This window comes from Pseudoalteromonas sp. SR45-1, assembly GCF_014163655.1.
In the GTDB taxonomy this organism is placed as follows: domain Bacteria; phylum Pseudomonadota; class Gammaproteobacteria; order Enterobacterales; family Alteromonadaceae; genus Pseudoalteromonas; species Pseudoalteromonas distincta.
In genome coordinates this window covers 1-115343 of record NZ_JACJDR010000006.1, presented here as the reverse complement: position 1 = coordinate 115343, position 115343 = coordinate 1, and the positions used below count along the sequence as shown (strand labels likewise).

The following is a 115343-nucleotide window of genomic DNA, read 5'->3' as shown; positions in this document are numbered from 1 at the left end:
ATTAAAACAAAAGCCGTTGCAATAATAGCTAATACTGCTAAACCACTTATTACCATCATTACTTTAAGTGCTTCTCCTACGCCTGCTAAATGAATTCCCACAAATAGTAAGTAAAATAATGCATATACCCATGGTCCATTAAATCCGGTAAGGGCTTCAACTGCAGAGCCTATAAAAATAACAATAGCAGCGGGTGCTAAGGCGTATTCAATTAATACCGCAAGCCCGGTTAAATAGCCTCCCGCAGGCCCCATAGCTTGGCGCGCAAAACTATAACCACCGCCTGCTGCAGGTATTGCAGCTGACATTTCAGCAAGCGACAATACCAGCGCTAAATACATAACTGCCATTAACACTGCAGCAATGGCAAAGCCACCCCAACCCGCTTCGGCAATACCAAAGTTCCAACCTGCAAAGTCACCCGATATTACATACGACACACCCAAACCTGCGAGTAATAACCACCCCGCAGTACCTCGTTTTAACTGTCTTTTAGCAAGGTACTCTGTATTATTAGTAGACATAACCCTTCTCCGTTGATGTTTAGTTTTTATTGTTTTATTTCATGTGTTTTTAATTAAAATTACTCAGCAATTAAAAAGTTAGTGGTTGAAACCTGATGCTCAATTACATCGTCTTGTGTACGGTCTTTTAAATTAACCCCAGTTAGTTTTAGTTTTTTAGCTTCACGTAATAAGTACAGCGCACGCCTAGCCGCTTCTGTATAAGGTAGGCCTGCTGGGCGAATATTCGATATGCAATTACGACATGCATCGTTAAGTCCTGTTTTAGGCTCCCATGTTAAATACAAGCCAAGGCTATCTGGCGAACTAAGTCCTGGGCGCTCTCCTATTAACACCATAACCACCTGCGCATTTAGCAACTCACCTATATCGTCGCCAATTGCTACTCGACCTTGTTCAACCAAAGTAATGGGGGCAATTTTAAATTGCTTGTCTGTTGTAAGGTGCGCTAATAGCTCTGTTATAAATGGGCATGCATTTTTTTGTACCGCTAACGAGGAGAGTCCATCAACCACTACAATCGCTAAATCGTATTTAGCCTGTGTAGTGTGCTTTAGTTTATTCATATAGCTGAGAAGTATTTGCCTACCATTTTCATCAAGCTTGCGGCCTAAATCAGGTCGCTGAAGGTAAGTAACCCTGTCAACAGCTTGGCTGTGTAAATGCAGGGGAGGGGCAACATCTTTTAATACGCTAATACTGCCTAGTTGCTCAGTCATTTCGTTAATATCAAGCGGAAAACTCACTGCATCGCGCGCTTGTGCATGAGATAGCTGAAAAGCCAGCATTTCTGAGGTTGGCAAACTTATACCGGCGCGGCCAAGACCAATACGCGCATCGGTAAAGCGGCGTAAATCACTCCAAGGGTTGTGCACTACATTACCGTTATTTTTATGCTCGTTTACTGAGTTATCTAAAGGAGTGCTCTGTTTTGAACTTGATTTCATGAGCCACCTCCAGTAATTGCACCCAGAGGTTTGGCAAAAGCGGGAGGCAAAGTATCTGAAAGTGTAATATCGGAAGTGCTTTGCATAATTTTCATTTTGCTCAGCCATGCCTCAAACTCAGGGGCGGGTCTAGAGCCAAGAACACGACGAACATATAATGCATCATGAAACGACGTAGTTTGGTAATTAAGCATAATGTCGTCAGAGCCAGGTATTCCCATTACAAACGAGCAACCTGCAACGCCTAATAGCGTTAGCAAGTTATCCATATCGTTTTGATCGGCCTCTGCATGATTGGTGTAACACACGTCGCACCCCATCGGTATACCTAGTAACTTAGCGCAAAAATGATCCTCAAGTCCTGCTCGAGTAATTTCCTTACCATCAAACAAATATTCAGGGCCAATAAACCCCACCACGGTATTAACCAGTAACGGGTTAAACTTACGAGCAACGGCATAAGCGCGAGCTTCACACGTTTGCTGATCAAGCTCATGATGCGCATTTGCTGAAAGCGAACTGCCTTGCCCAGTTTCAAAATACATTACATTATTGCCAACAGTGCCGCGCTTTAAACTCAAAGCCGCATCTTGCGCTTCAGCTAAGGTATTTAAATTAAAACCAAAACTTGAATTAGTAGCCTCTGTGCCACCAATCGACTGAAATACTAAATCAACCGGTGCGCCAGCTTCTATACATTCAATGGTGTTAGTAACATGGGTGAGCACGCAGCTTTGGGTTGGTATGGCGTACTTTTGAATAACATCATCCATTAACGTCATTAATTTAATGGCTTGGGCAACGTTATCGGTTGCAGGGTTTATACCTATTACTGCATCGCCATTACCGTATAGCAAACCATCAAGCATGCATGCAGCAATACCATTAATATCGTCAGTTGGGTGATTTGGTTGTAAACGTGTAGATAAACGCCCGGGGAGGCCAATAGTATTTCTAAAAGCACTCGTAACATGGCACTTTTTAGCAATTAATATGAGATCTTGATTGCGCATTATTTTGCTAACAGCAGCAGCCATTTCCGGCGTAATACCTTGCCTTATACTTGCAAGTACAGCAGGTGTTGCAAAGTCACTTAAAAGCCAATTACGAAAATCGCCTACGGTTAAATGTGCAATAGCCATAAAGGCATTTGCATCGTGATCGTCAATAATTAAGCGTGTAATTTCGTCATCTTCGTAGGGAATAAGTACCTCATTTAAAAATGTTTTAAGAGGTATATCCGCCAATGTCATTTGTGCCACAGCACGTTCTTGTGCTGATTGTGCAATTACGCCCGCTAAGCGATCACCCGAACGCTGCGGTGTAGCTTTAGCCATTAACTGGGCTAAGTTCTTGAATTTATAAGTATGTGTACCTAAAGTGTAACTGTACGCTTGCCCCATGATTTACTCCACATAACTAATATGATCAACCTTGGTATAGGTTTTGCTGCATCTTTAGCTATAAATCAATATTGAATAGTTACAAGACAGCTTATTTTGTACCAAGTAACTATCGAATTTTGGCAAAAGATTATTTATTAAACCAATTCAATTGGTTACACACGCAAAGCGGTGTTAACTTAAGCATAATGAAAGTGTAACGAAAAAGAGCATCCCCGATATGGCGCAGCAAAGTAGCTTCAGCGCACCACTAAAGAGCAAGGTGCAAACACACGATATAGACGTGCAAGCGCATAGCCTTACTCAATGGCAGCAAAAATACGATCAAATGAGCGACGGCAGCTTTTATGGTTGTATTGAAGAAACGGATTACGCCAATATTCATGTGTTTAAAGAATACACTGAGCGAGCGCTTCGTCAGCAATGTAACATAGCCCCTAATTCGGTTTGGCTCGGCATTCCTTGTCAGTCACAGCAAAGTAAAATTAATGGTTTAAGTGTGGCAAGTAATCAATTTATGTGCCGTACCAGTGATAACGACTTTGAGTTGATAACCCCTGAGCAATTTAATATTTATGGTTTGGTAATCGATTGGAACTCAATTGAATATATGGCGCAGCTTCAAGGCGTAACATTGAAAAACTTGGCATCTGCACAATCAGCTCGTTTATCGGTGAGCAACTCATCTTTGCAAACGGCAAGACAAATAATTAATAGCATGGTTGTAGGCAAGGGCTTTGGACTTAGAACCGAATCACAACAAGATATGCTAAACATGTTGGCACTGCACTTATTACAAGCAGACAATACGCAGCAAAATATTGCGCCAAGTTATAAACACCGCAAAGCCGTAGTAGATAAAGTAAAAGATTACGTGGCCACAAATCCACAAAACCCAATAACCATAACCGAGCTGTGCGAGCTTTCCTTTGTAAGTAGGCGCACACTTCAGTATAGCTTTGAGAGTATTTTAGGAATTAACCCTTTGCGGTTTTTACGTTTAACACGCTTAAATAATGTAAGGCGGGAACTAAAAAAACCAAACCAAGATAAGCCAATTTCAGTAATAGCAGCCAATTGGGGATTTTGGCATGCGGGACAATTTGCTAAAGATTACACGCAACTATTTGGTGAAAACCCATCACAAACAGTTAAAAATAATAGTTTTAAAGGTTAAAAACTACACTTCTAACTTGAGTATAAACACCTGTAGACGCGCAGCTTGCTGGCGTTTAAAAGCACCGCTTTTGCATTTAGTCGGATGCATTAGTAACAAGTAGCTTAATCACCACCGAGAAGTGAAGGAGAAAACAAAGAGCAGTGACTAACCATTACTCGTGTTTTCTTTGTGTAGCGCACAGCGCCTCGGTGAGCTCGGTGGTGAAATATCATATAACTTAAACAAATGGACTTTGTCTGCTCATTTGCTCCTCTTTTTCTTCTCTTTGTGCATTCATATTTTAAGGGCTGTTATTCACAAAGAGGTTTAGAGGCGCTGCGCTTTTAGAGGACAGCTTGGAAGTTAAAATAATAAAGAACTAAAAGTAAAAGCGAGGTATAAAACCTCGCTTACTATATTCAAAAGCCCTATTTGATCGGTGCTATTTAAGCCGCGATTAAATAGGACTCTTGTCCTGAATGCTTGTTGTTGCGTTTAAACGAGCCTTTGCCTTTTTTAGCTTTAACTACTTGTGGTTTAAATAATTTAGAGGTGACCATTGCCGCTAGTGCATTGTGGTTTATAACGCCTCGGCCGGTGTCTACCGCGCTGTTGCTTGCGGTTTTTGCTTTAGATTTTTTAGTCATATATTTCCTATCAACTAATGGTTATTTTAAGTTAAATAATAAAGAGGCTTTTATATTAGCCTATTTAAGAGATGGCGATTGTAGGCTTAATTTTCAACCGCGCAAGTATTTTTAATGCCCAACAGATGCTTTTTTATAATAAAAAAGCATAAAAAAGCGCAGTTAATAACTGCGCTTAATATTACTTAGTTTGCTTTACTTTTTTATAAGATAATTAAAAACTAAAGCTTACTTTTGCGTAGTACGTTCTGCCGTCAAAGCCGTATGGCAATGCGCGTACTGGGTATTTAAATGCGCCGTTGGTGATAAAATTAAGTACTTCGTCATCACCTAATTCATCTGGTGTTTCGTCAAATACGTTATCGGCACCTACCGAAAGCGCAAACATGTCATTAATTTGGTAACTAACATTTAAATCAACTAACACAGCAGACTCAACCGTACTTGTTGGTTTAAATGACCCCGTAGGCGAAAGCTCACCAGGTAATGAAATATGGTCGTTACCAAAGTATTTTACGTCTGTTTCGCCAAAGTAGTTAAAGCGAATGGTTGATGTGTAGGCATCGCGTTCGTAGTCAAACGTAAGCGTTGCACGCTCGCTCGGTTGTCCGTCGGTAAAAAAGCTACGTTGTAAATCGTCAAAAGCAACCGCTTCAGGAATACCGTCTTCTGCGTTTACGCTGTCAATTTTAGTATCGTTTAGGTTACCTGCAAAGGTTACTCCTAAATTACCGCCTTCAACTTCAGTGCGGTACGATGCAATAATATCAACACCTTGCGTAGTAGAATCAACCGAGTTTGAGAAGTAGTTAGCTTGCACTGCACCAGTTGCTTGTAGCGCTGCAACCGCTTCTGAGCTAAACGATACATCGTCAACCGAAAGTAAGCTGCCAAGTGTAATACGGTCTTCAATTTCTACACGGTAAAAATCAACCGTTAACGAAAGCTCGCTTGTTACATCGTAAACAAAACCTGCGCTGTAGTTTGTTGATGTTTCAAGCTCTAAGCTATCTACGCCTAGCGCACTTGGGAAAGCGGTCCCTGTGTTTGCCGTGAACGACTGCGTTAATGTGCCGTCTGAGCCTAAGTTAGTTGTAAAAGCTGTATAACCACTTTGTTGAAGTGATGGCGCTCTAAAACCAGTAGATAGTGCACCACGTACTGCAAAGTCATCTGAAAATTCATAGCGTGTTGCTAATTTACCAATTAAATCATCCCCAGCATCTGAGAAATCTTCATAGCGTAGCGCACCACTCACGTTCCATGCGTCGGTGATCATAGTTTCTACGTCTACATAAACTGCGTAGCTGTTACGGTCGCTGTCGTTAGCCGCTTCAGGGCGAAGGCCGTTATAAGCTTGAAAACCACACTGTGCAAATTGATCCGGATCGTTTACTGATGGGTACGAAGTATCCATATTTGCTAACCCACACGCGTATGATGCTTCATCGCCAGGCACTATTTCGTAGTTTTCTTTACGGTATTCGGCGCCTACTGTTACATATAAAGGCTCACTACGGCCAGTATCTACAATACCGTTTACATCAAGGTTCACCGTTGTTTGATCGAATCTAAAACCACCTGAGTAACCGCCAGTAGGCCCTGAGTTTGCTGCAATGTCGGCATCGCTTGCATCTGGGTTATTAAATAAATACTCAGCCGCGTAAGAAGCATTTAATGTATTGCGTGATGTAAAATCGTATTGGTTTTCACCATAAACAGCCGATACATCGTAAGTCCAATCTGTGTTTATATCGCCTTTAAAACCAAGCGCTACTGAAATATCTTGTGCTTCGTTATATATGCGCGGTAAAAAACCATCACTATATACTTGGGTTACGTTTTTAGAGGCTTCGTTAAAATTACGGTAAAAACCATTACCCAGCGCCGTGCGCTCAGAGTAGCCACCAAACGAGTAAAGCTCGCCGTCGCCCATTGGTAATGCCATGTTGTAAAATAACGACGTAAATTCACTTTCTGAGTTACCTTGGCCCCAGCGTACATCTTCACTTAGCGTACCTGGTTCAACATTAAGCGAACCACCCGTATCGCGCTCTGCACGGTTAGTGCCGTCGGCATCACGGTACTCAAGCGATAGGTTAATGAAGCCGCCTTCGTTACCTAATTCAAAACCACGGTTTAAACCTGCTGAAATAGTGTCGCCGTCACCTTCACTTGTGCCGCCGTATTGTACAAAACCCGTTGTAATACCGGTTGAGTTATTAAGAGATAAGTTAATAACACCTGCAATAGCATCAGAGCCATACTGCGCTGCAGCGCCATCGCGTAACACTTCAACACCTTTAAGCGCCGTTAGCGGAATGGCATTCATATCAGTACCCGCAGCGCCTGCGCCTACTGTACCGTTAAGGCCAAAAATTGATTGGTTATGACGACGTTTACCATTTACTAATACAAGGGTTTGATCTGGTTGTAAGCCACGAAGTGTTGCAGGTCTAAATAAATCAGAACCGTCTGAAACTTGTGTACGCGAAAAGTTAAATGAAGGCGCTGTCGCTTGAAGGCTTTGGCCTAATTCGGTAAAACCACCTTTAGTTAAATCATCCGCGTCAATTAAATCAATAGGAGAAGAAGACTCTGTAGAGGTACGGTTAGATACACGCGATCCTAATACAGATATTTGCTCTATGTTTTTAGCAGCTTGCACTGGTGCTTCTTCAGCGTTAACAATGCTTGGTGCGCTAAACGCGAAAGCAACGGCTACAGCAAGTGTGTTTAAACGGTATGTTGACATAGTGACGACCCTGTTTTTTTGTATTCTTAATAATATGTGTGTGGTTATGATGCTCATAACCTGTTGCAAACATCCTAGCAACATATGCAAACAAAAAGAAATGAAAAAAACTAAATATTTGGTCTAAGTATGCAAATAAACTTCAAGATAAGAAAAAACCACATCAAATCGGTTAAAATACGTGCTAAGAAGGGATTGAACATCAAAAAACAGAGTGTTTAACACTTTATTTACAATATGGTTTTGTTCGTTATTTTACACTTTTAAAGGTAATAGGCAGCGAATGGTCGTACCTGTGCCTAATATACTGTTAACTTCTATTTTTCCACCGTGATCGCTCACCATAGCGTATACAAGTGTCATACCCATACCGGTGCCTTTTCCGACTTCTTTTGTTGTGTAAAAAGGGTCAAACATATGCGCTATTGTGTCTTCATTCATGCCACAACCGTTATCTTTTATTTCAATACAAATATTTGTGTTGAGTTCAAAAATATTGACTTCAATAATGCAGCCTTTTTCTAAATCTAACTCGCAAGCTTGCCAAGCATTCATTAAAAGATTTACAAAAATCTGATTAATTGACGATAAATTGCACCAAATGAGTGGTAGGGGTTCAAACCGCGTTTTTATTTCGCATAATTTAAGTTTGCTACTCAATAACCTTAAAGCATTATTAGCACCCGTTGTTACATCGGCTAATTGTTTATCTTGAGAAGAGGTGGGGTGGGCAAAGTTTAATAAGTCATGCACTATTTGTTTTATACGTTTAAGTCCTTCAACGCTGTCGTTAATTTGTCCCTGCAAATTGTTATAAATCCACGCGTACGGATACTGTAAATTGAGTATGTCGATTTCGTGTTTAAAACGGCTCTCTTTAATTTCGTTATTTAAATATTGTTCGTTAAGTTTTAGCAGCGCTACAAGTAAAGGGCTTGCGTTTTGTAGGCTCTCTACGTTACTCATTGCATAGGCAAGTGGAGTATTTATTTCGTGGGCAACGCCTGCGCTCAGTGTACCTAAGGTTGCCATTTTTTCTGTTTGCACAAACAGCATTTGTTGGTGTTCTAAGTCGGCTACTTTTTTTTGTAGTTCATTATTTATGGCAACTAAAACGCTACTTTTATCTTTGAGTAATTGCTCTGCAGCTAAGCGCAGCTTTTGTTCGTTTAAAAAAGCACGTTCAAAATTACCATCTGATCCATCCATTCCCTTCATCCATATAGATAACTTTATACATAACGTTTAGTCGTCTGTATGCAAATTTGCAACTTTAGTGCAGCCAAGGCCTAATATTATGCATAAGTAATTATCCACTTATTGCTAATAACTCCATTATGTAAATACCATTTAATATAAAAGGTAGGCACAAACACACCATAGAGTATTTTTTTAAGCTATTATTTAACCAGAAGTAATTTAAAGGCGACTCAATGACTCAAGTAACACCAAGCACACCAATAAATCAGGTTGATGTACTTTGCATTGATGATGATGAAATAGTACTACGCACGTTAACACGGCTACTTGAAGTAAATGGCCTGTCGGTTATTGTTTGCGATAACCCGCAAAGTGCACTAACGCTTTTTAAAAATCATGAGTTTGGTTTAATTATTAGCGATATGCGTATGCCGGTAATGAACGGTGCCGAGTTTTTAGAAAAAGCGCGTGCGCTGGCACCCGACACCCAACGCATTTTATTAACCGGCTACGCCGACATACAAACCACCTTAGCGGCTGTTAATCAGGGCCAAATAAATGGTTATATTCAAAAGCCTTGGCAAAACGATTTATTACTTCGTAGCATTAGAGATAGCCTAGAAAAATTTGCACTAAAAAAACAAAATCAAAAATTAGAGGCACAAGTTAAAGCGCAAAACCAAGAGTTGCTAGAGCTTAATAATTCGCTTGAACAACGAGTAGAAAAACGCACCTTACAAATCAAACAGGTTTTAAAAAAGCTTGAAGACGCCAACGAGCGCGAAAAACAAGAGCATAAATCGACCGTAGAGCTGCTATATAATTTTGTTAACGCAAACCCTTACCTAGATGGTAACAAAGCACAAAATATTGCTAATACCTGTACACAAATAGCACTTTATTTAAACTTGTCGCAAAAAAGCATTGATCTTGCCCCTATGGCTGGTTACTTGGCGCAAATAGGCTTGCTTGCTATGGATCCTGATCTTTATAAAAAACCAATTAACCGCTTAAACGAGCAACAACGCAAAACCTTTTATACTCACCCAAGTACTGCACAATTAATGTTAATGCCAGCAATACATTTACATGACTTGTCGGATGCTATTTATTATCAGTTTGAGCGCTTTAACGGAAACGGAATGCCCAAAGGCCTTGCCGGAAACGACATACCAATAGGCGCTATGGTGCTAGGTTTAGCGCGCGACTATTGGGACGCGTTTGAGCAAAGCAATGCAAGTGATGAAAAGCAGCGCCACGATGACGCACTCGAAAGTGTAAAACTTTATAGTGGATCGTTTTATCATCCTAAAATTGTACGTGCACTTGAAGCAAGCCATGCAAAACTACATGAACAAAAAAGTTCAGCAGGATCAGTGCTAATTTGTAACGCCCATGAACTCAAAGAGCAAATGGTACTGGGCCATGCTCTACACAGCCATACGGGCATAATGTTGCTGCCCAAAGGTCATGTATTTGGCAGTAAATCGATAGAAAAACTCCAACAGCTAGAATCGAAAAAACCAACTCCGTTCAGAATAATGGTGAAAACTGCTAAATGATTGATCTAAACCGCAGTTTTTTTCGTTACAATGTGCATAAAATAGATTATTGAATTTGCTTGAAGGAGCACTCTGTGTCGCGATTTTCTGCGGTTACTGACAACCCCCATGATGGGCGTTTTAACCAAAAAACGGGAATACTGCTAACTAACCTAGGCAGCCCTGATGCACCAACAGCGGCTGCGCTTCGTACATATTTACGCGAATTTTTATCAGATCCACGCATTGTAGAAATACCACGCTTAGTATGGATGATAATTTTACATGGCATTATTTTACGCGTACGCCCAAAACGTTCGGCTAAATTATACGAGAGTATATGGACCGAAAACGGCTCACCGCTTACTCACATCACTCGCCAGCAAAGTGTAAAGTTAAATACCTTATTAAAAGAGCAAGGTTATACCAATACAGAAGTAGTAATGGCAATGCGTTATGGCAACCCTTCAATAGAGGCAGGCCTTGAAGAGCTTCGTGATAAAGGCTTAACGCGTATAATTATTTTACCAATGTACCCGCAATATTCTAGCCCAACTACGGGTTCTACGTTTGATGCTGTATCGAGCGTACTGCGTAAATGGCGCTGGGTGCCAGAGCTTCATTTTATAAATGGCTATCATAAAAACACCCGTTACATTGAGTCGCTTGCTAATAGTATTAGTGAGGATTTAGAAGCGAATGGTATGCCACAAAAAATTGTTTTTTCGTATCACGGTATGCCTAAATTGTTTTTAGATCGCGGCGATCCGTACCATTGCCTATGTTTACAAACCACGCGTTTAGTTGTCGAAAAACTAGGCCTTGATAAAGACAAAGTAATTAGTACTTTTCAAAGTCGATTTGGTAAAGCAGAGTGGTTAAAGCCTTATACCGACGCAACCCTTGCAGCCTTACCTGATGAAGGTATTACCGATGTAGCTATTATAAGTCCTGCTTTTAGCGCCGACTGCCTAGAAACACTTGAAGAGCTAGAAGGTGAAAACCGTGAAATATTCGAAAACGCAGGCGGCGAAAAATACCGTTACATAGCGGCACTAAACGACAGAGACGACCATATAGAAGCTGTGTTTGATGTTATAAAACCTATGTTGTAACCCAAGCTTACTAAAGCTAAATATATTACGCATTAAGCGGTGTTAAAATTAACACCGCTTTTTTGTTTTTAATGCTTTTAAAATATTTAGTTAATTAATTCACAAAGAGGTTAAGAGGCGCTGCGCTTTTAGAGTAGTGATAAAACATAAAAATACTGGTTTTTGTTTTTGACTATCTCATTTACTCCCCTTTTACTTCTCATTGTGCAAATAAAGGCTTTTAAAGAGCTAATTATTCACAAAGAGGTTAAGAGGCGCTACACTTTTAGAGTAGTTATAAAACATAAAAATACTGGTTTTGGCTTTTCTCATTTACTCCTCTTTTACTTCTCATTGTGCAAATAAAAGCTTTTAAAGAGCTAATTATTCACAAAGAGGTTAAGAGGCACTGCGCTTTTAGAGTAGTGATACATATTGGCTGATCTGGTTTTTCTCAGTTATTACTGATTACCTTATCTTTGTGAAAGAAATTACTTATATTTTTAATAATAATTAAAATAAATAAAAATGTACGTTTGAGGGGAGGCAATACCTAAGCAACAGCAATTAAACGCTATCGCTTAAAGTATAAATCAATCGCTTTTGTGAGGAGCTCGTCGAGTTGTTCTTCAAATTCTTCAATATTAATATCAAAGTGCTTTAAGTAAGCCCGAGCCTGAGCAAGTGATAAATTACGGCTGTTAACGCTGTATTGTCGCTCGTCTATGGTTTTATCGTAACGTGGTAAAAATACAAATTGGCCATAAAAGGGGGATTTAATATGCTTGTTTGCAAAACGACAAAAATCTTCAACATGCTCAGCCCCTTTAGGTCCAAGGCAACCTGGCTCAATGCGATACATTAAGCGAATTTTTTTGTCGTCATTTATTTGCATTTAAAGCCTTTATCTAAAAAATAGTACGCGTACTATTTTCCCATCTTTAATTTGATAACTCGAAATAAGTTCTGAGCGTTTATCAACTACGTTTTCGTCAGTTGAACAAGTTTCTGAAAGTTCGTGATCAATCACTATATCACCGTGCACTATGCGCTTAATTGGTGATGAGTGAATACACTTTAACTTTTTAAACATTAGCCCGTAACGTTCTATTAGTTTTTCTTTACCTTTAAATAATAGCTCATTAGGGAAAATATAAAACTCAACATCTTCGGCATATACACGAAGAAACTCTTCAATGTTACGTGCGTTATATGCTTTAACTAGCTGCTCTACCACAGCAAGTGATTCGCGCGATTGTTTAGCTTTAGTTTGCTGCTTAACTGTAAGTGCTTCTTTTGCTTGCGTTACTGCTTTTTCAGCTTCGGCTACAGCCACTGCTTTTTCTATTTTATTTTTAGGCTTTTCAGCAGGTTTAATTTGCTCGTTACCTAATACTTTTGAATCGTCTGGTTTAGTCGCATCAATTGTTGGCTTTTTAAGCTCTGGCGCTTTGTATTCAAGCGTATTTACTTTGTCGTCAGTGTTGGTTTGAGTTACTGATTGCTCAATTTCAACTTTTGGCTTTTCAACGCTTGTTTGAGCTTCAACTTGCGGCTCTTTTTGCTCAGGCTCGCTTTGCTCTGCGGCATAAGTAATTAGCGCAACGGTAGTGACTAATGAGGCTAAAATAATAGATAACGGTTTCATAACTTTCCTAAAATGAACACTAAATACGTGTAATACCAATTACATTAAATAGGCGATCTATTATAGCGTTAAAAAATAGCGCAATAACAACGCGAAAATTGTGACATATAGTTGTTCTATATGAATAACCTTTAACGCAGTTAGTGAGTTATTTAATGCAATAGAATGATCATATTTTTGATAAAATTAGTATAAGGGTGCAACATAGCAAATTTTAACGTTATCGGGTAGTTAATACCACTACTGAAGCCTACCAGTACTGCTCTACCGTGATATTGCCGGGGTTTTTACGGCGGTTACGCGTAAAGTTTTTATCGAGAAGTAGCGCGGTTGTGTCTTTTACCATTTGTGGATTTCCGCAAATCATAAATTGTGCGTTACTGGGCTTTGGGTCTAACTTTACATATTCAAACAAGCGGTTGCTCTCAATTGCGTTAGTAATTCGCCCACTTAAGCCTTGTAATGGCTCCTCTCTACTTACAACCGGAATATAGTTAAGTTGTGCTGGGGACACTCTTAATAGCTCGTTAATAAGTGCCTGATAGCTTAAGTCGTTATTAAAACGTACGCCATGCACTAAATTTAAAGTTTTGTATTTTTTCCATACATCGGGCTGTTGTAATATCGATAAAAAAGGCCCTATGGCAGTGCCAGTCCCCAACATCCAAAGCTGATCACTTTGTGGTATTTCATCAAGGGTAAAAAAGCCGGTTGCGTGTTGTTCTATTAACACGGTGTCGCCAGGTTGTAAGGTAGCTAAACGAGGAGAGAGCAAACCGTCAATTACGTTAATAAGATAAAACTCGAGATCGGGGTTTTCAGGGGCATTCACATATGAATAAGCCCGAGCAATACGTTTGTCGCCATCCATTATTGAAAGCTTTGTAAATTGCCCAGCTTTAAACGGCTCTACGTTTGCATTAACGGTTAAGCTAAAGAGTGTTTCGCTCCACCACGTGACATTTTTTACTGTTGCTTCAACCCAATTAGACATAGTTACCTCTTGGTTTAGCTATTAAAGTTTTAAATAATTCACTCCATCAACATTAGCATTAAGTGACAAAGACTTACAGGAGAATATGACTAGATTTAAAGCAGTGAGGTATGCAGAATTTACCAATAAAATAATGTGAATAATCAGCTCTGCGATAAGAGTCATTAATTGCATAAGAGAAAGCGATGCTGCAGTAACTAAGAAGAATTAAGTCAAAAAACAGTGTTTTTTTATTTTATCACTTACTTTAAAAGCGCTGCGTCTTATATCACCATTAGTGAACTATTTACTTGAAAAACTATTGCACTAGAAGAAGCCAAAGAGGAGTCAATGAGAAGAGCTAAGCCAGAAAACGAGTATTTTATCTGCCTCTATTAAAAGTTAGAGGCGACAACTATCCTGACACAGGGGGAAAGCGTAGCGCCTCTTAACCTCTTAGTGAATTATTTAAGCCTTTATTAATTAATTTTATAGTTAAACTCAAATTCCACACATAAAAAAACGGCGCTAAATTTAGCACCGTTTTTATAAGTAATAAGAAAAAGTTTACGCTTTTTTCTCTTCACAACTTGCTAGGTATTCGTCAAACGTACCTTGGAAGTCGATTACTTTTTTATCTTTAATATCAATGATACGTGTAGCTAATGACGAAACAAACTCACGGTCATGGCTTACAAAAATAAGCGTACCTTGGAAATCTTTTAACGCATTATTAAGCGCTTCAATGGCTTCCATATCCATGTGGTTAGTTGGTTCGTCCATAACAAGCACGTTAACGTCTTGCATCATTAACTTACCAAATAACAGGCGGTTTTTTTCACCACCAGAACAGTTACGCGCTTTTTTGTTTGAATCGTCTGCTGTAAACAACAAGCGGCCTAACATGCCACGAACCATTAAATCGTTGTGCTTAGCTGTACGCCATTGCGACATCCAATCAAACAACGTTAAATCGTTATCAAAATCTTTAGTGCTGTCTTGCGGGCAATAACCAAAGCTCGCATTTTCAGACCATTTAATTTCGCCTTCGTTACTTTTAAGCTCGTCTACTAAACAGCGTAAAAATGTAGTTTTACCCACACCATTTTCGCCAATTACAGCAAGCTTAGCGCCAGCTTCAAGTAAAAAGTCGCCGCCGCTAAATAACGTTTCGCCATCAAAACCATGGCCAAGCTTATTAACTTCAAGCGCCTGACGATACATTTTTTTACCTTCGTCAAACGAAAGTGATGGGCTCATACGGCTTGAAGATTTAACTTCATCAAGCTTAATTTTATCCATTTTTTTAGCGCGCGAACTTGCTTGCTTAGCTTTTGAAGCGTTAGCACCAAAACGGTTAACAAAGTCTTGTAGCTCGTCAATTTCAGCGCTCTTTTTAGCATTTTCAGCTAAAAGTTGCTCGCGTTGTAAGCCCGCAGCTTCTAAAAATTTCTCATAGTTACCAGGGTAAATACGCAGCTCACCGTAATCAATATCGGCCATGTGTGTACATACCGAGTTTAAAAAGTGACGGTCATGCGAAATAATAATCATCGTACATTTACGTTTGTTAAGCTCGTTAGCAAGCCACGTAATTGTATGAATATCCAAGTTATTGGTAGGCTCATCAAGTAGCAAAATGTCAGGGTTTGCAAATAACGCCTGTGCTAAAAGCACACGTAGTTTCCAACCTGGGGCAACGTTTGCCATTAAACCGTAATGAAATTCTTTATCGATACCTGCTTCAAGCAAAATTTCTTCAGCGCGGCTTTCTGCCGTGTAACCGTCCATTTCAGCAAATACACTTTCAAGATCGGCAACTTTCATACCGTCTTCTTCGCTCATTTCTGGTAACGAGTAAATACGTTCGCGTTCTTGCTTTACTTTCCAAAGCTCCACGTCGCCCATAATTACCGCGTCTACAACGCTGTATTGCTCAAAAGCAAACTGGTCTTGGCTTAGGTTACCTACTTTTAACCCTGGAGTAATAGATACATTACCCGCACTTGGAACAAGCGCACCGCTTAAAATTTTCATGAAAGTCGACTTGCCGCAGCCGTTAGCGCCAATTAAACCGTAACGGTTACCGTTACCAAATTTAGCTGAAATGTTTTCAAACAACGGCTCTGCGCCAAACTGCATCGTAATATTTGCGGTGGAGATCAAAAAAGGTAATCCTAGATTAGTACTGACAGGAGTACGCTGCAGCAAAACGCCACAAACAAGAACCAGACAATAGGGTAAATTAGCTGGCGAATTATACAGATCAGCCACAACGAATGAAAGATAAAAGGCAGCTAATTTATAACCAAGTAAAAATAACGGCAATTCTCGGTTTTAGGTCACTATTTTTAACGTATGTAGTGTTGAATGTACTTACAGCCACAATGTAAATAATTACTAATGCCAAGCAATATTAAAGAGGGGGCGCCAAATAGCTAAGTTATTAGCTATGTTTTAATGCATAGGTTGGTAAATTGACTTTATAGCCGCCTCGTTTTTGGTAATTAACTGATTAACAGTCGCCACGTCATCAAGAGTTAGCGACTCCTTGCTTAGCATAAAATGCACATTGTTAACGTTAATCGGTGTAATAGTTTTTACCTGCGAAATTGAGGAGTGTTTTTTTACAAAGTACTGCGCAACCACGGAGTCTTCAATAACATAGTCGATTCGTTTTTTATCTAACATGCTAAATCGATTATTTGCTTGAGCAGTAAGCACGACCTGTTTTGAATATTTGGTTTTGAGTTGTTCAAGCTCATCACCAAAAAAGCTTCCTCGGTTAATACCTGCTGTAAAATCTTGACTAAAAAGATCAGCTAAGCTGGTTACATCAGGCGAGTCTTTATGTTTATAAAGATGCATAACTTCTTCGCGGTAAGGCAAACTAAAGTGCGCATGTTGAGCGCGTTGCTCTGTATAACTTGCCGCGTAGGTTATATCTACTCGACCATTTTTAAGCTCAGCTTGAACACGCGAAAAACTCGGAAAATAAGTCCATTTAATACAAAATTTTGAATCTTTAAAAATAGCCCTAACAGCATCCACTTCTGTGCCTAAAAATGTATCACCTTGTTTTACAAGATAAGGCGGCCAATTAGTTTCGTTAGTGCCCATTACCAATGTTTTAGTGCACGCAAGGGCGTTAAACTGAGTAAATAGCAGCGTTGTAAACGCTAAAAATAAAGTTTTCATTACGCTCCTACTATTCAAACAGCGCTTTTAGTGCTGTTTTATTTTTGTTTATATATTCATTAATTACCGCAAGCTCAGTAACCGACACCGTTTGTTTGCTAAACATTAAATAAATATCGTCTTTATTTACATGCTCAATATTGGTTACTAATTTTATATTTGAGCCTTTTTTGGCAAAATAAGCCCCCACTAACTCGTCTTCAATAGCAAAATCAATATGTTGTTTATTAAGCATTTCAAAGCGTTTACTGGTTGCACTGGTGTATTCAATCTGCTTTTTATATTTAGTTTTATATTGCTCAAACTCCTCACCGTAATAGCTTCCAAAGTTAGCGCCAACAATAAAGCCTTGTTTAAAAATGTCTTCGAGGTTTTTAACACTATGCTGATTATTTTTGTTTTCGTATAAGCGCATAACCTCAGTTCGGTAGTTATCACTAAAGTGCACATATTTAGCGCGTTCATCTGTATAACTTGCAGCCCACTCCAAATCAATACGGCCGTATTTAAGCTCAATAAAAGCCCGCTTAGAATTTGGCAGTAACTTAACTTCAAAACAAAAAGGGGAGTCAGCAAATATAATGTTAAGCGCATCAACCTCCAAGCCTTGCAGCTTACCGTTAATGCCCATTACATAAGGCGGCCAAAAAGCATCGTGCGATGCCACGCTAAAGGTTCTCTCACAAGCAAATACATTAAATGGAGCCGTAAACAGCAAACATAAAAATACGGTAATTAATTTATTCATTACGCCTCATAGTTATTATTTTGCTCATTATTACAACAGTATAAACCAGCTTTTGTATTTTAGCGGCGCGGGTTTGTTTAAATTTGTAAATATTTCGTTAAAAATTCATTTTAGGATAAAACAACCAAACTAGCGTTGTTGGTAACCTTATCTATGGGTACACTAATAATAAATTTATACATAGCAGGGCACGTTATGTCACCAGCCAAAATACGCAGTGATGTTATAAAACTCAGTGAATTAAGCACTAAAAACCAGATTATTACTTTATCCAAGGCTACTTAATGGGATTAGGTGTATTACCTCAACTACTTGTTCCCAGTGAGTGGCACCCAGATCTATTTGGAGAGTTTAATATTCAAAACGAGACTGAGCTAAAATACCTCGAAAGCTTAATGGCGCTGTATAACCAAAGCATGGATAAAGTAATTCAAAACGAATTAAAAATGCCAGCAAAATGCAGCCTATCTAAACAAGACTACCGGGATTCACTAAAGCCGAATATGCCCCTACCAAATTACTGTAAAGGGGTTTTACAGGCGCTTAAAAATATAAATAAACGCATGCTCAATACAGAGCAAAAACGTTCTATAAACAGCTTTACTACAGTGTTAAAAGCATTTACAAGCCCCAAAATCGCCGCAAAAGAGTTTGGTGAATTTGCCCAATACAACGCCCAAGAATATAAACGTAATTATGTTTATTTTATGGCCGACGCTATTTTTGAATTGCGTTTTAGTAACGAGCGAGCAGTATTTGATGAAAACGAAGCCGAATTTAACAACCACTTTTTAGACGAAGAACCAAATGAATTAGATGAGCTTGATGAATTACTTGAACTGGTACTTGCCGACACCGAGCTAAAAGCACTTGAGCCAATACAAATGTTGCTAGACATAATGGAAAGTGGGCTCATAACAAAGCAATTTATTAAAGATAACACAGGGCACTTTTGGGGCTTGCACGAAACCCGCCCTTATATGATGCTTCGCGCGCATCGAGCAAAAATACATGCGCTGCATGGTTATACCCAAAAAGCGCAGTCAGAACTCGAAGAGTTATTAACGCTAAACCCAAACGACAATCAAGCAAACCGCTTTTTATTAATGAACTGCCTAATCATTGATAAACAATGGGAAAAGTTGGATGCTCTATTGGCCGACTTTGATTTTCAAGAACTACACGCAACAGCCAGCCGCGCGCTCAGTGCTTTTGTAATGCATGGTGATTCAAAACCCGCTAACGAATACAAAAAAATGCTCCAGCAGCAAAATAAACACTTTACCAAAATTCTTACAGGCCAAGAAAAACTAAAAGAACAACAGCCGCCATATTTCAGCCCAGGCAGTAAAGAAGAGGTAGGTGTTTACCTTGATTCGTTAGGTAAACAAGCGTGGATTTCGGTTCCCGCGAGTCTTTTTTGGCTAAGAAAAAAGTAACAAAAAACGTTTAGCGTGATTTATATCGCGCTAAACATAACGCAGATTCAATTTTGAAGTGCATAACCGCTTTTTGAGTTTTTTATTCAATAGTAGAAATCACGCTTGTTAAGCGTGCAGCATCAATGTCGCTTGTGTTCGTAAAGCGCCATACTTGAAATAATAAATTTCAAGCCCGTCAATAAACACATAACATTCAGAAGTCATCGTTAATAACCTGCGCTTTATTGGTTTTACGTTGCCGTGCATTGTAGCCACCTACATCGGCGGCTAATTCATTAATTTCATCAAGGAGCGATCCTTGTAATTGCAGCACGACTAAAGCTTCAAATAAAATATCGCTTTTAACTGTCTCGCCTTGCTCAAGTTTTTGCACAGTAGAGCGCGACACACCAATCATTTTTGCAAAGTGCGGTGCTGGCGTATTAAATCCCCTAATCGCTGCGCCATTTTTAAAGCTTGTTCAGATCTCATTAATGAGTTCCTACTCGGTCATTAAGGTGTTAATGATTACTTTAGCGGTATTTGTCTTGTTTGCAAATAAAAGTGATGATTTAAAAGTTATTGGTAATTTGTTTGTTGGTGTTTTAGAACTGAGACTTTAGTGAAGGTGATTTGGTGTCTCGTTAGCTGCAAAAGGTGGCAAGCGCCTCTTGGATCTCATAGCGCATCGGAGGAGCAAGGAGAAAATAAAATTAATTACCTTTTCCTTTAAATATATAAATAACAGTGGCTTGCAATTTTTTTGAAAATTAAAGCAAAAGTTACGCAACAGTAATAGTAGATAAGTATTTAATGATAATGGCGTAGTTTTTATTGGCTATATCACTAATAAGCCTATATTTTTTAAAAGCAATCATGTAGATTGTTTCTAAATGAATACTAACTTAACGAAAGTTGGTTATAAACTGATAAACCAAGGACCGGTATTATTGAGCCGTGCCTTATGGAAATACTATTATGCGGTTGAAAGAAGCCCTTAGCGTTTTATCAAAGTCATCTCCTTATGCTGTTTCAACAGAACGCGACAGTAAAAATAAAAGTCAGCTGGATGATGTAAAAGAATATTTGTACATCAAAATGCCAATAGCGGTTGATGTAGAAAAGAAAATATCGAGCTTTTCGTCAAGCAAGCCGGAAGTATTATTTTTATGTGGTAGTAGTGGTGATGGTAAATCCGAGATACTGACCGACTGTAAAAAACGATTTAGCAATCGAGCTCACTTTCACTTAGATGCAACTCACAGCTTCGATCCTCGCGAAAATGCAATTCAAACTCTAGACAAGGTTTTTGATCAATTCGAATCTGACACGATGCCGCTTGTTGTTGGTATTAACACCGGTATGCTAGGAAATTATGCTGAAGAAGGCTCAAACGAAAAATTTAAACGTGTAATAAATAATTACCTCTCAAATAATACCTCAACTGAAGATATAACCTTTATAAACTTTGAAGATTACCCTAAATTTCTTATAGATAAAGAGGGTTATACTTCTGAATTTGCGCAGAAATTACTTCAAAAACTAACAGCAAATGATAACAATATTATTCGTCAGATTTTCGACAAAGAAAAATTAGAACAAACGAATCAAGCTAGTAAAAGGCTTCAAGCTAATTATGCACTCTTGAGCATCCCCGAAGTACAAAAGACAATAATTGAATTACTGTTTAAAGCTCGCTTAATGCGAGATCAATTCTTAACTGCTCGAGCATTACTCGATTTTATTTTCATGCTGTTAGCTGGACCTGGTTACCTTTTCGATAACCTTTTTTCAGGTGGCGATAATGAGCTGGCAAATAAAATAATTGAGTTCGACCCTGCGCATTCAAGAACAAAAAAAATAGATCGTTTTATATTAGCTAATGATCTACATCTACCAGATCAAGAGTTTACTGAATTCAAAGAGTCTTTAAAAAGCTTAGGAATAGAGATGCTAGAAAGCAGTCTTTCTTACTTGCGTTTATTTTACATTCTTAAAGGTGGTCATTTCTCTAATGATTATCATGTTAAATTCGAACAAGATTTCAATGAAGCCCTTATAGAACAATACATAAACGTGTATCAACTACACAGAGATTTTGACAATAGCCCAGAGCATAAAAAACAGATTAAAGATTTTTACAACAATACGCTTCGCACCGCTATACGAAAATACAATAACCGCAACGCGTCTAATTTAGATAAAAGTCATTATTTAATATCTGAGCTAAACGGCTTTCAACTAGTTTCAGAGCTAGAAATCAAGGCAGATTTAAAGAGTATTGCAAACTTCTTACCAAAGTCATCTGCAAGTTTTACTGCTTTTATTAAAGTGCAGGAACACTCTTTAACAATCCCAGTAAATATTAACTTATTACGGTTGATGAAAAGAATCGCCGATGGTTACCGACCTAATAAACACGATAAAAATACCGTTGTACTCTTAGATGAATTGATAGATGAAATTACACAAGTGGCAAATCAAGTTTCAACGTTGCATATAATCAAAGAAAATAAACACTTCACTATCAAAAATATTGATGATGAAGAGTTTGAAGTGAGTGGGCTATAAAATGATTAAAGAAACTTTAACACCACCAAACAACAATGCATTTAATACATTTTTACCTTTAAGAACAAAAGACAAACATTATAAGTTCTGCTGGGATACAGTGCTGGGCTATTTCGTACATATTCTATATGGGAAGTCATTAGTTAATGACGATATAGATAATTTTAAAGAGTTATGTGAAAAGCGTTTTTCAACAAAGTTAGATGAGCCAGAATTTTGGTCTGTACTTGAAAAAATGTATTTTGATAATGAGCAGCTATTCAAAATATCTCCAGAGCTGCTTATTTTTAAAGCATTAAATGGCGAGGTAGATACCAACAGTAAAAAATTAGGAGACATGTTTGTTGGCTTGTTAAATGGTTTAACACTTGATAGTTCTTCAGTTAATGATTTAAATTTTTTAGAAAAAGAAATAAAAGCTGAATTTGATAGTTTTTATGTATCAGGAAAGTCAAAAACATCGCTCAAAACAGAGTCTGCCTATTTGCCGTTTCTAAGTGAATTATTTAAAAAAGACTTAGAGTTTTTAAATAAAAGACCTCACTACTTACTCAACAATTTTAATTCGGTTATTCGGTTATATGGGTTTTTATATATCTCGCAAATGGCGCTCAATATAAAAAATTGGGCAAATGGTGCTCCATCAAGCAAGCCCTGCTTTTTTATTATTGATAACGAAAAGGCAAGCGACGAGCGTTCTCAAGTTAAAAACTTTGGCTATAGCCAGCTTCATGAATACTTAGAATATCTGTTTCCTTATTTATTTATGAATGAAGCTATACAAACCAAAGGTGAAGTTAAACCCCTTTGGCAGCTATTTGAATCTATCAACGAAAACGATGTAACTAAATTAAATCAATTTGGCCGTGATTTTGTAGACGACCGAATGCAACGCAAATGGTACAACACCGAGCAAAACTGGCTAGATTCAAGCGATAAAAAAGAAGTATTACAGCAATTACTTAGCTTTTCTCATACGCAGTTCGATAATAAAAAGGGCCGCTTAACTGAATATAACGACACTGTGGTCAAAGGCACGTTGAGTAATATTTTAGACCCATTTATTCAGCGACGAGGCCGTGCAGGTCAAGTACTTACGTTTAACCAAGATTACATAGTGCTACTAACAAACCTAGCCATTGGCGAGCGCGATAAATTACGTTTTCACGAAATTATTAAAGAATTTGAAGCAAGAGGCGTGTTTTTTGATAAACAAAGCCAGCAATCTTTAATCGATTTTTATGAGCGAATGGGTAACGTAGAAAGAATGAGTGATAGCGGAGATGCAGTATATGTTAGAAAAACAGTTTGAAGAATTTTTAGTTAGCCACTTTAATGTTTGGGCAGCTGAAGAGTTAAAAGTTGGTTTTCGTTATCAGTTCACAAGTCCTGATAGTGATAAGGGTTTTGCACTTTATCAAGCCTTTATGAAAATTGCAGACAATAGCGTAACTGTAAAAGGTATTGAGTTAAAAACGGTGCAGTACGGTGATGTCGAATTAATTCCTGTATACGAAGGTGAAAACTTTACAGAAAACTACATAGCGCATTTACGTGATGTTGTTTCAGCTATGGAAGGTGAAACAAAAGGCACAGCTTTATTAATCATCCATAACTCTATGCTAGATACGTTAAAAAATTCGACAGAAGACGTAGCGCAGCCTGGCGTTGTTTGGGACCCAAAAAACATAAAATTATTACTGCATAAAGAAATAGATCAAACTGATGAAAAAGCGAAAGTCTCTGAATGTTTACTCGACTATCACTTTGATGAAATAGTTGAAGACGAAGCCACTATGTTTGGCTTTGAAAAACTATATTACGCAATTGCAGATGGCGATTTACAGTTCCATGAGCTTGGTTTATTAAACGATGACCAACTTTCGCAAGAGGGCTGGGAAGGCGAGCAAATTAGCTTGCGCTTAAAAGAAAATAAAGAGCTAAGCGATAAACTTGACTTCATCACTCATCATTTTCCAAATGAACTGCAAGACAAATTAGCCGCTTTAGATTTTAGTGAAAAATTTATTAAAGAGCATTTTCCTGAAGGGAATGTAGAAAAGTACAAAGAAAGCCTCGACATAGGTGAATGCTTTACTGAACAGCAAAAAAACCGTACTAACCTGTTAGAGCTTGAAAGCGAAAAAGCCCCATACATTGAGCTACTTGCAAAAGCAAAGTCAGAAAAAGGGGCTGGTGTAAGAGAGCGTCACTTAATATTACTTTTAGAGCCAGAGCAACACACATTCGAATTAGAGCTTTGCTTTATCAATCAAAAGTTAAAAGATAGCTTTTGTAAAATTCAACAAAGTAAAGAGCTGCCAAATGTTGATATAACAATTAAAAACCCAGGCGGAATAAGAAGTAGGGCAGTACTTACGAGTAGTTTTGACGGACAAGCTCGCTACTTTAATTTCCGTGTTAAAACCGACAAACCAAAAGAAACACATAATTTCAAAGTTTTAGTAATTAGTAAAAACGATTTTTACATTGACGGCTTTAAGCACACTTACTTAGTTGATCCCGCAAAACAATGGTTAACGCTGCAAACTGATGAGCAATCATTACAAATAAGCGATTTAACAAATGCTAGTGTTCTGGCAGAAAACAACCAAGTATTTGATTCAATTGCTGTAGGCATTGTTGATTTTAAAAAGCTAGCAACTGAATCGGATGAAATAAACTTCACCGTACAAGGTATGATTAGCCAATTAACATTTAATGTTGAAGGGGGAGTATCAACCGATACTTTGTCGTTACCTTTATTGTTAGATCAAGGGCGTTTTAATCATTTATTTAATGATGAATACTATGGGAAAACTAAGAGGAATAGTGAAGGTAATTTACATAAGGTACTTATTGACGGAAAGGAAGTCGCACCTAAAGCTAAGCGGCTCACGTTATTACAAAACGAAGCGGAGCTACTGGATAGCTTAACCTTAGCTAAATTTGCTAATGGCAATGATATTAAACTACAAGACTTAGAAGCAAATTATGCTAATTTGTACTTTGCTTACAGTGATTTATTTGATTATTTAGCGCATACAAAGTCGTTGTTGAGCTTATCGGGCTGGGGCGAAAAACTTAGAGCGCTTGCCACTCAGGTTGTTGAAGCTTATCAGGCTGCTATTGATGAAATACCCTATCACGCACCACTTTTAGAACAGCACAAGTTAGTTGTAAATATAGGCTTTGCAGATTTTGATGAACAAACTTATATTACGCCATATCACCCACTGGTACTTGCATATAATTGCAACTTGGCAGGCGTTTTAAGTAAAGATAAAAAGGCAACAGGCAGCTTTAAAAAATTACCACCAGTTACTATTCAGCGCTTAACTGCGCAAGGGCTTTTACCTTTTGTGTACGACCCTGTGCATGACTTTTCATATAATCACGCCGAAAAAGAAAATGTATTCTGGTCCAAACTTGTTCCACAACAAGAAAGTAGCTATGACTTTGTGCGCACGCTCGTAAAAGACAAAGTAGGCAAATTCACCACGGCCTTTAAACATTTATTTGTAGCAGGTAGTAAAACAACGCTAATTATTAACTCTGTGAATAATCAACAAAATAAAGAGTTGTTTTTAGGCTTAATTGACTACATCAAACTCAAAAAAAATAAAGTTACCAATATTCATGTAAATTTATACGACGAAGCGCAGTGTTATACTTGGTTCGACAAGTTTGCTGACATGGCAAGCTATGATGACTTAAAAGAGCTCTGTGAATTAAATAAAGGCGCTGCCCGTGAGCAGGCCGATAGCATAATCGATTTATTAAGAACACGTTTAACTTACAGCAAATTTGAGCATGAAAAAGGCCAAAAAGAGCAGCACTATGCACACATGTCGTTTTTTAAAAACAACGAACGTGTGCAAGCAACTGACGTTGATTTATTAAAACAAGAAACCGGTGTTGTTTGTCATGGCCTAATGCCAGGCGAGTCGGCATCAAACAAAAATGGCAGCTATTACACATCGTTTGGCCTAAAAGGCATTGATGTTGATAGTGCACCACAATTAAAGCTAGTTGCTAAATATAGTGGATTAATAAAGCCAGCAAAGCGCCACCATGAAGAGTATAGCGAGTCTAAATCTCAAGCACTTGTAGTTACAGAAAACTTTAAAACATTGTTAGAGCGCTCTTACGAAAACTCAATTTGGACCGCAATAATCGACCCTAAAGTAACGTTAGAGTTTTTTGAAAATCAAAAAAACATGGTGCTTATTCACTATTCTGATAACTACACAAACTCAGTTAATTACGATGCAATAACGGTCACTAAACAAACCGATCTATACCATAAAGTACTCGAAAACGACGAGGGCGGTATTATCGAAGAGTTTAATGCGTTTAATGGTGAGTGGTTGTTAAACCTTGTAACCGCAAATGACAACGAGCGAAAAGAAAAGCGCGGCATTATCTGTGCCTATAAATACGTTAACTGTTTAGTCGCAGATTCAGATATTACGTGGGTGCCTCTTTCTATTGCGGAAGTGATTCGTGTGGCAGGTAACTTAGGCCTAAATATGGCTGATAGCGACTTATCGCGCCATGCACAGGGCTTTAAAAAAGGCGTTATATCAGACGATATTCTATTTGTAGGCTTTAAAGGCCAACAAATGATTTTACTGCCAGTTGAAGTTAAAACAGGTAAGCGCCAAACCCACAGCAAAGGTGTTGAGCAAGCCAAAGAGCTAAAGCAATACTTTGAAGCACTTCTGGGGCAGCAAACACTTGCAGGGCATTTATACCGAGGCTTATTTATGCGCCAAGTATTAATGCAAATTGATAAGTACAAGCTGTATAAAGTATATAAAGAGGGTTACTTCAATAGCATCGAACAACGCAGTGCGCAGTGGCTACAGGGCGATTATGAACTTGCAGAGCTTGTAGATTATCCGGCAGGCTTTTTATTTGTAAATGTGGAAGATGATAACTTTACAAAAGCATCATTTTTAAAAGTGCACAATATACTCAAAATAGAGCTACCAGCAGGTAATTTATCTCACTGGGTTAAAACACCTATGCAGAATTTATTAGCCGACTTAACCCCCGCTAAATTACACCACATTGATGCGCAATATATTTTAACTAAAAACGCAACAACGCAAAAAGTGGTACTTGAACAAAACGCCAAAGCTGATGAGCAAACTGAGCTTACAAAAACGCAAGGTACAAAAATTACCGCATTAGACGATATATCACCATCTACTAGCAATAGTAAAAGTACAGAGCAAACAAACCCTACAGAGGTTAAAGAGGCAAACACAAACAACTTAGTTGTAGCTGCACCATCGTCACGTAAAAAAATGAGTGAGGGCGATTTAAGCGCTATCTATCAGCAAATTATTGATTGTTACTACAGTCATAACATTACGTTAATCAAACCTTATAATGTTGAACCTTACATTGAAGGCCCTGCCTCTATTTTATTCAGAGTTGGCTTAAATTTAGGTGACAAGCCTGAAAGTGTATTTGCCAAGTCACAATCACTTAAGCTCGCGTTAAAACTAGAGCAAGAGCAAGATGTAGGCTTTGGGATTGATAAAGGCTGCATTACGATTGATGTGCCAAAAAGCCAAGAACAACGTTACTTTGTAGATCAAAATGACATTTGGCCGAATTGGCCACGCCCACAAAATGCGCTTGAAGTACCACTAGGTGAAGACCGTTTTGGTGAGGTGATTAAACTTAACTTTTCATCCTCAAATTGCCCGCATTTACTTATTGGGGGGACGACCGGTAGTGGTAAGTCAGAAGCGCTAAACACTATTTTGTATGGCATGGTAGAGCATTACACGCCAAGTGAATTAAAGCTGATGTTAATTGACCCTAAAGGCACCGAGCTTAACGATTTTGAGCGCTATCCGCACTTAATAGGGCGCATTGGGTTTGATGATGAAGATGCACTAGTACTGTTAACCCAGGCTGTGGCTGAAATGCAATCGCGCTATGCGCAATTTAAAGCGCAGGGTGTACGTTCACTGCCAGACTACAATGCCAAAGTAACCCCAGAAGAGCGTATACCTTGGTGGGTATTGGTGCTTGATGAATACGCCGATTTAACATCAGATAAAGACATGAAAAAGGATATTGAAGCTGAACTTAAGCGCTTAGCACAAAAAGCCCGTGCTGCCGGTATCCATTTAATTATTGCCACGCAAAAACCAAGTGGCGATGTAATCAGCACAAATTTACGCTCAAACCTACCCGCACAGCTCGCACTGCGAGTTAAAAATGGTACCGAAAGCCGTGTAATACTGGATGAGCAAGGCGCAGAAGTACTCAATGGGAAAGGGGATGCTTACCTCAAGTCAGAAGGTAAGTTGGTTAGAATACAGTGTGCAAGAGTGAGCTTTTAATATGAAAGAGCAGTTAATTAATATTTTTTTTGGTGTAATTAGTGGTATTTTCACTAGTTTTATCCTTTGGCTTTTTTTTCACCTATTCAAAACAAAATTTGAGCCATGGTTCAGGAAGCAAGTTTACACTGGACTTAAAGTTGAAGGTGACTGGTCGACAGTCATCTATGCGGATGAAAATAATGATGTTGTTGATGAACAAGATAATGCTAATTCAACTTGCACTTATATTTTGAATATAACCAAACAAGTCGCTAATAAAATAGAGGGGAACTTTTCACAAGACTTCAAGAGTGAAAATAATCACCGGCATGGGCAATATAAAGTTGAAGGTATTATCCAAGACGGAACTTTAATTATTACCTTATTACCAAACAATTCAGCAAAATCTACTTTTGGTACTCTTCTTTTAGTTGTTGAAGAAGGAGGAAATACTTTGAGAGGGGTACATACTTATAAAGTGGCTGATAACCTAGTAAACCAATGTGATATTTACCTGAAAAAGAAAAATTAATTATGACTGACACATGCATTAATATTTCTCTAATACCGAACTACTTTGCAAATAAAAAGTATTGTGATGAAGTGTTAGAAGATTTAGATAAAATTAAAGATGGATGGCTTAATATTAACAATGGTGATGAAGCTATTGAAAAAAGAGGGGTTTATTTAACTATTCTGAACTCTAATTTTAAGTTGAAAGTGGGTAAAGAAGTCATAGACTTTAGGAAAGTACTTTTTATAAATACCACTGAAGATATTAAAAAAATTAAGGAAAAGAATTCCGTCTTACCTATTCAAGATGAGAACTTGCTCAAAACTGATTTGAAAAATGTGAAAATAGAGACTTTGGAAAATCTTGAGTTATGGTTTTTACCAATTTCAGGCTCTAGCCAAATTCGCAAAACATATAAAGAAAATATGATTAAACTTTTCAACCCCCCATATAACATTGCGATGCAAAGAGTCGTTAAAGCAGCAACGCAAAAAACTAAATCAATACCAGCATTCTGAGGGAACTATGGCTAATAAAACACTAATACCAGCATTAAAAGCAAAAGTCGGTGATTGGAATTATTATATTTGTGTAATGAAATACGCGCAGGTTGCAAAAGAGTTTTCATTTGCATATGAATTAAATTCCAACCCGGATTTAGGAGATTTATTGCAGCGAGGTTTAGGTGAACGTACACAGGAGATTGTGGAGTATTTGAAAAAATCAGAGCATAGGTTTTTAGGCTCTCTAATTGTCGCGGCCTATGGTGGGGATCCGCATTATGTTCCTGTGCAAATGGATGAACATGATGAATTGGTTCGGGGATTAGATAGTGGTTTTGGAGTATTAACTTTTGATGGTTCTCAACAATATTTTGCATTGGATGGACAACATAGATTAAAAGCCATTAAAGACGCAATAAAGCAAAAACCTGAGTTGGGGAAAGATGAAATTAGTGTAATTATGGTAAGTCACTACGATACTAGCGAGGGGCAGGAGCGTACAAGAAGGTTGTTTACTAATATAAATAAAAATGCGAAATCGACTTCATCTACTGAAAACATAGCATTAGATGAAGATGATGGATTCGCCATATTGAATAGAAGATTAATAAATGAGAATTCTTTTTTTAAAATAAAAGATAGAGTTTCTATTTATAAAAAGCAAATTAGTGATGGTTCTCTTTCAATTGCGACAAGTGTTTCTGATTCAAATAAAACCGCAGTTACATCAATTAAACAATTATATGAACTTGTTAAGTTTCTAAGTTTTGATACAGCTTTAGAAAACCATAACATAAAGATACGACCATCTGATGAAGACCTAGAAAGTAGCTTCAAAATTATTAATAAACGGATCGATGAATTATTTGATGCTTGTGGTGATATCAGAACTATAGCAATGAATGGAGATTTAAGGCCATTAAGGAAAAATAAAGCAGGGGCTGAATATGAGCACCCTTTTTTAAAGGGGATCATACAAAAGACTATACCAAAAGTAATCTCAGAGCTAATTAAATGCGATTTGATAACTTGGGAATTAGCACTTGAAAGGTTAAGAAAACTACCTTGGCAGCTTGATTCTGCACCTTGGACATCAGTCGTCTTATTCACAGAAGATCGTAGAAAGATGCTGACAAATAGAGAGTATGTGGGATTATTAGAGAGCTCTCTAAAAATGCACTTAGCGCCAAAAAGTAAAAATGATATAAAGAAGACTAGAAAAGCATATTTGGATTTGAAAGGTATGCAATACCCAATTGATGAAAGGGTATTGCAAGACCGGATTATTGAAAATGGTTAAAAAAACTAATCCCACGATTTAAATGCAACTTAACAAAATCGCCAAAGTGCACACCTTCTAAGTGTGCACTTTGTTTTTGATAGGCTTCACGCAGCACTGCTAAATATACATCGGCATATTCACCTGCAAACACTTTCCAGCTCATTTCTACATTACTGTCTGAGGGGATCGCCTCAACAGGAGGTATTGAATCCTCCGCGAGTGACATGCACAGCGCCCAGCGGCACAGTACGTTCCAGTTTTCGATACCTGTTTTACTTTTTAGGCGAACAAGTTGCTGCTTTTGCTTTTCAGAGAGCTTAATAGAGTCAATAGTATGAAGTGTGGTATTCATTAAAAGTACCCCTCAGTAAAGGTTGAGGTTTGTTCTTGCTCGTTGTAACTAATGTGGTATTCACGGCAAATAGCAGGTTTTAATTGCGTGTAATATTGACCTGTAATCTCTTCATCGGTCGATAGTAAAATTACTTGGCTTGACGCTTTAGGGAAGTAGTTATTTATAAGCTTAGTACGGTGTTTACCATCTAAACGTCCAAGTGGTGTATCGATAACAGTGGGGATTTCTTTGCCTGATGCTTCAGCTAATCCCCATAAAATTGCGATGGCGAGTAACTGCCTCTCACCTGCTGATAATCGGCTTGGCGACATAGGATTTTTATTAGTATCAAGCAACGTAAGTTTGAATGAATCTGGGCAAATTTTAACGCCGGTAATTAAGTTGTTTTTACGTGAAAGATCAAAAAACTTAGCGGCAATGTGCTCTTCAAGCCCTGTTACATTTTCACGTATTAACTCATCCGCAAATGACTTCATGGTATTTTTAAGTTTGCCAATATGTTCAGCTACTTGAATTGAGCGCTTTTGCTCGAACGTATCTTTGCTTTGCTGGGTTAGCAGATTTGCGTAACGAGTGTTTAATACTTCGTCGCGAGCTTGCGCTTGCTGTAACAACTGCTGTTTTTGTTTTATTAAAACAAAATCGTTTTTAAGCTCTGCTTCAAGCCCTGCAAGTTCACTCAATAAATGTTGCACAGTTTCGTAATCTGGGATCGATTCTAACTTTTTATCAAACAATGCTTGTTGTTCTAGGAGTTCTTCGCGCGATTTTAGTAAGTTTGAACGCTCCAACTTATCTTGCGCAATTTTTTCATCGAGTCCATTAAAAATGGCCCCATTACTGCCAATGTAGCATTCTGTATTTGCGAGCTCTTCACGCTCATGAGCCAAGGTAGCCATTTTATTATTAAGCGCTTTAAGTGCGCTTTGTGGCACATTTTCGTTAATTAGCATTTGGGTAATCGTGGTTTCGTACTCAGTAATTGCACTTTGAATAACATTGGCTTGTACTGCTTGCTCTTCTTTTTTAATTTGTTCTTTTGTGCTTGCAATTAAATTAGGTATTAAACCAAGCGGACCGCACCCTGCATCCAATTTTACGCGCTCTGCTAAATTGGTTTTGAGTTTTTCTTCAATAGCGCCGAGTTCAAATTTGATAGAGTCGCGCTCTTCAATTAAGTGAGCACCTGCAGAGCGAACTTTTTGCCGTGCCTTATTAATACTTAAATTAGTATCGCTAGCGCGTTTTTCGATGCCTGCTATTTCTGTTTTAAGATTTGAAACAAGTGTTGATTGGTCGCCAATTTCAGCCTCTAGCGCTTCAACTTTTGCAATTACGCTGCTTTCTAAATTATCGCTTTTACGCTTACGCTCAACGTTATTTAAATCGATATGCAGTTGCGAAAGAAGGTCTAGCCCAAGTAAGTTTTCAATACCTGTTTTTATTAAATCGGCGCTTCTGTCTGGATGTGCTAGGTTTTCGATTTTCTCGCCATCAAAAAAGAATAAGTCAGACAGGCTAAGTGGAATAAATTCATTTACAAACTCATCCCAGTATTGGCTTAAGTGGCTGTCTTCTTCTTTATTACAGTAAACCGTTACTTTGTCTTTTACGTCTTTTGTGTTGGTTTTCCAATTACGTACAACAACAAACTCTTTGGTTGTGGTATCGGTTGTGTGCGTAAAAGTAAGTGAAATTTCAACAGTATCGTGATCGCCAACATAGCGATTCTTGGTGCTGCTTAAAAAGCTACTATAAGACTGATGCCCACGGTTAGAACACTTTGCATGTTTACCATAAAGCACGAGTTGCAATGCATCTAAAAAAGTTGTTTTACCACCGCCGTTTAAACCACCAAATAAAATAATAGGTTTATCTTTTGCTGTGGTTAAATCGACTTCGTGTCGCCCTTGATAAATACCAAAGTTCTCAAGGGTAAGTTGTTTAATTATCATCGTGTACCTCTTCAAAATCGATAAGCAGTGAGCTGTAGCCTTGTTCTTTTATCGACTTAGTTACCATGATGATTTTTTCTTGAATTGCAGCTTTATCATCTTCAGTTAAATTTGGAGAATTGTTTAGTTGTATTTGTAAGCGATGGCGCTCACGTTCTAGTGCAAATTGCTTTGCTTCAAATAAGTTATTAAATGCCCCTTTATCTAGGCTTTGTGCAAGTTCGTCAGAGAGTTTGGCTCTGCGCAATTGGTTTTTATGCTTATTAGCAATACTCATTACTGAGCGCATTTGTTGGTATAGCAAACCGTCTTCGTCGCCTTGCTCTTGGCAATGTGCTTTTAATTTACTAAGTACGTCTAAATTAAGAATAGGATGGTGTGCGCGTTGCTTGCCAGGGTAAGGCTTTTTGAATACATTTTGGTAGATTTTAGGCACGCTATCTTCAGCTTCGTGCTTTTCTTCAAGCCAAATTCGGCGTATTTCTTCAAGATCTTCTAATGGTAAAAGCTCCAAGTTTTTTACTTCATCAGGCCCAAGTTGTTGCACTGCTAGCTGTGCTTCTAAAACTTTGCCAAGTAAGTGTTCTCTAAATTTTTGTATGTAAGGACCTGGTACTAAATCGGCGCCATGTTTAGATATATGCACAGTTAAATTGCCATTCATACGTCTGAAATCGCGATTAGCTTTATCTCGGGTTAGTTTTTCAATTTTTTTAGCACGGTTAGAGTCGTTAACTTCAATTTCGTTACGAAGCGCTACAAGTGGATACATCCACTCTTTTTCATCGTCGTTGGCAATCATGGCATTCATTGATTTATCTTCAGATACCATTGTACAAACGTAGCAACCAAAACGGCTATCACCACAGCTTTGCGTCGATTTATCTACTACAAGTGGGCATTCACCGCCTTCAGTTGCGCCCTGATACATTCCCATTAAATCATGATTCGGGAAATTCCACGGGTTGTCTACACTATTTAAGTACACCCACACATCATCGTTACTCCAGCTAGCAATCGGTGTGTAAACCCAAACTCGCTCAAGTGAACCGTTTTCGGTCAAACCAAGCGCTTTTCGTGTATTGGTGGTCGAGCTTTCAAAGCGCTCCATACTTGCAGCACGTGCTGTACTTTCGGCTTTACGCGTACCAAGTACTAAAATGGCTTCGCCATTTTTATCAGCCATGTTTTGAATAAATGTATTTGATGGCGATATTTTTAGGCGGTCTGTACACCATCTAAATTTATAACGAGGAGCAGGGTAACCCTTACCGATTAAGTTAACCCAAAAACGGTCTTTTACTGCAGGGGTAAGGCGATGAGGCACTATAGGCAAGCCTTGTTCATCGGCTTGTTCTTTCATTCGCTCTAGCGACTTTCCTACCCACATAGCAACTATTGGATTTTCTACTAGAGTATCGGTGCTTATTACATGTACTTTTTTTTCGCATTTACCTTCTTGAGCTAGCTCTTGTAGGGCATACCAAATCAACTGCAATATAGCAGTTGAATCTTTGCCGCCACTGTAGCCAATTACCCATGGAATTGAGTCACTTTGATAAAGCATTTTTATATGTTTAATGCTTTGCTCTATAGTGTTTTTTAATCCATCTTGGTTAAATGCAGAATGAAACTGTACTACGCTATCAGTAGCCATTTCGTGCCTCTTTAAATGTTTTTTCTACCAATTGTTCTTTATCGGTAAGTGGAATGTTTAAATGCGATTTGATCTGTATACAGGTTAGCTCAGCTGCTTTTCGATTATTTGTCATGGAATTATTTATGACGCAGCGACCAGACCAATTTATGCTGTTACGGCTCCAATTTATTTTTTGGAGCCCTTTTAATTTACTTTGCCATTTTGGCTCATTGTTGAGTAGGTAAAACCCTAACAAACCCAGGGCATGAAATGTTACTGCGTGTGCGTGAATTGATTCGTCACGTAATTCACCACCAGACGCTTTATCGTCGCAAATTAATTGCCAAGCAGGCATGTTTTTTAGCACTTCGTGCCAAAACTCAAAAGCTATTGGAATTAAAGACTCATAATTGTTTTTTGTTATTGTACCTAGTAAGTACTTGCTAGCTTTGTTTACAGCGCTATGGCTTATTAATTTTCTAGAACGTGGACCTAAATTACTTTTTTCCATGTGTACAAGCTTTGTGAATTGCTCACTTCTAAATATTATAGTTTTAGAAAGAATTGCATCTGGCTTATCGTCGTAGGTAATACTCAAAGAGCTGTCAGTTTTTACTGGGTATAGATTTAGATCTTTAAAAATACGTTGCCGTTCTTCTAGTGATTTATTTGTAAAAAACACGACTGAAATAGTTTCGTCGGCAAGAGTTGGGTCTGCTTTCAAGGCTTCTAAAATTGCAGCATTACGGTGTTGACCATCGGTAATATAAATTTCGGCATCTTCATCGATAACTAAAGTACCAATTTTTTGCTCATGCTTTGATTCGCCAATACCTACAAATTCACTTAAACCGTCGATACATGCGGTAAGTGCTGAAAAAACATAATTATCTCTACTATCTAAAATATAATTTGCGATATCAGGAATGCGCTCTTCGTTTATTATTCGTTGAGCACGCTGATTTACAGGTAATTGACCTTCATCTAAAGTAAATATTTTACTAAGTCTTTTTAGTGGGCACATTACAATGTAATATTCTGTTTTTGCTTGCATTCCTTTAATAGCTGGGAATGAAGTTCCTGACACGATTTGGTTCATAGTATTTTACAAATAAGTTATAGTTAAATTTGTTCGTGAATTTATTGCTTTGTTCGTACGAACTTTAGGGCGGAGATTTTACATGAAAATGTCAGGCCTGTCTTGCTTAGTGTAAGAGTTTATTTTGAGGATATAATGACAACTTATTTAGATATGAATGCCACGGCACCGGTGCTTAATGAGGTTGCTGATTTAGTTAGAAAAATGTTTTTAGATGAATACGGAAATGCGGGTAGTCGTACTCATGAGTTTGGTGCTAATGCTAAAAAATCTGTAGAAAAAGCACGTAAACAAGTAGCTGAAGTTGTGGATGCTGATAAATCGGAAGTTATTTTTACTAGTGGCGCAACAGAGAGTAATAACATTGCGATTCTTGGGTTACGTGAATTCGGTGAGCAAGAATCTAAAAAGCATATAATTACCACTCGAATTGAACATAAAGCTGTATTGGAGCCTATTGAGTATTTAGTTAAAAATGGCTTTGAAGTTAGCTTTTTAGAAGTTGATGAGAGTGGTGTTGTTGACTCCGATAAACTCAAACAGTTATTGCGAGAAGATACGCTACTTGTTTCGATCATGCATGTGAATAACGAAACAGGCTCTATACAGCCTATTACTGATATTTGCGATGTACTTGAGTTACATTCAGCATTTTTACATATCGATGCAGCTCAAAGTTTTGGAAAGTTGAGCGACGATTTAAAAAATAAACGCATTGATTTAATTAGCGCAAGCGGACATAAAGTTTATGCCCCAAAAGGGGTTGGTGCCTTAATCATGCGAAAGCGTGGCTTTTTAAAACCGCCATTAAAACCAATCATGTTTGGCGGTGGGCAAGAAAAAGGACTACGACCAGGCACCTTAGCGGTACCACTAATTGCAGGTTTTGGTTTAGCTTGTGAAACAGCACAAAAAAATGCTTTAGCATGGCAAAAACATGCACAAAAATTAAAAGATGAATTGATCGCAGCTTTAAATACTCTTGATGCGCAATACAACGGCGAGAATACATCACCCTTTGTGCTTAACTTTTCCGTTCCAGGTATTAATTCTGAGGCGGCAATGGTTATGTTAAAAGGGATCGCAGCTGTATCTAACGGCTCTGCGTGTACATCATCAAGTTATACACCTTCACATGTTTTAACTGCAATGCAATTGGATGAAAAACGTATTTCCGGTGCAATAAGAGTTTCATGGGGTCATATGACAGAGTCATTACCTATTGCTGAAATAGTTGAAAAGTTGGAACAGTTAAAGTTGTGATGTTGATTTAGTTAATTGTTAGCACTGTAGCTAAGACAATTCTCCCCTTCAACTTCACCTGCAAACACATAATTAATGAGTAATTACCTCGCATGGATGCGAGTAAAGCGATGCTTGCACATGGATGTGCTTTCATCGCGTTTACGTTCATATTAATTATTTGTTTAAAGATAAGTGAAATTGAGGGGCGCCGAGAGATTCCAAAGAGAAGCCGGCGGCTACTTCTCTTTGGTTGCCATCGCCAACGCGATATAAGTAAATTATTTTAAAAGCTACGCTTTTCGCGCGAGCAAGCTGAGCGCAGTAGAGTTCCTAGGACATTCTAGTTACTTAAAATTAAAAACTAACACGTGATATAAAATCATAGCTACCGCAAAATAGTAAAATTTTAGAATATTATTTAAATCACTTATAAGTGATTGTGTTTCGGAAGTATATTGGCATAATTAGTGAAAATTATTTACAAGGACAGTAGATGCAATCCGCTACTACAGATAAAAAATATACTGCTAACCCTTCTTCAGCTCAAGAGCCAGCAAATAACTCTTCGTATACAGATGAAAAAAAATACCAGTTTGTTTCACTCACTAAAGATGAATCGTCATTTTTAAATAAAAAACGTAAAAGTTGGAAGCTAGCAAATCCCAGAGGTTTGTATACTTTTAGGGATCAACCAATAGGTATTTTTAGCTGCATGTTGCATATAGCTACTTTTTTAGTATGTGCATTTCTTTTCATTTTTTATCTTTACTTACCCCACGATAAAGAGCTTATTAATGGGATCGGCAGTTACAGCAATATAACTCCATTAGAACGTTTTTCGAGAGTGCTATTAATTGGCTTAATTTTATTTAATTTAAATTCTTTGAAGGTCAATATAAAGGCTTACCCTATTAAGCGCTATTGGTTTGCTATGGCATCTAATTCGCTATTTCATGCTGTTCTTTTAAATATTTATTATTTTCTTTTTTCAATACTTTGTATTGCTTTTGTTGGGGCTGCTCAAGGGATGGATTTATTTAGTGCATTCGAAATATTTGAGGAGAGTGCAAATTACGAAATATTTTTAATTATTGATACTTTTATATCTGCAGGGATCATTTGGTATGCCTTTAGATTTTGCAGAAAGGGGCTTAAGCAATGAGATTTTCTATTATTTTTACTTTCATACTACTTTTATTTTCACTGCCTAGCTTTGCTAAAAGTGAGTTACCTTATGGTTGTGACGAGTATTCAAAAGTAGAAGAAAAGAGTTTCGTATTGTTTAATAAAAAACAATTTATCGAGCTTGGGGAGTGCGCTGGTGAAGCATTAGTTAAAGCAAAAAAAGTTTATAATATTGCAGATGCATGCTCAGAAGTTGTGGAAGATAAAAATAGCTTGTTAGGTATATTTAGCTTATCAAAGCTTGAAGCAATTAAAATGGGGGTTTGCTTAGGAGCTATTAATGCAGTTTATAACCGCTACGACAGAGAGGTTGTAACTGCTACAGATAGTTACCGAAGACCTAAGCGATACTATAGTTGCAAAAAAGGTATGGAAGGGGTAAGTAAACTCATATCTAGTGCTGATGACGAATACTACGAACGCTCTGAGCTTAGAGATATTTTGTGTCGGAGAGTTTATTAAGATGATAGAGCCTGTTGATACTGAAGTTGAATCTATCACCCAAATTGCTAATTTATATATTAAGCAAAGTTACTCAGATACGTTACCAAAAGAACTACATGACGCGCTAAATAATATTTTTACAAAAGGGCATAAAAAATCTGAAGATACGCATGTTTCGAATAGCTCAACACTTGAATATCGAAAGGCTGTCATTTCAACCAAAGAGGTTCAATTTAGCAAGCGAGTGGAGCATAGAGTTATTAGAGGAAGAAGAGCTACTGTATATAACGCACTGTGCCTATATTCATTAATAGGAACAGCGGGTACAAAAAAGGTTTTTCAAGATTACTACATCGCTAAATCATTTACCGATAAACGTGAGTTTAAACTATTAGATGAGTTTGCTAAAAAAGAGCTAAGCACAGAAATGTTGTTTTTTGGTGTGTCACAATCATCTTTTGATAATATAAAAAGTAAGTTACTTGATAAGAATTTCGATCTCTTTACTAATCAGTTACCTTCGCCTTTTCAGCGTTTAAAAGCGGACGATGTAGATTTGTCTCCTTTGAGCTTACTTTATGATAGAGGTATTAATTGGCAAAGTGTTATTGAAACTTATACTAAATCGGACAAAAAATTTAAATCCAAAGAATATATTGAAGCGCAAAATATACTTCAAAAAGTTGCTGATAAACGACTACTCAAACTCCCACTGTTTAAGGAGTTAAGCGCTAATATTGACTCTCAAATAAATGAAAATAATGAAGCATGGGAGTATTTACAAAATATTTTAAATTAGATTTTGCAGTGCTCCGCACAACGTCATTATTGATCTTAGTTAACCAACTGGAGAACAATAATGGAATCAATGAACTGTTTATTTAAAACCTTCCCAAAATGCAAATCTGACCGCTATATGTCAGAAGCTAAAAAAATATATAACCATCTTTTACAAGGTCGCAACTATAGAGATATTGGCGGCCGCAAGCTCACTATCGCTCCTAACCTGATTCGTTTTAAATTAGGCAATTACCGCTTAATTTTTATATCCATAAATGGAAATTTTCACCCTAAAGCGCTTCTTGCTCGCAAAAACCTTGAATCTTATTTAAAGCGAAGGTGAATAATATTGTTCACTTAAACTTAATTAAGGCAGTAAATATGACTAAAAAAATAAGCCCAGCTAATAATCAAGCGAATCAACAAAATCCAAATAAAGGGACTGATGGCGTTAATCAGCAGTACGCTAAAGTACAAGGTAATCGCGGTAAGCAATTAAATAAAAATGAAGGAAAAAAATAATGGAACAACTAGTTGAAGTTGAGCAGTTATTTAATTTTCAGGTAAGTGACAATTTTCGCGAACAGTTAAATTCTCACGTTTCTGCATTGAATTTTGAAAAATTAAAATGGAAGTTAACGCAATCAGCTGAAGCAACATGGAGTTCAGAGCTGTGTGACTTTGCTGAACTTGAATATCGTAAGTTTTTATCACTTAAAAAGTGGTATCCAAAGCTGTCGCTCGTTCCGAGTAAGTTAGTTGATAAGTTTTGGCATGAGCATATTTTAGATACGCAAAGTTATAGTAATGATTGCGATGCTTTATTTGGGTTTTACTTGCATCATTATCCTTATTTTGGAATTTATGGAGACAAAGACCAATCTAAACTACAAAACTCATTTGATGAAACGGTAGCGGTATATGAGAAGCACTTTGGTCCATTTCCTACTGCTGAGTTGTATTCAGATGAATCAGCACAAATGGCTCGTTGTGAAGATCATGCTTGCCATGCTCCTACCTCATGGGCATGTCGTGTACCAGGAGCTTGCAAGTAATTAATAAAGAGCTGCTTGATAGCAGCTCTTTACATGTATTTAAGGGATAAAAATGAATTTAACTTTTGCAGTTTTAGTTGATGGTGAGAACGCATCTTATACTGACTACGGGTCTTTACTTGAAGAGGTTGAAAAGTATGGCACAGTGGCAATCAAATGGGTTTACGCTGATTGGACGTCTGTACGTCATTGTAACTGGCAACAAATTTTACATAAAACCGCTTCTAGTCCAAAACAGCAGTTTCAGTATGGGAAAGATTCAGCTGATCACGCACTCGTTATGGATGCTATTGAATTAATTAATAATAATCAACGGATAAATGGGGTATGTATAGTATCTAGCGATGGTGGATTTTATAGCTTAGCGCAACGTATAAGAGAAAAGGGGCTGCATGTTATGGCAGTAGGGAATGAAAATACCCCAGAGCGTTTTATTAAGGCATGCCATAACTTTGTTTTTACTAAAAACTTAACAGAACCTGCCATATCAAAGGTTTATAAAGATGTAAATTCATTGCTTGTAAATGCATACATACGCTGTGCGCAAAGTAATGAACCTGTTTACTTAGGTGATTTAGGAAGTACACTAAAAATGTTGGATTCATCTTTTGATTACAGAAATTACGGTGTAAACAGTCTAAAAGTTCTCATTAAAAATAAGTGCGGCCTGTTTGAAATAATAGAAGAAGGCCACGATCGTTGCTTCATTTCGATGATTAAACAGTCTACCCTGGATAGTACAGAGTGTATGGTTGGAGTTATTCGTAAACTAGATAAGGGTAAGAAATTTGGTTTTATAACGTCAGAACACGGTGATTTTCATTTTAGAGTTGATGAGCTATTAGGTAATATTGAAGAATACAAAGAGACAAGTAAAGTTTCTTTTTACCCAATTAAAAGCAATGGAGTAGTTTCCCAAGGGCTCAAATGCCCAAGCGTACATAAGATTGAAATATGTAATTAAAGGGATTTAAAAGGGGCTATTACTTTGAAAATTTGCTCCTTGATATTTTAGTTTTGGAAATAGTTAATGATTAAATGGATTTTAGTTTTGTTTAGTTTTATTTCAGCGTACTCATATGCTGGTGAGGCTTACACGCAAGCCCAATGCGATAGCATTAAAAAGCAGCGCGAAGCTATTCGCTCTCAATTTAGAAGTGGCTACAGTAATAAAGAAGGTGAGCGTTTAACTGCGCGCGATAAAACGCTATTTACCTTACTTGCCAATCACTGCAGTAAGCCTAAAAATAGTGGTAGTGCTTATCAGGCTACTTCTTCTACCGCAACTCGTACGCCTAATAGCAATTGGTTACTCAATCAAAAAGTGTTAAACATGTCTTTGCACAGCGATAGCTATAAAGATGCCGCTAAGCTTGATGCTTGGTCGAAGTTTTATAAGTTGCCTAAACGTTGCCGCAAAAAAGGGATGGAGTCGGCCGACTTTGTATGGTGTAGCGAGTATCGGGGTAAGCAAAAAGAGTTGTTTGAAGCACAGTGGCAAGGGCGCCAATAAAGATGTTTAAAACAAAATTGCGCGTGGTGTTTGTATTTTTTGTGCTGCTAATTGCATCGGCGCTCATTGCTAATCATTTTACTGGGCGGGTATTTAATTATCATGATCCTATAGGCGAGGTTAAACGAATTTATAATAGTTTATCGTCGCAGGTAACTACTGAACCGTTAGCAACTAAACAGCTCAAAAATGTAAGCGCGGCAACTTTACAAAATGTATCAGTATCTGCCGATAATCACTTATCGCAAGCTAACAATACTCGCTGCGTGGATGTGTCGTTGGGGAAGGTTAAATATAAACGCAATGGCGATATATTTACGTGGACAGACAGTGACGGTGTGCCGCATTTTAGTGATAAAAAACCGGATTTTGCAGTAGCAACTTACGATACAGGTTTTATTGAACCGTTAGATTACTTTGACCTCACTTTAAATACGCCTAATTTACCTTCGTCATTTAACCAAGAGTTACGCATAAAACTTAATACTGTATTTAAAGTATACGGGCAGATTATTGGCGTGCATGCACTTAAAAAGGTAAAGCTTAATTTAACGGTATTGCCTACGCGCGGTGCTTATGAGGCCGCAATTAAGCAACGCGGTGGTGACTATACAAACACTGCGGGTATGTATTTTCACGCGAGTAATTCTGCTTTTATTCATTATGATAATGCACACAGTGCAATGCGAACTGCGGTACATGAAGCAGTGCACGCCATTAATAAAGCGGTCTTAGGCTACACCCCTAGATGGTTTAATGAGGGATTTGCAGAATACTTTGAGCTTACTAAAAGTAATATGCAAACAGCTATTGTTGAGTCGAATAGTTCATGGACGAAAAATAACAATATTACTAAAAGTGTATTTTCGATTGATTCGTTAGTGGGTTTGGATGACTCATGGAAAAAAGGTGATACCAGTAAGTTGTATGCAAGCAGTTGGGCTGCAATTTACTTTTTAATGGATACGCAAGCAGGGCGATCGTTACTTAAGAATATAATGCTTGCTGAGCAAGAATCCCTCTGTAATAAGCTATCTGAAAAGCAATTAAAAACGATGATGTATAAGCAATTTCCTAATCTTAATCGTGAATATTCTCAGAGGTTAAAAAAGCCTTTAAAAGCGCATATATTTTAAATAAGGTAAAAGTTTAAAAGCTTCGCTTTTCGCGCGAGCAAGCTGGGCGCCTACAGGTGTTTGGGTGGGCTTTGTAGCGTGAGTTTGAATAATGCGACATGTACCTGTTTTTAATGTATAAAGTAAACATTGTGATTATAGGAATTCATCATGGATGATTTATTAAACCAAGGTTTAAGCCTTTTATTTGTTATTGGTAGTGTTTATTCACTATTAGGTGTTTTGTTTATCAAAATATGGCTTCATCAGAAAAATGCAAAACTACCTGTAGATCGTAAAAAGCTTAAACGTGTCGCAGCGCAGACACTTAATGAACAAGTTAATGATAAAGTTTTAGGTGTAATAGGCTTAGTCTTTTTGTCTGCTTTGATAGTCACCATGCCTTTTGCTTTGAAAGGAATTGCTGAAATGTTTGCCAGCGGCAAGCTCAATTACTTTTTAATTATCATGATCGCATTGGGACTAACGTATGTGGCACGAAAGCTTTGGGTTAAATCTAACGACTTAATAAAGCTAAAACTAGGACGTGATGCAGAATTGGCAGTTGCTTCAGAACTTATAGAATTACAGTCACACGGTTACCAGGTATTTCATGATATACAAGCAGATGGTTTTAATATTGATCATTTGGTTGTTGGGCCAAATGGGATATTTGCTATTGAAACCAAAGGCAGACATAAACGAATAAAAGACGATACAAATTACAAAGTTAAATTTGAAAATAATCATTTAGCATTTCCTTCTTGGTTTGAAAGCAAGCCATTAGAGCAAGCTCAAAATCAAGCTAATTGGGTGAATAAATGGCTTTATGAATCAACCGGTTTTAATACTCCGGTTTTACCTGTTTTATGCTTTCCTGGTTGGTTTGTGGAACTAAAGCAGAGACCAATCTTTCCAATCGTTTCTCATAAACAAATAGTTAAAACGATCCTTTCAATGCGACAAGTTAGCTTAAATCAAGAGCAGCAGCGTGCTATTTGCTATCAAGTGGTGCAGCGAGCCTTAAACGATAGTAAGGCAATTTAAAAGCTTCGCTTTTCGCGCGAGCAAGCTTCGCGCCTACAGGTGTTGAGCTTGGCTATTAAGCTCAAAATGTCATTAACTTCCCATAAGTAACTTATGTTTTACTTATGGGGTTGTGGTTTTATTTTACTCTCTATAAATAAAGTAAAGTTTACTTATAGGAGGTAAATATACGTTCAAACTTAAAAGTAAGTTATATTTGACTTTTGGGTGGGCTACCCTAAAATAAATTGTATAAGTAAACTATAGTTGACCTTTAATGAGTGAATTACCAGCAAAAAAAACACTTGGAAGAGTTGTTAAGCGCACTGAAATGCCTGATCTATCAAAGCCGTTTTCGTCGGTGCGACTCGCTAAAGCGATTACTTCAAAGCGAACAGGCATGAAGCTTACGCTGGTTGATGTATCGCAAGCACTTAATATTTCAAAGCCTACGCTGATAAAAATAGAAAAAGGTGATGTGAATGTGCAGTTTTTTAATGTACTCAAAGTGATGGAATACTTGGGGTTGTCGTTTAGCCTTGTCAGTGATGACGAGTCGCACCACAATAACAAGGATGAGGTGAGCGATGAGCAGTGGTATTAAAAAAAATAGCTTAGATGTATTTATTGGGCATACGCAGAAGATAGGTGCGATAGCCCTTGATATAGGCTCTGAAAATGAAATTGCATTTACCTATGAGCCTGAGTGGATTAATAAGGGTTTTGCTATTTCACCACACTTACCGCTCAATGGTGATTTTGACTCACGTGATGTGCGTAATTATTTACAAAACTTATTACCCGAGGGCAAAGGTCTTGATGAGATTATAAGTAGTACTACTATCTCTAAAAATAATACGTTTGGTTTGATTAAAGTAATTGGCGAGGAAACGTCAGGCGCTTTGTCGTTTAGAGCAAGTAACAGTACTTTAAAGCAAACATCTTTTCGTGAAGTAACTAGGGTCTGTTGATCTTTGCGGATTAAAATTTGTCCAAACTAGGAGCTATTTAATCGCGACGCGAGCTTTGCAACCTAGTGGGCTAAGTAAAAACCGAGCAACAAAGAGTAAATAGCTCCTAGGAAGAACCCTTTGGGCAGCGCCTGTTTGGCATTAATGCTACGTTATCGCCCATTTATGGGGAATAACCACACTGCATAGGCTCTGCCTTGCCTAAATACCAAACAGGCTGCTGCAAATTTAACCTTGAAAGAACAGCAGACCCTAGTGACGAGCTAAGCCAAAAACTTAAACGCTTTGTACAAGTTGGAGAACCAATTACTCATTGGGATGGCCGAACTCGGCTCTCTGTTGCTGGCGTTCAAGACAAACTAAACCTACTCGAAATCGATAGTAAATTAGGATTTGGTGAAGGGGAGCTATGTTCTAATAAAATTTTTAAATTTGAAACAGGTACCGCGCCTTTCATTGCAGTAAATGAACTTTTTACCATGCTTTTGGCAAAAGAGTCGGGGCTCAATGTTCCCCATGTTGAGTTGCGCACTTACGCAGATATAAGAGTATTTGTAATAGATCGCTTTGATAGGCGCGTTACACAAGATCAAAGCCGTGTATTACGTCGTCATATTATTGATGGTTGCCAAGCCACTAATTTACCTCCTTCTTATAAATATGAGCGTCAGCATGGTGATGATGGGGATGGTATTTATATTCGAGATGGCGTTTCTTTTGCAAAACTCTTTAATGTTAAAACAACGAATGTACAAGCGTATGAGGCTCAGCTTATTCGTTGGATGACATTTAATATTTTAGTACGTAATTACGATGCTCATGGCAAAAACATTAGTTTTTTTGTTGGTAAAAATGGTTTAGAGCTTACGCCGTTTTACGACTTGGTAAATATAGAGGCTATTATTGAGCAGGGAAGCATTGACCGTTATATGGGCTATCTACAGCCCAAAATATCAAGGTGTTATGCTATGTCAGTGGGTGAGCATAATTCGCAAAGTGCAGGCAATTTTACTAATGAGATTACAGCTTATATGTTAGCTGATTTTGCTGATGAATTTGCTATTTCACTACCACGGATGCAACTACTTATGAGTCAAACCGTTGACTCTGTATTAGCCGCAATTGATACTGCTAAAGTTTCTGCTGTTAAAAATAACTTGTCTACTGCTGAATTAGCACACATTGATTTGTGCATAAAAATAATTAATAAAGCTGCAAATAAGCTGAGTGAGCAAATAATACAACTACCAAATATGCATTTATTTAAATATTAGAAAATAAATACACGTATTTTGAGTGATAAATTCATATTTTGGTTGTCAGCATCAACGCGATATTTGTAAATTAAAATTAAAAGTGCGAGATAAAATCACACCTACGCTTTTGTTAAGAGTGATGTTTACATTAATGTAGGTGAGGTTTTATACCTCGCTTATAAATACATTTTTTACCACAGAAAAGTGAATTATTGTTCTATGTAGCGCTTAAAAGTAATGAGGCAATTAACTCTGCTATTCGCCTCACCATGTGAGGCGAATAGGTGTTTAGGTGAGCTTTGTAGAGTTGATTGGGGTAATGATCTAGTTACTAGAGGGCAAAGCGCGATGTAAAATCGCACCTACAATTTAAAAGCCTCGGTTTCCCCTTATTCCAACCGCGTTATTTTTACTTTTATTTTACCTGCATTAGCGCCATAAAAGCGGCTTAGGTCGTTTGCGAATGGGCAAAACTCGCCTGATTTATCCACTTTAATGTCGGCGCCGTTGGCTATTTCAAAAAGGTGGTCGTCGTTTTTATTAATAGCACCAATGAGTGAAAACCATTGTGCGCGAGGAAATCGTCTAAATGGTTCAAGCACGGCCATCGGGATTTCTTTTACGCCAAGTTGAACGTTATCGCGGTTCCAGCCTAATGGCGTGCACTTTATGCCATCGTCAAACCAATATTGATTTGGGTATGGGGTAAAGCGATACGTAGCGCCTTGCTCTAGCATGAGGCCGGTTGCGTTGTATTGCTCAGAGGCAAATACCATTACATCTTGGTTTTGGTTAATGCTCAGCACACTCATGTTTTGATTAGCCAGTTCTATATGTTGGCTTAAACCAATAAAGCTAAGTGTGGTGTTGTCGTTGTAGCTAATTTTGTAATGCAGTTTTTTAAGCGATTCTGGGCGGTAACTGGTTAGCTTATTAATACGTTCGGCTACGCTGTAGTGTACTAAGGGCTCAAGGTTGCTGGCTTCGTCATCAATTAATATATAGCACTGCCTATCTACTAATTTAAAAAACGGGTTAAACCAAAAGTAATTTTGTTGATGACTTAATGCGAGCGGATCGGGCGTTACGGTTACGTCATCTTGTGCTACTAAGTTGCTATCGGGGAGTAGGGTTTCGTAATCTATATCGTGGCTAGTGAGTAACGAAATATTAAGCGGTTGTTCTATTAACCACTCAAGTGCGTAGCGCAAGCAAATATCGGCTAGGCCATCGCGGTAGTAACCGCCGCCAATGTCTGAATGCGCTCCTGCAAACCATAGCTCGGTAATATTGCTTTGATGGTTCATGAGTGTGGGTTCAAACGCACGGCGTTTTTCATCAAGGGCTACGCAGTGCAGCGCGTGAGTAATGTTGTTGGCAATGGTGTGGTTTTCAAAAATAACGTGCTCTGCGCCGCGTGTGGCTTTACTTACTTTTGATAAGCCAATAGAGGCGACAGTATCAAACACACATACGTAAACATTATCAGCAATTAAAGGCTCTAGGATTTTAGCAAAGCGCCTAGCAAGTGCACCGCCTCGGCTAAAACCCGTTAGCAGTATGGCATCGCCTATTAGGTAGTGAGCTTTAAAGTCGCTTAATGCTTGATTTAAAATACTGGCTACGTCGTCACCACGAGGTGCAAGGGTTTGGTTTAAAATGCGTTTAAGGCGGCTGCCTTTAGTGCCAATACCTTGATAATAAAAACTGAGTTGGTTTGCAAAAGGAGTAATGGGGGAGTCTTCTAATTTACCGCCAAGCAGTAAATGCAATTTTAGAATGTTGGTAATATTAGAGTCTTCTTTAAAATGCTCTGAGCTAAATTGCTCTGCATCACGGGGCTCGTTTCCTGTGCCGTCAAAATTAAAAATTAGCGTTTTACCCGTCATAACCCAATTTCCTTAGTTGTTTTAAATACTCTACACAGACAATGTTAAATATTAAAGACAATATTTTGGTTAGTAACAAATACGCCAACTAATTTGTTGGCGTATTAAAAGTGCGGGTTATAGGCTATTAAAAGTATAGTGATTTAGCTGCGTGCCCTCTGCGGGTTTTAATGCGGGGTTTAACTTAATTAATTGCTCGTAAACCTCAGGATAAAACGTTTTTAATCGTGCTGCGCGAGAAAGGTGATTCGGTTCAATTTTTTCAACAAGCTGTAAGGCTAAAGGAATCATTGGGCTTAACTCCCCTTTGGTGTAGCTTTGTTCTAGCGCTAAGTCGAGTATATCTACGCCTAATTTTTCTGAATCAGCGGGTATTTTATTATCAATTAGAAATTGTACTACCTCGACAGAAGACGATACAGCTTGTACATAAACGTCGCGCCCATACGTATCGGTAATCGAAAAATCAAAACCAGCTTGTTTAAGCTTTTGCCATTGCTCAAGCGGAAAACGACTTAATCTTGCTAAATCACTCGGTGGCTTAGGTTCAACTCGGCTTTGCCAGATCGCTATAAAGTCATGAGGCTCTAATAGTAGGAATGAAAAAAGTGTATCGGTTTCTGTTTGAGTTAATGGTGTACTAAGGCTGTACTCATAAGCTTTTTGGTAATCTTTTTTAGACAAATATTGGCTGAACGCGCTATGACTTCTATCGTTTGAAAGCTGATTGCTTAGTATACTCCACCAGTAATTAACTAATACGGGGTCTTGTTCTTGTAAAACATACTCGAAGTTATTACCGTGCTCTTTTTTTACCTCTAGCACCGTATTATATGCTCGCATAGTAGAGTGTAATTGCTCAGTAGCGCTTAACTGCTGCTGTAATAGTTCACAGTTTTGTCTTTTATTATCTAGATCTTTCTTTTGTTGCTTCAAATCTACTAAAAAACGTGCAACATCAGAATTATCGGGCTCACTCACTTGGGGCAATGTGGCGTTGTCTATTTTACCAATAGGGCTAAAGTAAGCATATTGCTCAGGGTTTTCCTGCTCATTAATATAGGCGCCTTGCTGGTAAATAAAATCACTTACAAAAGAAACGCCTTTGCCATTTAGGTCGTCATTAGCATTGCCGCTATGAGCTTTATAGCCCTGCTCTGTAAGGTAGTTTAACATTTGAGTATGCTTTGCATCTAAAGGGGCTGGCGTTAAGTTACCACTTTTAGGCAGGCTTACTATTGCAACGTCTAAACCCGTAAATAAGCCTGGCTGATTGGTTGGTGTTACGCCTAGTTGCTGCAGTGCTTTTACAAGCGGTAAATTAAACTGGCTTACGGCAATATCAGCCATGTTATATAAAACAGAATTTTCTTCGTACAGCGGCATAGCATCCAGTGCCGGCACCTGCTTCATCAGCGCAAAAATATACTCATTAGGAATGTTGTTTTTAATCGCAGTAGCTACTTCATTTACTGTAAATTGGTTAGATGAAATTGCCTGCTCAAACTCTTTTGGCGTAAATTTATTTGCATTAAGCACAAACAATGTAGCCGGGGAAATAACCTCACTGCCTTCAAGTTTAATAAACGTTTTAGAATAAGTGGTAAATGTATCTGAGTTGTTTAATAAAGCATAAAGTGTTTCTTTTTGTACATTTTCATCAAGGGGTACACTCAGAGTAAGTCCTGGAGGGCTATGCTTATTATCTCCAAGCTGTTGAATCATTTCTTTTACTTTATCATTGGTGAAGCCTTTAATTGCCTCAATGCCTTGCCAATTAGCTAATTCGTTTAAAGAGCTAGTAATATTAAGCTGCTGTTTTTGCTCAGTAACTATGGCATCTCTTAAAAAGGCAATGTATTGACGCTTATTGATTTCTGATAGGTTTGCATACTTTAAAATCGTAGGGACCGACGTCCCTTTTTTAAGCTCACTCACAAAAAATGAAACAAGCGATTGGTTTAAATTATTTATTTTTATATGTTGTTGCTGTGATTGATCTCTGCAAAGGCGAATATCTTTTTTTAGATCTGTGACTATTCGAAGCGGGGTGCCTTCTGCAGGCTGCTTTTTATTAACTAAGTTAGGCTCAGTGGCATTTGGTGCAGCCACGTTGGGCTGCTCTACATCGGCTGTGTTAGGCTGGGTTTTAAATAGATATACTGCCAAAGCCGCTATAATTATAAGTCCGAGAAGTAGCTTTTTCATAACCGCCAATCCTTTGATGTTATTAAAATATTCTCACATCGTACTACTTTAGGTACGCAAAGTGCAAAAAAAGCTTTAAGAGATAATACTTATTAACTCTTAAAGCTTTTTTGTGGTTTTGTGAGCGTACTTAATTTATTAGTGCAACTTCATTTTAGGGCGCACTACACGCAGCACTTTTTCGCTTATCCATAATGCAAAGGTTTTTGCGCTACCGTGTATGGCGCGTTGGTGCATACGGTATAAAGATATATACATAAAGCGGGCAATTTTACCTTCAATAAAAAAGGTATTGCTGGTTAGGTTACCCATTAAGTTACCCACGGTGCTGTAACTCGATAAGTTAACCAACGAGCCATGGTCGCTGTATTTAAAGCCGCGTAGTGGTTGCTGCTTTAGCGTTGCGATGAGGTTTTTTTCGACGCATAACGCCATTTGATGCGCCGATTGTGCGCGTGGTGGTACTTGCTTGCCGTCGGCTTGGGTAAATGCGCAGCAATCGCCTAATACAAAAATGCTTTCGTCTACGGTGCTTTGTAAAAACTCGTTTACTTGAATTTGGTTGCTGCGCGTCAGCTCAAAAATACCTAAGTCTTTTATAAAATCAGGTGCTTTTACGCCTGCTGCCCACACCATAATATCGGCATCAATGTGTTCTTCATCTTTGGTGATAAAGCCTTGTGCGGTGCCTTCTTTTACTTGTGTTTGCTCGCGCACGTTTACGCCAAGTTTTAATAGCTCACGTTTTGCACTTACGGCAATACGCTCTGGTAATGCTGGTAAAATACGTGGTCCGGCCTCTATTAAATGTATATGCAAACGCTTAGACGACATATTTGTTAAGCCATAAAGCTTTAATAGTTCAGACACATGATAAAGCTCAGCTGAGAGCTCAACACCGGTAGCACCGCCGCCTACAATGGCAATATTAAGTGATTGCTGTTGGTTGTCGTCTTGGTGAAGGCGTGTAAAGCTGTCGAGTAATGAATGCTGAAAGCGCTCTGCTTGTTGGTTTGAGTCTAAAAAGTAGCAGTGATCTTTTATACCTGGGGTATTAAAGTCGTTACTTACGCTGCCAATGGCAATCACTAGGTGGTCGTAGCGCACGGTGCGCTCGGGTAAAATTGTGTGGCCTAGCTCGTCTAAAAGTGGTGCAAGGGTAACTGTTTTATTGCTTTGATCTATATTGCAAAAAGTACCAAGTTGAAAGTTATAGTGGTGTTTTGCAGCATGGGCTGAATACACAACGCCATCTAAATCGGGGTCAATAGAGCCTGTCGCTACTTCGTGCAGTAACGGCTTCCATATGTGGGTACGGTTTTTGTCTATTAGTAGAATTTCAGCTTGTTTTTTCTTTCCTAATTTATGGCCTAATTGCGTTGCGAGTTCTAATCCGCCAGCACCACCGCCAATAACGACGATTTTAGGTGTAGTAATATTCATAACGTTGCCCTTAAAAATAATATACCCAAGTGATCTGTATTTTTTATTAGTTTTTTAAGATGACTTGGGTATCAATAAATTATTTTGGCAACAAGTAGTTACTACTCATTTTATAGTGCTTTAGTTTGCGCTTAAATAAAGGTGATGTCAGCAATAAATAATGTTATTTGTTGTATACTTATACCCAAACCGTCTCAATATGCAGAATTCAGCGTTTCACAGGGGCTTAATATCAAGGCGTTACTTTGCAAGAATGGCAGCCCCCTTTTAAGAAGTAACAACGATGAGAGTAAGTGCCTGTGAAACGCCCAATGGGTTGGTTTAAAAGCGATTTATACTGCGTTATTGATTTTAACAATAGAACCACTATTATTTGCAATCAATGCCTTGCCTAAATCGCTTTTAACTCCAACTGAAACTCTCATCTTGAGATGGTTTGGGTATACATGCAAATATTTCATCTACACCGCAATTTTATAAGCATGACTATTGTTTAGCCATCAAAAGGACATTTATGACCACGCCATTAATTCAATCACTTGAGCAGCACTTTGGTTTTAGCCAATTTAGAACAGGGCAACAACAAACTATAGAGCAGCTTTTAAATGGTCAATCGTCGTTGGCTATATTTCCGACCGGTTCGGGTAAATCGTTGTGCTATCAATTAACTGCGTTGCATTTACCAAATTTAACGTTAGTTGTTTCGCCTTTACTAGCATTGATGAAAGATCAAATTAGCTTTTTAAATAGCAAAGGTATTTACGCGGCAAGCCTTGATTCGAGCCAAGATCAAATGCAAAGCAGCACCGTAATGAATGATGTGCGAAGTGGTAAAATTAAAGTACTAATGGTGTCGGTTGAGCGCTTTAAAAACGAGCGTTTTAGAGAGTTTATAAGCCAGGTGGCGCTTTCGATGTTAGTGGTAGACGAAGCGCACTGTATATCTGAATGGGGCCATAACTTTAGACCCGACTACCTTAAACTACCGCGTTACCGCGAAGAGCTTAATATTCCTTTAGTATTGCTGCTTACGGCAACGGCGACTAAAAAAGTTAAACGCGATATGGCAGAGCGATTTGCTATATCGCCTGAGTGTATTGTGCAAACGGGCTTTTATCGCGCCAATTTAGATTTAAGCGTGCTGAGCGTTAAAACCGCCGATAAAAACACCGAGCTTACCAACATTGTGCGCGCGCAAAATGGCCCTGGTATTGTGTATGTAACGCTACAGCAAAGCGCCGAGCAAGTTGCTAATGTGCTAAGTGCACAAGGTGTGCACGCGGTGGCGTATCATGCGGGGCTTGAAGATACGCTACGCTGGCAAATTCAAGATGACTTTATGGCGGGTAAAATTAACGTAGTGGTGGCAACCATAGCCTTTGGTATGGGCGTTGATAAGTCAGATATTCGTTTTGTTATACATTACGATTTACCAAAATCGATTGAAAACTACAGCCAAGAAATTGGCCGAGCAGGGCGCGATGGCAATCCATCAAACTGCTACACCCTTGCCAATTTAGATGGGCTAAATACGGTTGAAAACTTTGTATATGGCGACACCCCTGAGCTTAGCGGTATTGAATACGTAATTAACGATATTCGCCAAAGCCACCAGCAATGGGAAATGCAAGAATACAGCTTATCAAGCGAAAGTAATATTAGACAACTGGCACTTAAAACCTTACTTGTACAGCTTGAAATGCAAGGCGCTATAACGCCGCAATATGCCTACTACGCTGATTTTAAATATAAATTTTTGGTCGATAAAAACGAGCTACTAAGCCAGTTTGACGAGCAGCGACAAGCATTTTTAACACAAATATTTAGCCATACCGATTTTAAAAAAATATGGGGCACGCTAAATTTTGACTCCCTTACGCAAGCCGCGCAGGTTGATCGAAAACGTGTAGTGGCAGCCCTTGATTACCTAGCCGAAAAAAACCTAATAACGCTCGAAACCAAACGTATTACCCAAGTATACAAAGTGCATAGCGAGGTTATAAATAACCCAGAACTTGCCCAGCAACTACACGACTACTTTAGTGATAAAGAACAAGCCGAAATTAAACGTATTGCTGCACTGGTACGCTTTTTTGAGCTACAAAGTTGCTTAAGCTATAACTTAGCGCGCTATTTTGACGATCAAAATGCACCACAGCAATGTGGGCATTGTAGTGTGTGTAGAGGTCATGCGGTTAAGCTTGAATACTCTATAGAGCCTGCATATGTTGAGGAGCAACTTATTTATCAAAAGGTGGATGAGTTTTTAGCGCATATGGCAGACAAAGGTAATCATAATGTGGGTATTGAAACCCAATGCCGCTTTTTAGCTGGGATGAGTGTGCCATTATTTGCGCGTAATAAAGTGCGCCAATTGAGTGGTTTTGCACTGTGCGAGCAAATGCGTTACAGCGATATTAAAGCAAAACTACTAGCGCGTTAAATTAGTTACTGTATCCTAGTGGCTTATTCAAAAAAGTAAGCCACTATGCCTCATATTGTTATTCCTGTTGAAAATATTTCTACTACCCCAGAGCCTGTTACGTGTGCTAACTGCCAAGCCTGTTGTTGCCAATTAGAAGTGCGCATAGTAACCGACACCGGCGTGCCATTTAACTACATTGAATACGATAAATGGGGCAGCGAAGTAATGAAACGCGCTGACGACGGTTGGTGCCAAGCACTCGACCGCAATACGCTTATGTGCTCCATTTACGAAAACCGCCCATTAGTTTGCCGCGAGTTTGAAATGGCCTCAGACGAGTGCATTACCGAGCGCGATTTAGCGGGTATATAGTCCGCTATTATTAAAGTACATAAACAACAAAGGGGCTTAAAAGCCCCTTTGTTTATTGTTTACTATAAAAATTAAACTTTAAAGTAGCTAATATACTTTTTAAGCGTGTTTGAAAGGTCAGCTAATGCAACGGCTTCTTGTGCGTTACTGTTAAGAGACATGCTGGTTTCTTTGGACATACTGGCAATTTCTTCCACGCCGGTACTAATTTGCGCCACGGTGGCTACTTGGTTTGATGTTGATTCAACAATTTCAAGCACGTTACTTAATGAGTCGTTAGCTTGTTGCTGTATTTGATGCAGTAACTCGTTTGCTTCGTGGGTAAGCGTTAGGCCATTTTCTACTTGCGGTACTGTGGTTTCCATAGCTGTTACCGACGCTTGCGTGTTTTCTTGCACTTGCAAAATCATCTTTTCAATGTCGCCTGTTGCATCACCGGTACGCTGGGCAAGTTGCCTTACCTCGTCAGCTACAACAGCAAAACCTCGGCCAGTTTCGCCTGCTCTTGCAGCTTCTATTGCCGCATTTAGTGCAAGCAAGTTTGTTTGATCAGAAATGCTGCGGATCACACTTAAAATATCGCCAATGTGTTTTACATGTTCTTGCAGCACGTTTACTTGGGTAACTGTGGCTTTTACGGTTACAGAAATTTGCTCAATTTCGGCCGCTACTTTTTGCACTGCAATACTACCTTGCTGCGATAGTTGTGCAGTTACTTTTGAGTTATCTTCGGTTTGTTTAACAGAGCCTGCAACTGCATTAATACTGCGGCTCATTTCTTCTAGGCTGCTTACTGCCGAGTTTGTATAGGTTACTTGTGCGTCAGCGGCACTAAGTGCTTGCTGCGAGCCAGACGCTACGCTTGCAGAGTGCGTAGAAAGCTCTTCAGATGAGTTAATAATGCTATCTACAATGGTTTTTAATTTAGATTGCATAACCCCTACAGAAGCCATCATGCTATTTGGGCAACACGACTGTACATCACCTCTTAAGTCTCCTTGGGCAATAAGGGCAATTACTTCGGCGGCTTCTTGTGGTTCGCCACCTACTGACTTTCTGATCAGTTGGCTAATAACATACGCAACGCTTGCACCTATTAAAATTGCAAGCGCGGTGAGCGAAATCATCCAAATTTCAAATGAACTGGCAATATCGAGAGTATTAATAGTGGTGGTTTGATTTGCTTGCTCTTGCAGGTTTATAAATTGGTTTATAACACTTAGCCACTGGGTAAACGCAGGGCGCGCATCGGTTAATAAAATGCGTTCAGCTTCGTTTAGGTTTCCTGCATTTTTAGCGTTTATTACACCTTGAATAAAAGGCTGAGTACGCTGCTCTATTTGATTTATTTTATTAATTAAAGCGCGCTCTTCACTATTCATATCACCCATTAGCTTAGCCATAGCGCGGCTTGACGTTTGGTAAAATGCGTTTAGCTCTTGTATGTTATTTAACACGGTACTTAAACTGCTTTGCTCGGTAATTAGCACTACGTCGCGCACGGCTATTGCTCTGTCGTGTACGCTGCCTCTGAAGTTAATTGCGTAACGTTGCTTTACCGAATTTACGTCGGTCATGTGGGTAATGTTATTATTAATAAGGCTAACGCGCGAAATTCCAATAATGGTTAAAATAATCATCATTGATAAAATTACGCCAAAGCCGGTCGTTAAACGCATGTTTATGGTCATGGTTGATCCCAAGGGTGAGTCAATACGCGCAAGAGCAGCTTGTATTATTAGTGAAAATACTTAAACAATAGCAGCATTATGCCTTATTAATTAAAGTTTTATTAGCAATAAGGTAGATGATTGTTAATTTAGTTTACAAGCGTAACTTTGGCGGGGCATATTTTACAGGTATTAAAAAAGGGGCTAAATGCCCCTAGTGTTATATAAAATATTATATAAAGGTTTAGTCGTACTTTGCTTCTAGCTCATTAGCTGTATGAAACTTCTCATGGCTTTGTAATTGCTCGTCGTATTTAACGAGGTTTTTAAAGTGCGCTAATTGACCTGAGTTTTTAACTATTTCAACAATAAACGACATCATAAAGTCAGCGCCCGTTAGGGTATCGCCCACTAAATAACGTTTACCTTCTAGGCGGTCGTTAAAGTAGCTAATTACTTTAGCTGTTTCAGCGTCGGCATAGCCTTCTAAAAACTGTGTTTTAGCGCCGTCTTTTAGTACAAACATTTTAAGTAAAAGCGGTAAAATTGCTGAGCTTTCTGCAAAGTGCAGCCACTGTTGGTAGTCAACATATTCAGCGGTATCTACTTTTGGAGCAAATTTACCATTGCCGTATTTAGTAATAAGGTAGTCTGTAATAGCGCCTGATTCAGCAATAATTAAACCGCCGTCTTCAATTACCGGTGACTTACCAAGTTGATGAATATGCTTTAGTTCGTCAGGTGCTAGAAATGTGTCTTTATTACGCTGATAAGCCACAATTTCGTATTCAACATCTAGTTCTTCTAAAAGCCAAATTATACGTTTAGAACGGGATTTATTTAAATGGTGTAGTTTAATCATATCAGTCCTTTTTTGGCTTGTAAGGGCTTTGCCTTACAAGCCGTATAAAATTAAAGTGGGTTATTAATTTTAACCACAGTTTTACCAAAGTTTTTACCGCATATCATATCGTTGAACGCGTCTACTGTATTTTCGATGCCTTCTACCATGTGCTCACGGTATTGAATTTTTCCGTCTTGTAGCCATTTTTGCATGTCTTGTGCAAACTCGTCGTAACGGTCGCCGTAATCATCAAAAATGATAAAGCCTTGCATTTTAATACGCTTAGTAAGCAATTGACCCATTAGCATACCTAAACGGTCTGGGCCTTCTGGCAAGCTAGTTGCGTTATATTGCGATACTAAACCACACAATGGTACGCGCGCTGCGGTATTTAGTAATGGTAGTACGGCGTCGAATACTTTACCGCCCACATTTTCGTAGTAAACATCAATGCCTTTATCACAGGCTTTTTCTAACTGCTCTGCAAAGTCATCAGCTTTGTGATCAATACAGGCATCAAACCCTAGGTTTTCAACGGCGTGTGCACATTTTTCGCTACCACCAGCAACACCGACTACTTTACAGCCTTTAATTTTAGCTATTTGACCAACCGTTGCGCCTACAGGGCCTGTTGCTGCTGCAACAACTACGGTTTCGCCTTCTTTAGGCTGGCCAATATCAAGTAAACCCATGTAAGCAGTAAAGCCAGGCATACCCATAATACCTAATGCGTATGAAGGGTTTGCAGGCTCTTTACCTAACTGCATTAAGCCTTCGCCGTCGGTAATGGCGTAGTCTTGCCAACCTGTGTAGGCAAGTACCCATTCGCCTTCGTTAAACTTATCGTTTTTAGACTCTTCTACTTGGCACACTGTTGCGCCAACCATTACATCGCCAATATTAACAGGGTCAGCATACGACTTAGCATCGCTCATACGACCACGCATGTACGGGTCTAGCGATAGGTAAATAGTACGTAGTAAAACTTCGCCGTCTTTTAATGCAGGAAGCTCTACCGTTTTTAATTTAAAGTTTTCATCTTTTGGAGCGCCATTAGGGCGTGATTCAAGAGTAAGTTGGCGACTAGTCGTAGACATATAAGATCTCCTATTAATATAAATAAACTACTTACCGAATGTTTACGTTTTAAAAATCGTGTTCAGCTAAACAATAATGCGCGGCTAAGCAGTATGAATATGTACAATGCGTACCTTAATAAAGGAGTTTTGGGCGGGTGGTTGATAATTCAACCTTTGCGCAGATTTAATTAGAGTAATTAGTCTGCTTTGAGCTTACTAAATATATGATTGTTGTAAAGTACCCCGTTTTTATAAATGGCCTGTTTAAGCACAGCCTCTTGCTCAAAGCCGCTCTTAGTAAGTGCTTTCATAGAGCCGGTATTACCAGCAAACACGGCACCAAAAATTCTGTTTAAGTGTGAGCTTGCAAACGCTTCATTGCATATAAGTTCAATAGCGCGAGTAATAATACCTTGCCCCCAATAGGCTTTATTAAGCCAATAACCAATTTCGCCACTGCGTTTGTATTCAAATTCGCCGGGAGTTATACCAATACAGCCCGCAAATTGCCCATTTACAACAATGGCCTTAATAATGCCGTTTTTTGAGCCTTGGTTTATCCACCAATCAGCATCGGCTTGCGTATACGGAAACGGAATTTTTGACGATAAATAACGCGTTACCTGTTCATCATTTAAGGTGTTAATAATAAAAGGCGCGTCTTGGGCTTTAAACTCTCTGAGGGTGATCATATTTTTTCATAAATTTTTAGTATGCACACTAACTTAACAATCATTTAAGAGTTAAACAATCAGAACCTAAATTAAACGCTTTACGGCTATTACTTTGTTTTAAAGTCCTCTAATATAAGCAAAATATTACACCTATTTTAGATGCCATTATGCACCCTCACATTAAAGCGCTTTATAACAGCGCCCTAAAACCAAGCCGTTTAATTATTGGTTTAATGAGCGGCACCTCGTTGGATGGGCTTGATGTTGCACTGTGTAAAATAACGGGCGCGGGCTTAAATACTCACATTGAGGTTTTAAATTTTACCACCGTTGACTACAACGACGATTATAAAACTAAAATAAAGCAGGTATTTGCCAAAAGAGAATGCGATTTAGAACTTGTAACTTTACTGCACCCGTGGGTAGGTAAACTCCATGGCGATATGGTTAACCAGTGCTTACATACTTGGCAAATAGACCCGGCAAGTATTGATGTTATAGCCAGTCATGGGCAAACCATTTACCACTGCCCGCAGTCGCAGCATAATCACAAAAGCTTTACTAATGGCACCTTACAAATTGGCGATAGCGACCAAATAGCCGTTACTACGGGTATTACAACCATTGGTGATTTTAGGCAAAAACACATAGCCGCAGGAGGCGAGGGCGCACCACTTGCTGTGTATGGCGATTATTTGTATTTTTCGAGCGCTGTGGAGAGTCGGATTTTGCTAAATATGGGCGGCATAGCTAACTTAACGTTTTTACCCAAAAATGGTGATGCAAACCGTGTGTTTAGCTCCGACATTGGCCCCGGTAATACCATTATGGATGCCTACGTACAGCAACATTTTAAAGATATGCATTATGACGATGGCGCAAAAATAGCTAAAGCAGGCAAGGTAAATACACCATTATTAAATGCATTGTGTAATAACGCATTTTTTAAACTCCCAATGCCTAAAACCACAGGGCCTGAGGTATTTAACTTAGCGTATTTAAACACCGCACAGCAGCTTACAAATACACAGCACTTAAGCCATGAAGATGTAATGGCCACCTTAAATACCTTTACAGCAACCGCTATAGCAAATGCATTAAACGAGTGTGCAGAGCGCGCACAAAATTGTGTGGTGTATGCAAGTGGTGGGGGTATTCATAACCCATTACTAATGGCGCAACTTACAGCGCTTTGCCCACGTATTAAGGCTTTTAAAAATACCGACGATTTAGGTATAAACCCCGACGCAAAAGAGGCTGTGTTATTTGCTATTTTAGCAAACGAATGCCTAGCCGGAGAGCAGCAACACCTAAGTAACACCGCACAAGGTATTGCGGGAGTTACTATGGGTAAAGTGAGTTTTGCAGACTAGGGCGTGTTGGTCTTTGTGGATTGAAATTTGTTCAATCTAGAGGCGATTAAATCGCGGCGCGAGGTTTGTAACCTAGTGGGCTAAGTAAAAACCGAGCAAAGCTTCCGCGTCCTGCTCACGCCCCTTACCTACATCCATGTAGGCAACAAAGAGTTAATCGTCTCTAGAAAGGACCCAAAGGGCAGTGCATGTTTGGTATTTATGCTGCGTTATCGCCTATTTATGGGGAGTAACCACACTACATAGGCTCTGCCTTGCCTAAAAACCAAACATACTGCTGTAAATTCACCCACCAAAGTTCAACACGCCCTAACAACTTATAAGTAGTGTCGCGTAATTTAAGTGCAGTTTGCATTAAAACAGCGATAAAAACGTAGAGCCCATACTTGCAAAGTAGCTACGAACGCCCTGTGACTTGGTATGTTCAGTTTTTATTTGCTCAGGGATATAGCCTTGCTCAAATGCTTTAATGTACACATCGAGTTGCTGGCTTTCTTTTAAGGTCGTGTTTTTTCCGTGCAGCATCATTTGCACTACAAAACACTGGCTTTGTGTAATGTTACTTAAAGTAAGATTTACAGTACCAGATTCAAGGTCTGCATTGCTCAGCGTTTTTTCAGTAAAATACTGCGCCCCACGCGCACTGGGCTGCGTTGCACTTAGTGAAATAACATCGCTCTCATTTGCGCCATCAGGCAACACACACTGCAGCGTAATGTTATGCGCAGCATTGGCTTTTAGCGATAGCTTTTCATATTCCATAGCGTGGCTCATTGCCGCAGACATAGAATCATCAAATGATTGCAGTGCAAATGTTAGTTGCACTAAGGGTGTACTCATCTTACTTAATCTTCTTGAGTCTATTCATTTATCGGATAGAGATTATCGCTGATCAAAGTTACAGATTTATGACTAATTGCATTATTTAGTACAATTATTGAGTAGTTTGATCAAAGAGGATCTTTTTGTTCTTTCTCATCCAACTTTGGAATGTTTTATCACACATCTGGAATGAAGAGCCATATGTGGCAGTGCTTGTAGCGATGGTGCTTCCGTTCCTTATTTGGGTTCTTTTCATAGGGGACAGAATTTTGTTTTTAGGCTTAAACTAATTAAACAGAGATTCCCAACTAAAATTCTATACTTTATCTTTTTTGGTTTATTACTGTATGGATAGCGGTTTATTGTTGTACCTCATATTAATAGAGCGGTGTTAGCGGCCAAGATAAATATCGCAATGCAAATGTTCTAAGGCGGTTATGAGCGAAAACCAGTTATTGAGATTGGCTAAATATAGTAGTTAATTGATTGGTCAAACTGCTTTTTGCGCATATATTCATGAAAATGCGCGCTGCGCGCAAATTGGATTATTAACTTCACCTAAAAACTTTAGAAAACTTAGTTATAGTAATACCTTAGGTAATTTGCTAAAACTATATAAAGTAGATAGATGAGCGTTATGTCGGCAGAAATATGCTTGATGAGCGTACTATTAAATTGCTAGGTGTTCGGCAGATCTTACAGTAGGGATATAACTTGAAAATTAGACACTTAGAAGAATTTGATCATAAAGATCTTCATAATATTTATAGCTTTACGGAAGTAATGGCAAATACATCACAACTTCCTTTTTTGAGCTCTTCGCAAGTTTCAAATCTCTTTTCAGCATCAAATCAATACACGTTAGTCGCAGAAGTTGATGGTAAGGTGGTTGGACACGTGACGCTATTCCTAACGGATAAAGTTCGGGATAAGCATACTGCTTCTATTGCCATCGCTGTTCACCCTGAAAGTCACGGACAAGGTGTCGGAAAAGCCTTGATGCATGAAGCAATCAATCAAGCTGATAATTGGCTTAATTTAGTTCGTGTTGAATTAGAGGTTCATGCTGATAATCTTTCAGCCAAAGCTCTGTATGAAAAGGTAGGCTTTGAAACTGAGGGCATTAAGCGTTTGAGTACATTCAAAAGTGGACGGTATATAGATATGGTTATCATGTCCAGAATCAGCCCTGCACATGGAATGAACGCATAACAAAGCGTTTAAGGCAGATTCGCAACGCATGGCATTCTTGGTTCAAATGAGTTTTGTGTTTACGGTGTAATGGTTTAGGTTAGACGTAGGCGTCACTCACTACTTAACGCGGCGTTATGTTGTTTTGCAAGTTAGTAGGAATTTTTAAAGGGATTTGAATTGAATGAAATTTTTCAAACTTACAGTGATAATATTATTTGCTTTAATTATTGGTGCAGCACTGTCATACCAGAAAATCATCTCAGACATATTGATACCACAGTATGTTGACTGGGCTTATGAAACTGAAAGAAAAGGCTCGGAGTCAGGAATTCCGCTAAATTCACGAGAATTAGCTTTGGCAGCTGATATAGGAATTCAAAAACCAGAGAAAGTCAGGATTGTACATGTTGAAGAAGTACCCTTTCCATTCGAAAACTTCGCTCTAAAAACACTAGGTGAAGCACTAGGTTTTATTGGTGAAGGTATTACCAATAACGCTCAGGCTTTCGGGTATTCTATTTATGTTCGTAATGGATATGAGCTCAATAGGCCAAAATTGGCTCATGAATTGGTTCATGTGCTACAAATCGAAAGATCTAGTCTTGACCAAGTGATAACTCAGCACTTCTCTGACATAGCTGAATTTGGTTATGACAAAGCACCTTTAGAAGTCGAGGCTTTTAAAGCAAATAAACAGTATGCAGCTGATTGGTAATTAAACGTTGAAAAATCACATTAAGTCGGTCGCAAGCTCCCTGGGACAGTAATACGTGGACTCAGTCGCTTCGCTCCAAATTTTAGCCCACGTGTTATTGCCCCTAAGCGGGGTGTTAGTGTTCAAGGAGGTTTCAGATGAGAGTCAAGGCTAGCAAAAAGTTAAAAGCTGAAATGTTCAAAAGAGTTTTGATCGCTTTAGTACTTTTTGGAATCGGAGTTTATATTCTAGGTTCACCTGATGAAGTTTGCTTTGAGATATTATCTCGCGATCTCTGTAACTCCGAAGATAAAGCTGTAATTTTTCATTGGATACTGTTTTTTGATTCTCTTTTACTCGCATATGTTATGTTGCCCTTTTTTCACTTAGGCGCTATGAAATTCATTATTAAAGCAAAGAACACTAACAAGAAAATGAACAAGGACTAAAAACAGTGGGCTTTTGCTCCTGCGTCGCCTATTTTAGCCAACAATTTTTGGGTCAAAAGAGTCAAATTTTGACTTCATACATCAAGGTTTGCCAGTGCCTGCTGATGTCGCACTAGCGAAGTTTGCCAGAGTACGCCTATCAAATTAACTATATCCTTAAACCTTTAATGTACTTGAGTGGCTAGCAACGTACGGGTGATCCCTTCCAGCGTTAATTGAGAAATAAGCTCAATTCCAGCATTGAATGGGAAATATTCCAACTTCCTATTGGAAATTCACTTATCAAAGCCTCGCCTTATATAAAGCCCTGTTCCAAGCTTGAATGAGAAAGAACGTATAAGCAAAGCTGTTTTAGTAACTTATGGGAATAAGAAAATTGCATCCGGCGGTTTCAATAGCGATTACTTTATATATAAAACAAAGGAGCTATTGAAACAGTTAAGCAGTATTTAGCTGCTCAGAAATAATACTTAAAAGCTCTTCAGCATCACTATATTCAATTTGAACTGCTCTGCTTATATCTAGTACTAAATTGTCTACTTTGGACTCAATATTGAACAATTTTTCATTAATGAATGAAAGAACTTCTTCGTTAGCGATGCTGCAAGCATCAGTGGCTAGTTTCATTGTGCTCGCTTTATGTTCATCATAGTTTTGAGCGTCCATAAAGTCATCCTCATAAAGTGAATCTGCGATATCAGGTATTTTTGAGTAGTGCCTAGTGAGATAAAAAATATCCATTGCGTCTTTACGTCTAACGCTATGCTCCCTTTCTAGCCATGAAATTAACTTCAACAATAGCATCCCAGCAGGCGATGCAACTTTAATATTAAGATTGGGGTTATTGGCAATTTCTACGTCTAGGGCATGTTTAAATGCTTCGTTAAAGCCTGTTACTGACATTCCAATATCGTGCTGTGGCGGCCAAGTAATAGAGTTACCATCACCAGCAATATTTCCAAATGGAATAATATCAATCTCCCAGCGCTCACCGTTAGGAACGGTAGTTACTAGCTGGTGTACTTTTGTTTGATCAGGGGTAAAACCATTTTTTAGCAGATGCTCCTTTAACTGTTCAAACTGGTCCCAGTTTTGGACTTGTATACCAAAATCAATATCTCTTGTACCTCGCTCAATTGCAGCACCGTAGCCATGGTGGAGTATAATGTCTCTGGCGGTAGCACCTATGACTAGGTAAGGGATCCCTAATGCTTCAGTATGGGCGTTTATTTTTTGATAAAGGCCAACTAACCCTCGTGGTAATTTACCAACAACATTAAGCGATGTGCTTTTCATAAAACCTCGTTGCAGCATCTATGTTTCTTGTGTCTCTACTAGCTAATAAATTAGCATAAATTAAATACGGGTGTGCTAAATGAGTCTTTGACCCAACAAGTTTTTCTATAGCTAAAAATGGCTCCACTAAAACTACTTTTGTTACTGCATCGTTTATATTATCTTCTGCTTTTACTTTTCGTAATCGTGCAGTTTTTAAAATGACTTTTTTATGTTCAGGGCTTACGTAAATTAGATAATTTTTTGTATTTAAATAATCATCATATTGTTGAACAGCATATTCGCCTCCCCATATGGCATTTACATTATTTAGTTCAAGTTTTTGTAGTAGCTCCGCGTTATCAGTAGTGAAGATTTCTTGTTTTAATTTAGCTTCAACAGTTACAGGATAAGCGTTTAACCACTTCTCTAGTAAAGCTTTTGAATTGTTGATTGTTTTAGTGTGTTGGTCTTTTTGAACTATAAACTCTTGATATATTAAATCGTCAATTACTTGTTTAACCGTTCCCAGTGCAACCTCGGCCATCTTTGCAATTGTGCGCATGGGTTTATTTACCAGCTCCGGTTGCACTAAAAACATAAATACTACTTTCATACCCTTGGGTTGAAATGCCTTACCTAATTGTTTGGCTAAGGCTATTTCATTGTGGGCTTTTTCGGGCTTATTTCCCTGAATATCAATATAAATTGGGGAGCAATTAATATACGTGTTACCAACTCGGTCTATAAAGGATGTATTTTGCTCCTTTAATAGAGCTGCTTGATTAGGGTTGATGTACTCAGTAATTAATAGGGCATTGGTTATCTGATTTTTTATTTTTAATTCAGCAATATACTTTTGTAAGGTGGTTATATTTAGGTGCTTTTTGCATTTAATAATTAAATTGCTTTTAACATTAGGCAAAGCGAGTTCGCCTTCAGTACACTCTTTTTTAAAAGCTTTATACTCTGCGCCTAAACTCGTCTGCAAGTTTAATTTCTCAATAGCTGCCTGTATTATCTCGTGGCCCATCATTTGTTCACTAAATTTAACTGTTCATTGTTTATGAACATAAATATAAATTGAACGCCAGTCAAGTTTTGTTCACTAATTTAAGTTGTTCATTTTTATTGAACGGTCACCATTAATGAACGAGGGGAGTGGCAAGCTCACAAGCTTAAATTGCCTTACTGTAATTAGTGGGATAAGTACCAGCCTGATAAGTTACCTTTAGAGAGTTTATAACAGCCCTATTAAAATAGCCCTGTGTTAAACGTAACGTTTAACACAGGGGCTTTATAGTTTTAGGCTAAACGACTAAACACCAAGCGCATTAAAACGAATATTGCAGCCTTAATGAGATTGCATTGCCCGATGTGATAGTACCGCCTGCCTCAAAGTAGTCGGCTTTAATGTAGTCGGCCATAAACTTTATGTTTTTGTTTACGGTGTAGTTAACACCAAGGGAGTAGGTTTTTGCGTCTTGGTTTTCTTGCTTGAGCTTAAGTAAGCTATAGCGGCCAGTGAGCTCCCAGCCTGGCTCTGAGCTTGCGCCTAGTTTTGCGTTTTTATACTTGCGGTATCCGCCCGTTAGTTGATAACCAAATTGCAAATAGCCGCCTTCGTAATCATTGGTTGACTCTTCAATACTGGTTACTTGTGCTTGTTGCCACTCGGCCATCATGGTCAATCTGTCTTTAATCCATAACAGCTCTATACCTTGCTGCGAGAGGTTATCGGCATTAATTTTATCGCCTTCTATTAATGAGTCGGCGGTATAAACTTCAAGTGGCTCATTTACTCTAAATTCGTTACCGTCGTACTGCCTCTCACTAAATGCGACGCCTAAGTGTAATAGGTTGGTATCTTGCTGCCATGGCACCCAGGCTACCCGCCCTGTAATAGCTGATGTTGCTTCGTCTTCGTCGGGCTGATAATAACCAAGTTGCCAATTTACTGAGGCTACCTCTCCCGATAGGCTAATACCTAAACTTCGCCCTGGCGAAAACGCTTCGCTTATCATGCTGCGTTCAAGCATTAATAAATTACGAGAGCTGGTTAGTTTTTCTAGGCCAAAACCTTCTTTTTGCTGGCCTATGGTTAAATCAGCATATTTCCAGCCTGAGTATTCTAGGTAGGCGTCTTTTATTTCGGTTTCGCCATCGGCAAAGCCAAGCTGAAATTTACTTTTCCAGTCTTTGCTTATGTCTGATTTAAAACTTAGGCGAGCGCGGCGTATTTCTGAGGTACTTTCTGAGCTGCTGCTGTCGTATTGCTCCTCTAATAATGAGGTATCAAACTTGTTGTAGTCGAGCATGATATAGCCGCTTAGGTCTATATCATCGTTAATTTTGGCAAAGCTTGCGTTACTAACAAAACAACAAAGTGTTGAAAGCGCCACGGTAGAAATAGTTAGTTTAGAGGTCATGTTAGGCTACCTTTGTTTTTTTTTCGGCTAAGTAGCTCACTTTTAGTTGGGCTACATCTTTTAAAAAGTCGATGTGCTCTATGTCTACAGCAACTACGTTTAGGCCTGTTCGCAGTTTTAAATCGTTGATGAGTGTGGCTTGGTTTTGCGGGGTTATGTTTTCTATGCGCTCGTAGCAAACGCTTTGTACTTCGTAGCGTTTTACAAATATGCTTGAGTCAATTACAAAGGCAATTAAGCAAATTATGCCGTTAAGAATACTTAGCTCAATTAAGCTCATTTGCCCTACAGAGGTAAGTAAAGCAATAGCAGTAACAAGGAATAAGTAAGTCATTTCTTTAATCGAAATAGACTCAGTGCGGTACCTTAGCATGGTAAATACGGCAAATAGACCAAATGCAAATTCCATTGACATATCAACGCCATGCAGCAAAAAGGTAATAATAAAAACGCCTACGCCAAATAAAATAAACGAGCCTGCCACCACTGCATTTTTACTTATGCGAAAGTAACAGCCATAGCAAAGTACAGCCAGCGATAGGATGTTTACTAAAAAACGGGAAAGAAAAATAAGATCTAATTTTGTCATTTTAATTATTCTCTAAAGGTAAAAGCGGGTTAGTGCGGTTAAGGTGTTTTAAACGGGCTAAAACGGGTTTAAAGCGGTTTACTTTTAAGCGCTCGGGGTAGAGCAAAGCACAGCCAATGCAGTATTTACTAAACGAGGCAGGGAATATGTGGTGTTTGCTCATCAGCTTATAAAATGGCGAGTGTTTTGTTTTTTTGCGTTGCTTAAGTTCGGCAATAAAAAAGCCCGGTAGGGTTATTTTGTTATCGCCTTTTGGGGTGTTGTACCACAGGTTAAAATCAAGCGTTAAGCGTTCGGCTTTTTCTTCGTTGGCTAAGGCTATTCGGTTATAGCCGCTTTGTTGGGTTACGTTTAAATGTGCAAAGCTGTTTTTCATTTGTTCTTTCATAAACGCAGTACAATGAGCTTGCTCGTTGTTTTTTTCGAGCTTGATACGTGTTTTAACCGTACGGCTTTGATTGTTTTTTAGTTTTACTTCTAGGTATTCGGTGGCGGTATCAACGTAGCGTCTTTGGCGCACTTTGTATCGATTAAGCTTACCGTTATGGTGGGCTTTGTATAAATCAAGCTCGGGCGTATCAAAGTACTGATTATAGTAAGAAAATAAACGCTTACCTTGTATATCAAGCACACGGTATTGGCCATGTAAGTGAGTTAGTAGCTCAGGTAAAAAAGACAGTGGCAGCATAAACTTGCTGTCTACACGGTTCATTAAGTTGGCGTTATTAAGATCTTTTAATCCGTAGCCTTCAAACGGGGTGAGTAACTCGTTAATTAATGTTGATAATGAGCCATCAGCGGTTGGCTTTTCAGGTTGGGCCTGCTTATTTTTAGAGTTTATTGCAGTAATTGCTACTGGTGAGATTGAAGTATCCTTTTCAAAAAGTTCATCCTTTAAACGTGCTTGAATTGTCATAATTTTCTCAGATTATTAAATTGCAAAGTTACAGAGTGCAGTGCCAGCGTGCTGGCACTGCATGAAGGATGGGTTGTTTATCTAGAGCAAAAGCCGCTGCCGTCGCCGGCTGAGGGCAATGTGCCATCGAGCTGCGCGGCCATATTTGCTACGCGGTACTGCATAAACGACGTTAAACCGTAAAACTGCCCCGTAGTAGAGGTTAGGTTTTGCTCAAAGTAATCTGAGCCGTAAAAACTAGTGGGGTCGTTTTGTACGTGCTCACGGATTAAGTCGGCTATTTCATTTACGCGGGCACTAAATGTGTCGCTTGAAAGTGAACCATTAATAAGTTGCGTTAAGTAACTGTGGTACACATCAAGGTTGCTTTGCTCGGCAAATACATTAGCAATTAACGGGCGCTCATTTAATGCGCCGCTTACTGGCTCATCAATGTAGAGCTCTCTTACATCTACGCCATTACAATTCATGTTAAAGGTGCCAAATGACTCGTTAAAATCCCATGGCAAAATGCTAAATACGCCATCGTCATCGTAAATATAATAGTTATGAGCAAGCGTACCGTGGTAGCTATCTAAATTAGAAAGCGAAGTGCTAACCGACATATATCGTAAAAGTGTATCTACCTCTATGGCGCTGGTTTCGCCGTCATCGAGCGATTCTACAAAGTTAATAAATGCGCCGTTATCGGTGGTGTCTTCGTTGGTTTGTAAGTTTATGTCGGTGTAGCTTTGTATGTCGTCACCTAGCCATAATAAATCGCTGCCTGTGCCATCAGGCTTGTATAAATCGCCGTTACTGTTGGCAAAGTGTTTTTCTACAAATTCTCCATCTATGGCTTCTACCATTAAGTACAAACCAAATAGTTCGCCGTTTACATAAAAGTTAACGTAAGCATGCTCAGGCGTTGGTACGCCCATTTCGTCCATTAGGTCGTAGGCAATTACTTCACGCATGTACGACGGGTCGTTAAACGAGTTTTGCAGTGTGAATTTTTTTAGCCCAAAAAACTTTTGGCCCGACACGTATTCGTTAATGTCGACCTTAAAGCTGTATCGGTCACTGCTAGAGTTGGCAACACTGCTTAAGCTTGAGCCGCCTTTAGTGCGAATAGCCACGCTATCGAGTGTTACACCGTTAAAAGTAATAGCAGTTTCGTGATATTCCTCATCAAGTGGGTTATCTAGAATGTCTTGCCAGTTTTCGTCGGTAATTGTAATAGAAAGCGTATTAACAGCTGTGGGTGTAAATGCGGTTGCAACGGTATTCTCGCTACCTGGAGTAGGGGTTAAAAACGCATGAGTAAAGTCGGTGCTGTTACTTAGGCCGTAACTAAAGCCTGTGGCTACATCGCTTTCGTCCCAATCAATGTAGTCAATTACTTCATCGTTGAGTATTAAGCTTAACTCGTCTTCTTTACCTAGTTTAAACGGGACGTAGTAAGTACCTGGATCTTCATCGGTGGCATAAATAGTAATGTATTGGCCTGCGTATAAATCTATGTCGGGCAGGGTTACTGGGTCTATGTCGTCGCTTTCATCAATAACTTGGTAGTTGGCTAAGTTAATAGTATTTTCGCTGTTATTGTATAGCTCAAACCAGTCGTTGCCATCGTCTGCAGCGCTTGCCACCACTTCGTTAATAACGAGTGGTCCGTGAGTTGCTTTGCTATTTTGACTAAGCTCTGTTGGAGTTAATACCGCTGTTGCATCGCTGCCATCTGGGTAGCGGCCATAGCTGTAACCACTCAAGGCTTGGCCTTTTTTCCACGATAACTGCTCTATAATTACATTGTTACTGTAAAGGCTTACGGTATCGCTTGAGCCTAATTTAAACGCTACGCTTGGGAGGTCGCCTAAATCATCGGTGCTGGCGTAAATACGATAAAACTCACCGGGCGCTAAAGTAATATCGGGTAGGGAAAATTGCTCGTTATTGTCATCACTTAGTGTGTAGTCAGCTAAATAAACATCGCTACTGCTTGTTACATAAAGCTCTATCCAGTCCTCGGAGCCGCTGCTGTCTTTTGCTACTACTTCGTTTATACGCAGTGGGGCATCTTCAGCAATTAGAGTGGTAACAAGTGTTGAGGTGTCGGCTGTTTGGTTAGCTGCGCCCTGTGTTGGTGTTAATGTTTGCGCGGTGCCGGTGCCGTCGGTGTATAAGCCGTAGCTAAAACCTTCAGCGGCTTCGCCTTCTTCCCAATCAAGTACAGACACCGCAGTGCTATTTTCATAAAGCGTAACAGCGTCGTCGCTACCTAGTTTAAAGGTAACGTAATAACCATTATCGGGCGGTGTGTCGGTTTCATCAATGGCTTGAATAACAATAAACTCTCCTTGCGAAAGCGCTACTGCGGGTAATGCTTGAGGCTCTCTGTCGGCGTTATCATCAACAAGTGAAAATACCGACAAATCGGCTATATCTTCAGTGGCATATAGCTCAATCCAATCGTAGGAGGTATCACTTGGGCTTGCGACAATTTCATTTATAACTAAGCCAGTTGACGTGATTGTTGATGATGAATCAGTACTTTGCTCTGTGCTAGTGTCGGTAGTTTGCTCAGCACCGCCGCAGCCATATAATAATGTAGTAGAGGCAATAACTGAATAAAATATAAAAGGTTTTATATTCATGTAGGCACGCTTATTATTTTATTAAAGTGGATAAACTATAAGAATAAAAGGTGCAAACAATGTGTAAACATTCAGTAAATTACGTTTTTGTGATGGTTTTATGACAGGCTTTTAAGGACGCGTTAACTGCAAACCTAGCAATAGTAGAGTGCGTATATTTAAACGTAAAAAAGCAGATACCTAATTAGCATCTGCTTTTTAATTTTTAACGAAGAATATTTAATTAAGCTTGAGGTTTAATTAAGTACTTTTCGCCGGTGGCTTGTTTAGAATAAGCCGCGATTGACTGTAAATGTAATACCTCAGCTAATGACACTTCGTGCGTGTAGTTACTCGCAAATGTAGTGGTGATTTCATCAGCAACGCGTTTGCGCATTTTCATTACTGTATCTGTGCCTAATTTACCTAAAGCATTAAATAACAAGAACCCGTTTACAGCCCAAGCAAAGCCAAAGTTACGGTTTAATGTAATAGGGCCGCGGTCTAGTGCGCCATAAATGTACACCTGTTTAAATGTATCAGAGCCATAAATTGTGTGCTCTTTCATATCGCGCGCAGCTGCAACTTCCATACAGTTAAGAATGTCACTTGTTAGTTGGCCGCCACCAATAGGGTCAAACGCTATAGTTGCACCGGTTTCGATTATTGCAGCTGTTAGGTCAGCAAGAAAAGTGTCGCTGCTTGAGTTAACAATATATTTTGCACCCATATCGCGCAGTAATTTTTCTTGTTCTGGTTTGCGAACAATATTAATTAAATCAACGCCATCGGCAATGCAAATACGGTTTAGCATTTGGCCAAGGTTAGAGGCCGCTGCGGCGTGAATAATAGCTTTATGGCCTTCGGCGCGCATGGTTTCTACCATTGCTAGTGCGGTAAGTGGGTTAACAAAAGATGATGCACCTTCTTTAGCAGTAGTCCCTTCTTTTAGCTCTAGGCAACTTTGTACATTGGCACATATAAATTGACGATACGTACCGCCGCCAATTACTGCAACGGTTTTACCCATTAATGCTTGTGCAGCTGGTGATGACCCCGCAGCTACTACGGTGCCTGCGCCTTCATTACCTACAGGGGTTGCTTTTCCAACACGGGTTTTAAGTGATGGCATAAATTGCGCTGGAACATCGGCAGTAATTACTGGGTCTTCATCAGTACCCGATTGCTTTGCAGTAGACATATCAGCTGCGCTGAATAAAACGCCTAAGTCTGATGGATTTAATGGTGCAGCTTCAATACGAATAACTACTTCATCGGCATTTGGCTTTGGCATCTCGATGTTTTTTAAGGCAAGTGTAAGTTTATTGTCTTCGCTGATAGTTGAAGTTAGTTGGATATTTTTATCTGTCATAGGTGTCTCCTGCAAAGAATTAAATTTGTTAAGCCAATAGCATTATTGTATTGGCGATCTGTCTTAGTAATTAAAAATTAGAATAGATACTTTTGTAGCTACGCGTTATTTAGCGTTGGCTGCTTGAATTTGCGCTTTCACTTTTTGCATAAATTCAGCCATATTTGATTGCCGATCGGCCTCTATGCTTTGGGTAATGGCTAATTGGCTCATTGATTCGTTCCACTCTTTCATGCCGGGTACTTGTGCAAGTACATCCCAATCAAGCTGGCTTGAGCCAAAGGCGCTAACAATGGTGTTTACGTAATAAACGTAAATGTCTGCCATTGTAAATTGCTCGCCTGCAATCCAAGGTGAAAACTTACACACGCTACTCAAAGCGGTTACGCCACGCGTTAATACTTGGCGTACTTCGGCTTTAGTTGTGTCGGTTACTTCAGCGCCTGAAAATACATAAGGGATAAACCGTCTGCTTGGCAATTCAAAATAGAGCTCTGCCATTTTCATAATTTGACGTACAACTGCGCGCTCACCTGCATCTTTAGGATATAGCGGGGTTTGTGGGTACGACTCTTCAATAAAGTCGCAAATAACACTCGACTCAGAAATATTAAGGCCATTAGCTGTTGTGATTGCAGGCACTTTGCCTGCAGGGCTGATTGCTAGTAACTCTTCACTACCGCCGTAAACAAGGTGTTCTTTAAATGGCAGTTGTTTGTGTAAAAGTACATGTTTAACTAGGTTGTAATAGTTGCTAGCAGCAAAACCGTGCAAAGTAATCATAAGTCAGCTTTCCATCATTAACGTGAAGATACTCATTGCCAAAAAATGCAATTTAAGTCCCTGTCTTTAGGTTGAGTACATTATTACTTGTTTTAATTTGCTTATATATAGGGGAAAATGCGAATCACTTTTGTCTTTAAGACAATAAAGCATTTTATTTAATGGAGAGGCAACTTGGATCAACTAAAAGCCATACGGTATTTTATTAAGGTGGTTGAAACGGGCAGTTTTACCAAAGCCGCAAAAGCTTTTGATGTGCCGCCTTCGTCGTTGTCGCGGCGAGTTGCTGATTTAGAAAAAAGCCTGGGGGCTACGCTTTTAAAGCGTTCGACCCGCATAGTTAAATTGACCGAAGTTGGGCAAATTTACTATAACGATGTTCAGCAAATATTAAATCAGCTAGAGCAAAGCCACGAAACTGTACGCAGTTATCAAACAACACCAATGGGGCGATTATGTATAAGCTCAATGGTAAGTTTTGGTGACAAAATATTACTGCCTCTGCTTGATGAATTTAGCGCGCTATACCCCGAAATTATATTAGATGTTAGCTTAAGTGATGAGCTGTCGACACTTGGGCGTGACGATGTTGATATTGCGATTCGCGGTGGCTATGCGCCAAATGAGCGCGTGTTGGCAATAAAACTAATGGATAACGGCTTTATTCCTGTTGCGTCACCCTGCTATTTACAAAAATACGGTGTACCTACTAATGTTATGGAATTAAAGGGCCACAGTGGTCTTTATTTTAAAACGCCAGCGGGGCCAACGCCTTGGTTATGTAAAGTGGATGAGCAATGGCACGACGTTTCTGGGCCTGCGGTCGCTATTTCAAATAACGGATCGTGGCTGGCTAAAAAAGCGTGTAATGGCGAGGGCATTTTAATGTCAACTCGGTGGGCGCTCGACTCATACCTTGAGTCTGGCCAGTTGCAAGAGCTTAAGTTTGAGCATGAATTAGCGATAAGCCAAAATGCGACTATGGCGGTTTATTTGTTGTATCAAAAGCAGCGCTATTTAGTACCAAAGGTAAAAGCGGCGGTCGACTTTTTAGTACAAAGAATAAAAGAAACAAATGAAGAGTAATGAGCGAGCAGAATAGCGCTTAAGAGTTAGGCGTGTTGCAAATGAATAGAGTGGTGAATTGTCGGATGGCGCTGCGCTTATCCGACCTACGCTTATTCGATTTAGATTTATGCTTATTTAATTTATTAATGGGTTGTTTGTATAAATAGTAGGTAAAAAATACCTCCTTAAGCTAAAGCTTTTAATGCTGCGTCCGATAAATTACTTAATAGGGTTTAGCGATTAAGGATAATCATGGTCAACAGTACTCTTGGCAGCCAGGCTAATTTAAGCACTTTGCTGGCCCAATCAGTTAATAACACTAACCAAACCTCTGTGAGTCCTTCGCTACTAACCGGTAGCGACCTTCAAGCTATAAATGATTTACAAACTAACGCGCCAAAAATAACAGATGGGTTATTAAGCCAGTTAAATAATGAAACTCTTGATGAAACACTAGCCAGTAATCAAAAAGTAGAGGACGTTTTACAGCAGCAACTTACCTCGTTATTTACTATTTCAAGCACGCCGAGCACGCTTAAATATAAACTCTCCGATGAAGAACTCGCCCTGCGCACCGTAATAAGCTCTCAGCATGAGGGGTTATTAAAAAACGAAAACAGCACCCAATTAATTGAGCGATTAAATACATCAGTTAAAAATATTCAGGGTGCTTATGCTAATACCAGCGATATTTTATCGAGTTTAGGTCAGCTTGGGCATGAGCAAAAAACGTTTTTAGCCTCAAGTCAGCAACGTGTTGAGCGCTCACTTAATCCCTACATGGAAAGCCTCAATCGCGCAAAATACGAGGATGACGATAACTACCTGTTTGAGCTCTCGGTAAAAACTAAAGAAGGTGATGTTATAAACATTACCTTTAACTCATCGCAAGGGTACGATGAAAACACAGGCGAAGCCGTTGATGGCTTTAGTTTAAGTTACGAAGTAAATGGCGATTTATCTGAGGCTGAGCATAAAGCACTTACGCAGGTGCTCAGTGGTGTTGGCGAAATGGCCGATGAATTTTTTAAAGTGAGTGAAAACTCATTTAATCCTCTTATAGTGCCAAACCAAACAGACATGAGTTTAGATTTTTTAGCAGGGTTTAATAGTGAGCAGCTAATAGGCTTTGATGTGTCGTTTTCAACAACGCAAAATAAAGATCTTGATTCGAAAGAGAACACGCTTGATTTAAGTTACTCCATTGATGAAGCATCAAACCAGCAAGCACTTGTGTTTAAAGCCGCAGGTGGGCAAAACGACATTGATTTTGCACTCGATATGTCAACCATTGGCGCTAAAGACACGCAGCAAATGCAGCGGTATTTAGCGTCGCTAGATCAAAGCCTAGAAGATAGCCGAGTAAACAGTACTAAAGATGATAAAACATCTGCATTTGGTAAAAGTGGCGATGAGGCAATGCAACAAGGTTTTGCATTGTTTAAAGGCGCTTTTGCGAGTATGTCGTCGGCTGCTGAGCGTTATAGCAATTTGGAGTCACTTGCAGAACAGCAATTTAATGACGGGCGCGCTATGGTTGCCGATTTGGTTGATAACATGATTACAAACGATACCCGTTACCAAGGGCTTAGTAATAAAGCGCCAAATACATTGGGTGCGGGGATTTCTAAGCTCGCTGATTTTGATGCCACGTTTTCTTATGCGCTTGATAACGGCGACTATCAACCTAAAAGTACAATTGAGCTAAGCCAAGCGACTGAACAAAGCCAATTAGGGGAGCTTAGCGGTGTAACGCAAAGTAAAAATGTAAGTAGCCACTTTGATTATCAATACAGTCGCCCTGATTACTACAACAAAGAAGAGAGTTATAACGTAGGTACTGCGGTTAAAAATAAAGAACTTGTGGGGCTTGTTCAGTCTCACGAGGTTGATGTTGATACAAAAATGTTTGAGTTTAATCCGCAAACCAATCAATACGAGCTGCAAATGGCGATGCAAGAACAAACCATTAGCAAAAGTGACATTCGTTTAATTGACGATATTTGGCTTGAAGAAAACGAAAACAGCTACAACATGAATAAAAAAGAGCGTGTTGAGAGTGATGAAAAGCAAGACGAGTTTAAAAAAACAAGCAGCCATTCTCATAATAAACTAGTTACCCTAATTGGTGATTTAGATAAGCTAGCTGAGAATAAAAACGTAAGGCGAGAATATTTAACTAACTTATCGCAAGTTAACTTTTTTATGGATAAAAAGTAACGGTTTTGAGTTGTTCACTCCACACTCAATATTGGGTATAGTCGTTTAATACCTAAATTAATACCTAAATTAAGAGCAACCTTATGTTTAAACAATTAATTTTACTGTGCGCTTTAAGCATGCCGCTTGTAAGCTGCGCTGCTACAGCGCCATTTTCGGGCGAGATAAGTACGCAAGCACTGCTAAGCGACTACGACAAGTTTAACGAGCAATACAAGGCGTATACACCAACAGCACAAGACATTTCATTAATGCAAAAGCTAGAAGGCAAAGAGCTAATTGTATTATTTGGTACGTGGTGCCACGACAGTGAGCGCGAAGTGCCAAAACTCATTAAGTTACTTGATGCATCGAAAGTACAACTTGCAAGCATTGACTATGTGGCCGTAGGTTACAACAAGCAAGACGATGCAGGCATTGCACAGGCTCACGACTTACAATACACGCCAACGTTTATTGTTAAACAAAATGGCAAAGAGTTGGTACGCGTAATTGAAAAGCCAACGGGTACGTTAGCGCAAGACTTAACTCAGGGTTTGTAAGGTCTATTCTTATGTTATGGCAATTCAATTAAAAGGATGTATAAAGGTTGGTTTTCTGTGATTTGTTGCTAATTATAGCCTGTCATTTAACGTCAATTAGGTAAGCGTTTTGTGAGCATCAACCCGCGATTTTATTTATAATTAATATGGATATTTATGAAGTGCAAAAAGTGTAAATCAGGAATTACCTCCCCAATAATTAAAACGACAAATATTAACGGGACTCCAATCGCGTCATCATCTTGCCCAGTCTGCGGTGAAAATTTAGATGGTTCAAAAAGATATTGGGTTTTATTAATTATTTTACTTATCGGCATTGGTGTAGCATCAAGGTATTTTTCTTAACTCTAGTTATATTACCTACACATGTGAATGAGCAAGACTTTGGTTTTGATTATTAGTCTTTTATTTTATCCGACTGATTTAGTCTTTTACATAAAAGTTATGTGACTTATGAAATTAATGCGAACTGAAAAAGTTCAATTGTGGTTTATGATAAATGCCAACAAATTGTATGTAGCTGCCGCTGTTTTTGGTGCTATTTTTGTCTTGATTTGGGGGGATGCTTCTCAATGGAAATACGAGGAAGATAAAAATCACTTCAGCACCTTTTTTCATCCATTGATAGCCGAATTAGTTTTGTAAGGCATGGTTATTCAGGTACCAGTTTAAGAGTTGTTGTGAATTTTGATGCCGAAGGGCTCACTCTGGATGAAATCAAAAATATAACTCCAAAATATAAACATTTGATTCTTGAGCGCATTTGCAATGATTTAGAGAGTTTGAAAGTTTTAGAAGACGGCTACTATTTTGATGTGGATTTAAGGGATACCAGCTCTGAACACATGTTTAAAAATTATTTTAATTTAATAGTAAAGCATGAAAGGTGTATCACGTAACACAAGTGAGTTTTAACTTAGCTAATACAGCTAATAGGCATTAGAAAGACTAAAGGGCTCAAATTTTGACTTTAAAGATTAAACTTTATGTAAATTTGCTACTGGTGCCTTACTACTTATAGATTGCGAGCATTATTCACTAAACAGGCTTTTTTCGAACGCTTGCGCAGCGTGTGAAGACGGTCTGTCTTTATAATGCAGTTGATAAAGTGGCCGAGAAAGTTGCTCGTTATTTTTTTGGCTCAGGCGTGTTAATTTACCTAGCTGCACTAAATCCTCAGTAACTACATTTGGCAATAAAGCCACGCCCATTCCTTGTGCTACTGCCCTTGCTATTGCCTCGTTGCTGCCCAATTGCATACTGCGCTCTGCTATTACGCCATGCTCTGCTAATAACTTTACCGACATTTCTAAAGTACCCGAGCCCGGCTCGCGCAGTAGCCAAAATTGATTGTTTAACCATGCTTTTAAGTCTTTCGTGGGCTTAAAGTTACTCGGTATAACAACACTCATTAAATCGTTTTGCCAGTGCTTACTTATTATATGCGGCTCGGTTGGTGTGCCTTCAACCAGTGCTAAATCGATAGTGCATTCAAGTAGGGCGTGCTCAATTTGCGCTGTATTAGCCACTTGTACTTCTACCTTTATATCAGGGTACTGCGCGCAAAATTTAGCTAAGTAGGGCGGTAGCCAATAGCTGGCAATGGTTGTACTAGTGCCTATAACGAGCGTGCCACGCTTAAGCCCTGTGCGTGATTTAATATCTTCTATGGCGGCTTTTTCAATGGCAAAAATGCTACGTGCATGATCATACAAGGCTTGGCCGCCCTCGCTTAAGGTAAGTTTTTTGCCTTTAGATGCACGCTCTATAAGTTGAATATTTAATTGGTGCTCAAGCTCTTTTAGTGCTTTAGATACAGCCGGTTGGCTTATAAAAAGCGCTTCAGCTGCGCCTGAAAAACTACCAAGCTTTGCTACCGTATAAAACACCCGAAGTGCATGCAAGTTCATTGTGCCTCTCAAATTACATAACTTTAAGTTATCGAATCATGATTTTAATGTATTGGAGTTATATTTTGCGCTTTCTTAAAATGAAGTCAACAGTTTAACGTTGTTCAATTGAGGGAATATTATGCTTAGCGCTATTAAAAATGGGTTTCAGCCTTTGGGTATTAATACTAAGCAATATGGCGATACGCGCTGGTGGTTAGGTATGCTGCTGGTGGTGGTTTTGGCGGGGGCATCTGTTGCATTAAGTAAGTTACCCATAATGCAAAGTGCGCAATTTAGCTCTTTAACTATTGGTATAGTGCTTGGCATTATTGTGGGTAACAGTGTGTTTTCGCGTATTGCTACGCAAACCGATATAGGTGTTGATTACGCTAAAAGTATATTGCTTAAAGCGGGGGTTGTGTTGTTTGGGTTTAGAATTACCTTTGCGCAAGTAGCGGGCGTAGGCTGGGAAGGCTTATTAACCGATGTTGTAATGCTGTTAGGCACATTTATTTTGGCAGTGCAGCTAGGTAAGCGGGTATTTAAGCTTGATGAACAAACAACCATATTAATTGGCGCGGGTAGTTCTATTTGTGGTGCCGCTGCGGTTATGGCAACTGAGCCAGTTATAAAAGCGCAGGCGCATAAAGTATCGGTAGCGGTGGCAACGGTAGTGGTGTTTGGCACGTTAAGCATGTTCGCCTACCCAATCATGTTTGATTACATGGGATTGAGCGAGCACGCTTACGGTATTTTTGTAGGCTCAACTATTCATGAAGTAGCGCAAGTGGTTGCAGCGGGCACAGCTGTAAGCGCCAATGCTGCAGATACCGCCGTTATAGAAAAAATGCTAAGGGTGATGATGCTTGCGCCATTTTTAGTGGGCTTATCGTTTTGGCAAAGTAAAAAGCATGCTAAAACAAACAATAACGTGCATGGCGGCGAGCAAAAAGCGGGTATTACAATCCCTTGGTTTGCGGTTTTATTTATTGTGGCAAGTGGTGTACATTCGCTATCAGTTATTCCTCAAGTCGCTACAAGCGCAGTTGTTTGGTTTGATAATATATTACTCACCATTGCGATGGTGGCTTTAGGTTTACGCACACATGTTGGCGCTATTCGCCAAGCGGGTATAAAACCGCTGTTATTAGCAGGCTGTTTATTTTTGTTTTTAACCTTGGGTGGTTACGCTATTAATGTGGGTATTGCTGAGCTGTTTTAAACGTTACTTTGTAAAAGTTGATTGGCGGCTTAAATTGGCCAATCAACTTCGTTTAAGGTATCCAGCTGCGTGCTGGTATTTTCATTGCCTTGCCATTTATTAGTGTAAACAGTGTGCGGGTCAAACTGTAACGTTTGTTTTTCAATATTAAAGTGCCTACCACCACGCGGATCTACGCCTACACCTGCTATATATTGCCAATTACCCCAATTAGCGGCTACATCGTAATCAATCAATTGTTGTTCAAAATATGCTGCGCCATAGCGCCAATCAAGGCCAAGCTCGTTCACTAAGCAGCTGGCTGCAATTTGCCTTGCTCTATTTGATATATAACCCGTAGCGTTAAGCTCATTCATAATGGCATTGACTAATGGGTAGGGTGTTGAGCCATTACACCACGTAGCAAAGCGGTTTGGCATAAATGTAGTAAGGGGTTTTGTTTGCTTTTGGCCTTTAAAGCTAAACAGGCTTTTACCTGCCTTAAGTGCATGCCATTTAAAATACTCTCGCCATAGCAATTCAAATTTAATCCAGTAGGTAGACTCGTTTGTTATTTGGTTATGTTCGTACGCCTCAACTGCTTTATAAACTTGCCGCGCACTTACACAACCAAAAGCAAGCCAGGTACTAAATTTTGTGGTGTTATTAAAGCCATCAAGCTCGTTTCGAGTTATTTTATAAGTACTTGGTAGTAAACCTGAAAAGTATTGTTTTAAATGTGTTTGCGCACTTTTAAACCCGCCATGCATTACGCCATTATTTGCTATACGCTCTAAAGGTTTTTTAGCGCACAAGGTTATTGGCTGAGGGAGCAAACCGTTTGGTAATGTTGAAAGTGAAATGGGGCTAGTGGCGGCCCCTACCTTTTTACGAAACGGGGTAAAGTGTTTAGGTAATTCGTTTAAATCAAAGGGGAGGTCACTTTGCTTAAAGAGCGTGTCTTGCTGCGACCCTGTAAATTTAGTATTAGGGCAATGTGCTTTGAGTAAGTTTATTTGGCGTTGCTCGTACAGGCCAAATTGCTCGCTGTATACAACTTTATCTATATTTTGCTCATTAATACGCGCTTTCAAAAGCGATACAGGTTCGCCTTCAAGCACATGCAGGGTTTGCCCGCGCTCAATAAGTGCTTGTTGTAGTTCGTACAAGCATTGCATTAAAAACTGCTGTTTGTGCACGCCATATGGCTTTTGTTGATAGTTATTATTTTTAAACCAGTGCGGGTTTATTACAAATACAATATCAAGCGCGCATTGCTCAGTAGCAAGTTCGCTTAAAATAGGGTTGTCGTCTATTCGTAAATCGTTTTGTAGCCAATATAAAATACGTTTGCTCATAGGTTTGCTCAGGTTTTTAAACTCTAGAGCTTTACGAAGCAAAAGCGGGTAGGGATTAGTTTTGAGGTGTTTAAGAGGGTTTTAAAAAGAGGCGGCAAATAATACCGCCTCCTTTAATGTTAAATAGCCGATTTTTGTTTTTCTATCCAATCGTTTATTACGTCTTCTAATACTTCCATAGGCAGCGAGCCTTGGCCGATAACGGTGTCGTGAAAGCTGCGAATATCAAACTTAGCCCCGAGTTCTTTTTCAGCTTTTGCACGCAGTTCGCGTATTTTTATTTCGCCCATTTTGTACGAAAGCGCTTGGCCTGGCCATGATATGTAACGATCTATTTGATCCTCCACCGCGCTTTGTGGCAAAGCAGTGTGATCTGCCAAGTAGTCAATAGCCTTTTGGCGGCTCCAACCAAACGCATGAATACCGGTATCAACAACAAGTCTTACTGCACGCCACATTTCGTAACCTAAACGACCAAAGTCGCTGTATGGGTTTTGATAAAAGCCGGCTTCTTTACCTAAGCGCTCTGTGTATAGTGCCCATCCTTCGCCAAATGCAGAGTGGCTAAGTGTGCGTCTAAATTCGGGTACATTTAACTCCATAGCAATAGCGTTTTGTAAATGATGCCCTGGTATTGCCTCATGTAAGCTAAGTGCTTCTAAATTATATAAAGGCTGTAGTTTAGGTGTTGAGGCTAAAAAATAAGTGCCGGGGGAACGGTTATCAGCAGGTGGCATATAAAACGCGCCGCGACTCGCTGAGCCTTTAATAGTAAAGGTATTACGCGGTAAATGATTAAAGTAGGTTGGTAACTTGCCATACATTTTTTGCGTAATAAAAGCGGTTTTTTCTAGCAGGTCTTGCGCGTCTGTTGCGTAAAATTGCTTATCGGTCGCTAAAAATTCTAAAAAATCGCTGTATGTGCCATCAAAACCTACTTCATCAATAATGTTTTGCATTTGCGTTTTTATACGCGCGACTTCTTTTAAGCCTAGTTCGTGTATTTGCTTTGGTGTGGCGTTTGTTGTGGTGTAGTAATTAACTGCATATTTGTAATACTCAAGCCCGCCTTTAACGCTTGAAATACCCGGCTGCGCTCTACAGTTAGGCATGTAATCGTTCTCAAAAAAGTCGTAAAAATGCTGATAAGCAGGTACTACTTTTGAGCTGATTAAGGCCTTAGCTTTGTTTTGGTATGTAGATTTTTGCTCTGCTGTAAACGTGTTTGGTATACGTGTAAAGGGCTCGTAAAGGGCACTGTTTTCAGGTTGCTTAACAATATGCGCGCTAATGCTTTGGCTATAATTTTCAAAGGTTTTGCAGTAATGAGTAAAGCCTGTTTTTATACCTTCTTTCATTAAATCAATATTTTGCTGATTAAATCGAGGGTAGTCGGCAAGGCTGATTAAAAATGCGTTGTAGTCATCGGGTGTTAAAAATGCCATGTTAGCGGGGGCTTCGGCAAAATAAGTATGCCAGCCACTTAAAAAATTAACCGGAAAATACTTATCTTGATAAAGGTAGCTTTGCTGCTCGGTTTCTCGCTCATATTTAAATAAGCGGTAGTTCATTAGCTGCTCGTTGTTGAGCGTTTTTGGGTCAATGCTGGCTAAGCTTTTTAGCACGCTGTTGTTATAAGCTTGGCGCTTTGCAATGGCTTGCTCGCTCCAATTTGGCAATGTACCGTTTGGCTTCCAGCCGTCTGGGTCGGTACGAAAAAATATTTTTTCAGCTTTTGCATTTTGCCAGTGGTTATCAATAATGGTTTTTAAATCAGTGTTAGTGTCGGCTAAGCTTGGTAGCGATGCAACCGCTAAGCATATAGCTAGAATACTTTTTTTAAACATAGTCATCCGTTATTGGCGAGTTAGTTATTATTTATCGCGCTTTTTATTTTAATTTGTGCTCAATATAGTACCAAGTTAACTTAATCAATGCGCTTACTTTTATAACCTGTAACTCTTGGTTTTACTTTTTGATTGAACAAATTTCACTGCGTAACTGATTGGCGTACTAGTTTATTGTTTTATCAGCGTTTAGAATGACTAAAACTTATTATAAAAAATGATCGTCATGTTTAATAAAGTAATTACCTTAATTGATGAAGCAAACGACCAAGACCCTAATACTGAGCAGCACAATGGACAAAGCTTTCCAAAAGAAAGTTTATACGCCTTGCGCATGAGCGAAATGTTAACTCGTTTTAAACCAGATGCCGATGAACTCATGCAAATTGCAGTGCGTGCACAGCATATTCAGCGTTGGAAGTCGCCACGTAGTGATTTTGAAATGAACAAACAGGGCTATCATCAGTGGCGCAGTGCACTTTATATATTTCATGCTAGCAGCGTGGTTGCGCTCATGAAGCAAGCTGGTTACGGTGAAGCTGAGCAAAACCGAGTGTACGATGCGGTCGCTAAAAAAAATATTAAACGTAACCCAGACAGCCAATTAGTAGAAGATGTAGCAAGCCTTGTATTTATTGAACATTATATGCTTGGGTTTGCCAATGCAAAACCAGATTACAATGAAGAAAAATGGATTGGTATTATTCGCCGTACATGGCAAAAAATGTCAGATGACGCGCATGAGTTTGTACTTGCAGGTAATATTACATTGCCCGGCCCGCTTGTTGGGCTTATTCATAAAGCACTTGAGTAAAAGAAAATAAATAAAAAGGAATTTTAAATGTATTGTCCTCGTAGTAATACGCCACTTGAACCTTTACTTGTTGGCGGGATTACTGTTTTTACGTCAGCGCAAGGCGGCGTATTTTTTGATAACAGCCAAATTTTTAAATTTAGCTCGCCGGAGTTAAAGCATGGTCAGGTTTTACTTAAGTATTTGAGTAATTATACCGAAGGTGAGGGCGAAGTCTCATCGCGAGTAAATTGCCCTAAATGCCCAAGTATTGTGATGATGCGCCGGTATTTTTCGCCGCTCAAAGTGGTTGAGATAGACGAATGCCCTGGTTGTGCAGGCATATGGCTTGATAGCGGCGAGCTGGCAAAAATACACGAAAACCATTTAACCCCCCGAGAGCGTAAGCTGTTAGCCCACGAAATGGCGACCAATCATGGGTTTATAACTATTAAGCCGCCAAAATCAAAGTATTACCCCAAAGCGCCTAAAAATGTTCAAGACACGACAGTTGAACGGCTGGTGCAATTAGCATTACTTAATTTTCAGTAATAAAAAACGGCGTACTAAAAAGTACGCCGTTTTTCTGTAATAGATTAACGCTTATGCAGTTTATTTATTACGGTTTTCTTTTGCAAACGCACGTATTTTACGTTTTTGCGAAAGCGTTACTTTATTAGTACGCCCTGCAAATGGGTTATCACCTTCTCTAAATTCAATTTTGATTGGGGTGCCCATAATTTTAAGTGCTTTACGGTAGTAGTTCATAAGGTAGCGTTTGTAGCTATCTGGTAAATCGTGAACTTGGTTACCATGAATTACAATACGTGGCGGGTTATAACCACCGGCATGCGCATATTTAAGCTTAACACGACGACCACGAACAAGTGGCGGCTGGTGATCGGCTTGAGCCATGTCCATAATACGGCGAAGCATTGCGGTGCTAATACGCTTAGTTGCTGACTCGTACGCTTCATCAACCGATTCAAATAAATGACCAACACCTGTACCGTGAAGTGCAGATATAAAGTGTAAGCGTGCAAAGTCAATAAAGCCTAAACGGCGATCAAGCTCTGTTTTAATACGATCTTTAACGTAGTCGTCAAGGCCATCCCATTTATTAACGGCAATAACCAGCGAACGACCTGAGTTAAGCGCAAAACCTAATAAGCTTAAGTCTTGATCAGAAATACCATCGCGCGCATCCACAACAAGTAAAACCACGTTACAATCTTCGATTGCTTGAAGTGTTTTAATTACTGAGAACTTTTCAACTACGTCACTTACTTTTTTACGCTTACGAACACCGGCTGTGTCAATTAACACATACTCTTTGTCGTTACGCGTCATTGGAATATAAATAGAATCGCGCGTTGTACCTGGCATATCATATACAATTACACGATCTTCACCCAATATACGGTTTGTAAGTGTTGACTTACCAACGTTAGGGCGACCAATAATAGCAAGCTTTACAGGTTTGTCAGCAAACGCTTGATGATCGGTATCATCACCTTCGCCTTCTTCGTAAAGGTCGATTAATTCTTCGTCATCACCTGTTACTTCTTCATCTTGAGCAGCTAGTTCAGCAATAAGCGGCTGAAGTGTTTGTTCAAGTAATAGGGTAATACCACGGCCATGTGCAGCTGCAATGTGATGTATTTCACCTAATGATAATTGGTAAAATTCAGCACAGTTTGAATCTGCATCAATGCCGTCGGTTTTATTGGCAACAACAAAGCACTTTTTCTCTTGTTTACGCAAGTGATTAGCAATGGCTTGGTCAGCTACGGTCATACCTACACGAGCATCTACTAAAAACAGAACAATGTCGGCTTCTTCAATGGCTAGCAGAGATTGATCTGCCATTTCGATTTCGATGCCTTCTTCTGAGCCATCAATACCGCCCGTGTCTACCACGATAAATTCATAGCCATCGTAACTAGCTTGGCCATATTTTCTATCTCGTGTTAAACCTGGAAAATCGGCTACGAGTGCATCACGAGTACGTGTTAAACGGTTAAATAATGTGGACTTGCCCACATTGGGTCGCCCAACTAGAGCGATCACGGGAAGCATAAACTACCTCTTTAAAAAACAACAAAAGGCTTCGCAGTGCGAAGCCTTACAAAAAACAATTAACTATTAGCAGGTTATACTAATAGCAGTCAGTTAGTTTGGTATTTTTACCATACTAACTTCACCATCACGGGTGTATAAAATTAGCTTATCGTCGGCAACAACTGGCTCAACAAAAAAGCCTGAGCTGTCAAAGTCTTCTCGAGATACTAGCTCGCCAGTTTCTTTATTTAGCCAATGTAGGTTACCTTCTTGGTCGCCTAAAGCTAAGTGGCTACCTGCAACTGCAGGGCCTGTTAGGTACCAACCACGTAGAGCGGGTTGGCTCCAACGTTCAATACCTGAATTTTTATCTAATGCGTAAATAACACCATCGCTATCTACTAAATAAATTGTTTGTGCATCCATCGCAATTTCGCGGTAGCTGCTGTACTCACGTTTCCAAACTACGTTGCCAGAGCGAATATCTACAGCAGCTAAGTTGCCGTTGTAAGCTATAGCGTAAGCGTATGGACCGCTAATAAGCGGTTGAGTGTCTACGTCAACTAGGCGTTCAAATTCTGATGCGCCTTTAGCAACCGCAATTTCTGCGCTCCATGCTGAGTAACCACTGTCTGAAATTAAAACGCTTAGCTTGCCTGTTTCAAGGCCTACTAATACACCACCATTAGCAACAGTTGGCGAGCTTTGTCCGCGTAATGTTAGTGGTGGAACTTCTTGTTCAAAACTCCAACGCTCTTCGCCCGTATCTGGGTGAAGGGCTAACAATTTACCAGAGCCTAAATTTACAAATATTAAGCCATCGCCTGCTGTCGGTTTAGACAGTGATTCGCCTGGTACATTCTTACGCCAAACTTCTTCACCGGTTTCGCGATCAAGAGCAATAATAAAGCCGTGTTCAGAACCTATATAAATTTTACCATAGGCTTGCAAAATACCACCTGATAATTTTGCATTACCGTTGTCAGCCCATGGCCAAAACGATAAATCTTGGCGTACATCGGTTTCCCACTTGGTATCGCCGTTAGTAAGCGAAAGCGCTTCTACTTGGCCTTCGCGGCTAGCAACATATACAGTATCTTTGTAAACAGCTGGTGTTAAACGAGAAAAGTAATGCTCTACGCCATCACCTACAGATTCTTGCCAAACAACGTCAGTTTCAAATTGGTTTACAATTTCAGGAAGTACTAGTTCATCTTCATCATCACTTGATGAACAACCCATCAGTGTTGCCATACATAGGGCAAGGGCTGCTGTTGTAAATTTTTTCATGCCTAAAACCTTATGCCGCTGGGCTAGTTACTGCTAGGTCATCTAACTTAATTTGTAATAGTGGGTTATTTGTTAATCCACCCGCATCTATTGCTGCTTGGTATGCAGTACGTGCTTGATCTTTGTTACCTTGCTGTGTGTAAATGTCGCCTTTAAGCTCGGCAACGTTTGCATTGAATGCTTCAGGTAATGGTGCATTTAATGTAGTTAATGCATCGTCATAGTTAGTTTGTGCAATTTGAATTCGCGCTAAACGTGTAATCGCAATTGCTTTTAATTCTGTATTTTCAGTATTAGACACTATCCAGCTTAGCTTTTCGCTTGCTACGTCTAATTTTTTTGCTTCTACAGCGTCTTTTGCAGCAACAAATGCAGCAAGTGTTGCGTAGTTTGTATCTTTATTTTCGCTAATAAACGCATCAGCTGAAGATAATACATCATCACTTTCAACAAGCGCTGTATATGAATCTGATGCTTTTTCAGCGGTAGTAATTTGGTTTTGGTTATATGCTTTCCAGCCATATAAGCCACCAAGGCCAACAAGTATGCCTAGTGCAAGTGAAATGCCGTTTTCACGGAAAAAGCGTTTAATGGCTTCTGCTTGTTGTTCTTCTGTTGAATAAATATCCATTCTTACCTCTAATGTTCGCTTAGCTGTTAATAAGCTCAGCTAATAGCGCTTTAGCTTGTTCTAATTCTAATGTGACTTGTTCTTTACGCTCGCGTAAATACTTGATGGTCACAACGCCTTTTTCTAATTCATCTTCACCAATAATCACTGCAACAAGTGCATCGCTTTTATCAGCACGTTTTAATTGTTTTTTAAAGTTGCCGCCGCCCGCATGCACCATAACGCGTAAACCTGGTACGTCTTTACGTAGTTGCGCTGCAATTGCAGGAGCTTGAATGCTTGCTTTGTCGCCCATTGCTGCTAAATATACATCAGCATTACGACGAATGTCACCTACACACTCAAGCGCTTGTAGTAATAACACTAATCGCTCTAGACCCATTGCAAAACCAACTGCTGGCGTTGCTTTGCCGCCAAGCTGTTCAACTAAGCCGTCGTAACGACCACCAGCACATACTGTGCCTTGTGCGCCTAAGCTGTCGGTTACCCATTCAAATACGGTACGGTTGTAGTAGTCTAAACCACGTACTAACTTTTCATTAACCGTATATGAGACGCCAGCAGCGTCTAAACGTTCACATAAATTTTCAAAATGTTCTTTTGATTCAGCGTCTAAGTTTTCAGACAATTTAGGCGCATCAGTTAAAATTGCTTGTACGTCTGGGTTTTTGCTATCAAGTACGCGTAATGGGTTTGAATACATACGACGTTTTGAGTCTTCATCAAGCACATCAATGTGTTGCTCAAGGTAGGCTACTAACGCATCACGGTAATCTGCACGGGCTTCGTTAGAGCCTAAAGAATTTAGCTCTAAACGAACGTGGTCAGTAATACCAAAGGCTTCCCATAGTTGCGCTGTTAATAAAATAACTTCTGCGTCTATGTCGGCTGTGGCAATACCAAATGTTTCTAAACCAAATTGGTGAAACTGACGGTAACGACCTTTTTGCGGACGTTCGTGACGAAACATTGGACCCATGTACCAAAGGCGTTGTTCTTGGTTATATAGTAAGCCATTTTGGTTGCCAGCACGTACGCATACTGCGGTGCCTTCTGGGCGAAGTGTTAATAAGTCGCCATTGCGATCGGCAAAGGTGTACATTTCTTTTTCTACTATATCGGTAACTTCACCAATAGAGCGTTTAAATAAGTCGGTTGATTCTACAATAGGAAAACGAATTTCTTGATAACCGAACGATGCTACTGTCTCGCGTAAAATGCTTTCTACTTTCTGCCAAACTTGTGTATCGCCCGGCAGACAATCGTTCATACCGCGAACTGCCTGAATTTGTTTTGCCACTGATAAATCCTAAATGCTGTTTATGTGTAATAAAAAATGCTTACACAACAAGAATGCTAAAAATTGACCCGCTATTATAGCGTTCTGGTCATAAAGGTAAACGCCAAACACCGCTGTTTGGCGCTTTATACGGTATTTATTCGACTATTTTAATATCGATAGGTGTTTGCTGCTCTTTTTGAGCAATAAAGTCGCGCACGTAGCCTTCGAGCTGGTCAACAATGTTGTTGTTGTCAATACGCGCTTTTTGGCGCTCACCATTAATGTATAAACCTGAGCGACGGTTTGCACCGGCAAGGCCAATATCACTAACAAGGGCTTCACCCGGGCCGTTTACAACACAACCAATTACCGAAACCGATACAGGCTCAATAATATCTTCAAGGCGCTCTTCTAGCTGGTTCATGGTGCTTACTACATCAAACTCTTGACGAGAACAGCTTGGGCAGGCAATAAAGTTAATACCGCGCGAACGTATGCGCAGCGATTTTAAAATATCAAAACCTACTTTAATTTCTTGAACAGGGTCAGCTGCAAGCGACACTCGCAGTGTATCGCCAATACCTTCGGCAAGTAGCATACCTAAACCTACGGCTGATTTAACCGAGCCAGATCGCATGCCGCCCGCTTCGGTAATACCTAAATGCAGTGGTTGGTCTATTTCTTTAGCGAGTAAGCGATAGGCGCCTACCGCTAAAAATACGTCTGATGCTTTTACCGATATTTTAAATTGGTCAAAATCAAGGCGGCGTAATATATCTACATGGCGCATTGCTGATTCTAATAAGGCTTCAGGTGTAGGCTCGCCATATTTTTCTTGTAAGTCGCGCTCAAGTGAGCCGCCATTTACACCAATACGAATAGGAATGTTATACTCGCGAGCAGAATCGACCACAGCTCTTATACGCTCTTCGCTACCTATATTACCTGGGTTTATGCGCAGACAATCTACGCCGTACTTTGCCACTTTTAAGGCTATACGGTAATCAAAGTGAATATCGGCTACTAGCGGAATAGTCACTTGTTCTTTAATACTTTTAAACGCTTCAGCTGCGTCCATAGTCGGTACTGATACACGCACTATGTCGGCACCTGCATCTTGTATTGCCTGAATTTGTGCAACGGTTGCATCAACATCCATGGTGTCGGTATTGGTCATTGATTGCACAGCAATAGGGGCGCCGTCACCAATAGGGACGTTACCTACATTGATACGGGTGGATTTTCTGCGTTTAATTGGGGATTCTGAAAACATAGCGACTACTCTGCTAGTGGTAATGTAAATTTGGCTAAACGGTTTTTAGGAAATGCAGAAACATCTACAGGTTCGCCGTTTAAAGTAATGTCTACAGCGTCATGCTTACCAAGCACAACTGAAAAAGGAGGCGTTCCGCTTACGGTCATAATGTAGCCTGCTTTTTTAACGCCGAATGCTATTTTTTCGCCTTCGCCATCGTAAATTTCAACCCAACTTTCGCCGTTAAAGTTCATAACAATTGTACTGCTAGCATCTTCTTGGCTTTCGTTGTTAGATGTAATAGGAGCCGTTTCTGTAACGGCTTCTGAGCTTGTTGATGTTTCAAGCGTATCTTTTGATTCTAATAGTGATTCGTCGTTAATTTCGGCTTGTTGCTGTTGCTGTAAAATACTGGGTTGAGCTGCTTGTCGTTCACTCATTATTGAGTTGGCAACGTTTATTTTACTGGTTTGCTCTTCAATGGGGGTGGCGTTTTGCCAAAACCATAAAGCAGATGAGCCAATAACAATCGCTAAAATTAAATAACTAAAAAACATTAAACGGCTGTCGCTTGCTTCTTTTTCTGTTCGGCGCGAAAAGCTTTGCATATTAGCGGGCTTGGTCGGCTCTGGTGGGGCCGGCATCATTGCTAATATAGGTGCGCTATCGACTTTTAATTCACGGCAATAATTTTTTATATAGCCTTTAACAAAAGTGATAGGGCCTAGTAACGCAAATTCATCATTTTCAAGGCGTTTAATTTGAAGTTCAGACAGCTTTAACGGTGCAGCAATAGTTGCGATGCTAACGTTTGCTTGCTCTCTATGATTTTTTAGTATTTGGCCTACAGTTGGCTGTTCGCTCTGTGTTTGCGTATTTTCTTCATTCATAATGTGTATGAGTCTGGATCCACTAGTAAAAGTCTATGCCCTGGTTTTAATGCTATATCAGGACTTAATTTATTCCATCGCATTAATTCATCAATTAATACATGCCGCTGGGTAGCTATATCGTAAAGGGAATCACCAGCTTTAATTTCGTAATAAATATTAGGATCGTTTAGGTATATTTTACTTCCATTCATTACCCGATCCGACTCTTTTAAACCATTCCATTGCAGAAGTTTTTGTAGTTTAACATTGTATCGCACCGAAATGCTAAATAGGTTTTCGCCAACAGCAATTACATGAAATGGCACGCGTAAAGGCGATACTTTTGGATTAAGCATTGGAAGCTCAGTTTTTTGCACTGCTTCGTAGCTTTTAAATTCAATATCAGCATTATTTTGATAGTTGCTGTTTTCAAAAACGGTTGTATTTTTAGTCGCTTCGTAGAATACCACGTCACTACTGTTTTTTTGATTCGTAACTGCAGGTGCAGAATTACTGTAGTTACTAGTTTGCTGCGAATTAAACTGGCCTGTTTTAGGTGCGCCAAACGAGATTATTGTTACCTCGTCATCGGCTTTAGCCGGTTGTTTTGTTGCTATAACTTCTTTTTGAGGTTCTAAAACAGGTTGCGCTTTTTCAGGCGCTGCTACTATAGAATCTGCAGAGTCGTGCTCAGTAGTAAGTGCAAGCATAACAGCCGATGTATCGGTAGGATTGCTTGGCGCGACGACTTTAGGAGCCTCTTCTTTTTGCGTCGTTACTTGTTTTGCTATTACGGTTGCTTCGTCGGCTTGCGTACTGAGCGTATTTGGCAATGCTTGAGCTTGCTCTTCTCTTGCTATAACTGGATTTACATCTTGGTTATTTGCTGTTGCGAGCTTTTTATCTGTTTTTTGCTCGTTGTTTGTTACCAAGCTTGTTGAACCGTCCTCTGGCGAACGTTTCTTTCTAATAACTTTTATTTTTGGTTTTGAACTAACGTGCGCGCCGCTTGCGTCATTTTTTAGTTCTTTTAACTGCGCTTTACGGTATTTTTCTCGCAGTATTTCAAACTCATTAAAACGTGTTCTTTTCTCTTTTAACGCATAGGCTTCGTTGCTGGTAGAGTAAGTTTGCAAAATAGTGTTGGAAATTTTTTCAGCTTCTTCAATTCTGCCCATTCGGTTTTTTACAAGATAGCTAAGCATTAATGCGCGAGAAGATACTCGACCCGTACTTTCATAGCGTTTTAAAAGTTCACTGGCTTTGTACAAGTCACTTTTAGCGTAATACAGTGCGGCTAAGCTAATTAATGTAGATGTACGCTGAGAGCTGTGATTAAGTGCCTGCTGAAAGTAGCTTTCTGCATTTTCAAAATCATCAAATTCAATAGCACACAGGGCTAAATTTTCGTAGCTTTCGGCAACGCGAATATAACTTGGTACTTCAATGGCTTTTAAAAATTGATCAGTTGCACGATCGTATTCATCAATACCACATAAAAACACACCGTAGTTATTGAGGGTGTTAGGATCGTCTGGCTTGATTTCAAGTGCTTTTTGGTAGGCTTTATCAGCTAGCGGGTTTTCGCCCACTTGTTGGTAGTAATAAGCAAGAGAGTAATGTACTTCAGGTAGGTCAGGAGCAAATGCTGCTGCACGTTCTAAATTGTATTTGGCTTGAGAATTATTACCCGTTTTTAAATACTGTAGGGCTAAAGCAATTCGTGTTCGTGCTGCGCCAGTATTATTAACTTTATTTTCGACGACGGGTTTATTACTGCCGTTATAACTACTTTCACTCACACAGCCACTTAGGGCAAGTGTTGATAGTGTTATAGCAAGTATAGATCGCATTACCTTATCTCTTTATTTTTAGTCCATGTCGCCTATCTTACCTAAAAGCTTTACTCTTGCATCATTTATTTAAAAATAAACAACTTAACAGCCTTATATGGTTTATTCGTATAAGGCTGTTACAGATTATGCTTGGTGGATATTAACGGCAATCGCGTTATCGTCGCGGATTTTCTTTTTAGCTAAACGTTTAGTACGGTCAACTACGTCACCGACTAACTGACCGCAAGCTGCGTCAATATCATCGCCGCGAGTACGGCGAACAATACAGGTTACACCTGCAGCTTGTAGTACTTTTGAAAAGCGGTCGATACGGCTATTACTTGAGCGTGTGTACTCGTTACCCGGGAACGGGTTAAACGGAATAAGGTTTACCTTAGACGGTGTGCCTTTTAACGTTTGTACTAATGCATGCGCTTGATCAGTGCTGTCGTTAATGCCATTAAGCATAACGTATTCAACAGTTACGTCTTTATTAGCTTTTGAACCGTCGATATAACGACGACACGCCGCTAAAAACTCTTCAATAGGGTACTTTTTATTAACAGGCACTAAAATATCACGCAGTGCGTTATCGGGTGCGTGAAGAGATATAGCCAGTGCTACGTCAATTTTTTCTTTTAGTAAATCAAGAGCAGGTACAACGCCTGAAGTACTTAATGTTACGCGGCGCTTAGATAAACCAAAGCCCCAATCGTCCATCATTAGTTCCATTGCTGGCACTACGTTTTTAAGATTAAGTAAAGGCTCGCCCATACCCATCATTACAACATTAGTCACTGGGCGCTTTTCGCTATGACCATCAAGGCCTATATCTTTAGCTACACGCCAAACTTGGCCAATAATTTCAGATACTTTTAAGTTACGGTTAAAGCCTTGTTGAGCAGTAGAACAAAAAGTACATTCAAGCGCACAACCCACTTGTGATGATACACATAACGTAGCGCGCTCTTTTTCAGGGATCCAAACGGCTTCTACTTCTTGGCCGCCTTCAAGGATAAGCGCGTACTTAATAGTACCGTCGCTTGCTTGTTGGCGAACTGTTATTTCTGGCGCTACAATTTCGCACTCAGCTTTAAGCTTTTCTTTAAGCTTTTTATTTACGTTAGTCATTTCGTCGAAGTTATCTACGCCAAAATGATAAATCCATTTCATCACCTGGTCACTACGAAACGGCTTTTCACCGAACGATGCAAATAGCTCGCGCATTGCATCTCGGTTTAAATCTAATAAGTTAATCTTTTTTTGCTCGGTCATGAAACAACCTCAATCGGTGACGGTGGAGATAAAAATTTACGAGGACGAATTGTACACAATTCACTCACTTTAATCATTAAGTAAAATATCAAAAAATGCACTTATGAATACTTTGCGTAATGACTAAAAAAGGGCCCGAAAGCCCTTTTCATTTTGTTAACGAATTCGAATTAACGAGTACGTGAACAAAGCTCTTCGTCAGCGAAGAAGTACGCGATTTCGCGAGCAGCAGATTCAACAGCATCAGAACCGTGAACAGCGTTTTCGTCGATGCTATCAGCGTAGTCTGCACGTAAAGTGCCAGCTAGTGCTTCAGCAGGGTTAGTAGCACCCATGATTTCACGGTTTTTAAGAACAGCGTTTTCGCCTTCAAGAACTGTAACCATTACTGGACCAGATGTCATGAAAGATACTAAAGCGCCAAAGAAAGGACGTTCGCTATGTTCTGCGTAGAAACCTTCAGCTTTCTCTTGTGAAAGGTGAACCATTTTAGCTGCAACGATTTTAAGGCCAGCAGTTTCGAAACGGTTGTAGATAGCGCCAATGTGGTTTTTAGCAACTGCATCAGGTTTTACGATTGAGAAAGTACGCTCTAAAGCCATCTTTATGCTCCAATAATTTTAAGTAAAAGTGTGAATATTAACGGGCGCGAATTATACGCGTTTTAAGTGAAAAATCCTAATTTTATTAAAAACCAGTTTGATTGCTGTTTTATGATCTCGATCAAATTTAAATTATTAGCCATATTTATACTGCTGCGCTTGTGTTTATGTATTTTTCAATAACACCAATTTCACTGGATTAATGCTTAATTTTTCAATCAAATTGGTAAAACTCATGCAACTGGTTTAAACCCAGTTCGATGTATGGAGCGCACATGTTACCCGTTATTTCTTCAATGCCTTTTATTCCTGAATTATTATGCCCCGCAGGCAGTTTAAAAAACATGCGCTACGCGTTTGCTTATGGCGCAGATGCGGTTTATGCGGGGCAGCCTCGTTATAGTTTGCGTGTGCGTAATAATGAGTTTGACCTAGAGACCCTGCAAATAGGCATTAGTGAGGCGCATGCGCAAAATAAAAAGTTTTATGTGGTGTCTAATATTGCGCCGCATAACGCTAAAGTTAAATCGTATTTACGTGATATAGAGCCAGTTATTGCGATGCAGCCCGATGCGCTGATTATGTCAGACCCTGGTTTAATTATGCTTGTTCGTGAAAAATGGCCTGCGATGCCCATTCACTTATCAGTACAGGCGAATGCGGTAAATTACGCGAGTGTACAATTTTGGGCAAAGCAGGGAATTGAACGCGTTATTTTATCGCGGGAGCTGTCGCTCGAAGAAATAACCGAAATACGCACACTCTGCCCAGACACCGAACTTGAAGTATTTGTACATGGCGCACTGTGTATGGCATATTCGGGGCGTTGTTTGCTCTCTGGTTACATAAATAAGCGCGATCCAAATCAAGGCACGTGTACTAATGCATGTCGCTGGGATTACGATGTAAAACCTGGTGTTGAGAACGAAACTGGCGAAATGGTACATAAAATTGACCCCAAACAGATGATTCCTACACTGGGTGAAGGCGCGCCAAGCAACGATGTATTTATTCTAGAGGAACAAGGTCGCCCTGGTGAGTATATGCCTGCGTTTGAGGATGAACACGGCACGTATATTATGAATTCCAAAGATTTACGCGCTGTGCAATACGTAGAGCAGTTAACAAAAATGGGGGTACATAGTTTAAAAATAGAAGGGCGTACTAAGTCATTTTATTATGTGGCGCGCACTGCACAAGTTTATCGTAAAGCAATAGATGATGCCGCTGTGGGTAAACCATTTGATACTAGCTTATTTAAAACATTAGAAAACTTGGCGCATCGTGGTTATACCGAAGGCTTTTTAAAACGCCATGCCCACCAAGATTATCAAAACTATGAATACGGTCACTCTGTATCAACTAAGCAGCAATTTGTGGGTGAAGTACTTGGGCGCTGCGAAAGTGGATTAGTTGAAATAGACGTTAAAAATAAATTTTGTACTGGTCACTCTTTAGAGCTTATGACACCACAAGGTAACATTACTTTTACGCTTGAATATATGGAAAACAAAAGAGGCAAAAGTATTAGCGATGCTAAAGGCTCTGGTCATATTGTAAAAATCCAGCTAGATGAGGGCATTAACTTAGATCACGCTATTTTAATGCGTAATCTAGACGCGCACCAAGATACCCGTAATCCGTTCAAAAAGGTCAGTTAGGATCCACTCTAATAACTGCTCAAAGCTATTTTATTAAATAGAGTGACGCTGAGCAGTTATATCTTCATCTGCTATTTTTTAAATACCATTTATGGAATTTATCTTATCATTAATGCTTATTTATAAAATTTTAAAAGCGAATATAATGGATATTCGTACTTAACACGTGTTGTTAAATCGCTCCTCACTGTTACCCCATTACTTTTTAAAGGAATCATTTTTGTATGTGGATAATTTTTGCATTACTCGCAACCGTTTTTTTTGGTGCCCGAGGAGTGTTGTATCAATGGACGTCGCAGAAAAAGATTAACCGTAACTTATTATTATTCGGTGTATTTTTTGTAGGATTTGTTATTAGTGCGCTAGGTACTGTGGTATTTGAACATACATGGTATGGCTGGGCAGACATTACGGTTGGGCTAGCGTTAGGTTTTGGCTCTTTTGCTGCTAATGGTTTGTTGCATAAGGGGTTTTCGGTTGGTAAAGCGTCTTTAATTAGTATTTTATCAGGATTGACGCCTTTGTTTGTCCTTTTATTTGCTTTTTTATTGTGGCAGGAGACCTTAACAACAATTCAATTAATTGGCTTTTTCATTATTTTTGGTGGCCTTTATATCATTCGTTATTCAAGCGATATTTCGTTGAACAACCTACAAGGTGCGCAATGGGGATTACTCGCTGCACTTGCCTTTGCATTTAATGATTTAATGGGTAAGCAATCAACACTTCTTGAGGCCGATACGTTTGCAACGCTAACGTCTATGTTTGGTTTTGGTAGTTTTCTTTTTGCTGTTAGTTGGTTAGTAAAGCGTAAAAAAATGCTAGCAGAGCAAGGCACTTCTCAAGGGTATTGGTCTGCGAGTAAAACATTTTCATGCGGGTTACTGATTGGATTAACAAACGTGGCAGGTATGGTGGCAATAATATCGGCTTTTGCAATTGGTAATACAGGGCTCGTTTCGGCAATTTCGGGGATGAACATTTTAATTATTTTGCTCTACTCACGCATCATTCTAAAAGAGTCTTTTACCCGCCAAGAAGTGATAGGATTAGCAACAGCATTTTTAGGTGTAATTGTACTTAGGCTTAGTTTTTAAACGTTTAAAGCTTTCCTTTTAAAAGCATACATTGCTACTTTTCGTTGAAGTGTTGCAATGTATGCTCTATTAATAGTCGTACCCGATAAGATACTTGTTTTCTGTCGCGATAAAGCATAGAAAATGGCTGCCCTTCACTTTGCCAGTCAGGAAGGATACGTTTAAGCTTTGTGGCTTCAATAAGAGGCAATGATATATAATCAGGAATGTAGCTAATGCCTACACCAGACTCAACGGCTTGTTTCATCATTTGAATTTCATCAACTTCTAACCGGACATGCGTGTTTGGATTAAAACTGTATTCTTCACTCGTTTGCTGATTTTTTAACTGCCACGGTACCAACCCAACGCACGTAACTTTTGGTTGCTCTTCTAATTGCTTAGGATGAGTGATGGATTGATAATCATGACTTAAGTGAGTACATAATATATTGTGAGTAAGCTTAAGCTCCCTAATAACCCAATTATCAATAGCAGGATTTCTTACTCTAAACGCTATATCAATCCCTTCTTTTTCAATATCAATAAGGTTATTTGAAAAGCGTAAATCTAGTTGAATATCGGGATATTGCAGTAAAAAATCACAAAAAATAGCACTTAAAAAGTGTTTACCCATGTAAATGGGTGCAGAGATCCTAATTTTCCCTTTAGGTTGCTCTTTCTCATCACAAAGTGCTTGCTCTATACACTCTACTTCATCGAACAGTTTACGATAGCGATCGTAATATAACTCGCCAGTATGCGTAAGTGTTACCCGATGAGCATCTCGATTTAGTAACGTTAATTGCAGAGCTTGCTCTAATAAACGTATTCTACGGCTCAAAGTTGATAGTGACATATCAAGGCTTATTGATGCTTTTTTAAAGCTACCTAGTTTTACTATGGTGCAAAAGTAACGTAAATCATCGAGAGAATAATTAGCTGCCATCAAAACCACTTATCATATTAAGACTTAATTATTGATTATGTTGTTTAATACTAACAGCGGCGCCTTAATATTTCATTAGAGATTAAGGGGGGAGGGAAGAACTGAAATTAGGCAACCAAATTTTATGTGATTTTAATTTAATAACTCTCAATAAGAGCACTGGTAAATAATGTAACTCAATCTGAACAGCTAAATTAATTAAAAGTAGTTTTAAATCGTTCTTGTTAGAGCCGTTGAAAGTAGATTTACAAATAATGATTTACATCGAGTGCTCTATATAAATTCGCTTAATTAAGTGATCATTTTTATAAGTCGTCTTTTTTGATGAATCCCTAAAAAATAATTAGAGGCTCTACACAAAAATAGAGCCTCATTTTTATAATTTAGAAGCGATAACTGGCACCTAAATAAACAGTACGGCCATTAACCGTCGTATTGTATAAACGATCATTGGAGTCTGAATACTGCTCTTCTCGTTCATTAGTTAAATTACTGGCTTCTATAGTGAGCTTTAGCTTTTCATTAACCTGATAAAATGCTGATGCATCTATGTATGTACTGGCATGAAAACCATTTTCGTCTTCGTCGCCGTTACCGGCTTGTACCGATGCAATATAGTCACTTCTATAAGCTGCTGCAACGCGTGCGCCCCATGAATCAGAATCGTAATATACTGTAAAGTTACCAGAGTGTTCTGACAGCCCAGGGAATGATTTATATTGATCAATACCCGAATTACCTACGTTACGGTACAGCGCTTCACCATCAGCAAATGTATAATTAGCAATAACACCTAAGTTATTAAACGGAGCTGGCAAAAAGTCGAGGTCTCGTTGAAAAGCGAGCTCCCAGCCACTAATATCACTTTCATCTAAGTTTTGTGGTTGAATAACGGTGAAAACAGTATTTGCTGTTTGCGGATTACCGTTTTCGTCTACGTCGCCTAAAAAGCTAAGAGGATATCCGGTTTGACTGTACGGGATATCATATGTTTCGGTGATAATGAAGTTATCGATAGACTTATGGAAGTAACTTACGGCCGCATACCCAATGTTTTCAAAATAGTACTCGACTGAAAAGTCGAAGTTAACAGATTCGTAAGGTTTAAGGTTTGGGTTTCCTGAACTGATACTAAGGCCATTGGTTGATGTGGCATCATTTTGTACAACGCCTGTTGGCACTAATGCACCGAGCGAAGGGCGGGTGAGATTTTCGCCATAGCTTGCACGAAGTACTAAACTGTTATTACTATCCCACACTAAATTTATAGCGGGTAGCAACCCTGAATAGGTATTTTCAACGTCAACTACTTCTCCATTTATTAACCCTATAGCATTGGTAGTAGTATCGTAATGGCGCACACCCGCATTACCCATTAAGTAACCTGAGCCTAGTTCCCATTCAGCTTCGTACTGCAAATAAGCGCCAAAGGTTTTTTCTTGTACGTTATCGGTAAAATCAGGGTTATCTAAGTTAGGGTCGATATTCATACTCGCTAGAGTGCCTAGTACATCAACACTTACCCATTGTTGTTTATTGTGTGCGGTATTGGTAAATGTAAGGCTTGAATCTACCGTGTCATCCAGTACGCCATCTTCCCAATCACTGCGATTAATATTATCAGATTTACTTTCACCGTTTTCACTTTCAAACTTTTTATTAGATACACCAAACTTTATATTTGAAGCATTGTTTAGTGTGTAATTAAAATCTAATTTCATAGAGTCGAATGTATTAGTTATTTCTTCTTCAGATATATCAATTTCGTGATAACGAAATAAACTACTGTCTGTAGGCTCAAACCCGTATGTGTTTTCACCATAATAAGCATCTTGGCGGTAATCAATTGTTTCATCGCCAAATGTTTCTAGATAAACTTTAACACTCCCTGTATTAAATTTGGTTTCTGAGCGCCCCACGAGAGCGGTCATATTTAAATCGTTTGTAATTTGCCAGTCACTTTTTAATACAAATTGACTTATTTTAGTGTCTGCATATTGGCTGCGGCTTTCTGAGTGTATTGCGGCATCTTCGTATACTGAGTAAATAGCGTCGTTATTTTCATTTATTTCAAGTGCTGTGAGCTTTGAACATACTTGCTCGTTGTTATAAGCTGGTCCAGTACAACCAATAGCTGTTGAGCTAGAACCTCTGTTTTGTAAGTGGTATTCACTGCGGTCATTATTCAGTTCACCATATAGAGCGTCAAAACCGAATTCAAGGTTATTACTCGGGCGATATTGAAGAGCAAGGGTCGTCCCTAAACGTTCCTGTTCATTTTCAAATAATGAATAGCGGCTACCACGTGAAAAGCTCACTTCTTCGTTATTTATTTTGTCTTGTAGTTCACCTGAAAGATTTGAGATATCAGAGCCTGAAGCATTTTTTTTGCGCCAGCGATACGTATTGTAACCTTGCTCATTTACATCACGTTTGCTGTATGCAATTGAAAATAATGCGCCAAATTTATCATCCCAAGTATCTGAGATCAGAGCTGCAAAACGTGGGCTAACATCATCGGTTTGTGAGTTGTCGCCAAGTTGACCTGATAGAGCAGTATTAAAACCATCAAAATCAAATGGTTTAGCTGTATGAAGCCCAACAGTGCCGCCTATGCCGCCTTCATCCATTTCGGCTGAAAATGATTTTTTCACATCAACGCGTTGAAATAACTCAGAAGCAAATATATTAAAATCAAAAGCGCGAGAGCGACTTACGGAACCTCGGCTATCCATTGCTGAAGACGATGTACCTAAAGCTTCCATACCGTTGAGTTGTACTTGTGTAAAGTTTGGACCCAAGCCTCGTAACGAAATTTGTCGGCCTTCGCCGCCCTCTCGAGTTATGGCAATGCCAGGTACACGTTGTAGTGAGTCTGCTAGATTTAGATCGGGAAAATCTGCAATATCTTCAGCCACAATAGAATCTTGTGCGCCCACAGCATTTCGTTTTAAATCTTTTGCCTTTAACAAACTGTTGCGATAACCCTGTACAACAATTTCTTCCACTTCTGTTTGCGCAGATTGTTCTGCATACACATAATTAGACGCGCCTAATGAACTCATTATAGCCGTTGCTAAAAGCGTACGAGATGGTTTGTTCAACATGATGCTTCCTTGGTTTTTAATTTAAAGTTGATTATTAATAAAAGGGTTTGTGCGCACTAAATGACCTCCGTCAAATTGCACCACATAGTTAAAGCGCGCCTGCTGTGGCGAGCCGGGTATAAAATCGGTTGAAATTACTTGTGCGCCGCTATTTTTTGCAGCATTAAACTGCATTGTTCGTTGCGAATTAGTGGCACTTAAATTTGCATCTGCGCGGGTACGCACCATGAAGCCTTTTAATACAAGTTGCTGAATTTTATAAAAGTCGCGTATAGGGTTGTTCACAATCATAAAAGCAGCTTCGGGGTGGTTTTCATCATAATGGGCAAACATGCTAGCCCCTTTTAACGAAGGCCTATTTTGTTTATAAAGTGCGGATTGTTGTGTATTGCCATCAAATAAGAATATGAACTTACCTGCTAAGGCACGTGTACTTGGCCACCCAAACTTAACGACTGTTTGGTTTAAAGATAATGGCGTTTTGCGTAAATCATCTGGCGTGAATAATAAGTTAGGTAACGATTTTTGAATTACTTCATCGAGTAAATAATAATCTTTCGGTGTAAATTTAAGTGGATTATTCCCCAGAACTAAATCAGATCGTGTTTCTTTTACATTGAGCATTACAACAATTGGAAAGTGCTGCGGATTTGCCTCTGACCATGCTTTCAATGTATTCAAACAGCCACTAAACAACACACAATGGCTTTGCACATCAATGTCGGGAATGTGCATTACTTTAAATCCAGGAGTAGCTAATTGCTTTTTTTCTAACTCATTAAACAAAGGCGTTGTTGCAAAAGTATTAGCCCAAGGTTTTATGTATAAACCCCCATTTGGGTCTTTTAAAACGTCAATTTCTAAATGGCGAACACCGCTATTTAACTGTTTAATAATAGATGAATGACCGTAATCAATACGGGCCATTAGCTTGGGGCTTAAATCATTTAATTTATGTTTAACGCTTACGTTTAATGTTTTTTTATAGCTGTTATGTGAGCCAATCATTTGCAGGGTGTTTAATGGCTTAGCGCTAACACTGCTTACATAACCTGCAAAAAAAATAAAAATAAAAAATGGCATAGCACGTCTCAATTGTTGAGTTTGCTATCTAAGAGCGAGCATTTATAAATTAGGGGACACAAAAATATGCATTTAATAAAAGTTTCATAATAGAAAAGCATGTTTATTAAATTTCATGTCCCCTTTTATCCATTACCTCGCTCTAAATAATGAGTGAAATAAAAACGGGATAAAGCCATCATGATTAGAGTCAAAGTACTATGGTTAGCACTATGGATTGGGTTATGTATTACATGCAAAGTAAGTGCTATTGAGTACTTTGAGGTTAAAAGTGCGTCGCAGATGGAGACGGTTAAAGTGGCATTTTTAGCTGATATTCATCTACATGATATTTTTGCTAATTTACATGACGTAGATAATATAGAACTACCAAAGGATGTTACCTCAAAGCAACCATTACTAGTGCGTAGTATGCTTGCCCAGCTTCATTCAACACGTCTTTTTAATGAAAATTATTTTGTTTTTTTACATGTATTAGATGAATTAGCCGAAAAAAAAATAAAACTAGTCGCCTTACCTGGCGATTTTACTGATGATGGTCAACCTATTAATGTGCGGGCACTGGCGCGTATTTTAGGTCATTATGAAAAGAAATATGGAATGCGTTTCTTTGCCATACCGGGTAATCACGATCCCGTAAAACCATATACAACACCGGCAGGTAAAGCGGACTTTTTAATGGCGCAAGGTAAAGAGTTTGGTGTTTATAGTTATCAACATGAAAAGTGTATGGCTAAGCAGTCTGTATGTGATGATGGTTTAAAAAACTGGGGATACGCTGAAATACTAAGCACACTCAATGACTTTGGGTTTAGTAAACATAAAGGTGATGTGCTATATGAAACGCCTTATAAAAACCGAGAGTTTATATGGTGTAACCCCAATAACAAAAAACACTGTATCACCATGCCCGATGCGAGTTATTTAGTTGAGCCTATAAAAGGGGTTTGGTTAATGGCAATTGATGCCAATGTTTATGCACCGCAATGGCAAAACTCACCGCTCACTTTTAAAGGGTCGTCTGGTGCTGGCTATAATGCTTTAATTGATGCAAAGCCTCTATTGTTAAAGTGGATAAAAACGGTTGTAAAAAGAGCCAAAACGCAAAATAAAACACTGGTTGCATTTAGTCACTTTCCAATGGGGGAGTTTTACGACAATGCAAATGACGAATTACATAAAGTGTTTAGCTGTGGTCATTTTTCTCTACCAAGAGTGCCAACACCACGTACAGCAAAAATACTGGCAGATACAGGGTTAACGCTCCATTTTGCAGGGCATATGCATTTAAATGATACGGCGCTGATAACCAGTAATCAGCACTCCCAGTTAGTTAATGTGCAAGTGCCAAGTTTAGCGGCTTACAAAGCGGCCTATAAAGTTGTAGAGCTAAATTTAGCTAAGCAAACCGCGCTTATTAGTACTCATACATTAGACGATGTGCCGGGTTTTAATAACTTATTTAGTTTATATGAAAAGGAATGGCAGTATCGTAACTTGCATAATCTTAGTAATTTTGACCGCACTATTTTGAACTCAAAGAGTTATGGTGATTTTACCAAGCAACATTTATTTGGGCTGATTAAACAGCGTTTTTTAAAACGCGATTGGCCTAAAAATTTAGTGGCATGGTTAAATGACAATCATCATTTAGCCGATTGGTTTACAAATATGCAATGTTTAAATGAAGCACCGCCTAATTTGCTCTCTCAGCTTGAAGCTGTATCGACAAAAGAATGGCTTCAAGATTTTTATTTATTAAGAAATGGTGATGTAACAGCAGATATAACAGCTAAAAAACGTATTACTTATCAACAACTAAATACTTTTTTAGCACAATCGACATGTAAAACAGATACGCAAATACAGCAATACTTAGCCCTGTTAATAAAAGTAATGGCAAAATTTAGTCAACATACCCAGGGGGAGAATTTCCGCGTTGATTTAAAAACAGGAAAAATCATTTAATACTGATAACTCAACCCTAAGTAAAAGGTACGTCCACTTGTGGTTGAGTTGTAAGCTCTGAGGGTTGAATTACTGTATTGTCGCTCTTGTTCATTACTGAGATTAAATGCGCTAAATTTAAGTTTCCAATAATTAGAAAAATAATAATTTACACTTGCATCCCAATATGTGGTCGGCATAAATCCGGTTTCGTTTTCATCGAGTAAAAGGCTGCCAGCACGCACTAAATATTTATCTCTAAAAATAGCGCCGAGTTTAAAATTGAATTTAGGGTGGTCGTAAAAAATCATACTTGATGCGGTAATTTTAGATAAAAAAGGCAGGTTTTTTTTAAATAAAGCAGTGCCACTATTTGAGTCATAATAGGTGACTTTACCTTTATTATAAGCCGCTTGTATATTAATGCCCCAATCAGAATTATGTATTAAGTAGTTTAAACTTACCTCGGCTCCCCACTGATAGGCCGTTTCTGCATTACTTAGCCAAAGTAATTGACTATCGGAGGTTGTAGGCGGCGAATCTTCAAATAAAGGCGCTTGTGTTGTGACTATGTAATCCTCTAGATCTTTATAAAAAAGTGATATGTTAAACGAACTGCGACTACTAAAATCAGCCTCTAAGGAAATATCGCTATTATAAGATAAGTAAGGTTTTAGATTTGAGTTAAATATGTATTTTGTACTATTGGGGGTATCGTTTGAGCCATCAAAATTGAGTGAATTTAGTAATGGTTTTGAATAGTTTTTAGAAAGTCCTGCACGAAATCGCCAATTATCGTTAATAAAATATGACCCATTAAACGTTGGCAACCATAAGTTATACAAAATAGGGGAGTAGGGCGCTTGAGTGTAAGATGTTATAGATTCTGATTGGTAACGCACACCAATATGAGCCACCCATTTTTCTTGCTCTGTACTTAATAGAGTATAAGCACCTCTGCTATATTCCTTTATATGTTCAGCTTTAGTCGTGATTAAAAAATTATTGGCTTGTACATTAAATGGGTCAATGCCATAAAGATTAAGTGCCTCATTAGTGTTTATTTTTAACCACTGCTGTTTTTTATGTGCATTTTGCGATGAAACATACGATGCAGGAAGGTCAATTAATTGTTGTGGTGTATCGGATATTTCATTAAAAAAAATATCGTTTTGCTGTGCGTTATTCATTTTATTTTCAAACAGAGTCCAGTCAGCCCCAAATTGAAGAGTTATTAAACTATTAACGTCATATTGAAAATCTAATTTTGCGAAGGTGTACTCACTATTTGAATTGTATTGCTCTATATCACCATGATGCATTTGCCACATCGTCGGATTTTTCAAGTTTTCGCTGTACTTAATATCTGCATAAAATGGCGTTTTACGATAATCAATTGTAACGTCACTTATACCTTGGGTATAAATTTTATTGCTGTAAGGAATGTCATACTTTGAGCGCTCGTTTCCTAATATGGCGTTTATTTTCCAATTTTTATCTAGTTGCTGGGAAAATGACAGCACGCCTTGCTGATATGCCGTATTTATTTTTTGAGTTCGGCTTTCGGTTGCCACGCGTGCATTTTCATAACGTGCATACTCAAGCTCATTATTTTCATTAGCTTGAATGTCTTTAATTGTTGTTAGCCCTTTAATTATAGGCGTTGACTGATCCCCTCTAGGGTATAAATGATATTCATGCCGCTCTCCTTTTAAAAAACCTGAGAGCATATCAAAATCAAAATGCGTGGTTTCGTTTTTATACTCTACAGATAGGTTTGCCCCAAATCGTTGCTGGGTTGCTTGCCATACCGAGTAGCGATTACCGCGAGGGATTATATAATCGCCTTGAGTTAAATGCTGAGCTTGTGATTGAGTTAACGCCGAGAGATCAGCGCCTTCTATGGCAATATTTCGCCAGCGAAATGTATTAGCGCCTTGCTCTAACGATTCTCTGTTTGTGTACGCAACGCTTGCAAGTACCCCCCAATTATTCCACGTGTTAGAAATTAAGCTTGAATAGCGTTTTGCGCCTGTACCCACATAGTCGTTGTAGCCGACTTCTGGTGTAATAATAAATTTAAATCCTTCATTATCTAAGGGGTTTATAGTTTGCAGTGCCATAGTGCCAGATATTCCACCTGCAATTTTGTCGGCAGAATAGGCTTTAATTACATGAATTTGTTTAAATAGTTCGGCAGGTAAAATATTGAAGTCGAAAGAACGATCGCGCTGTTTTTGCACTCGACTATCCATTGGTGAATCATTATTTGCCAATACAGGCATGCCGTTAAGTGTTACCAAACTAAAATCAGGATAACTGCCACGTATTGATACTTGGCGACCTTCGCCTGCTTCGCGAGTAATGGCTACACCCGAAATATACTGTAAGGCTTCAGCCAAGTTAGTATTTGGTATATCGGTAATATCTTGTGCTGAAATTGCTTCGCTAATCGTTTTATTATTGTGTTTTAAGTTTCGTGAGCGAGCCAACGAATAGCGGATACCCTTTACTGTTATTTCTTCAAGTGTTTCTTTATTGGTCGTTATTTTTTGTTGAAAAATAACAAAACCCTTGTCTTGAATTTTATATGTTAACTCGCTGCCTATTAATAAAAAATCTAGTGCTTGAGCAAGTGTATGATCGCCAATTAAGGTGGATGTAGTTTTGTCGTCGATAAGGGAAGGGTTACTACTAAAAGAGACTGCATATGCATTTGCTACTTCTCTTAAGCTGTCACTGAGAGAACCGGCAGGTATATAAACAAACGTATGTATGTTTTTTGCGGCACTTGGCATTGCTGTTAAGCAACTAACAGCAATAAAAAAGTACACTAAAATACGTTTATCTAATGTACATACATGTTTTAGCATAAGAGTTTAATCAACATACTTCATTTAAGGTCGCGTTAAATGAAGTTCGTTGCTCTTTTTTTCTACATTCCAGTTGTAAGTAGATGCTATTAGCATAAGGCTTTGTTGCGGCGTTTCGAGATTAAATCGTCCGCTAATTAAAGTATTATTTAGTGCGTTATCTACTTTAATTACCATAGGGCTATAACGCTGCAATTGCTTAATAACAGTGGTTAGAGGTTCTTTTTTTGCATCAATCCAACCCATTCGCCAAGCAGGGAGTTGTGTCAACTGCTGGCTATAATCTACAGCTATATGTCCATTTTTTATAACAGCTTGTTGAGAGGGAGTTAATATCACTTTATCTAAGGCCGAGACTTCTACCCTGCCTTCGTACACTGTTACCACTACTTCATCCTTATTGCGCTCTACATCAAAAGAAGTACCTAGTACTTTAATGCTTGCTTGTCCGGAATTTATTATAAATGGCCGTGTTTTATCTTTGGCTACATCAAAAAAAACCTGTCCTTTTTTTAATTCGATTTGCCTAGAGTGTGGTAGTAAGTGCGCAGTCAACTCACTATCTGCATTTAAGTGTAAATATGAACCGTCATCTAATAACTTAGATACACGTTTGCCTAAACGTGCTTCTAAAAGCTGAGGTAGGTTAGTTTCAACTGCTGTTTTTGCAATAGGTGTTGGTGTAAACGCTTGTTGAGATATAGAAAGCCAGTACACTGCAAAAGCAATAGCGCTAAAACTAGCTGCTAAGGCGAGCATAGGGAAAGCCCTAGAACGTTTAGCATTAGGCGTAATTATTGGAGTCGGTAAACTATATTGTTTAGTGTAAATGTGTAGAGCCTGTTTAACAGCAGGATCGCCAAATACATTGGCTATTTTCTCAAATGCAGCCTTATTTTCTGTGCATTTTAACCAAAGCGATAGTTCTTTACGGTCATGATCATTTAAATCATTAATCCGATCTACCCAATCTGCTGCCTGTTCTAAGCGTTGTTCGTTCATTAAAAAACCTAACCTGCGTTGATTAAATATAAAGAGCGTAAAAGTGTAATAAAGGGGACATTTTTATTGATTTTTTTCTATGTGAAGCGTTATTTGTATCATTGCGCGCGTAATATGTTTTTTTACAGATTCTTGGCTCATATTTAACTGCAGACTAATTTCTTCGCGACTTAATCCGTTAATACGTCGAAGCTTAAATACTTTTCTTCTTAAAGGTGGCAACTCTTCCAACGCACTTTTAACAAGCTCGAGCTTTTGCTCTGTAATAGACTGCGCCTCTGGATCGCTATTATCATCTGTAAAAAGCTCAATATCTTCTGCTTTATTTGGTTGGCTTTTATTTTTTTGCCAATCACTATACATAACAGACTTTGCGACTTGATTTATGTACGCCTGAAAGTTTTCAATTTCTAATGTGTCATTTCTATTTAAAGTTCTCAGCAAAGCTTCTTGGACTAGGTCGTCTACGTCATCGGTATTATTTGTTCGACGACTAACAAACTTACGAATATGGCTGATAACGTTTTTTACATCGCTTTGTTCAGAAGAAATATTTAAATTCGATGGCAGGGGGCTTTTAAAAGTCTTCATTACTCAGTCTAGAATTTTATTTTAAATAAATACTAAGTGAATAATATGACCAATTGATTACAGGTACGGTTGGGCGATTAAGTAAATTAAAGTAATGATACGAAGAATAAATTATCATTTAGAGCATCTTAACGCTTTAAATAGGGTTTAATTTTAGGCATAGAGTATTTGAGCAAATAACGCTTTGAGAAAGACTAAATTTTTGGAGGTACTATATTCCCTTGTTATCACTTATTTGAATGTTCTTTTGGCGAGATTAGCGTATGACTAGAGGGCTTAAGCGCTTTTCGGCAGATCAGCTAGTTTTATATTAGCTTAAAAAATGACATAGAAAAGTTAAAATAATAGTATCAAACTTAGTAAAAGTGCAGCTATTTTTATTGATTAGGATCAACAAAGCAACAGAGAAAAATAGGCATAATTTATGGCTGAAATTTACACCTAAAAATAAAATGGTGAGTTACGATTTATTGAAAAATAGCGGTTTTTTATTAAACTAGAGCTGCACAAAAATCAGCCTTTATACACCTTTATTTTTACTTATCTTTTTGTTTTATAATGATTTTAATTGAAAGGGCTAGGAAATGGCTTTACTCATAAATAACAAATGCATTAACTGCGATATGTGTGACCCAGAATGCCCTAATGAGGCTATTTATATGGGCGCTAAAATATACCAAATAGATGCAAACAAATGTACAGAGTGTGTAGGGCATTATGATAAACCTACTTGCGAAAGTGTTTGCCCTATTGACTGCATAAAGCCCGATCCGAATAAGCGTGAAACTTTGGACGAACTAGCAGAAAAATTTGTGCGGGTAACTGGCAAATAACTCGTCAGACATTTTGCTAAGCCGCTTTTAATTTATGCTAAAAACACTACTTACATTACTTATTTAGGTTGTAGCTAAAGTCCGCTGTCATACATTTTTAGTTTCAATCAAATCTTATTACCTTCATTAATTATCAACTATATTGTGTTACCTTAAGGCTTTATAAACTCAAGTATTAATCTAAGTTTTAGATTGCATTCTATAGGAGTCTATTTTGGATATAGGTATTAACGCTATTCAGGCTGTATCTTCAAAACAAGCCATATTTATTAATGATGAGTGCCGAGTATTTGTAATTGGCGATCTTGATGGTGATTTACCGGCCTTAAAAAACGCACTTAATAACGTAAATTTTGACCCTGAAAGAGATACTTTGTTTTGCCTAGGCGATTTTGTTGATCGCGGGGATAAAACATATGACTTATTTACATACTTACAAGCCATTAGGGCATGTATGATATTAGGTAATCATGAGCATTTAATGTTGGAATCATTATTAAGTAATGATAAAGCGGCTTTTAAATTATGGACTGATAATGGTGGTAATTGGCACAAGTCGGTATCAAGTGAAAAGCTCAGTGTTATGTGCGATGAGTTACTAACTAAACCGCTTTCAATAGTACTTGAGTATCGTGGTTGTAAAATTGGGTTGTCTCATACATTTGCACAATCGTGGGATTGGGAAAATTACCCTGATGATAAATCGCTAATCGTGCAATCTTTATTGTGGGATCGCGAAGTAGTTAAACAAAATAAGGTAGTTAAAAGTCATGGAGTCGACTTTTCAATACATGGACATAACTCAACTAAAGCGCCTTTTTGGGTTGGTGATAGTTATCATATAGATACAAATTATTATGGTGGAAAGCCGACATTACTCGAGCTTTCAGAGGTTATTGCTACGCTTGATTAACCAAGCGCTATTTAGCAATTATTACTTCTTTCAAATATCATCCGGCAGTTTTGCTTTTTAAAGTATAAACTGCTGACTACCACATCAAATTATCCCCTTCGTATTTTTGTATACACTTTATGATGATTTATGCATTGTAATTATTCATTAAGCTATTAAATACCACAAAGCCGCTCTTAGTTTTTTAATTGAGAGCTGCTCTGATGTGTGGGTTGGATTTTAAGTTTCATTCAATAGGTATTAATACAGTTATATGAGACGTTTATTTAGTTTTAATATTGATGATTAACAAACGGTTAAGTTTGGCTGTGTAGAATTGGGAACAATTTTTGCCATTTCGTAAATAATTTACGTAAAAGGACTAACTTCTCGCTTTAGGTTTTATATAAGCAGATTTAAATGGAACAGCCTCTCACATGATAGTAGCAAGCATATACCCTTTCCCTTTTTCAACGTTTTGTAAGTCGTCACTTTATATATCAATTTTTTCTGCTTTGGGTTCTACGTGTGCTTTTGCAGCGCAAGAAAACCCGCAGCACGCAAAAGGTATGGAAGTAATAGAAGTACGTGGTATCCGTTCAAGTATGGCCGAAAACTTAGATGTAAAACGTATGTCGGGATCTGTAGTTGATGCCATTACCGCGGAAGACATTGGAAAGTTCCCTGATAAAAACGTTGCAGACTCACTTCAGCGTGTACCCGGTGTGGTAATTGAGCGTGACGGCGGGGAAGGTTCATCGGTTAGTATTCGTGGTTTATCGTCAGAACTTACCTTTACACAACTTAATGGTAATTTTATTGCGTCTTCCCCGGGGGAGCCTTCGCGTTCGTTTGATTATGCTTTGTTACCGTCTTCAATGATTGAAAGCGTAGAGGTTTATAAATCGCCAGAAGCACGCTTAGATGAAGGTGGGGTTGGTGGTACTGTATTAATGCATAGCCGAAAACCTCTGAGTATGGATGCAAACTCAGGTGTATTTAATGTAGAGAGTACTTACGCTGATGTTACAAAAGAGTACGAACCGCAGTTTACGGGTTTATATTCATGGAAAAATGACAACGAAAACTTTGGTGTATTAGTTGGCTATACCTATCAGGAACGGACAAACAGAACGCTTTCGGGCGGTACTGATGCTAATGTATGGCGCTATACTGGCACTGGGCAAGCAACAGATATACATGGTAATACAGTTGATAACAATAACGGTTGGGATACTATTAATGATGCAAACGGCAACAGTTACGATGGCGTTTGGTTTCCGCAAGTTGTTCGAGGTTCTGTTCTTAACGAAAAACGTGAGCGCGAAGGGATTCAATTTAGTTCCCAGTGGCGACCAACAAATCGTTTAGAGCTTGGCTTTAATTATTTTGGTTTTACACTTGGGCAAGACAGAACAGAATCTGTGATTGATATACCAGAGTGGTCTTTAAATCCTGATTTTTTGACGGATGTAAATCTTGATGAGTCGGGCACTATTGTTACTGGTATGCAATACGATGCAATGGCAAGTGGTGTCGAAAATGATATGCAATTTCCGTGGATGCGTGGCAGTTACGTACGTGAGGAATCTACCTCCCATACCTTTGATTTTAATTTAACCTATGAAGGTGATAATTTTAAAGCGCGCTTTGTAATTGGTAATACACAATCAGAGGGCGGCCCAGAAGAAAGCTGGGAAGCGGCGTATAAAAGTTCTAACGCGGGCGAAAACGCAGCCACTATTCAAAACGCAGCTCAAACGGCTGGCTGGTCGCTCAATCAAAATAATGTGTCACTTAATATCGACCCTAATACATTAGTTAATTTACAAAATGGAGTTGGAGGCGGTCGTGATGCGGGCTCTTCAAACTCAAGCTTTGTACGCAGTGAGCTAGAAGAAGATTACTACCAAGCTGATGTGGATTTTTATGTAGATTGGGGCTTTTTAAAAACAATTAGAACCGGTGTTAAGTACCGCAACTCAATTCTTCACCGTGAAACCGGCAACACCTTCTTTTTAGATCCAAATTTTGATATTGCTGCAGGGGAAGCAAGTGAACAAGGTATTACCCGTTTTGATAGCTACCAATGGAATGGTGGAATGCCATTAGCTCAAAATGTATTTACTAGTGAGAATAATATTGCAGGTGGTTTTGATATAAACCAAATGCCAAGTATCGACTGGAATAAATACCGCGATATTGTCACTGCTAGTTATGTACCTTATACGCGCATTGAAGATAATTTTGTTTACGATATAGAAGAAAAAATATCGGCTTTTTATATACAAGGTGATTTTGAATTTAGTGAAGTCAGAGGTAATTTGGGTGTGCGTGTTGTGCAAACAAAAACACTTACTTCATCTACTGACTTATATACCTACCAATTAGATCACACAAATGATGAAACAGGTGAGCCAGTAACAGGTGACGCTCGTTTTGTAGAAGACTATCAATTAGTCACTCAGCAAAACAAAGACACTCAAGTTTTGCCAAGCTTTAATATAGCGTGGGATGCAACCGACGATTTAGTTATTCGTGGGGCAATAGCTAAAGTAATATCTCGTTCTGACTATAGTGATTTAGGTGCGCAGCAGCGCATTACCTATGTATCAGGTGAATGGGCAGAAGATAGAGCCGCATTTAACGAGCTTCCTGGTTTTAGCGGTAGTGGCGGAAATAAAAACTTGAAACCATTTGAATCAGTTCAAGCTGATTTATCTATTGAGTATTATTATGGCGAAGGTTCTGCTGTTGGGTTGGCACTTTTTCATAAAAAAGTAGATAACTTTGTTGTGCCACTGGTGATCGACGTAGAGCAAAACTTTGCTGGTAAAAATAATATAGTGGATGCAGGGACTATTAATATAGCCCCTTACAGCACTGTAGGTAATGGCACCGATGCAGTATCAAAAGGCGCGGAAGTATTTATTCAGCATGCCTTTGATAATGGTTTTGGCTTTTACGCAAATTACACTTATAACAAAACCAATAAAGCAGATGTAACAATTAATGGTAAAGAATTTGGTCAGTCGGCCTTAATAGGTAGTGCAAAGTATCAGTACAACACCTCTGTTTATTATGAAGGAGATTATTTTAATGTACGTGCTTCTTATAATAAGCGCGGCGAAACAGTACTCGGTATAAATAGCGGATTAAATGTATACCAAGACCCTTACGAGCAACTCGATGTAAATGCATCCGTAAATTTATACGACGGGCTTAGCTTTACCGCAGCGGTTATTAATTTAACTAAATCTGAATCAGTAACGCGTTTAGGAAATGACACCGATGCGCGATTACTCAATACTAGCTACTCAGGTCGTCGTTTTTACGCGGGCTTTAACTATAGCTTTTAGCTAAATGACTTAATAGCAGGTCTGTAGACAGTTTTTTTTTGATAGCGCAGGCCATAACAAACACTTTAATAAGCGTTAAATGTTAATAAAATGCTAGTTATGTTGTGTTTTTAATGCGTTTAGCTTAAATTCTCAGCGAACAGTGCTTTATTTAAAGTTTTGTCAATAAAACGCTTGCGTAAAAATCTGTTCTCCCTATAATGCGACCCCACTGAGACGGGAAACGCCAACGCATAGCGAGGCACGAACTGCTCAGAGAGTTAAATAAAACTTCGGTTTTAAATCTTCTAAAAAGAAAGTTTAAAACAAAGTGTTGACTCGAAAAATAAAGGGTGTATTATTCGCATCCCTTGAGACGTTAAAGCGACTCAAAACGTTCTTTAACAATATAAAGCAATCATCTGTGTGGGCACTCGTACAGATTGAGTTCTAACAGCCAACCTACTTAGGTAGCGAGGCAAACAAATTAGAGTCTCAATTGAAACTGAGTGACCATATGTTATTAAAAGATTCAGCCTTGAGCTGTTTTGATTTTACTTTTTTAAAAGTGAAAATAATAACGCACAGTCAATTCAATATCGAAAGATATTAAAAATTCAGAATTCATTGAGCTGTCGAAAGACATAAAACTTTTTAATTGAAGAGTTTGATCATGGCTCAGATTGAACGCTGGCGGCAGGCCTAACACATGCAAGTCGAGCGGTAACAGAAAGTA

Annotated in this window: 94 protein-coding genes and 1 rRNA gene (1 of these 95 running past the window's edge); 44 read left to right on the top strand and 51 right to left on the bottom strand. The window is 38.9% G+C overall.

What is annotated here, in order from left to right; genetic code table 11:
* The 3 genes in view from eat to H5089_RS08045 are tightly spaced (at most 59 nt apart) and all read right to left on the bottom strand, a layout consistent with a single transcriptional unit that may run on beyond the window.
* Positions 1 to 524 carry the beginning of an ethanolamine permease gene (gene eat, locus H5089_RS08055; protein WP_138490161.1) on the bottom strand. Its footprint begins 880 nt before the window's first position, so the window shows 524 of its 1404 coding nt (coding positions 1-524); its start codon is at positions 522 to 524; its stop codon lies beyond the left edge, outside the window.
* A gap of 59 nt (positions 525 to 583) precedes the next feature.
* Entirely contained in the window at positions 584 to 1471 is an 888-nt protein-coding gene (gene eutC, locus H5089_RS08050; RefSeq protein ID WP_182711941.1) for an ethanolamine ammonia-lyase subunit EutC, read from the bottom strand.
* Positions 1468 to 2874 (bottom strand): ethanolamine ammonia-lyase subunit EutB, encoded by a 1407-nt coding sequence (locus tag H5089_RS08045; protein WP_182711940.1) that lies wholly within the window; start codon positions 2872 to 2874, stop codon positions 1468 to 1470. The genes eutC and H5089_RS08045 overlap by 4 nt, the downstream gene beginning before the upstream one ends.
* Before the next feature lie 220 nt (positions 2875 to 3094).
* On the opposite strand from H5089_RS08045, the gene H5089_RS08040 reads away from it, so the two are divergent.
* A complete protein-coding gene (locus H5089_RS08040; RefSeq protein WP_182711939.1) occupies positions 3095 to 4051 on the top strand; it encodes a helix-turn-helix domain-containing protein in 957 nt (318 codons plus the stop codon).
* A gap of 428 nt (positions 4052 to 4479) precedes the next feature.
* Here the strand turns inward: H5089_RS08040 and arfA are convergent, their stop codons facing one another.
* From arfA to H5089_RS08025, 3 genes are all read right to left on the bottom strand, one after another.
* Positions 4480 to 4680, bottom strand: a complete 201-nt coding sequence (gene arfA, locus H5089_RS08035) for a ribosome alternative rescue factor ArfA (protein ID WP_024593211.1) — start codon at positions 4678 to 4680, stop codon at positions 4480 to 4482.
* Between the two features lie 214 nt (positions 4681 to 4894).
* Positions 4895 to 7435 (bottom strand): TonB-dependent siderophore receptor, encoded by a 2541-nt coding sequence (locus tag H5089_RS08030; RefSeq protein WP_182711938.1) that lies wholly within the window; start codon positions 7433 to 7435, stop codon positions 4895 to 4897.
* 255 nt (positions 7436 to 7690) lie between these two features.
* Entirely contained in the window at positions 7691 to 8644 is a 954-nt protein-coding gene (locus tag H5089_RS08025) for a sensor histidine kinase (protein WP_138490166.1), read from the bottom strand.
* Between the two features lie 224 nt (positions 8645 to 8868).
* On the opposite strand from H5089_RS08025, the gene H5089_RS08020 reads away from it, so the two are divergent.
* Both H5089_RS08020 and hemH read left to right on the top strand, forming a co-directional pair.
* Complete coding sequence (locus H5089_RS08020; RefSeq protein ID WP_182711937.1) at positions 8869 to 10197, top strand: HD domain-containing phosphohydrolase; 1329 nt, start codon at positions 8869 to 8871, stop codon at positions 10195 to 10197.
* 74 nt (positions 10198 to 10271) lie between these two features.
* Positions 10272 to 11291 carry a ferrochelatase gene (gene hemH / locus H5089_RS08015; RefSeq protein WP_024597461.1) on the top strand — a complete coding sequence of 340 codons (1020 nt, stop codon included), beginning with the start codon at positions 10272 to 10274 and terminating at the stop codon, positions 11289 to 11291.
* Positions 11292 to 11844: 553 nt separating this feature from the next.
* Here the strand turns inward: hemH and H5089_RS08010 are convergent.
* The 6 genes from H5089_RS08010 to H5089_RS07985 all read right to left on the bottom strand — a co-directional run bounded on the left by H5089_RS08010 (position 11845) and on the right by H5089_RS07985 (position 17837).
* Positions 11845 to 12165 (bottom strand): hypothetical protein, encoded by a 321-nt coding sequence (locus H5089_RS08010; protein ID WP_076924937.1) that lies wholly within the window; start codon positions 12163 to 12165, stop codon positions 11845 to 11847.
* Positions 12166 to 12174: 9 nt separating this feature from the next.
* On the bottom strand, positions 12175 to 12918 hold the full coding sequence (locus tag H5089_RS08005; protein WP_182711936.1) for a nuclear transport factor 2 family protein: 744 nt from the start codon (positions 12916 to 12918) through the stop codon (positions 12175 to 12177).
* A gap of 250 nt (positions 12919 to 13168) precedes the next feature.
* Complete coding sequence (locus H5089_RS08000; RefSeq protein ID WP_182711935.1) at positions 13169 to 13912, bottom strand: ferredoxin--NADP reductase; 744 nt, start codon at positions 13910 to 13912, stop codon at positions 13169 to 13171.
* Positions 13913 to 14458: 546 nt separating this feature from the next.
* A complete protein-coding gene (locus tag H5089_RS07995; RefSeq protein ID WP_076914907.1) occupies positions 14459 to 16057 on the bottom strand; it encodes an ABC-F family ATPase in 1599 nt (532 codons plus the stop codon).
* A gap of 291 nt (positions 16058 to 16348) precedes the next feature.
* Positions 16349 to 17089 (bottom strand): ABC transporter substrate-binding protein, encoded by a 741-nt coding sequence (locus tag H5089_RS07990; protein WP_182711934.1) that lies wholly within the window; start codon positions 17087 to 17089, stop codon positions 16349 to 16351.
* 10 nt (positions 17090 to 17099) lie between these two features.
* Positions 17100 to 17837: an ABC transporter substrate-binding protein gene (locus H5089_RS07985; RefSeq protein ID WP_182711933.1), complete on the bottom strand. Its 738-nt coding sequence runs from the start codon at positions 17835 to 17837 to the stop codon at positions 17100 to 17102.
* Positions 17838 to 18121: 284 nt separating this feature from the next.
* Here H5089_RS07985 and H5089_RS07980 point away from each other — a divergent pair, with 284 nt between their 5' ends.
* On the top strand, positions 18122 to 19276 hold the full coding sequence (locus H5089_RS07980; RefSeq protein WP_259396068.1) for a hypothetical protein: 1155 nt from the start codon (positions 18122 to 18124) through the stop codon (positions 19274 to 19276).
* A 196-nt stretch (positions 19277 to 19472) separates the two neighbouring features.
* On the opposite strand, the gene H5089_RS07975 is transcribed toward H5089_RS07980, so the two are convergent.
* Positions 19473 to 19667 (bottom strand): hypothetical protein, encoded by a 195-nt coding sequence (locus tag H5089_RS07975; RefSeq protein ID WP_259396067.1) that lies wholly within the window; start codon positions 19665 to 19667, stop codon positions 19473 to 19475.
* 569 nt (positions 19668 to 20236) lie between these two features.
* Here H5089_RS07975 and dptF point away from each other — a divergent pair.
* Genes dptF through H5089_RS07945 form a run of 6 tightly spaced genes read left to right on the top strand, consistent with a single transcriptional unit; the run spans position 20237 to position 30496 of the window.
* Positions 20237 to 21829: a DNA phosphorothioation-dependent restriction protein DptF gene (dptF, locus tag H5089_RS07970; protein ID WP_182711932.1), complete on the top strand. Its 1593-nt coding sequence runs from the start codon at positions 20237 to 20239 to the stop codon at positions 21827 to 21829.
* A 1-nt stretch (position 21830) separates the two neighbouring features.
* Complete coding sequence (gene dptG, locus H5089_RS07965) at positions 21831 to 23141, top strand: DNA phosphorothioation-dependent restriction protein DptG (protein ID WP_182711931.1); 1311 nt, start codon at positions 21831 to 21833, stop codon at positions 23139 to 23141.
* Entirely contained in the window at positions 23113 to 28197 is a 5085-nt protein-coding gene (dptH, locus tag H5089_RS07960) for a DNA phosphorothioation-dependent restriction protein DptH (protein WP_182711930.1), read from the top strand. Before dptG ends, dptH begins: the two co-directional genes overlap by 29 nt.
* A gap of 1 nt (position 28198) precedes the next feature.
* Positions 28199 to 28711, top strand: coding sequence for a hypothetical protein (locus H5089_RS07955; protein ID WP_182711929.1), 513 nt, complete (start codon positions 28199 to 28201; stop codon positions 28709 to 28711).
* Between the two features lie 2 nt (positions 28712 to 28713).
* Positions 28714 to 29211, top strand: a complete 498-nt coding sequence (locus H5089_RS07950; protein ID WP_182711928.1) for a hypothetical protein — start codon at positions 28714 to 28716, stop codon at positions 29209 to 29211.
* Positions 29212 to 29218: 7 nt separating this feature from the next.
* Complete coding sequence (locus H5089_RS07945; protein ID WP_182711927.1) at positions 29219 to 30496, top strand: DNA sulfur modification protein DndB; 1278 nt, start codon at positions 29219 to 29221, stop codon at positions 30494 to 30496.
* Here H5089_RS07945 and dndE read toward each other — a convergent pair.
* From dndE to dndB, 4 genes are read right to left on the bottom strand one after another with little or no spacing between them, the layout of a single operon-like run.
* The gene (dndE, locus tag H5089_RS07940; protein ID WP_182711926.1) at positions 30480 to 30830 is read right to left on the bottom strand and encodes a DNA sulfur modification protein DndE; all 351 of its coding nucleotides are present in this window, start codon (positions 30828 to 30830) and stop codon (positions 30480 to 30482) included. The genes H5089_RS07945 and dndE overlap by 17 nt on opposite strands.
* Positions 30830 to 32788 (bottom strand): DNA sulfur modification protein DndD, encoded by a 1959-nt coding sequence (gene dndD / locus H5089_RS07935; RefSeq protein ID WP_182711925.1) that lies wholly within the window; start codon positions 32786 to 32788, stop codon positions 30830 to 30832. Before dndD ends, dndE begins: the two co-directional genes overlap by 1 nt.
* Positions 32778 to 34445, bottom strand: a complete 1668-nt coding sequence (gene dndC, locus H5089_RS07930) for a DNA phosphorothioation system sulfurtransferase DndC (protein WP_182711924.1) — start codon at positions 34443 to 34445, stop codon at positions 32778 to 32780. The genes dndD and dndC overlap by 11 nt, the downstream gene beginning before the upstream one ends.
* Positions 34435 to 35526: a DNA sulfur modification protein DndB gene (gene dndB / locus H5089_RS07925; protein ID WP_182672700.1), complete on the bottom strand. Its 1092-nt coding sequence runs from the start codon at positions 35524 to 35526 to the stop codon at positions 34435 to 34437. Before dndB ends, dndC begins: the two co-directional genes overlap by 11 nt.
* A 135-nt stretch (positions 35527 to 35661) precedes the next feature.
* Here dndB and dndA point away from each other — a divergent pair, with 135 nt between their 5' ends.
* The 14 genes from dndA to H5089_RS07855 all read left to right on the top strand — a co-directional run bounded on the left by dndA (position 35662) and on the right by H5089_RS07855 (position 46134).
* Entirely contained in the window at positions 35662 to 36789 is a 1128-nt protein-coding gene (dndA, locus tag H5089_RS07920) for a cysteine desulfurase DndA (protein ID WP_182711923.1), read from the top strand.
* Between the two features lie 475 nt (positions 36790 to 37264).
* On the top strand, positions 37265 to 37933 hold the full coding sequence (locus H5089_RS07915; protein ID WP_182711922.1) for a hypothetical protein: 669 nt from the start codon (positions 37265 to 37267) through the stop codon (positions 37931 to 37933).
* Positions 37930 to 38418, top strand: coding sequence for a hypothetical protein (locus H5089_RS07910; RefSeq protein WP_182711921.1), 489 nt, complete (start codon positions 37930 to 37932; stop codon positions 38416 to 38418). Before H5089_RS07915 ends, H5089_RS07910 begins: the two co-directional genes overlap by 4 nt.
* 1 nt (position 38419) lies before the next feature.
* Entirely contained in the window at positions 38420 to 39199 is a 780-nt protein-coding gene (locus H5089_RS07905) for a hypothetical protein (RefSeq protein ID WP_182711920.1), read from the top strand.
* Positions 39200 to 39259: 60 nt separating this feature from the next.
* On the top strand, positions 39260 to 39523 hold the full coding sequence (locus H5089_RS07900; protein ID WP_182711919.1) for a hypothetical protein: 264 nt from the start codon (positions 39260 to 39262) through the stop codon (positions 39521 to 39523).
* A 38-nt stretch (positions 39524 to 39561) separates the two neighbouring features.
* Positions 39562 to 39702: a hypothetical protein gene (locus H5089_RS07895; protein ID WP_182711918.1), complete on the top strand. Its 141-nt coding sequence runs from the start codon at positions 39562 to 39564 to the stop codon at positions 39700 to 39702.
* Positions 39702 to 40235: a hypothetical protein gene (locus H5089_RS07890; protein WP_259396066.1), complete on the top strand. Its 534-nt coding sequence runs from the start codon at positions 39702 to 39704 to the stop codon at positions 40233 to 40235. Before H5089_RS07895 ends, H5089_RS07890 begins: the two co-directional genes overlap by 1 nt.
* A gap of 52 nt (positions 40236 to 40287) precedes the next feature.
* Positions 40288 to 41199, top strand: coding sequence for an NYN domain-containing protein (locus H5089_RS07885; protein ID WP_220486924.1), 912 nt, complete (start codon positions 40288 to 40290; stop codon positions 41197 to 41199).
* 66 nt (positions 41200 to 41265) lie between these two features.
* On the top strand, positions 41266 to 41748 hold the full coding sequence (locus tag H5089_RS07880; protein WP_182711917.1) for a hypothetical protein: 483 nt from the start codon (positions 41266 to 41268) through the stop codon (positions 41746 to 41748).
* A gap of 2 nt (positions 41749 to 41750) precedes the next feature.
* Positions 41751 to 42884, top strand: coding sequence for a DUF1570 domain-containing protein (locus H5089_RS07875; protein ID WP_182711916.1), 1134 nt, complete (start codon positions 41751 to 41753; stop codon positions 42882 to 42884).
* A gap of 150 nt (positions 42885 to 43034) precedes the next feature.
* Complete coding sequence (locus tag H5089_RS07870; protein ID WP_182711915.1) at positions 43035 to 43910, top strand: nuclease-related domain-containing protein; 876 nt, start codon at positions 43035 to 43037, stop codon at positions 43908 to 43910.
* 256 nt (positions 43911 to 44166) lie between these two features.
* Positions 44167 to 44493, top strand: a complete 327-nt coding sequence (locus H5089_RS07865) for a helix-turn-helix domain-containing protein (RefSeq protein WP_029753647.1) — start codon at positions 44167 to 44169, stop codon at positions 44491 to 44493.
* Positions 44477 to 44860, top strand: a complete 384-nt coding sequence (locus H5089_RS07860; RefSeq protein ID WP_259396065.1) for a HipA N-terminal domain-containing protein — start codon at positions 44477 to 44479, stop codon at positions 44858 to 44860. The genes H5089_RS07865 and H5089_RS07860 overlap by 17 nt, the downstream gene beginning before the upstream one ends.
* A gap of 197 nt (positions 44861 to 45057) precedes the next feature.
* A complete protein-coding gene (locus H5089_RS07855; RefSeq protein ID WP_259396064.1) occupies positions 45058 to 46134 on the top strand; it encodes a HipA domain-containing protein in 1077 nt (358 codons plus the stop codon).
* 371 nt (positions 46135 to 46505) lie between these two features.
* Here the strand turns inward: H5089_RS07855 and H5089_RS07850 are convergent, their stop codons facing one another.
* The 3 genes from H5089_RS07850 to H5089_RS07840 form a co-directional block, all read right to left on the bottom strand.
* On the bottom strand, positions 46506 to 48005 hold the full coding sequence (locus H5089_RS07850; protein ID WP_182711914.1) for a DUF2235 domain-containing protein: 1500 nt from the start codon (positions 48003 to 48005) through the stop codon (positions 46506 to 46508).
* 117 nt (positions 48006 to 48122) lie between these two features.
* Positions 48123 to 50213 carry a cupric reductase gene (locus H5089_RS07845; RefSeq protein ID WP_182711913.1) on the bottom strand — a complete coding sequence of 697 codons (2091 nt, stop codon included), beginning with the start codon at positions 50211 to 50213 and terminating at the stop codon, positions 48123 to 48125.
* A gap of 138 nt (positions 50214 to 50351) precedes the next feature.
* Complete coding sequence (locus H5089_RS07840; protein WP_182711912.1) at positions 50352 to 51656, bottom strand: NAD(P)/FAD-dependent oxidoreductase; 1305 nt, start codon at positions 51654 to 51656, stop codon at positions 50352 to 50354.
* 514 nt (positions 51657 to 52170) lie between these two features.
* On the opposite strand from H5089_RS07840, the gene H5089_RS07835 reads away from it, so the two are divergent.
* Both H5089_RS07835 and H5089_RS07830 read left to right on the top strand, forming a co-directional pair.
* On the top strand, positions 52171 to 54099 hold the full coding sequence (locus H5089_RS07835) for an ATP-dependent DNA helicase RecQ (RefSeq protein WP_182711911.1): 1929 nt from the start codon (positions 52171 to 52173) through the stop codon (positions 54097 to 54099).
* Positions 54100 to 54144: 45 nt separating this feature from the next.
* On the top strand, positions 54145 to 54453 hold the full coding sequence (locus tag H5089_RS07830) for a YkgJ family cysteine cluster protein (RefSeq protein ID WP_002962790.1): 309 nt from the start codon (positions 54145 to 54147) through the stop codon (positions 54451 to 54453).
* 71 nt (positions 54454 to 54524) lie between these two features.
* Here the strand turns inward: H5089_RS07830 and H5089_RS07825 are convergent, their stop codons facing one another.
* The 4 genes from H5089_RS07825 to H5089_RS07810 form a co-directional block, all read right to left on the bottom strand.
* Positions 54525 to 56144: a methyl-accepting chemotaxis protein gene (locus tag H5089_RS07825; RefSeq protein WP_182711910.1), complete on the bottom strand. Its 1620-nt coding sequence runs from the start codon at positions 56142 to 56144 to the stop codon at positions 54525 to 54527.
* A gap of 223 nt (positions 56145 to 56367) precedes the next feature.
* Positions 56368 to 56985 (bottom strand): glutathione S-transferase family protein, encoded by a 618-nt coding sequence (locus tag H5089_RS07820; protein ID WP_182711909.1) that lies wholly within the window; start codon positions 56983 to 56985, stop codon positions 56368 to 56370.
* Positions 56986 to 57035: 50 nt separating this feature from the next.
* Complete coding sequence (locus tag H5089_RS07815; RefSeq protein WP_024597792.1) at positions 57036 to 58064, bottom strand: NADP-dependent oxidoreductase; 1029 nt, start codon at positions 58062 to 58064, stop codon at positions 57036 to 57038.
* Between the two features lie 179 nt (positions 58065 to 58243).
* Positions 58244 to 58738 (bottom strand): GNAT family N-acetyltransferase, encoded by a 495-nt coding sequence (locus tag H5089_RS07810; protein ID WP_182711908.1) that lies wholly within the window; start codon positions 58736 to 58738, stop codon positions 58244 to 58246.
* Positions 58739 to 58887: 149 nt separating this feature from the next.
* Between H5089_RS07810 and H5089_RS07805 the strand changes: the two genes are divergently transcribed.
* The gene (locus H5089_RS07805; RefSeq protein ID WP_182695254.1) at positions 58888 to 60093 is read left to right on the top strand and encodes an anhydro-N-acetylmuramic acid kinase; all 1206 of its coding nucleotides are present in this window, start codon (positions 58888 to 58890) and stop codon (positions 60091 to 60093) included.
* A 354-nt stretch (positions 60094 to 60447) separates the two neighbouring features.
* Here H5089_RS07805 and H5089_RS07800 read toward each other — a convergent pair whose 3' ends face one another.
* Positions 60448 to 60933, bottom strand: coding sequence for a hypothetical protein (locus tag H5089_RS07800; RefSeq protein ID WP_010554987.1), 486 nt, complete (start codon positions 60931 to 60933; stop codon positions 60448 to 60450).
* Between the two features lie 696 nt (positions 60934 to 61629).
* On the opposite strand from H5089_RS07800, the gene H5089_RS07795 reads away from it, so the two are divergent.
* Positions 61630 to 62127, top strand: a complete 498-nt coding sequence (locus tag H5089_RS07795; protein WP_002962781.1) for a GNAT family N-acetyltransferase — start codon at positions 61630 to 61632, stop codon at positions 62125 to 62127.
* A 163-nt stretch (positions 62128 to 62290) separates the two neighbouring features.
* A complete protein-coding gene (locus H5089_RS07790; RefSeq protein ID WP_182692310.1) occupies positions 62291 to 62824 on the top strand; it encodes a hypothetical protein in 534 nt (177 codons plus the stop codon).
* Positions 62825 to 63690: 866 nt separating this feature from the next.
* Here H5089_RS07790 and H5089_RS07785 read toward each other — a convergent pair.
* The 8 genes from H5089_RS07785 to H5089_RS07750 form a co-directional block, all read right to left on the bottom strand.
* Positions 63691 to 64548 (bottom strand): nucleotidyl transferase AbiEii/AbiGii toxin family protein, encoded by an 858-nt coding sequence (locus H5089_RS07785; RefSeq protein WP_182711907.1) that lies wholly within the window; start codon positions 64546 to 64548, stop codon positions 63691 to 63693.
* Positions 64529 to 65563 carry a type IV toxin-antitoxin system AbiEi family antitoxin gene (locus tag H5089_RS07780; protein ID WP_154904090.1) on the bottom strand — a complete coding sequence of 345 codons (1035 nt, stop codon included), beginning with the start codon at positions 65561 to 65563 and terminating at the stop codon, positions 64529 to 64531. Before H5089_RS07780 ends, H5089_RS07785 begins: the two co-directional genes overlap by 20 nt.
* A 298-nt stretch (positions 65564 to 65861) precedes the next feature.
* A complete protein-coding gene (locus tag H5089_RS07775; RefSeq protein ID WP_182711906.1) occupies positions 65862 to 66956 on the bottom strand; it encodes an OprO/OprP family phosphate-selective porin in 1095 nt (364 codons plus the stop codon).
* Position 66957: 1 nt separating this feature from the next.
* Positions 66958 to 67545 carry a DUF4956 domain-containing protein gene (locus H5089_RS07770; RefSeq protein ID WP_182695249.1) on the bottom strand — a complete coding sequence of 196 codons (588 nt, stop codon included), beginning with the start codon at positions 67543 to 67545 and terminating at the stop codon, positions 66958 to 66960.
* Between the two features lies 1 nt (position 67546).
* Complete coding sequence (locus H5089_RS07765; protein ID WP_182711905.1) at positions 67547 to 68461, bottom strand: polyphosphate polymerase domain-containing protein; 915 nt, start codon at positions 68459 to 68461, stop codon at positions 67547 to 67549.
* 77 nt (positions 68462 to 68538) lie between these two features.
* On the bottom strand, positions 68539 to 71097 hold the full coding sequence (locus H5089_RS07760; protein ID WP_182711904.1) for a CotH kinase family protein: 2559 nt from the start codon (positions 71095 to 71097) through the stop codon (positions 68539 to 68541).
* A gap of 223 nt (positions 71098 to 71320) precedes the next feature.
* The gene (locus H5089_RS07755; protein ID WP_007583457.1) at positions 71321 to 72448 is read right to left on the bottom strand and encodes a zinc-binding dehydrogenase; all 1128 of its coding nucleotides are present in this window, start codon (positions 72446 to 72448) and stop codon (positions 71321 to 71323) included.
* A 105-nt stretch (positions 72449 to 72553) separates the two neighbouring features.
* Entirely contained in the window at positions 72554 to 73231 is a 678-nt protein-coding gene (locus H5089_RS07750) for a glutathione S-transferase family protein (protein WP_182711903.1), read from the bottom strand.
* Positions 73232 to 73405: 174 nt separating this feature from the next.
* Between H5089_RS07750 and H5089_RS07745 the strand changes: the two genes are divergently transcribed.
* The 5 genes from H5089_RS07745 to H5089_RS20290 all read left to right on the top strand — a co-directional run bounded on the left by H5089_RS07745 (position 73406) and on the right by H5089_RS20290 (position 77960).
* Positions 73406 to 74317, top strand: coding sequence for a LysR family transcriptional regulator (locus H5089_RS07745; protein ID WP_039488765.1), 912 nt, complete (start codon positions 73406 to 73408; stop codon positions 74315 to 74317).
* A 234-nt stretch (positions 74318 to 74551) separates the two neighbouring features.
* Positions 74552 to 76519, top strand: coding sequence for a hypothetical protein (locus H5089_RS07740; protein ID WP_182711902.1), 1968 nt, complete (start codon positions 74552 to 74554; stop codon positions 76517 to 76519).
* An 83-nt stretch (positions 76520 to 76602) separates the two neighbouring features.
* Positions 76603 to 77061: a thioredoxin family protein gene (locus H5089_RS07735; protein WP_182695242.1), complete on the top strand. Its 459-nt coding sequence runs from the start codon at positions 76603 to 76605 to the stop codon at positions 77059 to 77061.
* A gap of 453 nt (positions 77062 to 77514) precedes the next feature.
* The gene (locus tag H5089_RS20295; RefSeq protein ID WP_259396063.1) at positions 77515 to 77706 is read left to right on the top strand and encodes a hypothetical protein; all 192 of its coding nucleotides are present in this window, start codon (positions 77515 to 77517) and stop codon (positions 77704 to 77706) included.
* A gap of 35 nt (positions 77707 to 77741) precedes the next feature.
* Positions 77742 to 77960: a hypothetical protein gene (locus tag H5089_RS20290; protein ID WP_259396062.1), complete on the top strand. Its 219-nt coding sequence runs from the start codon at positions 77742 to 77744 to the stop codon at positions 77958 to 77960.
* Between the two features lie 132 nt (positions 77961 to 78092).
* On the opposite strand, the gene H5089_RS07725 is transcribed toward H5089_RS20290, so the two are convergent.
* Positions 78093 to 78971: a LysR family transcriptional regulator gene (locus H5089_RS07725; RefSeq protein ID WP_182711901.1), complete on the bottom strand. Its 879-nt coding sequence runs from the start codon at positions 78969 to 78971 to the stop codon at positions 78093 to 78095.
* Positions 78972 to 79092: 121 nt separating this feature from the next.
* On the opposite strand from H5089_RS07725, the gene H5089_RS07720 reads away from it, so the two are divergent.
* Positions 79093 to 80175 carry a YeiH family protein gene (locus tag H5089_RS07720; RefSeq protein WP_182711900.1) on the top strand — a complete coding sequence of 361 codons (1083 nt, stop codon included), beginning with the start codon at positions 79093 to 79095 and terminating at the stop codon, positions 80173 to 80175.
* A gap of 29 nt (positions 80176 to 80204) precedes the next feature.
* Here the strand turns inward: H5089_RS07720 and H5089_RS07715 are convergent, their stop codons facing one another.
* Both H5089_RS07715 and H5089_RS07710 read right to left on the bottom strand, forming a co-directional pair.
* The gene (locus H5089_RS07715) at positions 80205 to 81512 is read right to left on the bottom strand and encodes a DASH family cryptochrome (protein ID WP_182711899.1); all 1308 of its coding nucleotides are present in this window, start codon (positions 81510 to 81512) and stop codon (positions 80205 to 80207) included.
* 119 nt (positions 81513 to 81631) lie between these two features.
* Positions 81632 to 83359, bottom strand: coding sequence for a DUF885 family protein (locus tag H5089_RS07710; RefSeq protein ID WP_182711898.1), 1728 nt, complete (start codon positions 83357 to 83359; stop codon positions 81632 to 81634).
* Between the two features lie 226 nt (positions 83360 to 83585).
* On the opposite strand from H5089_RS07710, the gene H5089_RS07705 reads away from it, so the two are divergent.
* Together H5089_RS07705 and H5089_RS07700 are read left to right on the top strand one after the other, a co-directional pair.
* Positions 83586 to 84173 (top strand): DUF4202 domain-containing protein, encoded by a 588-nt coding sequence (locus H5089_RS07705; protein ID WP_024597860.1) that lies wholly within the window; start codon positions 83586 to 83588, stop codon positions 84171 to 84173.
* Positions 84174 to 84200: 27 nt separating this feature from the next.
* Positions 84201 to 84704 carry a zf-TFIIB domain-containing protein gene (locus H5089_RS07700; RefSeq protein ID WP_024597861.1) on the top strand — a complete coding sequence of 168 codons (504 nt, stop codon included), beginning with the start codon at positions 84201 to 84203 and terminating at the stop codon, positions 84702 to 84704.
* Between the two features lie 60 nt (positions 84705 to 84764).
* Here H5089_RS07700 and der read toward each other — a convergent pair whose 3' ends face one another.
* The 9 genes from der to ndk all read right to left on the bottom strand — a co-directional run bounded on the left by der (position 84765) and on the right by ndk (position 95255).
* Positions 84765 to 86231 (bottom strand): ribosome biogenesis GTPase Der, encoded by a 1467-nt coding sequence (gene der, locus H5089_RS07695; RefSeq protein WP_024597862.1) that lies wholly within the window; start codon positions 86229 to 86231, stop codon positions 84765 to 84767.
* 93 nt (positions 86232 to 86324) lie between these two features.
* On the bottom strand, positions 86325 to 87503 hold the full coding sequence (gene bamB / locus H5089_RS07690) for an outer membrane protein assembly factor BamB (RefSeq protein ID WP_002961301.1): 1179 nt from the start codon (positions 87501 to 87503) through the stop codon (positions 86325 to 86327).
* Positions 87504 to 87513: 10 nt separating this feature from the next.
* Positions 87514 to 88134 (bottom strand): tetratricopeptide repeat protein, encoded by a 621-nt coding sequence (locus H5089_RS07685; protein WP_182711897.1) that lies wholly within the window; start codon positions 88132 to 88134, stop codon positions 87514 to 87516.
* Between the two features lie 19 nt (positions 88135 to 88153).
* Complete coding sequence (gene hisS, locus H5089_RS07680; protein ID WP_182711896.1) at positions 88154 to 89434, bottom strand: histidine--tRNA ligase; 1281 nt, start codon at positions 89432 to 89434, stop codon at positions 88154 to 88156.
* A gap of 136 nt (positions 89435 to 89570) precedes the next feature.
* Entirely contained in the window at positions 89571 to 90689 is a 1119-nt protein-coding gene (gene ispG, locus H5089_RS07675) for a flavodoxin-dependent (E)-4-hydroxy-3-methylbut-2-enyl-diphosphate synthase (RefSeq protein WP_154904108.1), read from the bottom strand.
* Between the two features lie 5 nt (positions 90690 to 90694).
* Positions 90695 to 91561 carry a RodZ domain-containing protein gene (locus H5089_RS07670; protein ID WP_002961292.1) on the bottom strand — a complete coding sequence of 289 codons (867 nt, stop codon included), beginning with the start codon at positions 91559 to 91561 and terminating at the stop codon, positions 90695 to 90697.
* Positions 91558 to 93396, bottom strand: coding sequence for a type IV pilus biogenesis/stability protein PilW (pilW, locus tag H5089_RS07665; protein ID WP_182711895.1), 1839 nt, complete (start codon positions 93394 to 93396; stop codon positions 91558 to 91560). The genes H5089_RS07670 and pilW overlap by 4 nt, the downstream gene beginning before the upstream one ends.
* 126 nt (positions 93397 to 93522) lie before the next feature.
* Positions 93523 to 94653 carry a bifunctional tRNA (adenosine(37)-C2)-methyltransferase TrmG/ribosomal RNA large subunit methyltransferase RlmN gene (locus tag H5089_RS07660; RefSeq protein ID WP_002961289.1) on the bottom strand — a complete coding sequence of 377 codons (1131 nt, stop codon included), beginning with the start codon at positions 94651 to 94653 and terminating at the stop codon, positions 93523 to 93525.
* Positions 94654 to 94823: 170 nt separating this feature from the next.
* Positions 94824 to 95255, bottom strand: coding sequence for a nucleoside-diphosphate kinase (gene ndk, locus H5089_RS07655; RefSeq protein ID WP_002961288.1), 432 nt, complete (start codon positions 95253 to 95255; stop codon positions 94824 to 94826).
* Positions 95256 to 95530: 275 nt separating this feature from the next.
* On the opposite strand from ndk, the gene yegQ reads away from it, so the two are divergent.
* Positions 95531 to 96916, top strand: coding sequence for a tRNA 5-hydroxyuridine modification protein YegQ (gene yegQ / locus H5089_RS07650; protein ID WP_182711894.1), 1386 nt, complete (start codon positions 95531 to 95533; stop codon positions 96914 to 96916).
* A 224-nt stretch (positions 96917 to 97140) separates the two neighbouring features.
* Entirely contained in the window at positions 97141 to 98013 is an 873-nt protein-coding gene (locus H5089_RS07645) for an EamA family transporter (RefSeq protein WP_002961284.1), read from the top strand.
* A gap of 34 nt (positions 98014 to 98047) precedes the next feature.
* Here the strand turns inward: H5089_RS07645 and H5089_RS07640 are convergent, their stop codons facing one another.
* The 3 genes from H5089_RS07640 to H5089_RS07630 all read right to left on the bottom strand — a co-directional run bounded on the left by H5089_RS07640 (position 98048) and on the right by H5089_RS07630 (position 103131).
* Positions 98048 to 98941 carry a LysR family transcriptional regulator gene (locus tag H5089_RS07640; protein ID WP_182711893.1) on the bottom strand — a complete coding sequence of 298 codons (894 nt, stop codon included), beginning with the start codon at positions 98939 to 98941 and terminating at the stop codon, positions 98048 to 98050.
* 383 nt (positions 98942 to 99324) lie between these two features.
* The gene (locus H5089_RS07635) at positions 99325 to 102048 is read right to left on the bottom strand and encodes a TonB-dependent receptor (protein ID WP_182711892.1); all 2724 of its coding nucleotides are present in this window, start codon (positions 102046 to 102048) and stop codon (positions 99325 to 99327) included.
* A gap of 21 nt (positions 102049 to 102069) precedes the next feature.
* The gene (locus H5089_RS07630; RefSeq protein WP_182692789.1) at positions 102070 to 103131 is read right to left on the bottom strand and encodes a Ca2+-dependent phosphoinositide-specific phospholipase C; all 1062 of its coding nucleotides are present in this window, start codon (positions 103129 to 103131) and stop codon (positions 102070 to 102072) included.
* A 180-nt stretch (positions 103132 to 103311) separates the two neighbouring features.
* Between H5089_RS07630 and H5089_RS07625 the strand changes: the two genes are divergently transcribed.
* Positions 103312 to 105099: a metallophosphoesterase gene (locus H5089_RS07625; protein ID WP_182711891.1), complete on the top strand. Its 1788-nt coding sequence runs from the start codon at positions 103312 to 103314 to the stop codon at positions 105097 to 105099.
* Here the strand turns inward: H5089_RS07625 and H5089_RS07620 are convergent.
* From H5089_RS07620 to H5089_RS07610, 3 genes are all read right to left on the bottom strand, one after another.
* Positions 105096 to 107951 (bottom strand): TonB-dependent receptor, encoded by a 2856-nt coding sequence (locus tag H5089_RS07620; protein WP_182711890.1) that lies wholly within the window; start codon positions 107949 to 107951, stop codon positions 105096 to 105098. The genes H5089_RS07625 and H5089_RS07620 overlap by 4 nt on opposite strands.
* Positions 107952 to 107975: 24 nt before the next feature.
* Positions 107976 to 108953 (bottom strand): FecR family protein, encoded by a 978-nt coding sequence (locus tag H5089_RS07615; protein ID WP_182692786.1) that lies wholly within the window; start codon positions 108951 to 108953, stop codon positions 107976 to 107978.
* 63 nt (positions 108954 to 109016) lie between these two features.
* Entirely contained in the window at positions 109017 to 109544 is a 528-nt protein-coding gene (locus tag H5089_RS07610) for an RNA polymerase sigma factor (RefSeq protein WP_182725241.1), read from the bottom strand.
* Between the two features lie 584 nt (positions 109545 to 110128).
* Here H5089_RS07610 and H5089_RS07605 point away from each other — a divergent pair.
* The 4 genes from H5089_RS07605 to H5089_RS07590 form a co-directional block, all read left to right on the top strand.
* Positions 110129 to 110377 carry a YfhL family 4Fe-4S dicluster ferredoxin gene (locus H5089_RS07605; RefSeq protein WP_182711889.1) on the top strand — a complete coding sequence of 83 codons (249 nt, stop codon included), beginning with the start codon at positions 110129 to 110131 and terminating at the stop codon, positions 110375 to 110377.
* Between the two features lie 214 nt (positions 110378 to 110591).
* Positions 110592 to 111290: a metallophosphoesterase gene (locus H5089_RS07600; RefSeq protein ID WP_182711888.1), complete on the top strand. Its 699-nt coding sequence runs from the start codon at positions 110592 to 110594 to the stop codon at positions 111288 to 111290.
* 416 nt (positions 111291 to 111706) lie between these two features.
* The gene (locus H5089_RS07595; protein ID WP_182711887.1) at positions 111707 to 114628 is read left to right on the top strand and encodes a TonB-dependent receptor; all 2922 of its coding nucleotides are present in this window, start codon (positions 111707 to 111709) and stop codon (positions 114626 to 114628) included.
* A gap of 634 nt (positions 114629 to 115262) precedes the next feature.
* Positions 115263 to 115343 (top strand): 16S ribosomal RNA (locus H5089_RS07590); the annotation flags it as partial.

Bases quoted from the DNA above. Each gene is read 5' to 3' on its own strand.
- H5089_RS08020 (WP_182711937.1), top strand. From the start codon at position 8,869: ATGACTCAAGTAACACCAAGCACACCAATAAATCAGGTTGATGTACTT.
- H5089_RS08025 (WP_138490166.1), bottom strand. From the start codon at position 8,644: ATGGATGGATCAGATGGTAATTTTGAACGTGCTTTTTTAAACGAACAA.
- H5089_RS07700 (WP_024597861.1), top strand. From the start codon at position 84,201: ATGTATTGTCCTCGTAGTAATACGCCACTTGAACCTTTACTTGTTGGC.
- ndk (WP_002961288.1), bottom strand. From the start codon at position 95,255: ATGGCTTTAGAGCGTACTTTCTCAATCGTAAAACCTGATGCAGTTGCT.
- H5089_RS07640 (WP_182711893.1), bottom strand. From the start codon at position 98,941: ATGGCAGCTAATTATTCTCTCGATGATTTACGTTACTTTTGCACCATA.
- H5089_RS07740 (WP_182711902.1), top strand. From the start codon at position 74,552: ATGGTCAACAGTACTCTTGGCAGCCAGGCTAATTTAAGCACTTTGCTG.
- H5089_RS20295 (WP_259396063.1), top strand. From the start codon at position 77,515: ATGAAATTAATGCGAACTGAAAAAGTTCAATTGTGGTTTATGATAAAT.
- H5089_RS07635 (WP_182711892.1), bottom strand. From the start codon at position 102,048: ATGTTGAACAAACCATCTCGTACGCTTTTAGCAACGGCTATAATGAGT.
- H5089_RS07605 (WP_182711889.1), top strand. From the start codon at position 110,129: ATGGCTTTACTCATAAATAACAAATGCATTAACTGCGATATGTGTGAC.
- H5089_RS07610 (WP_182725241.1), bottom strand. From the start codon at position 109,544: ATGAAGACTTTTAAAAGCCCCCTGCCATCGAATTTAAATATTTCTTCT.
- H5089_RS07990 (WP_182711934.1), bottom strand. From the start codon at position 17,089: ATGAAAACTTTATTTTTAGCGTTTACAACGCTGCTATTTACTCAGTTT.
- H5089_RS07895 (WP_182711918.1), top strand. From the start codon at position 39,562: ATGACTAAAAAAATAAGCCCAGCTAATAATCAAGCGAATCAACAAAAT.
- H5089_RS07845 (WP_182711913.1), bottom strand. From the start codon at position 50,213: ATGAAAAAGCTACTTCTCGGACTTATAATTATAGCGGCTTTGGCAGTA.
- H5089_RS07880 (WP_182711917.1), top strand. From the start codon at position 41,266: ATGATTAAATGGATTTTAGTTTTGTTTAGTTTTATTTCAGCGTACTCA.
- H5089_RS07775 (WP_182711906.1), bottom strand. From the start codon at position 66,956: ATGACCTCTAAACTAACTATTTCTACCGTGGCGCTTTCAACACTTTGT.
- arfA (WP_024593211.1), bottom strand. From the start codon at position 4,680: ATGACTAAAAAATCTAAAGCAAAAACCGCAAGCAACAGCGCGGTAGAC.
- H5089_RS08000 (WP_182711935.1), bottom strand. From the start codon at position 13,912: ATGTCTAATTGGGTTGAAGCAACAGTAAAAAATGTCACGTGGTGGAGC.
- H5089_RS07660 (WP_002961289.1), bottom strand. From the start codon at position 94,653: ATGACCGAGCAAAAAAAGATTAACTTATTAGATTTAAACCGAGATGCA.
- H5089_RS07720 (WP_182711900.1), top strand. From the start codon at position 79,093: ATGCTTAGCGCTATTAAAAATGGGTTTCAGCCTTTGGGTATTAATACT.
- H5089_RS08005 (WP_182711936.1), bottom strand. From the start codon at position 12,918: ATGAAACCGTTATCTATTATTTTAGCCTCATTAGTCACTACCGTTGCG.
- H5089_RS07715 (WP_182711899.1), bottom strand. From the start codon at position 81,512: ATGAGCAAACGTATTTTATATTGGCTACAAAACGATTTACGAATAGAC.
- dptF (WP_182711932.1), top strand. From the start codon at position 20,237: ATGCGGTTGAAAGAAGCCCTTAGCGTTTTATCAAAGTCATCTCCTTAT.
- H5089_RS07875 (WP_182711916.1), top strand. From the start codon at position 41,751: ATGTTTAAAACAAAATTGCGCGTGGTGTTTGTATTTTTTGTGCTGCTA.
- H5089_RS07865 (WP_029753647.1), top strand. From the start codon at position 44,167: ATGAGTGAATTACCAGCAAAAAAAACACTTGGAAGAGTTGTTAAGCGC.
- H5089_RS08030 (WP_182711938.1), bottom strand. From the start codon at position 7,435: ATGTCAACATACCGTTTAAACACACTTGCTGTAGCCGTTGCTTTCGCG.
- H5089_RS07645 (WP_002961284.1), top strand. From the start codon at position 97,141: ATGTGGATAATTTTTGCATTACTCGCAACCGTTTTTTTTGGTGCCCGA.
- H5089_RS07780 (WP_154904090.1), bottom strand. From the start codon at position 65,563: ATGATGGGCCACGAGATAATACAGGCAGCTATTGAGAAATTAAACTTG.
- H5089_RS07625 (WP_182711891.1), top strand. From the start codon at position 103,312: ATGATTAGAGTCAAAGTACTATGGTTAGCACTATGGATTGGGTTATGT.
- dptG (WP_182711931.1), top strand. From the start codon at position 21,831: ATGATTAAAGAAACTTTAACACCACCAAACAACAATGCATTTAATACA.
- H5089_RS07630 (WP_182692789.1), bottom strand. From the start codon at position 103,131: ATGCCATTTTTTATTTTTATTTTTTTTGCAGGTTATGTAAGCAGTGTT.
- dndB (WP_182672700.1), bottom strand. From the start codon at position 35,526: ATGAACCAAATCGTGTCAGGAACTTCATTCCCAGCTATTAAAGGAATG.
- H5089_RS07945 (WP_182711927.1), top strand. From the start codon at position 29,219: ATGGCTAATAAAACACTAATACCAGCATTAAAAGCAAAAGTCGGTGAT.
- H5089_RS07805 (WP_182695254.1), top strand. From the start codon at position 58,888: ATGCACCCTCACATTAAAGCGCTTTATAACAGCGCCCTAAAACCAAGC.
- eutC (WP_182711941.1), bottom strand. From the start codon at position 1,471: ATGAAATCAAGTTCAAAACAGAGCACTCCTTTAGATAACTCAGTAAAC.
- H5089_RS07915 (WP_182711922.1), top strand. From the start codon at position 37,265: ATGCAATCCGCTACTACAGATAAAAAATATACTGCTAACCCTTCTTCA.
- H5089_RS07890 (WP_259396066.1), top strand. From the start codon at position 39,702: ATGGAACAACTAGTTGAAGTTGAGCAGTTATTTAATTTTCAGGTAAGT.
- dndA (WP_182711923.1), top strand. From the start codon at position 35,662: ATGACAACTTATTTAGATATGAATGCCACGGCACCGGTGCTTAATGAG.
- der (WP_024597862.1), bottom strand. From the start codon at position 86,231: ATGCTTCCCGTGATCGCTCTAGTTGGGCGACCCAATGTGGGCAAGTCC.
- H5089_RS07790 (WP_182692310.1), top strand. From the start codon at position 62,291: ATGAAATTTTTCAAACTTACAGTGATAATATTATTTGCTTTAATTATT.
- H5089_RS07860 (WP_259396065.1), top strand. From the start codon at position 44,477: ATGAGCAGTGGTATTAAAAAAAATAGCTTAGATGTATTTATTGGGCAT.
- H5089_RS07825 (WP_182711910.1), bottom strand. From the start codon at position 56,144: ATGACCATAAACATGCGTTTAACGACCGGCTTTGGCGTAATTTTATCA.
- H5089_RS07770 (WP_182695249.1), bottom strand. From the start codon at position 67,545: ATGACAAAATTAGATCTTATTTTTCTTTCCCGTTTTTTAGTAAACATC.
- dptH (WP_182711930.1), top strand. From the start codon at position 23,113: ATGCAGTATATGTTAGAAAAACAGTTTGAAGAATTTTTAGTTAGCCAC.
- dndE (WP_182711926.1), bottom strand. From the start codon at position 30,830: ATGAATACCACACTTCATACTATTGACTCTATTAAGCTCTCTGAAAAG.
- bamB (WP_002961301.1), bottom strand. From the start codon at position 87,503: ATGAAAAAATTTACAACAGCAGCCCTTGCCCTATGTATGGCAACACTG.
- H5089_RS07755 (WP_007583457.1), bottom strand. From the start codon at position 72,448: ATGACAGATAAAAATATCCAACTAACTTCAACTATCAGCGAAGACAAT.
- H5089_RS07800 (WP_010554987.1), bottom strand. From the start codon at position 60,933: ATGAGTACACCCTTAGTGCAACTAACATTTGCACTGCAATCATTTGAT.
- H5089_RS07615 (WP_182692786.1), bottom strand. From the start codon at position 108,953: ATGAACGAACAACGCTTAGAACAGGCAGCAGATTGGGTAGATCGGATT.
- H5089_RS07840 (WP_182711912.1), bottom strand. From the start codon at position 51,656: ATGAATATTACTACACCTAAAATCGTCGTTATTGGCGGTGGTGCTGGC.
- H5089_RS08040 (WP_182711939.1), top strand. From the start codon at position 3,095: ATGGCGCAGCAAAGTAGCTTCAGCGCACCACTAAAGAGCAAGGTGCAA.
- dndD (WP_182711925.1), bottom strand. From the start codon at position 32,788: ATGATAATTAAACAACTTACCCTTGAGAACTTTGGTATTTATCAAGGG.
- H5089_RS07985 (WP_182711933.1), bottom strand. From the start codon at position 17,837: ATGAATAAATTAATTACCGTATTTTTATGTTTGCTGTTTACGGCTCCA.
- H5089_RS07810 (WP_182711908.1), bottom strand. From the start codon at position 58,738: ATGATCACCCTCAGAGAGTTTAAAGCCCAAGACGCGCCTTTTATTATT.
- H5089_RS07830 (WP_002962790.1), top strand. From the start codon at position 54,145: ATGCCTCATATTGTTATTCCTGTTGAAAATATTTCTACTACCCCAGAG.
- H5089_RS07905 (WP_182711920.1), top strand. From the start codon at position 38,420: ATGATAGAGCCTGTTGATACTGAAGTTGAATCTATCACCCAAATTGCT.
- H5089_RS07685 (WP_182711897.1), bottom strand. From the start codon at position 88,134: ATGGATATTTATTCAACAGAAGAACAACAAGCAGAAGCCATTAAACGC.
- H5089_RS07955 (WP_182711929.1), top strand. From the start codon at position 28,199: ATGAAAGAGCAGTTAATTAATATTTTTTTTGGTGTAATTAGTGGTATT.
- H5089_RS07850 (WP_182711914.1), bottom strand. From the start codon at position 48,005: ATGACGGGTAAAACGCTAATTTTTAATTTTGACGGCACAGGAAACGAG.
- H5089_RS08045 (WP_182711940.1), bottom strand. From the start codon at position 2,874: ATGGGGCAAGCGTACAGTTACACTTTAGGTACACATACTTATAAATTC.
- H5089_RS07910 (WP_182711921.1), top strand. From the start codon at position 37,930: ATGAGATTTTCTATTATTTTTACTTTCATACTACTTTTATTTTCACTG.
- yegQ (WP_182711894.1), top strand. From the start codon at position 95,531: ATGTTACCCGTTATTTCTTCAATGCCTTTTATTCCTGAATTATTATGC.
- H5089_RS07725 (WP_182711901.1), bottom strand. From the start codon at position 78,971: ATGAACTTGCATGCACTTCGGGTGTTTTATACGGTAGCAAAGCTTGGT.
- H5089_RS07760 (WP_182711904.1), bottom strand. From the start codon at position 71,097: ATGAATATAAAACCTTTTATATTTTATTCAGTTATTGCCTCTACTACA.
- dndC (WP_182711924.1), bottom strand. From the start codon at position 34,445: ATGGCTACTGATAGCGTAGTACAGTTTCATTCTGCATTTAACCAAGAT.
- pilW (WP_182711895.1), bottom strand. From the start codon at position 93,396: ATGCGATCTATACTTGCTATAACACTATCAACACTTGCCCTAAGTGGC.
- H5089_RS07595 (WP_182711887.1), top strand. From the start codon at position 111,707: ATGATAGTAGCAAGCATATACCCTTTCCCTTTTTCAACGTTTTGTAAG.
- H5089_RS07980 (WP_259396068.1), top strand. From the start codon at position 18,122: ATGGGATTAGGTGTATTACCTCAACTACTTGTTCCCAGTGAGTGGCAC.
- H5089_RS07765 (WP_182711905.1), bottom strand. From the start codon at position 68,461: ATGACAATTCAAGCACGTTTAAAGGATGAACTTTTTGAAAAGGATACT.
- H5089_RS07950 (WP_182711928.1), top strand. From the start codon at position 28,714: ATGACTGACACATGCATTAATATTTCTCTAATACCGAACTACTTTGCA.
- H5089_RS07835 (WP_182711911.1), top strand. From the start codon at position 52,171: ATGACCACGCCATTAATTCAATCACTTGAGCAGCACTTTGGTTTTAGC.
- H5089_RS07750 (WP_182711903.1), bottom strand. From the start codon at position 73,231: ATGATTACTTTGCACGGTTTTGCTGCTAGCAACTATTACAACCTAGTT.
- H5089_RS07885 (WP_220486924.1), top strand. From the start codon at position 40,288: ATGAATTTAACTTTTGCAGTTTTAGTTGATGGTGAGAACGCATCTTAT.
- H5089_RS07870 (WP_182711915.1), top strand. From the start codon at position 43,035: ATGGATGATTTATTAAACCAAGGTTTAAGCCTTTTATTTGTTATTGGT.
- H5089_RS08010 (WP_076924937.1), bottom strand. From the start codon at position 12,165: ATGCAAATAAATGACGACAAAAAAATTCGCTTAATGTATCGCATTGAG.
- H5089_RS07705 (WP_024597860.1), top strand. From the start codon at position 83,586: ATGTTTAATAAAGTAATTACCTTAATTGATGAAGCAAACGACCAAGAC.
- H5089_RS07670 (WP_002961292.1), bottom strand. From the start codon at position 91,561: ATGAATGAAGAAAATACGCAAACACAGAGCGAACAGCCAACTGTAGGC.
- H5089_RS07900 (WP_182711919.1), top strand. From the start codon at position 39,260: ATGGAATCAATGAACTGTTTATTTAAAACCTTCCCAAAATGCAAATCT.
- ispG (WP_154904108.1), bottom strand. From the start codon at position 90,689: ATGTTTTCAGAATCCCCAATTAAACGCAGAAAATCCACCCGTATCAAT.
- H5089_RS07620 (WP_182711890.1), bottom strand. From the start codon at position 107,951: ATGCTAAAACATGTATGTACATTAGATAAACGTATTTTAGTGTACTTT.
- H5089_RS07735 (WP_182695242.1), top strand. From the start codon at position 76,603: ATGTTTAAACAATTAATTTTACTGTGCGCTTTAAGCATGCCGCTTGTA.
- H5089_RS07785 (WP_182711907.1), bottom strand. From the start codon at position 64,548: ATGAAAAGCACATCGCTTAATGTTGTTGGTAAATTACCACGAGGGTTA.
- H5089_RS07820 (WP_182711909.1), bottom strand. From the start codon at position 56,985: ATGATTAAACTACACCATTTAAATAAATCCCGTTCTAAACGTATAATT.
- H5089_RS07815 (WP_024597792.1), bottom strand. From the start codon at position 58,064: ATGTCTACGACTAGTCGCCAACTTACTCTTGAATCACGCCCTAATGGC.
- H5089_RS07710 (WP_182711898.1), bottom strand. From the start codon at position 83,359: ATGTTTAAAAAAAGTATTCTAGCTATATGCTTAGCGGTTGCATCGCTA.